This is a genomic window from Streptomyces sp. S07_1.15, assembly GCF_020739505.1.
In the GTDB taxonomy this organism is placed as follows: Bacteria; Actinomycetota; Actinomycetes; order Streptomycetales; family Streptomycetaceae; genus Streptomyces; species Streptomyces xinghaiensis.
The window spans coordinates 506,327-621,669 of sequence record NZ_JAJBZK010000001.1; the positions used below are offsets into that span (position 1 = coordinate 506,327).

Annotated in this window: 72 protein-coding genes and 1 pseudogene (2 of these 73 running past the window's edge); 23 read left to right on the plus strand and 50 right to left on the minus strand. The window is 74.6% G+C overall.

Going from position 1 to position 115,343, the window contains the following annotated elements; all coding sequences use genetic code 11:
• From LIX60_RS02275 to LIX60_RS02290, 4 genes are all read left to right on the plus strand, one after another.
• On the plus strand, positions 1–465 hold the end of the coding sequence (locus LIX60_RS02275; protein ID WP_227956957.1) for a sialidase family protein. 642 nt of this gene lie to the left of the window's left edge; 465 of the gene's 1,107 nt are visible here — the last part of the coding sequence; its start codon lies off the left edge, out of view; the stop codon is at positions 463–465.
• Positions 466–522: 57 nt separating this feature from the next.
• A complete protein-coding gene (locus LIX60_RS02280; RefSeq protein WP_227956958.1) occupies positions 523–1,200 on the plus strand; it encodes a uracil-DNA glycosylase in 678 nt (225 codons plus the stop codon).
• A gap of 333 nt (positions 1,201–1,533) precedes the next feature.
• Positions 1,534–2,916, plus strand: a complete 1,383-nt coding sequence (locus LIX60_RS02285) for a BadF/BadG/BcrA/BcrD ATPase family protein (protein WP_374117781.1) — start codon at positions 1,534–1,536, stop codon at positions 2,914–2,916.
• Positions 2,917–3,022: 106 nt separating this feature from the next.
• Entirely contained in the window at positions 3,023–3,967 is a 945-nt protein-coding gene (locus LIX60_RS02290; RefSeq protein WP_227956959.1) for a sirohydrochlorin chelatase, read from the plus strand.
• Positions 3,968–4,402: 435 nt separating this feature from the next.
• On the opposite strand, the gene LIX60_RS02295 is transcribed toward LIX60_RS02290, so the two are convergent.
• The 8 genes and pseudogenes from LIX60_RS02295 to LIX60_RS02335 form a co-directional block, all read right to left on the minus strand.
• The gene (locus LIX60_RS02295; protein WP_227956960.1) at positions 4,403–5,914 is read right to left on the minus strand and encodes an FUSC family protein; all 1,512 of its coding nucleotides are present in this window, start codon (positions 5,912–5,914) and stop codon (positions 4,403–4,405) included.
• 934 nt (positions 5,915–6,848) lie between these two features.
• A pseudogene (locus tag LIX60_RS02305) lies at positions 6,849–7,280 on the minus strand (PPOX class F420-dependent oxidoreductase); the annotation flags it as partial.
• A gap of 383 nt (positions 7,281–7,663) precedes the next feature.
• Positions 7,664–8,908, minus strand: coding sequence for an ABC transporter permease (locus LIX60_RS02310; RefSeq protein WP_227956961.1), 1,245 nt, complete (start codon positions 8,906–8,908; stop codon positions 7,664–7,666).
• A complete protein-coding gene (locus tag LIX60_RS02315) occupies positions 8,905–9,684 on the minus strand; it encodes an ABC transporter ATP-binding protein (RefSeq protein WP_308101074.1) in 780 nt (259 codons plus the stop codon). Before LIX60_RS02315 ends, LIX60_RS02310 begins: the two co-directional genes overlap by 4 nt.
• Positions 9,681–11,099, minus strand: coding sequence for a peptidoglycan-binding protein (locus tag LIX60_RS02320; protein WP_227956962.1), 1,419 nt, complete (start codon positions 11,097–11,099; stop codon positions 9,681–9,683). The genes LIX60_RS02315 and LIX60_RS02320 overlap by 4 nt, the downstream gene beginning before the upstream one ends.
• Complete coding sequence (locus LIX60_RS02325; RefSeq protein WP_227956963.1) at positions 11,096–11,677, minus strand: hypothetical protein; 582 nt, start codon at positions 11,675–11,677, stop codon at positions 11,096–11,098. Before LIX60_RS02325 ends, LIX60_RS02320 begins: the two co-directional genes overlap by 4 nt.
• A 189-nt stretch (positions 11,678–11,866) precedes the next feature.
• Positions 11,867–12,829 carry a prephenate dehydrogenase gene (locus LIX60_RS02330; protein ID WP_227956964.1) on the minus strand — a complete coding sequence of 321 codons (963 nt, stop codon included), beginning with the start codon at positions 12,827–12,829 and terminating at the stop codon, positions 11,867–11,869.
• On the minus strand, positions 12,826–14,184 hold the full coding sequence (locus LIX60_RS02335) for a PLP-dependent aminotransferase family protein (protein WP_227956965.1): 1,359 nt from the start codon (positions 14,182–14,184) through the stop codon (positions 12,826–12,828). The genes LIX60_RS02330 and LIX60_RS02335 overlap by 4 nt, the downstream gene beginning before the upstream one ends.
• Positions 14,185–14,563: 379 nt before the next feature.
• Here LIX60_RS02335 and hppD point away from each other — a divergent pair, with 379 nt between their 5' ends.
• Positions 14,564–15,664 (plus strand): 4-hydroxyphenylpyruvate dioxygenase, encoded by a 1,101-nt coding sequence (hppD, locus tag LIX60_RS02340; RefSeq protein WP_227956966.1) that lies wholly within the window; start codon positions 14,564–14,566, stop codon positions 15,662–15,664.
• A gap of 115 nt (positions 15,665–15,779) precedes the next feature.
• Positions 15,780–16,841 (plus strand): alpha-hydroxy acid oxidase, encoded by a 1,062-nt coding sequence (locus tag LIX60_RS02345; RefSeq protein WP_227962585.1) that lies wholly within the window; start codon positions 15,780–15,782, stop codon positions 16,839–16,841.
• 54 nt (positions 16,842–16,895) lie between these two features.
• Here the strand turns inward: LIX60_RS02345 and LIX60_RS02350 are convergent, their stop codons facing one another.
• The 16 genes from LIX60_RS02350 to LIX60_RS02430 form a co-directional block, all read right to left on the minus strand.
• Positions 16,896–17,300 (minus strand): VOC family protein, encoded by a 405-nt coding sequence (locus LIX60_RS02350; RefSeq protein ID WP_227956967.1) that lies wholly within the window; start codon positions 17,298–17,300, stop codon positions 16,896–16,898.
• On the minus strand, positions 17,297–18,070 hold the full coding sequence (locus LIX60_RS02355; protein ID WP_227956968.1) for a phosphosulfolactate synthase: 774 nt from the start codon (positions 18,068–18,070) through the stop codon (positions 17,297–17,299). Before LIX60_RS02355 ends, LIX60_RS02350 begins: the two co-directional genes overlap by 4 nt.
• Positions 18,071–18,128: 58 nt before the next feature.
• Positions 18,129–19,517, minus strand: a complete 1,389-nt coding sequence (locus LIX60_RS02360; RefSeq protein ID WP_227956969.1) for an AMP-binding protein — start codon at positions 19,515–19,517, stop codon at positions 18,129–18,131.
• A gap of 3 nt (positions 19,518–19,520) precedes the next feature.
• Positions 19,521–19,844, minus strand: coding sequence for an acyl carrier protein (locus LIX60_RS02365; protein ID WP_227956970.1), 324 nt, complete (start codon positions 19,842–19,844; stop codon positions 19,521–19,523).
• Positions 19,844–20,119 (minus strand): ferredoxin, encoded by a 276-nt coding sequence (locus LIX60_RS02370; RefSeq protein ID WP_227956971.1) that lies wholly within the window; start codon positions 20,117–20,119, stop codon positions 19,844–19,846. The genes LIX60_RS02365 and LIX60_RS02370 overlap by 1 nt, the downstream gene beginning before the upstream one ends.
• Before the next feature lie 50 nt (positions 20,120–20,169).
• Positions 20,170–21,399: a cytochrome P450 gene (locus tag LIX60_RS02375; protein ID WP_227956972.1), complete on the minus strand. Its 1,230-nt coding sequence runs from the start codon at positions 21,397–21,399 to the stop codon at positions 20,170–20,172.
• 7 nt (positions 21,400–21,406) lie between these two features.
• Positions 21,407–22,588: a cytochrome P450 gene (locus LIX60_RS02380; RefSeq protein ID WP_227956973.1), complete on the minus strand. Its 1,182-nt coding sequence runs from the start codon at positions 22,586–22,588 to the stop codon at positions 21,407–21,409.
• A gap of 10 nt (positions 22,589–22,598) precedes the next feature.
• A complete protein-coding gene (locus LIX60_RS02385) occupies positions 22,599–24,101 on the minus strand; it encodes a tryptophan 7-halogenase (RefSeq protein ID WP_374117782.1) in 1,503 nt (500 codons plus the stop codon).
• A gap of 272 nt (positions 24,102–24,373) precedes the next feature.
• The gene (locus LIX60_RS02390) at positions 24,374–25,708 is read right to left on the minus strand and encodes a cation:proton antiporter (RefSeq protein WP_227956975.1); all 1,335 of its coding nucleotides are present in this window, start codon (positions 25,706–25,708) and stop codon (positions 24,374–24,376) included.
• An 89-nt stretch (positions 25,709–25,797) separates the two neighbouring features.
• Positions 25,798–26,025, minus strand: a complete 228-nt coding sequence (locus LIX60_RS02395) for an MbtH family protein (RefSeq protein ID WP_227956976.1) — start codon at positions 26,023–26,025, stop codon at positions 25,798–25,800.
• A complete protein-coding gene (locus tag LIX60_RS02400; protein ID WP_227956977.1) occupies positions 26,022–32,732 on the minus strand; it encodes an amino acid adenylation domain-containing protein in 6,711 nt (2,236 codons plus the stop codon). The genes LIX60_RS02395 and LIX60_RS02400 overlap by 4 nt, the downstream gene beginning before the upstream one ends.
• An 11-nt stretch (positions 32,733–32,743) precedes the next feature.
• The gene (locus LIX60_RS02405) at positions 32,744–46,669 is read right to left on the minus strand and encodes a non-ribosomal peptide synthetase (protein WP_227956978.1); all 13,926 of its coding nucleotides are present in this window, start codon (positions 46,667–46,669) and stop codon (positions 32,744–32,746) included.
• A gap of 34 nt (positions 46,670–46,703) precedes the next feature.
• Entirely contained in the window at positions 46,704–51,344 is a 4,641-nt protein-coding gene (locus tag LIX60_RS31680) for a non-ribosomal peptide synthetase (protein WP_308101075.1), read from the minus strand.
• Positions 51,341–59,185 carry a non-ribosomal peptide synthetase gene (locus LIX60_RS02420; RefSeq protein WP_227956979.1) on the minus strand — a complete coding sequence of 2,615 codons (7,845 nt, stop codon included), beginning with the start codon at positions 59,183–59,185 and terminating at the stop codon, positions 51,341–51,343. The genes LIX60_RS31680 and LIX60_RS02420 overlap by 4 nt, the downstream gene beginning before the upstream one ends.
• Before the next feature lie 87 nt (positions 59,186–59,272).
• Complete coding sequence (locus LIX60_RS02425; RefSeq protein WP_227962587.1) at positions 59,273–61,234, minus strand: ABC transporter ATP-binding protein; 1,962 nt, start codon at positions 61,232–61,234, stop codon at positions 59,273–59,275.
• 684 nt (positions 61,235–61,918) lie between these two features.
• Positions 61,919–62,914 carry a ParB/RepB/Spo0J family partition protein gene (locus LIX60_RS02430; protein ID WP_227956980.1) on the minus strand — a complete coding sequence of 332 codons (996 nt, stop codon included), beginning with the start codon at positions 62,912–62,914 and terminating at the stop codon, positions 61,919–61,921.
• A 1,519-nt stretch (positions 62,915–64,433) separates the two neighbouring features.
• Here LIX60_RS02430 and LIX60_RS02435 point away from each other — a divergent pair.
• The 4 genes from LIX60_RS02435 (at position 64,434) to LIX60_RS02450 (ending at position 70,449) form a co-directional block, all read left to right on the plus strand.
• Positions 64,434–67,277, plus strand: coding sequence for an AAA family ATPase (locus LIX60_RS02435; RefSeq protein WP_227956981.1), 2,844 nt, complete (start codon positions 64,434–64,436; stop codon positions 67,275–67,277).
• A gap of 586 nt (positions 67,278–67,863) precedes the next feature.
• Positions 67,864–68,517 carry a response regulator transcription factor gene (locus LIX60_RS02440; RefSeq protein WP_125623171.1) on the plus strand — a complete coding sequence of 218 codons (654 nt, stop codon included), beginning with the start codon at positions 67,864–67,866 and terminating at the stop codon, positions 68,515–68,517.
• A gap of 7 nt (positions 68,518–68,524) precedes the next feature.
• Positions 68,525–69,865: a HAMP domain-containing sensor histidine kinase gene (locus LIX60_RS02445; RefSeq protein ID WP_227956982.1), complete on the plus strand. Its 1,341-nt coding sequence runs from the start codon at positions 68,525–68,527 to the stop codon at positions 69,863–69,865.
• A gap of 89 nt (positions 69,866–69,954) precedes the next feature.
• A complete protein-coding gene (locus LIX60_RS02450) occupies positions 69,955–70,449 on the plus strand; it encodes an Lrp/AsnC family transcriptional regulator (protein WP_227956983.1) in 495 nt (164 codons plus the stop codon).
• 17 nt (positions 70,450–70,466) lie between these two features.
• Here the strand turns inward: LIX60_RS02450 and LIX60_RS02455 are convergent, their stop codons facing one another.
• The 8 genes from LIX60_RS02455 to LIX60_RS02490 form a co-directional block, all read right to left on the minus strand.
• Positions 70,467–70,688, minus strand: coding sequence for a Trm112 family protein (locus LIX60_RS02455; protein ID WP_227956984.1), 222 nt, complete (start codon positions 70,686–70,688; stop codon positions 70,467–70,469).
• The gene (locus LIX60_RS02460; RefSeq protein ID WP_227956985.1) at positions 70,685–71,611 is read right to left on the minus strand and encodes a DMT family transporter; all 927 of its coding nucleotides are present in this window, start codon (positions 71,609–71,611) and stop codon (positions 70,685–70,687) included. Before LIX60_RS02460 ends, LIX60_RS02455 begins: the two co-directional genes overlap by 4 nt.
• Positions 71,595–72,386, minus strand: a complete 792-nt coding sequence (locus LIX60_RS02465; protein WP_227956986.1) for a bifunctional 2-polyprenyl-6-hydroxyphenol methylase/3-demethylubiquinol 3-O-methyltransferase UbiG — start codon at positions 72,384–72,386, stop codon at positions 71,595–71,597. The genes LIX60_RS02460 and LIX60_RS02465 overlap by 17 nt, the downstream gene beginning before the upstream one ends.
• Positions 72,383–73,741: a condensation protein gene (locus LIX60_RS02470; RefSeq protein WP_227956987.1), complete on the minus strand. Its 1,359-nt coding sequence runs from the start codon at positions 73,739–73,741 to the stop codon at positions 72,383–72,385. Before LIX60_RS02470 ends, LIX60_RS02465 begins: the two co-directional genes overlap by 4 nt.
• An 80-nt stretch (positions 73,742–73,821) precedes the next feature.
• Positions 73,822–78,093 carry an alpha-(1->3)-arabinofuranosyltransferase family protein gene (locus LIX60_RS02475; RefSeq protein WP_227956988.1) on the minus strand — a complete coding sequence of 1,424 codons (4,272 nt, stop codon included), beginning with the start codon at positions 78,091–78,093 and terminating at the stop codon, positions 73,822–73,824.
• A gap of 22 nt (positions 78,094–78,115) precedes the next feature.
• Entirely contained in the window at positions 78,116–78,868 is a 753-nt protein-coding gene (locus LIX60_RS02480) for a bifunctional 2-polyprenyl-6-hydroxyphenol methylase/3-demethylubiquinol 3-O-methyltransferase UbiG (protein WP_227956989.1), read from the minus strand.
• A 6-nt stretch (positions 78,869–78,874) separates the two neighbouring features.
• Positions 78,875–80,092 (minus strand): glycosyltransferase family 4 protein, encoded by a 1,218-nt coding sequence (locus LIX60_RS02485; protein ID WP_227956990.1) that lies wholly within the window; start codon positions 80,090–80,092, stop codon positions 78,875–78,877.
• A 220-nt stretch (positions 80,093–80,312) separates the two neighbouring features.
• Positions 80,313–81,344 (minus strand): DUF3068 domain-containing protein, encoded by a 1,032-nt coding sequence (locus tag LIX60_RS02490; RefSeq protein ID WP_227956991.1) that lies wholly within the window; start codon positions 81,342–81,344, stop codon positions 80,313–80,315.
• Between the two features lie 242 nt (positions 81,345–81,586).
• Here LIX60_RS02490 and LIX60_RS02495 point away from each other — a divergent pair, with 242 nt between their 5' ends.
• Both LIX60_RS02495 and LIX60_RS02500 read left to right on the plus strand, forming a co-directional pair.
• Positions 81,587–81,769, plus strand: a complete 183-nt coding sequence (locus LIX60_RS02495) for a hypothetical protein (RefSeq protein WP_227956992.1) — start codon at positions 81,587–81,589, stop codon at positions 81,767–81,769.
• A gap of 61 nt (positions 81,770–81,830) precedes the next feature.
• Positions 81,831–83,045: a CdaR family transcriptional regulator gene (locus tag LIX60_RS02500; protein ID WP_227956993.1), complete on the plus strand. Its 1,215-nt coding sequence runs from the start codon at positions 81,831–81,833 to the stop codon at positions 83,043–83,045.
• Between the two features lie 74 nt (positions 83,046–83,119).
• Here LIX60_RS02500 and LIX60_RS02505 read toward each other — a convergent pair whose 3' ends face one another.
• Positions 83,120–83,542, minus strand: a complete 423-nt coding sequence (locus LIX60_RS02505; protein ID WP_019706154.1) for a secondary thiamine-phosphate synthase enzyme YjbQ — start codon at positions 83,540–83,542, stop codon at positions 83,120–83,122.
• Between the two features lie 65 nt (positions 83,543–83,607).
• Between LIX60_RS02505 and LIX60_RS02510 the strand changes: the two genes are divergently transcribed.
• On the plus strand, positions 83,608–84,693 hold the full coding sequence (locus tag LIX60_RS02510) for an FAD-dependent oxidoreductase (RefSeq protein WP_227956994.1): 1,086 nt from the start codon (positions 83,608–83,610) through the stop codon (positions 84,691–84,693).
• Positions 84,694–84,706: 13 nt separating this feature from the next.
• Here LIX60_RS02510 and LIX60_RS02515 read toward each other — a convergent pair whose 3' ends face one another.
• Positions 84,707–86,644, minus strand: a complete 1,938-nt coding sequence (locus LIX60_RS02515) for an ABC transporter ATP-binding protein (RefSeq protein ID WP_227956995.1) — start codon at positions 86,642–86,644, stop codon at positions 84,707–84,709.
• 155 nt (positions 86,645–86,799) lie between these two features.
• Positions 86,800–87,522: a L,D-transpeptidase family protein gene (locus tag LIX60_RS02520; protein WP_227956996.1), complete on the minus strand. Its 723-nt coding sequence runs from the start codon at positions 87,520–87,522 to the stop codon at positions 86,800–86,802.
• A 101-nt stretch (positions 87,523–87,623) separates the two neighbouring features.
• Here LIX60_RS02520 and LIX60_RS02525 point away from each other — a divergent pair, with 101 nt between their 5' ends.
• Positions 87,624–89,492, plus strand: coding sequence for an ABC transporter ATP-binding protein (locus LIX60_RS02525; RefSeq protein ID WP_227956997.1), 1,869 nt, complete (start codon positions 87,624–87,626; stop codon positions 89,490–89,492).
• Entirely contained in the window at positions 89,489–91,270 is a 1,782-nt protein-coding gene (locus LIX60_RS02530) for an ABC transporter ATP-binding protein (protein WP_227956998.1), read from the plus strand. The genes LIX60_RS02525 and LIX60_RS02530 overlap by 4 nt, the downstream gene beginning before the upstream one ends.
• A gap of 104 nt (positions 91,271–91,374) precedes the next feature.
• On the opposite strand, the gene LIX60_RS02535 is transcribed toward LIX60_RS02530, so the two are convergent.
• Positions 91,375–92,166, minus strand: a complete 792-nt coding sequence (locus LIX60_RS02535; RefSeq protein ID WP_043461176.1) for a metal-dependent hydrolase — start codon at positions 92,164–92,166, stop codon at positions 91,375–91,377.
• A 133-nt stretch (positions 92,167–92,299) separates the two neighbouring features.
• Between LIX60_RS02535 and LIX60_RS02540 the strand changes: the two genes are divergently transcribed.
• Positions 92,300–94,825: an RNA helicase gene (locus tag LIX60_RS02540; protein ID WP_227956999.1), complete on the plus strand. Its 2,526-nt coding sequence runs from the start codon at positions 92,300–92,302 to the stop codon at positions 94,823–94,825.
• 187 nt (positions 94,826–95,012) lie between these two features.
• Positions 95,013–95,927 carry an acyl-CoA thioesterase II gene (gene tesB / locus LIX60_RS02545; RefSeq protein WP_227962588.1) on the plus strand — a complete coding sequence of 305 codons (915 nt, stop codon included), beginning with the start codon at positions 95,013–95,015 and terminating at the stop codon, positions 95,925–95,927.
• Between the two features lie 28 nt (positions 95,928–95,955).
• On the opposite strand, the gene LIX60_RS02550 is transcribed toward tesB, so the two are convergent.
• The 4 genes from LIX60_RS02550 to LIX60_RS02565 form a co-directional block, all read right to left on the minus strand.
• Positions 95,956–96,981: a DUF6397 family protein gene (locus tag LIX60_RS02550; RefSeq protein WP_227957000.1), complete on the minus strand. Its 1,026-nt coding sequence runs from the start codon at positions 96,979–96,981 to the stop codon at positions 95,956–95,958.
• Between the two features lie 151 nt (positions 96,982–97,132).
• Positions 97,133–97,558, minus strand: coding sequence for a roadblock/LC7 domain-containing protein (locus LIX60_RS02555; protein ID WP_227957001.1), 426 nt, complete (start codon positions 97,556–97,558; stop codon positions 97,133–97,135).
• Positions 97,559–97,781: 223 nt separating this feature from the next.
• Positions 97,782–98,228 carry a roadblock/LC7 domain-containing protein gene (locus tag LIX60_RS02560; RefSeq protein WP_227957002.1) on the minus strand — a complete coding sequence of 149 codons (447 nt, stop codon included), beginning with the start codon at positions 98,226–98,228 and terminating at the stop codon, positions 97,782–97,784.
• A gap of 297 nt (positions 98,229–98,525) precedes the next feature.
• A complete protein-coding gene (locus tag LIX60_RS02565) occupies positions 98,526–99,419 on the minus strand; it encodes an oxygenase MpaB family protein (RefSeq protein WP_227957003.1) in 894 nt (297 codons plus the stop codon).
• A 178-nt stretch (positions 99,420–99,597) separates the two neighbouring features.
• Here LIX60_RS02565 and LIX60_RS02570 point away from each other — a divergent pair, with 178 nt between their 5' ends.
• Both LIX60_RS02570 and LIX60_RS02575 read left to right on the plus strand, forming a co-directional pair.
• Complete coding sequence (locus LIX60_RS02570; protein ID WP_227962589.1) at positions 99,598–99,861, plus strand: hypothetical protein; 264 nt, start codon at positions 99,598–99,600, stop codon at positions 99,859–99,861.
• 98 nt (positions 99,862–99,959) lie between these two features.
• On the plus strand, positions 99,960–100,853 hold the full coding sequence (locus LIX60_RS02575) for a hypothetical protein (protein WP_227957004.1): 894 nt from the start codon (positions 99,960–99,962) through the stop codon (positions 100,851–100,853).
• A gap of 135 nt (positions 100,854–100,988) precedes the next feature.
• Here the strand turns inward: LIX60_RS02575 and LIX60_RS02580 are convergent, their stop codons facing one another.
• The 3 genes from LIX60_RS02580 to xylA form a co-directional block, all read right to left on the minus strand.
• Entirely contained in the window at positions 100,989–101,531 is a 543-nt protein-coding gene (locus LIX60_RS02580) for an MOSC domain-containing protein (protein WP_227957005.1), read from the minus strand.
• Positions 101,532–101,602: 71 nt separating this feature from the next.
• Entirely contained in the window at positions 101,603–101,785 is a 183-nt protein-coding gene (locus LIX60_RS02585) for a hypothetical protein (protein ID WP_227957006.1), read from the minus strand.
• 266 nt (positions 101,786–102,051) lie between these two features.
• Positions 102,052–103,224, minus strand: coding sequence for a xylose isomerase (gene xylA, locus LIX60_RS02590; RefSeq protein ID WP_125623156.1), 1,173 nt, complete (start codon positions 103,222–103,224; stop codon positions 102,052–102,054).
• Between the two features lie 214 nt (positions 103,225–103,438).
• On the opposite strand from xylA, the gene xylB reads away from it, so the two are divergent.
• Complete coding sequence (xylB, locus tag LIX60_RS02595; protein ID WP_227957007.1) at positions 103,439–104,902, plus strand: xylulokinase; 1,464 nt, start codon at positions 103,439–103,441, stop codon at positions 104,900–104,902.
• A 169-nt stretch (positions 104,903–105,071) separates the two neighbouring features.
• Complete coding sequence (locus LIX60_RS02600; RefSeq protein ID WP_227962590.1) at positions 105,072–106,241, plus strand: ROK family transcriptional regulator; 1,170 nt, start codon at positions 105,072–105,074, stop codon at positions 106,239–106,241.
• 27 nt (positions 106,242–106,268) lie between these two features.
• Here the strand turns inward: LIX60_RS02600 and LIX60_RS02605 are convergent, their stop codons facing one another.
• The 7 genes from LIX60_RS02605 to LIX60_RS02635 all read right to left on the minus strand — a co-directional run bounded on the left by LIX60_RS02605 (position 106,269) and on the right by LIX60_RS02635 (position 113,041).
• The gene (locus LIX60_RS02605) at positions 106,269–107,447 is read right to left on the minus strand and encodes a 4-hydroxybenzoate 3-monooxygenase (RefSeq protein ID WP_227957008.1); all 1,179 of its coding nucleotides are present in this window, start codon (positions 107,445–107,447) and stop codon (positions 106,269–106,271) included.
• The gene (locus tag LIX60_RS02610; RefSeq protein WP_227957009.1) at positions 107,447–108,328 is read right to left on the minus strand and encodes an alpha/beta fold hydrolase; all 882 of its coding nucleotides are present in this window, start codon (positions 108,326–108,328) and stop codon (positions 107,447–107,449) included. Before LIX60_RS02610 ends, LIX60_RS02605 begins: the two co-directional genes overlap by 1 nt.
• A complete protein-coding gene (gene pcaB / locus LIX60_RS02615) occupies positions 108,325–109,851 on the minus strand; it encodes a 3-carboxy-cis,cis-muconate cycloisomerase (RefSeq protein ID WP_374117783.1) in 1,527 nt (508 codons plus the stop codon). Before pcaB ends, LIX60_RS02610 begins: the two co-directional genes overlap by 4 nt.
• Positions 109,838–110,416, minus strand: a complete 579-nt coding sequence (pcaG, locus tag LIX60_RS02620; RefSeq protein ID WP_227957010.1) for a protocatechuate 3,4-dioxygenase subunit alpha — start codon at positions 110,414–110,416, stop codon at positions 109,838–109,840. The genes pcaB and pcaG overlap by 14 nt, the downstream gene beginning before the upstream one ends.
• Entirely contained in the window at positions 110,413–111,255 is an 843-nt protein-coding gene (gene pcaH / locus LIX60_RS02625) for a protocatechuate 3,4-dioxygenase subunit beta (protein WP_227957011.1), read from the minus strand. Before pcaH ends, pcaG begins: the two co-directional genes overlap by 4 nt.
• A 149-nt stretch (positions 111,256–111,404) precedes the next feature.
• The gene (locus tag LIX60_RS02630; RefSeq protein ID WP_227962592.1) at positions 111,405–112,142 is read right to left on the minus strand and encodes a CoA-transferase subunit beta; all 738 of its coding nucleotides are present in this window, start codon (positions 112,140–112,142) and stop codon (positions 111,405–111,407) included.
• A gap of 80 nt (positions 112,143–112,222) precedes the next feature.
• Positions 112,223–113,041 (minus strand): CoA transferase subunit A, encoded by an 819-nt coding sequence (locus LIX60_RS02635; RefSeq protein ID WP_227957012.1) that lies wholly within the window; start codon positions 113,039–113,041, stop codon positions 112,223–112,225.
• A 142-nt stretch (positions 113,042–113,183) separates the two neighbouring features.
• On the opposite strand from LIX60_RS02635, the gene LIX60_RS02640 reads away from it, so the two are divergent.
• Together LIX60_RS02640 and LIX60_RS02645 are read left to right on the plus strand one after the other, a co-directional pair.
• Positions 113,184–114,719, plus strand: coding sequence for an IclR family transcriptional regulator C-terminal domain-containing protein (locus LIX60_RS02640; RefSeq protein ID WP_227957013.1), 1,536 nt, complete (start codon positions 113,184–113,186; stop codon positions 114,717–114,719).
• Between the two features lie 89 nt (positions 114,720–114,808).
• A protein-coding gene (locus LIX60_RS02645; RefSeq protein WP_227957014.1) for a DUF3626 domain-containing protein crosses the window boundary here: on the plus strand, positions 114,809–115,343 show its 5' portion. The gene runs 371 nt beyond the window's last position; the window shows 535 of its 906 coding nt (coding positions 1–535); it begins with the start codon at positions 114,809–114,811; its stop codon lies beyond the right edge, outside the window.

Below are 115,343 nucleotides of genomic sequence, written 5' to 3' on the forward strand. Positions count from 1 at the left end.
AAGATCGCCCGCGATGCCGCCGACCCGGACCGGCTCTATCTGCAGAACCACTGGGGCGTCTTCCGCAGTGACGACGCCGGGGCCCGGTGGACCTCCATCGGCGACTCCCTGCCCTCGGACTTCGGTTTCCCCGTCGTCGCGCACCCCCGCCGCGGCGACGTCGCCTACGTCTTCCCGCTCAACGCCGACGCGGACCGGGTGCCGGCCGGGCGCAGCTGCCGGGTCTTCCGCACGGAGGACGCGGGCAAGAGCTGGCAGCCGCTCTCCACGGGCCTGCCCGAGGCCGCGCACTACGGCCCGGTCCTGCGGGACGCGATGTGGTCCGACGGCGCCGACCCGGCCGGGATCTACTTCGGCAACCGCAACGGCGAGCTGTACGCGAGCGCCGACGAGGGCGACAGCTGGCGCCAACTCGCCTCCCATCTCCCGGATGTGCTGTGTGTCCGGGCCGCGGTGATCGGCTGAGCCGGATTGCCGGGAGCGGCAACGAGCCTGTGTGGGGAGCCAGTAGAGTGACCGCCCGTGGCTGCACGACCATTGAACGAGATCGTCGAACCGGGCTGGGCGAAAGCCCTCGACCCGGTCGCCGGGCAGATCGCCGCGATGGGGGACTTCCTCCGCGCGGAGATCGCCGCCGGGCGCACCTACCTGCCCGCCGGGCCGAATGTGCTGCGCGCCTTCCAGCAGCCCTTCGACGAGGTACGGGTCCTGATCGTCGGCCAGGACCCCTATCCCACACCCGGGCACGCGGTGGGGCTGAGCTTCTCCGTGGCGCCCGAGGTCCGGCCGCTCCCCGGCAGCCTGGAGAACATCTTCCGGGAGCTGCGGAGCGACCTCGGAGTGGAGCGGCCCTCCAACGGCGATCTGACCCCCTGGACCCGGCAGGGCGTCCTCCTGCTCAACCGCGCGCTGACCACCGCCCCGCGCAGACCCGCGGCGCACCGCGGCAAGGGCTGGGAAGCCGTCACCGAACAGGCCATCCGGGCCCTCGCGGAGCGGGGCCGTCCGCTGGTGGCGATTCTGTGGGGGCGGGACGCGCGCACGGTGCGCCCGCTGCTCGGCCCGCTCCCGGCGGTGGAATCCGCGCATCCCTCCCCCATGTCCGCCGACCGCGGGTTCTTCGGTTCCCGCCCGTTCAGCCGCGCCAACGACCTCCTCGTACAACAGGGCGGCCAACCGGTCGACTGGCGTCTGCCCTGACGTGCGACGCGGGGGCGGGGGACCCGCTGCCGCGCACGGCGCCACGGCAGCCACCGCCGGCCCGCCCGGCGTGGCCGACGTGGCCGACGTGGCCGACGTGGCCGGTACGGGCCTCCGGTCCTCCGGCGGGCCGTGCGGTTCCGGGTGTGGTGCGCCGGAGGCGGGCGGCCTGCCATCCGCGGCCGTGGAGCCGCCTCCTGCCGCGCCGCGTACGGAGTCCTGCTCCGCTCCTCCCCCGTGCCCCCGCCGGGCCTCGGGCCGGCGGTTCACGGCGCTCGCCGGCGTGCCCTCCGGTGCCGCTGCGGTCGCCGGCCGCGGAGAAGGGAGCGGAACGTGAGTGAAGCCCGGGGGGCCGACGCGGCCCCTGGCGCCCCAGGCCGCGAGGGCCGGCCCCCGCCGCCCGGTGAGCCGGAAGGCACCGGCGGTGCGGCCCGCTGGGTGATCGGGGTCGACTCCGGCGGCTCCGGGCTGCGCGTGGCCCTCGCCCGCGCGGAGGACGGCGGGCAGGTCGGGGAAGCGATCCGGGCCGAACCCGTCCGGACCGGCCCCCGGGGCATCGACGCCGGGCACCTGCTCGCCTGCCTGCTGCCCGCCGCACGGGCGTTGCTGGCCCGTGCCGGCGACGGGGAGGCCGGGCGGCGGCCGGAGGCCCGAGGCGCCGTGGCAGCAGTGGCCGTGGGCGCGGCCGGCATGGCCACCCTCGGCGACGATCTGCGGGCCCGGCTGCCGCAGGCCCTCGCCGCCGAACTGGGCGTCCGCCGGCTGGCGCTGGCGGCCGACGCCGTCACGGCCTACGCGGGTGCCCTCGGTCAGCGGACGGGCGCGGTCGTCGCGGCGGGCACCGGCGTGATCGCCCTCGGCGCGGACCTGGACGCGCCCCCGGGCGACGGTGGCCTCCCCCCTCCCCCGGTGACGCACCACGGCTCCGGGCCCGCCCCGGACTCCCGTACGCCCCGGGAGCCGGGCCCTCGCCCCGGCTCCCGTGCGCCCCTCGGGTCCGGCGGCACGGCCGGCTCCGGTCCGGTCCGTGGTTCCCGGCTCTCCGACGGGCCCGGCGGGCGTCCCGCTTCCCGTCCGCCCGGCCACACGGACGCCTCTCCCGAGGCCGCTCCGTCCTCCGGCGGAGCCCTGTACTCCCCCGCACCGGGCGGCCGTTGGAGGCGGGCCGACGGCTGGGGTCATCTGCTGGGCGACTGCGGCGGGGGCGCCTGGATCGGCCGCGCCGGCCTGGAGGCGGCCCTGCGGGCGCACGACGGGCGCCGGGGCGGCTCGGCGGCGCTGCTGGACCGGCTGGAGGCGGTCTTCGGCCCGGCCGCCGGCCTCCCCGCCCTGCTCTATCCGCGGACGGACCGCGCGGCCGTCCTGGCCTCGTTCGCGCCGGAGGTCGCCGCCTGCGCCGGGACGGACCCGGTGGCGGCCGGAATCCTTCGGGACGCGGCCCGCGCGATCGCGGAGACCGCGGCCGCCGTCTGCCCGCCCGCCACCGGCTGCCCGGTGGCGTTCACCGGCGGCCTCTTCGGGATCGGGCCGCCGCTGCTCGTGCCGGTCCGGGAGGAGTTGTCCCGGCTCGCGCCGGAGGCGTGCCCGGTGGAGGCCGGGGGCGGCCCGCTCGACGGCGCTCTGCGGATCGCCGGCGCGCTCGCCGGCGGCACCCTGCGGCTCCCCGCCGACGGAGGCATGCTCGACCTCTGGCCGCGGCCGCCCGCACCCGACTGACTTACTCCGGGTAACAATACAAACCACCGGACGAAAACGGACGAAGAGTACGCGGCCGCACCCTCCCCGAACACCAAAGCCCTCCAAAGGGTTAACATGCGGCGCCATGAGCACCCCCACAGGGCCCGCACCCGGCCTGCCCGTACGAATGCCGCGTCCCCGCCAGCCCGGTCGGCACCGGAAACCGGAGCCGCTGGCGGCGCCCGAGGGTGCCCCCGCGCTGGTGCTGGCGGTGCCCGGCACACCCGACGCGGCCTCCCGCAGCCTGGCGGAAGAGGTCGTCAGCATCGCCCGGTCCGAACTGCCGGGCCTGCACGCCCACATCGGATACATCGACGGCGGCGACGACGAATTCCCCGCACTGTCGGCCGTGCTCTCCCAGGCCGCGGCCGACCGCACCGCCCGGCTGGCCCGCGCCACCGCGGCGGCCGAAGGCGCCGGGGAAGAGGGCGGGCGGACCCCGGTCATCGGTGAGGACGCCCCCGACGCCGTCGTGGTGCCGCTGCTCGCGGGCCCGGACAGCGCACTGGTCCGCCGCATCCGGCAGGCCGTCATGGACAGCCGCACGTCCGCCGAGCTGACCGAGGCCCTCGGCCCGCACCCGCTCCTGGCGGAGGCCCTGCACGTGCGCCTGTCGGAGGCGGGGCTCGCCCGCGCCGACCGGGCGCGCCTGTTCACCGTCGCCACGGCCGCCGACGGCATCATCCTCGCCACCGTCGGCGGCGAGGACGCCGTCCAGGCCGCCGGCATCACCGGCATGCTCCTCGCCGCCCGGCTCGCGGTGCCGGTGCTCGCCGCCGCGCTGGACGTCGAGGGTTCCATCGCGAAGGCCGCCGAGGAGCTGCGGGGCTCCGGTTCGGCACAGCTCGCGCTCGCGCCGTACCTGATCGGGCCCGAGCTCCCCGAAGGACTGCTGGAGGCGGCCGCCGCCGAGGCCGGCTGCCCCTCGGGCGAGTCCCTGGGCGCCTATCCGGCGATCGGCAGGCTGGTGCTCTCGCAGTACGCGGCCGTCCTGGGCATCACACCGCAGCAGGCGCAGCCCTTGCGCTGACCGGCCGGGACACGGGCGCCCCGCGCAGGCGGCGGCCCGGTCCCGCATTCCGGGGGGCGGCGGCCGTACGACGGCCCCGCCCTTCTCCGTGTCCGGGACGCGACATGCCCTTCCCGCTGCCGCACCGGCTCACCCGGCCCGCCCGGCGCACGGCCCGGCCCACCCGTCCGTCCCCCCGGGGGGCGCCGGCCGTCAGGCCGCCACCGGAGGGCCCCGTTGGCGCGACCGGAGAAGACCAGCACCCGGCGCGCCGGTGACGGCGGGGCAGGAAGCCGTCGGAACGGTCTCCCGCCGCCCTCGGAGCCCTCGGACAGCACTCGTGGCTGGTGCCGGTCGCCGGGGCGGAGGACCCGGACGAGGCCCGGCCCGGCGATGGTGCGGGACCGCCTGAGCGCCGTGTCCCCACCGCTCCCGGCCCCCCGTGCCTCAGCTGGCTCAGGAGGAGGCCAGCGGCGCGCGCGGAGAACTCCGCAGCGGCGCGGCGAGCGAAACGAGCGCCGCCTCCAGACCCTGCAGACAGGCGAGGGCGCGTTCGGCGCCCGGGTGCTGCGGTGTCTCCGCGACGGCGGGCCCGGCGGCCACCACCACGGCTCCGGGGGTCACGAGCGCGGCCACGGCCGCTTCCACCCGTCGGCAGGCGTCGGTCAGCCGGGAGTCGTGGGAGGCCTCCGGGTCGGCGGCGAGCTCGGTGAGGTCCCGCAGGCGCTCGGCGCACGCGTCGAGCAGGGCGACGATCCGGCGGGCCCGCTCCCTGCGGGCGGTGAACGGGTTGAGCGGGTGGAGGAGCGGGGCGACGGAGACGCGCACCCGGGCGAGCAGCGCTTCGAGTGCGGCCGCGTGCGGCGCCGGGTCGGCGCCGTCGTCACCGGCCAGCCGCCGGGAGGCCTCCGTCGTGCACTGCCGGACACACAGCAGGGAGCGCTGGATCCAGGCGTCCGTGGCGGCGTGCGTGGTGACGGGGAGGACGACGGCCACCGCCGCCACGACGGCCACCGCGCCGACCAGCGTCTCCGCGACCCGCAGGGCGAGCAGCGCCTCGTCCAGTACGCCGAGCAGGCCGTAGAGCAGCCCGGCCATGACGGTCACGAAGAACATCATCCAGCTGTAGGACAGCGGTGCCGTGTAGAAGACGCCGAAGACGCAGACGGCCACGAGGACGGCGGTCGGGGCGGGCTCGCCGTCCAGCGGTACGGCGGTGAACAGCCCGGCGGCGACCCCCGTGACGGTGCCCACCACGCGCCGCCAGCCGCGGACCAGGGTCTCGCCGCGCGAGGCGGTGTTGACGAAGATCCACCAGACGGTGCCCACCGCCCAGTACCACCGCTCCTGCGACAGCGCCTGGCCCAGACCGAGGGCGAGCCCGCCCGCGACCGCCACCTGGACGGCCTGCCGGGTGCTCGTCCGGGCGAGGCCGCGGCCGCCCGGCGGGGGCGGCTGGACGGGCGGCGCCATCCGCCGTTCGTAGCACCAGAGGCCGAAGCGGACCGCCGACGAGGCGAGCAGGGCGAGGGCCATGGCGGCGTACAGGCCGGGAAGCTGGCCCGGGACCGACCGCAGGAACTGCGCCACGAAGAAGGTCATGAACGCGAAGGTGCCGAGGGCATGGCCCCGCGGGCCCCAGCGCCGCGCGTACACGCCGGCGCCGGCGACCGCGAGGAACGCCGCGTCGCGCAGGAGCGGCTGGTCGTGCAGCACGGTCGCCAGGGCGAGGACCGGGAAGCCGGCCACCGGGAACAGCGCGGTGGTGACGGCCTGCCGGCGGACGGTCGTGTCGGTGACCGTGAAGAGGGCGAGGAGCGCCGTCAGACCGCCGGCGATGACGGCGGGGAGCTCGTGGCCGGTGAGCAGGGACAGGCTCACCGCGAGACCGATGCCCAGGACGGCCCGCAGCGCGCTGCGCAGGCGCACCCGCCCCGGATCCGGAGCCACGAACATCCTCTTCAGCACTCTTTCCGCCCTCCCGGCGCCCCGCACGAAAAAGGCGCCGCGGAAGTCCGCAGCGCCATCGACGCATCCATGAGAGCATCCCCGCACCCATGTGCTCAAGCAGGGCCCGGATCACTGGGCCAATGGCACAGCCGAGGGCCGAGATCGCCGGCGGTGGGCGTGCCAATGGCCGCGGAACCGCACGGACGCGGCGGAAACGGGCAGGGCCGGACGGAAACGGGTGGGGCCGGGCTGCCGGTGGCCACCCGGGCGGCGGCGCGGGGCGGACGGCGAACCGACCCGGGCGGTGCCCCGGCACCCGGTCACGGGAGTGACCGTCGCCGGCCTCCTCACTCCGGCCCGGCTCCTCGTCCCGGCGCGGGGAATCGGAAAGCGGAATGCGCACGCGCATGCAGTAACGCGTGGTCCGGGCGCGCGGAGAGAGAAAACACGGCTTCCGCGGAGAGAGCAGAAGGCGGAGGGGCCCAGAAATACCCGGGCCGCGCACCGGGCATTCGGCGCACCGGGCATTCGCCGCCCCGCGCCGGATGAATCCGGCAGTCCGGCCGCCCCCGTCGGTGGATACGCGGCGGGCGCGTTTCCGGGTGCGGCACGGTGCCTACAACAGATCACCCATCACCGTCACCGGTGGAATTCCGGCAGTGCCGGCCGGGGCGGCGGAAGGCGGTGCGATGGCCGGGCGGAGAGCGCCGGGGAAAGGGAGCGGGGCGGCGGGTCAGCCGACCATGATGCCGCCCGGGCCCTCGGGCCCTCCGCCGGTCTGCGGGCCCGGTCCCCCGCCGTGCTGCGGCATCGGCCCCCGGCCGAGCTGGAGGCCCGGCCCTCCGCCGTGCTGCGGCATCGGCCCGCGGCCGAGCTGCGGCCCCGGCCCGCCGGAGCCGGTGCCGTCCGCGGGTGCCGGGCGGCTGCCCGCCAGGACACGCCGGCCGGCCGCCCCGTACACCCGTTCCACGGCGAGCCGGATCACCAGGCGCCGCTCCGCCACCATCGCGGCCCGGAAGCCCTCCCAGTCCGGGTGCTCACCCTGGAAACCGCGGAAGACCCGGACCAGTTCATCGGCGACCGCGTCGTGCGGATCGGTGGTGATCGGCGTCAGTTCGGCCTCGCCCTCGGCCACCATGTAGGAGAAGCCGTTGCTGCTGGTGACATAGAAGCTCGCGCGCGGATCGCGGCGCAGATTACGGGTCTTGGCCCGGTTGTAGGTCACCATGAGGCGGATGACGCGGGACTGGGGATCGTAGGCGTAGCCGACGTTGGAGAGCTGGGGACGGCCGTCGCGCTTGAGGGTGACGAGCGTGCCGATGTGGTGCCCCTGCAGAAGCTCGTACAGGGCGCTGTCGCCGGTTTTTCCCATGGGCTCGGTCATGCGGTGAGAATACGGGGCCGATAAGGCGGCGGAACAGGTCCGAGAGCGCGTAACGGCTGGACATTTCGGGGGAGTTCGGCGCGCTGTACGCTGCTGTCCGGATGTTTCGCGCCCGGTGCCGTCGCGGTTTTCCCGTCGCCCCCGGGGTTTTCGCTGTGCGCGCGGACGACGGATTTCCGGATTCCGCTCCGTGGGCCGTTCCGTGACAGGAAAGGGGACGCGCAGTCTCTCGCTGTTCCGGCCGTATGTCCCGGCCGTGTGCCCGGCCGTATGTCCCCGGCGAACGGACGGCGGGCGGCGGGCGGCGGCCCCGTGCGCGCAAGACGGTGCCCTCGCCGCCCGCGGGGGATGTGAGGCGGACGAGGGCACCGTGGTCCGTGCGGTCACGTGGTCGACAGGGCCTCCGTGGGAGGCAGCCGTGCGGCGCGCAGCGCGGGATAGAAGCCGGCCAGCCCGCCGATCACCAGGGTCGCGCCGACCCCGCCCGCCATCGCCCAGACCGGCACCACCGAGGGCCAGCCCTGGTAGGTGGCGTAGCCGGAGGTGACGGCGATGCCGAGCAGGACCCCGCCGATGCCGCCGAGCGCCGACAGCAACAGGGCCTCGCAGAGGAACTGGTTGCGGACCTGGCCGCGGGTGGCGCCCAGGGCGCGGCGCAGACCGATCTCCGACCTGCGTTCCAGTACCGAGATGACCATGGTGTTGGCCACCCCCACGCCGCCGACGAGCAGGGCGACCGCGCCGAGACCCAGCAGCAGTCCGCTGAGGGTGTCGTCGGTGGCCTGCTTGGCGGCGAGCACGTCGGAGGGCCGGGAGACATTGGCCTCGCTGGGGTTCTCCGGGTTGGCGGTGGCGCCGAGGATCGCCTGTACGTCGGTGACGGCCGCCTCCTCCACGCGGGTGTACACCGTCGTGGGGTAGCCGTCGAAGCCCAGCTCCTCCTCGGCGAAGGTCCAGCCGGTCAGCGCGGCGGAGTCCAGCTCCGGGACGAGTTCGTTGGGGGCCAGCAGGCCGACGACGGTGACCCACTGCCCGGCCATCCAGACCTTCGTGCCGGTCCCGGCCCGGAACACCCCGAGCTGCTCCGCGGCCGTGGGGCCGAGCACCACGGCCGGGTACCGCTGGTTGGCCGCGTTCAGCCACCGGCCGTCGACGATCTCCGCCCCGGCGGTGTCCGGCAGATCGGTGCGGGCCGCGTAGACGTTGAGGCCGCCGGTCTCCTCCTCGGGGATGTGGTCGTTGCGGTAGACCTTGGCCCCGGTCTTGCCGAGGGCGGAGACCGACTCCACCTCCGGGATGTTCCCGATCATCTCCACGGACTCGTCCGGCAGATGGGCGGCGCCGCCGCCGAAGGACTGGCCGGGGGTGACGGTGAGCAGATTGGTGCCCAGCGCGGAGAGCCGGCGGTTGAGGTCCTCGGTGCTGGAGGTGGAGATGCCCACCACGCCGACCATGGCGGCGATGCCGATGGCGATGCCGAGCGCCGACAGGAACACCCGCAGGGGCCGGGAACGCAGTCCGGAGCCGCCGACCCGCAGGACGTCGGCCGGGTTCATCCGGGCCGGCCTGGGGCGGGGCGGTGCCGGGCGGGGTGGTGCCGGGCGTGCCGGCTCCTTCACGGTGGTCATCGCACGGCCTCCCCCGCGGTCAGGGCGGCGGCGGGCACCGGGGCCGGCCTGAGGGCACCGTCGCCGTCCGGGCCGGCGGCGAGCGCGGGTCCGGCGCCGTCCGAGTCGTGTTCGATCCGGCCGTCGCGGATCCGGACCTCGCGCGGCAGGGAGGCCGCGATGTCCCGGTCGTGGGTGATCACCACGACCGTGGTGCCGGCCCGGTGCAGCTCGTGCAGCAGCTCCATCACCACCAGGCCGGAACGGGAGTCCAGCGCGCCGGTGGGCTCGTCGGCGAGCAGCAGCGGCGGGTCGCCGAGCACCGCGCGGGCGATGGCCACCCGCTGTTTCTCACCGCCGGAGAGCTGGTGCGGCTCGTGGTGGAGCCGGTGGCCGAGGCCGACCCGGCGCAGGGCGCGCTCGGCGAGCCTGCGCCGCTCGGCGCGCGGGCGGCCGCTGTAGAGCAGCCCGTCCGCGACGCTGTCCAGGGCCGGGATACCGGGGGCGAGGTGGAACTGCTGGAAGACGAAACCGATCGTTCCGGCGCGCAGTGCGGACAACTCGCGGTCGCTGAGGTGGTCGATGTCGTGCCCGTCGATGCGCACGGTGCCGGCGGTGGGGCGGTCGAGGGTGCCCATGATGTTGAGCATCGTGGACTTCCCGGAGCCCGACGGGCCGACGACGGCCAGCAGTTCGCCGCGCCGGATGACGAGCCCGGCGTCCCGCAGCGCCGTCACGTCCCCGTACGTCTTGCGGACCCCGGACAGTTCGACCACCGGGCTGGGCGCTTCGGTCACTTGGGGACCCCCACGACCAGGCCGTCGGTGATGCCCTTGCCGGACACCTCCACCAGGCTGTCCGCGAACATGCCGAGCTTCACCGCACGCCGCTCGACGGTGCCGTCCGCGTCGACGACCTCCACGGCGTAGCCGCCGCCGCGCTCCGCCACCAGCGCGTTCACGGGGACGGCGAGGACGTTCTCGCGGGTCTCCGCCTTCAGCGTGACCTCGACGCCGGCGGCCTGGTAGCGGCCGAGCCCCTTCTGCTTCGCGATCTCCAGCTCCACGGGCAGGGTGGGGTCCTCGTTCCCGCCGCCGTTCCCGGGGCCGCCGGAGCCGGCGTCGCCGGCCTCGCCGGAGCCCGAGAGGGTGCCGACGTCCGTCACCTCCGCCCGGACGGTGCTGTCGTCCGGGAGGGTGACGGTGGCCTTGGTGCCCTTCTCGACGAGGTCCTCGTGCCGCACGTCGAGATCGACGGTGACGATGCGTTCGGTGCCGGTCCAGGTCAGGACGGTGCCGTTGAGCAGGGCGCCGGGGGAGGTCTTCACGTCGGCGACGCGCCGGGCACCGGGCGCCACCACGGCGTCCCCGGGCCCGACCCTGCCGGTCTCCTCGCGGCCGAGGTCGTCCTGCCAGTCCCGGACGGCGTCGGCGGTGGTCTCCGTGTACGCGTCGTCGGCGGTGAAGCCGGTGTAGCCGAGTTCGGAGAGGTTCTTCTCCAGGATCTTGACGTCGCCGCCCTCACTGCCCGGCCCCAGGGTGCGGTAGAAGGGCGTGGAGCCGTAGAGCAGCGGGACCTTCTCCTCGTCGGCGCGGTAGACGGTGCCGCCGCGCTTGATGACGTCGCCGTCCTCGGGCACCCAGGTGATGATCCCGGCGCTTCCGCCGTCGCCGCCGGTGCCGTTCCGCGCCGGCTGCCCGCTTCCGGCTCCGGCCGGGGCCTGGACGGCCGAGGCCTCGCCGTAGCCGAGGTTTCCGTCGACCGTCTCGGTGCGGGTCAGGGTGGTGCGCCGGATCTCGGCGGTCTTCGGCGGGGCGGAGGGAGCGGCGTTCGCCTCTCCCGCTCCGTCGCCGCCGAGGGCCCCGGTGGTGGCGGCGCCGGCCGCCGCGACCACGGTGATCGCGGCGGCCACGATCACCGAGGTGCGCAGCGGACGGCTTCTGCGGTGGCTCGCCGGCGGGGCCGCGGCCTCGCCGTCGTCGCCGCTGCCGGCGGCGGTCTCCGCCGGCCTCTCCCGGGTTTCGAGGTCCCGGGCCGTTTCCCGGAGCCCGGGGTCCCCGGAGGTCTCCCGGGTGTCGGCCCCGGCCGCCGGGCGGTCGGCCACCTCGCCGGGGGTGCGCAGTTCCAGGGCCGCGGAGGGGTCACCGGACGGGCCCGGACGGTCCGCCCCCTCGTCCCGCTCGCGCTCCTGTGTCCCGTCCGGTGCCGTCACTGTGCGCCGCCGCCCGAGATCGTCACGCCGCCGCCGGGCCACTTGTCCTGACAGGCCGCCCGGGCCTGCTGGAACTCGTCGTCGGCCGGGTTGATGCCGGAGCCGGCGAAGTCGATCCCGAGGTTGTTGCCGTTGATCTCGGGGTCGGGGAACTTGGGGAGGCCGTTCTCGCGCATGCACTTCGCCCAGGCGGCGACCTTCGCCGAGTCCAGCGGTTCGCCGTTGCCGCCGCCCCCGCCGAGCTGGCCCTGGGGCATCTTGTCGCGGCACGCCTCCTGCGCGGACCTGAAGGACTCGGAGTTCGGGTCGACGTTACCGTCGCCCGGGCTCAGCGCGATGCCGCCGCCCTCCTGCTGCTGCGGGTCGGGGAAGCCGGCCACCCCGTTGTCGCGCATGCACTGCGAGAAGGCCAGCGCCTGCTCGAAGGGGCTGCCGGGCGAGGCGCTCGCCTCGGACTTGGTGTCGTCGGCGGAGGCGGCCGACGAGTCGTCGGAACATCCGCTGAGGAGGGCGCCGGTCAGCAGGACCGACGCCGCCAGCAGGGTTTTGGCCACGGTGGGCTTGGTTGTGGTGAACATGGGGCCAAGTTGTACGCGGGCGCCGGTCACACGGCGGACACAAGCACTGTCACCGCGGTGTTACCCCGGCCGGTGCAGACTGCCGGTGGATCTCCTCCGGTCCGCGGAGGTCCGGACCGCCCGCCACCCCCTCGCCGTCCCGCGCCCCCGCCGTCCCTTGCTCCGCGGGCCTCCTCACCGTCCGCCGCCTCACCGTCCGCCCGCCACCGGGAACGCCGGGGCCTCCGGGCGGCCCGGGGCGCCGCGGCGGCCGCCGCCCGCGCCGTCGAGGCCGCCGACCCCGGCGATGCCCCGGTCGAGCAGGTCCACCAGGGCGTGCCTGCCCGGGGCGGGCGCCACGCCTCCCCCGCCGGGTGCGGTGCCGCCCGGGACGGCGGGGCCCGGGGACGCGAGGTCGTGCAGGGCCGCCAGGACTCCGGTGAGGTCCTCCTGGAGCCGGGTGAGGATCCCGGCGACGGCGGCGGCGTTGGACTCCAGGATGTCGCTCCACAGCCGGGAGTCGCCGCGGGCGATCCGGGTGACGTCGCGCAGCCCCTGGCCGGCGAGGTGGGCGGCGTCCGCGGAGCCGTCCCGCAGGCGTGCCGCCATCAGACTGGCGACCAGGTGCGGGGCGTGGGAGGTGAGGGCCACCGCCTCGTCGTGCGCCCGGGCCCGCATCACCCGGGGGACGGCGCCGCACAGCGCGATCAGGTCGAGGGTCCGGTCGAAGGCCCGCTTGGACGTCAGCCGGGTGGGGGTGAGCACCCAGGTGCGTTCCCGGAACAGTTCCGCGCGGGCCGCCCGCGGGCCCGACCACTCGCGGCCGGCCATCGGGTGGCCGCCGACGTAGCGGGTCGGGTCGGGGGCGGTGGCCAGGATCTCCCGTTCCGTACGGGACTTGACGCTCGCCACGTCGGTGTAGCTGAGCGCCAGCCGCCGTGCCTGCGACTCCGCCAGCACGGGCGCGACCAGGCTGGGCGGTACGGCGACCACGGCGAGGTCCACGGGTTCCGGCGGCGGCGCGGCCCGTCCGGCGCCCAGGTCCTCGGCGGTGCGGGCGGCGGACTCGTCCCGGTCCGACAGGTACACGGTGACCCCCTGCCGGCAGGCCGCGAGGGCGACCGAGGTGCCGATCAGGCCGGTGCCGACGACGGCGAGGGTACGGAGGCTCACGACCCGCCCCCCGGTACCGGCCCGCCGGCCGCCCCGTGCTCCGCGAGGCGTTCGGTGACGAGCCCGGCCAGCCGGTCCAGGCCCTCCTCGATCCGGTCGGGCGTCAGCATGCTGACGGACAGCCGGAGCTGGCGGAACCCGGCCGAGGCACCGTAGAAGTGGTGCATGGGGGTGAACAGCACGCCGTGGCGGCGGGCCGCGTACTCCAGGAGACCGTCGTCCACGGTGAACGGCACGGTGAGCACGACGAAGAACCCGCCCGCGGGCGCGTTCCATTCCACGCCGGGGACGTGTCCCAGCCGCCGGGCCAGCCCGTCGAGCACCTGGCGGAGATTGCGCCGGTAGACCTCCGTCTCCCGGCGGTTGGCCTCGGCGAGGCTGCAGCCGTGGGAGAGCAGTTTGCCGCCGATCAGGGCCTGAGCGATCGGGGAGGTGTTGACGGTGAGCATGCTCTTGATCTTCGACAGTTCGTCGGCGAGCAGCGTTCCGCCGCCGCTGCCGCCGGTGATCCGCTGGTCGGCGACCACGTAGCCGACGCGTGCGCCGGGCATGCAGGTCTTGGCGAACGAGCCGAGATAGACGACCCGTTGACGGCGGTCGAGAGACTTCAGGGTGGGCAGCCGGCTGGCCGTCCCGCCGAGCAGTCCGTAGGCGTTGTCCTCCAGCAGCAGCAGGTCCTCGGCCGCGGCGAGGTCCAGCAGCCGGTGCCGGGCGGCGAGGTCCATGCTGGCCCCGGAGGGGTTGGCGAAGTCGGGGGTGACGTAGCAGGCGCGGACCCGCAGGCCCCCGGCGCGTGCCCGGCGCAGCCGTTCCACCAGGTCGTCCAGGTCGATGCCGTTCTCGCGGGTGCGCACGGGGAGCACGGGCAGGTCGGCGAGGAGCGCGGCGCCGGTCAGGCCGACGTAGGTCGGGCTCGGTGCCAGCAGCGCCTCGCGGTCGTCCGCGCGCAGCGCGCGCAGCACCAGGAACATCGCCTCCTGGCAGCCGACGGTGACCACCACGGAGCCGGGGCCGGCCTCGATTCCCTCGTCGACGGCGAGGCTCCGGGCCACCAGGGAGGTGATGATGCCCTTGGTGGCTCCGTACTGGAACAGGGTGCGGGCGACCTCCGTCTCGTCCATCCCCCGTTCGGTGCGCAGGTGGTCGCAGAAGACCCGCAGGTACTCGGGTAACCGGTCCACGTCGTAGAAGCCCTCGTAGGGCCGGCCCGCGGCGAAGGAGACCGCGCGGGGATGGGTGTCGGCGATCTGGTTCAGCAGGTTCATGGACTCCATCGACACATCGCCGAGCGATGCGTGCAGCGCGTCCGCGGACAGCCCGGCCGGGGCGGTCTCCGATTGCAGGATTTCCGTCATCTGAGTCCTTGTCACATGCGGGAAGGCGTGGGGGCGTTACGGGGCGCGGCGCGTGCCGCGCCCTCAGCATCGTCCGTCGCGCGATCCCCGGCAATGGCCGCGCCGGGCGGATATCCGCGCGGCGGCGGGGAACACCGACCGCGTTTGCCGGGCTTTCCCTTGACAGGTGCGGAAATCGCCGCGGCGCCCGTACCATCGGGCCGCAGAAAAGAAATGCCCGGCCTCGCGGCCCGCGGTGAAGGGGACCCCGGAAGAGGAATACACGGGGCCGTTCTCGATGACGGTCCGGATCTTTCCCGGGGACGCGGATATTCCGCTGCCATTCCGCGGCACGACGTGCGGGGCTCTGAATCCGCACCTTCTCCGTACGAGGACTCCCATGACGGATTTACCCGCAACGGCTCCCCTCAACGACCTCGCGATCGACTATGTGGAGATGTACGTCGACGACCTGGAGGCGGCGGTGGCCGCCTGGACCGGCCAGTACGCCTTCACGGTCGCCGGCACCGGAGGAACCGCCGATCACCGCGCTGTCGCCCTGCGCCAGGGCCGCGTCCTCCTGGTGCTGACCGCGGCGGAGGCGGCGGATCATCCCGCCGCCGCCTACGTGGCCGCGCACGGCGACGGGGTCGCCGACATCGCGCTGCGCACCGCCGACGTGACCGCGGCCTTCGAGGCGGCGGTGGCGGCCGGCGCCCGCCCGGTCCGGGAGCCGGTCCGGCACGAGGGCGGCGGCCCCGCCGTCACGGCGGCCATCGGCGGCTTCGGGGACGTGGTGCACACCCTGGTGCAACGCGCACCCGGCGAGGGCCCCGGGCTCCCGGCCGGTTTCGTACCGGCGCAGCGCCGGGAGGAGACCGGCGCCCCCGCCGGGGTGGGCCTGCTCGACATCGACCACATCGCGGTCTGCCTCACCGCGGGCGACCTCGACGGAACGGCCCGCTTCTACCAGCGGGCCCTGGGATTCCGGGAGATCTACCAGGAGCGCATCGTCGTCGGCGCCCAGGCGATGGAGTCGCGGGTCGTGCAGAGCGCGGAGACCGGTGCGGTGACACTGACGCTCATCGAACCGGATCCGGAGGCGCAGCCCGGGCAGATCGACGACTTCCTCAAGAGCCACCACGGACCGGGCGTCCAGCATCTGGCCTTCTCCAGCGACGACGCCGTCGGCGCGGTGCGCGCGCTCTCGGGCCGCGGGGTCGGATTCCTCCGGACCCCGGGGACCTACTACGACCTGCTCGGCGAGCGGATCGGGCTGAAGACCCACACCCTGGACGATCTGCGGTCCACCCACCTCCTCGTGGACGAGGACCACGGAGGCCAGCTGTTCCAGATCTTCACCGCCTCCGTCCACCCGCGGCGCACGATCTTCTACGAGGTGATCGAGCGCCGGGGAGCCCGGACCTTCGGCAGCTCCAACATCAAGGCGCTGTACGAGGCGGTCGAGCTGGAGCGGACGGGCCAGCGTGCCGCACGGTGACGAGCGGGCCGCCGCGTCCTCCGCTCCGCCCGGATCCCCCGGCCCCGGCGGCCGGCGGGACCCGGGCGCGGGCGGGGCCCTCCCCGGCGCGGCGGCCCCGGAGCCGTGGTGCGGCCTGGACGACGCCGAGCGGGCCGCGGCGGCCGTACTCCCGCCCGAGGTGCGGGACTTCATCGCGGGCGGCAGCGGCCGGGAGCGCGCGCTGGCGGCCAACCGGGAGGCCTTCGGCCGGGTCTTCGTCACCCCGCGGGTGCTCCGGGACGTCTCGGGGTGGGGCACGGAGGCGGTGCTGCTGGGCCGGCCGGTCCGGATGCCGGTGGCGATCGCCCCGGTCGCCTACCACCGCATGGTCCATCCGGACGGCGAGCTCGCCACCGCGCGGGCGGCGAAGGCGGCGGGGGTGCCGTTCACGGTCGCCACGCTGAGCAGCGTCCCCGTCGAGGAGGTCACGGCGGCCGGCGGCTCCGTCTGGTTCCAGCTCTACTGGCTCCGGGAGCGCGGGCGTTCGCTGGAGCTGGCGCGCCGGGCCGAGGACGCGGGCTGTGAGGCGCTGATGCTCACCGTCGACGTGCCCTGGATGGGCCGCCGGCTGCGCGATGTGCGGAACCGGTTCGCGCTCCCGGCCGATGTGCGGGCCGCGCACCTGGACGCCGGTGCCGCCTCGGTGGCGCACCGGCCCGCCGGGGGTTCGGCGGTGGCGGCCCACACCGCGGGGGCGTTCTCGCCGGCGCTCACCTGGTCCTGTGTGGAGGAGCTGCGGGCCGCCACCCGGCTGCCGCTGGTGCTCAAGGGGGTGCTGGCGCCGGAGGACGCGGTGCGGGCGGTGGAGTCGGGTGTCGACGCGGTCGTGGTGTCCAACCACGGCGGCCGGCAGCTCGACGGCGCCCTGCCCGGCCTCGACGCCCTGCCGGCGGTGGTGGAGGCCGTCGGCGGGGCCTGCGAGGTGATGGTGGACGGCGGGGTCCGCGGCGGGACGGACGTGCTCACGGCGCTGGCCCTGGGGGCCTCGGGGGTCCTGGTGGGACGCCCGCCGATGTGGGGCCTGGCCGCCGGCGGCGAGGACGGTGTCCGGCGGGTGCTCGACCTGCTGGCCTGCGAACTGGGCGACGCGCTCGGGCTGGCGGGCTGCGCCGGGACCGCCGGGGCCCGCCGGCTGCGCACGGTGCGCCTCCCGTAGGCCGGCAAACCGGTGTGCGGGCCGGGCCGCCCGCCCCGGGCGGCCCGGCCGCGGTCAGTACATCATCCGGGGATCGGCGTAGTGCTTGAATTCCAGGAGGTTTCCGGTGGGGTCGACGAGCACCACGGTGCTGTGTTCCTCGGCCGTTCCCCCGAAACGGGACCGGACCTCCTGGAACACCGGCACCTTCCGCAGATTCACCAGCCGCAGCAGCGCGTCGAAATCCCCGCGTTCCCGGAAGGTCACCCCGAAATGCCGGGGATAGAGCGTGGGGCTCTCCACCACGGGGTCGTCCGGGGAATAGTGGCAGACGAGTTGGTCGCCGAAGAAGTCGAAGGTGATGCGGTCCGCGTAGCGGCGCGCGACCGGGCAGCCGAGCATTTTGTTGTAGAAGAGCGCGGCGGCGTCCAGATCGCGGGCCGGCACGGCGATGTGAAAGGCGTCCCGGGAATTCCTCACCGGACCGTCCCGGAATGGTCGAGGAGGGTGTCGGAGCGGAGTCCCAGCCGGAGCGTCTCCAGCGCGATGACGTCCGTCAGGGCGATGTTCCCCAGGTTGGCGTCTCCGCCCACCCTCTTGATGAAGTAGGTCTGCAGTTCCTTGTTGGGCGCCTCGAAGATCAGCCGGTCCGCCGGGGGCCCGGCGTCGAGGACGTCCTCGATGAGGCCGAACCGCACCTCGCCGTCGGGGCGGCAGATCCCGCTGGTGCCGCTCTCCCGCGCCTCCAGGATGACCGAGCGCGCCCCCGCGTCCAGGTCGCGCTGGATGCTGCTGATCCACTGGCTGGGCGCGAACATCTCCGACCGGCGCTGGTCCTTGAACCCCACCTCGGAGACGACCTCGAAGTCCGGGGCGAGCCGCTCGATGTAGCGGGCCTTCTCCTCGTGGCCGAGGTCGATGGTGCCGTTGGACACCTCCACGCAGGCGCAGCCCTGTTCCAGGCAGAGGGCGCGGTACTCCTCGAACCTGCCCTGCAGCACGTGCTTCTCGAAGAGGGTGCCGCCGAACATGTAGGGGATGCGGTGCTGCGCGAGAACCTCCGTCTTCTCCTTCATGCCCGAGGTGACCAGCGCGGTGCCCCAGCCGAACTTCACCAGGTCGATGAACTCCCCCGAGCTGGCGACGGTGTCCTCGAACCACCGGACCGGTGCCCCGTTGTCGATGACCATCGTCAGCCCCCGGGTGCGCGGTTTGGGCTCACGGACGGGTAACTCCAGCGAATGCGTCATGGTCGGACCGAATCCCTCCTCGTCGGCCGCCCGTCCGGCGGCCGTCCGGTCTGCTGCGTCAGGGCCGGCGTTCGGCGGCCAGCAGGCGTTTCTGGACCTTGCCCAGGGCGTTGCGCGGCAGGCCGTCCACCACGTGGACCTCCTGCGGCAGCTTGTACGGCAGCAGCCGGGCGGCCAGGAAGGCGGCGAGACGGGAGCGGTCCAGCGGCTCCGTCGCCACCACCCAGGCCGCGACGCGCTGGCCGAGCCGCTCGTCGGGCAGGCCGACGACGGCCGCCTCGGCGATGCCGGGGTGGTCGAGCAGCGCGTCCTCGACCTCACCCGCTCCCACGCGGTAACCGCCGCTCTTGATCAGGTCGGTGTGGGCGCGGCCGGTCAGCCGGAGGGTTCCGTCCTCCAGCCACTCCCCCAGGTCCCCGGTGCCGAACCAGCCCTCGCCGTCCACGGCCGGTCCCCGCCCGAGGTATCCGGAGAACAACCCGGTACCGCGCACCAGGACCTCCCGGCCCGGGCCGGACGCGCCGTCCTGCCCGCCGGGGCCGTCCTGCCCGTCCTGCCCGTCCTGCCCGGCCAGCCGCACCTGGGCCCCCGGCACCGGCCGGCCGACCGACCGGGCCGCCCCGGCCCCGGGCCCGCGGAGGTCCGCGATCCGGGGCGACGCGATCACGAGGGTCTCCGTCATCGCGTACCGGTTGAGGATGCGGTGGCCGGAGAGGTGGCGCACGCGTTCCGACACCCTGCGGGGCAGGACGTCCGCCCCGGACACCAGGAGCCGGGCACCGCGCAGTTCCGCGAGGTCGGCCGAGCCCAGCGACGCCCACAGGGCGGGGACGCCGAAGTAGAGGGAGGCACCGGGTACCGGGACGAGATAGCGGCCGGTGTGGACGAGCGGGGAGCCGGTGCGCAGCGGGCCGAGCCCGCCGAAGACCAGTCCGTGGACGTGCGACAGCGGCAGCGCGTGGGCGAGGACGTCGTCCGCGGTCCACTCCCACAGCTCCGCGATGGCGTCCAGGTTGGCGGCGATCGCCCGGCGCGGGATGACGGCGCCCTTGGGCGGCCCGGTGGAGCCGGAGGTGTACAGGATCAGCGCGGGGGTCCCGTCCGCCGGCGGGCCGGGCGGCGGGGTGTCACGGGCGGTGAGGTCGATCTCGTCCAGGACGAGGTCCACCCGGGCGTCGCGGAGGACGTGCTCGCGCTCCCGGGTGGCGGCGGCCGGATTCAGCGGGACGGCTGTGCCGCCCGCGAGGAGCACGCCGGCCACGGCGACGAGGGTGGCGACACTCGGGCGCGCGACCACGCCCACTCTGCGGGCCCCGGCCACGGAGCGGACGACCCCGCCGGCGGCGGCCGCCAGTTCGTCGCCCTCCAGCCGTTCGCCGGCCACCTCGACGCGGGCGCCGCCCCGGCAGAGCGCCGGCAACAGCCCCGGTGCACGGTCCGCGGGCACGGCCTACTCGCCGGTCCCGGTGGCGGCGGCGGCCGCGCGGCCGTCCGCCGGGGGCGCGGGCACACGGCCGGCGACCGCCGCGGCGACGGCGGAGACGAACGCCCCGAGCGTCGGGTTCTCCCAGATGTCGCGCGGGCCGGCCAGCTCCACTCCGTAGGTCTGCTCGACGGTGCTGATCACGTGCAGGGCCGCCAGCGAGTGGCCGCCCAGCGCGAAGAAGTCGTCGTCGTCGGACACCTCCGGCACGGCGAGCGCCTCGCACCACAGCGGGGCGACCACCTCCCGTACGGCCGCCCTGGTCTCCGTCTCCGGAGCACTGCTGTCCATCACGCCTCCTCGGTGTCCTGTGCCCGGCCGCCCGGGCGGCCGGTTCCGTTCCCGTCCCGGGGCCGCTCCCCGGCCGGGCCGCCGCCGTGCAGCGTGATCGCGCCGGACGGGCACCGGGCGGCGGCCGCCCGGACCGCCCCGGCCAGCCGGGGGCCGGGCTCGGGGGTGCTCAGCAGCACCTTGCCGTCCTCCTCCGACTGGTCGAACACGTCGGGGAGCCGGACCGCGCACAGCCCGGAGCCGGCGCACCGGCGGCGGTCGACCCGCAGGGTCATCCGGCTCTCCTCTCCGGGCTCCGCCGCCTCCGCGGCGTTCTCGCGGCTCCTCACCAGGTCACCGGCAGCCGGTCCACGCCGTGCGCGAGGGCGTGGACGCGGAACGGAACCTCCTCGCCGGGCACCGCCACGGCGAGCCGGGGGAAGCGGCGCAGCAGCGCCGGGTACGCGGTCCGCAGTTCCATCCGGGCCAGTGCCGCGCCCAGGCAGTGGTGGACGCCGTGGCCGAAGGCCACGTGGGCGGTGGGCTCCCGGGTGATGTCGAACCGGTCGGGCTCGGGGAGCAGGGCGGGGTCGCGGTTGGCCATCGGCAGCGAGCAGAGCACGTGTTCCCCGGCCCGGATGAGTTGGTCTCCGACGGTGACGTCCTCCAGTGCGGTGCGCGGGGTGGGGGCGTGCGGGACCGTCAGATAGCGGAGCAGTTCGTCGACCGCGCCGTCCACCGCTCCGGGGTCGTCGCGCACGGCGGCGAGCTGGGCGGGGTGGTCCAGGAGCAGCAGGGTGCCCAGGCCGAGCATCCCCGAGACGTTGTCGAGGCCGGCGAGGACCAGCAGGACGCAGACGCCGCGCAGTTCCTGATCGGTGATCTCGTCGCCGTGGTCGCGGACCAGTGCGCCGAGGAAGCCGTCGCCGGGGTCCCTGCGGGCGCGCCGCACCATGTCGGCGAGGTAGCGCGACAGCGCGTCGCCGGCCGCCGCCCGCCGCTGCCGGCCGCGTCCGGGGGTGAGGAAGGCATGGCAGCGGCGCAGGAAGCCGCCGCGGTCGTCCCGGGGCACCCCGATCAGTTCGCACAGCACCGCGCCGGGCACGGGCGAGCAGAAGGACCGCACCAGGTCGGCCGGCGGCCCGCCGCGTTCCATGGCGTCGAGGCGTTCCGTGACGATGCCCTCGGCCAGCGGCTCCAGCCGCCGCATCCGGCGCACGGTGAACTCGGGCGTGAGGATCTGCCGGAGCCGGGTGTGCTCGGGCGGGTCGTAGTCCATGAGCTGGCCGGCCATCTCGTCGGGCCGGGGGCCGTCGGCGCGGCCGGACGGGGAGCGCGGCCCGAAGTTGCGGCGGGTGGAGAACCGGCGGTGGTCGCCGAGGACTTGGCGCACCTCGGCGTGGCCGGTCACGAGCCAGACGGGCACCCCGTCCGTTCCCGGGCCGGCGTCGATCGCGGTGACGGTTCTCCCGGCGGTCAGCCGGCGGAGTTCCGCGGCGGGGTCGAAGCGGTCGCGGCGGGCGTAGGCGGGCGCGGTGGCTGTGGTGGTCGTGGGTGTGGTGGTCGTGGGTGGCATGGCTCCCCTACCAGGCGACGGGCAGTGTTTCCAGGCCGTAGGGCGCCTGCGGACGGAAGCGGATCTCCTCCGGGGGCACCGCGAGCCGCAGTCCGGGGAAGCGGCGCAGTACCGCCGGGTAGGCGGCTCTGAGCTCCATCCTGACCAACGACGCGCCGACGCAGTAGTGGACGCCGTGGCCGAGCGCCACATGGGCGGTGGGTTCGCGCGTGATGTCGAGGCGGTCCGGCGGCTGTCCCGGAGGCCGTGCGCGGTTGGCCGCGAGCAGGGAGCAGGCCACGCGGTCGCCCGCCTTGACCGCCCGGCCGCCCAGGGTCACGTCCTCGCGGGCGACGCGGGGCGAGGCGGTCGGGATGACGGAGAGATGGCGGACGAGTTCCTCCACCGCGCCGTCGATCAGTCCGGGCCGTTCACGGAGGAGGGCGAGCTGGGCCGGGTGCTCCAGCAGGGCGAGGATGCCGAGCCCCAGCATGCTGGCCATGTTCTCGACGCCGGAGCCCATCACGAACGCGCTGAGCCCGACGAGTTCCTCGTCATCGGTGTCCGCGCCGTGCTCGCGCACCACCCGGCCGAGCAGGTCGTCACCGGGCTCGCGGCGCTTGCGCTCCACGAGCCGGGCCATGTACGCGAGATAGTTGGCGCCCGCGGTGACCTGCAGCCGCCGTCCGCGGAACGCCGGCCGGCTGACCTTGAGGACCCGGGCCAGTTCGGCCCGGTCGTCGCGGGGGACGCCGAAGAGCTCGCACATCACCAGGCCGGGCACGGTCCAGGCGACGTGCCGCATGAAGTCGGCGGGCCGGCCGTCCTTCTCCAGGGAGTCCAGGGCGTCCTCGACGATGGCCTCGACGGCCGGTTCCAGGGCGCGCATCCGGCGGACCGTGAACTCGGGTGTGAGCATCTGCCGGAGCCGGGAGTGGTCGGGCGGGTCGTACTGGATGAGGTTGCCCGGCTGGGCCGGCCGCCGGGCGCCGGGCCCGCCGCCCGCGGCCAGGGCCGTGCTGAACCGGTCCGCGTCGCCGAGGACCGCCCGCACCTCCTCGGGTCCGGTGACCAGCCAGCCGGTGGTGGCGGGCTCCTCGGTGAGGACGGCCTCGGAGACCGGTGCGCGGGCGCTCAGCCGGCTGAGTCCGGGGAGCGGGTCCAACCGGTCGCGCCGGTTGTGCGGGGAGACGTCCGACGGCCGTGCCACGGGTCCCCCTCTACTCGCCGGTGCCCTGGGCGGGCAGCCAGAACATGCCGTCGGGGGACGGCACCAGGCCGTCCGCGGACAGCGGGGCCTCGGGTTCGGCGTCCTCGCCGAGCAGGGCGCGCATCTGGACCTGGCCGCCCTCCTGCATGACCTCGCGCACCACCGAGGACTTGAACAGCGGCACCATGCTGCCGTCCTCGCTGCCCGCGAGTTCGTCGACGGCCGCGGCGAACTCCGCGGAGCCCGAGCTGAAGCGCTTCGCCAGCACCTCGGCGTCCGTCAGGACCCGCTCGCCGGAGGAGACCCCGCCGATGAGCTCGACGAACGACTCCAGCTCCGGGCGGTTGGCCCGGGTGACCTTCTTGGCCTGCCAGAAGTAGGAGTTCTCGTCCTGGTGCATCTCGTAGAAGGAGAGCAGGAACTCGTAGAAGACGCCGTACTCGCGGCGGTAGCGGGACTCGAACTCCCGCAGCGCCCGGTCCTCACCGACCAGCCCGGCGAGCACGCTGTTGATGGAGCGGGCCGCCAGCAGGGCGCTGTAGGTGGCCAGGTGGACGCCGGAGGAGAACACCGGGTCCACGAAGCAGGCGGCGTCGCCGACCAGGACCATGCCGGGACGCGAGAAGGTCGTGTGGTGGTACGAGTAGTCCTTGCGGACCCGGAGCTTCCCGTACGGGCCCTCGGTGACCCGCCGCGCGTCCGCCAGGTACTCGGAGATCAGCGGGCATTCGGCGATGAGTGCCGCCAGCGCCTTGTCGGAGTCGCCCCGGATCTTGTCGGCCATCTCCCGGCGGACCACGGCACCGACGCTGGTGAGATCCGGACTCAGCGGGATGTACCAGAACCAGCCGCTCTCGAACGCCACCGACAGGATGTTGCCCGAGTTCGGTTCCGGCAGCCGCTTGCCGCCCTCGAAGTAGCCGTACAGGGCCAGGCTGCGGAAGAACTCCGAGTACTCCCGGGTTCCGCCCACCCGCCGGTACAGCCGGCTCCCGTTGCCGGAGGCGTCCACGACGAACGTGGCCGACGCCCGGTGCTCGCGGCCGTCGGCGTCGGTGTACCGGACACCCCGGACCCGCTCCGCGTCCTCGACGACGTCGACGGCGGCACAGCCCTCGCGCACCTCGGCGCCCACCCGGCGGGCGTTGTTGAGCAGGATCTCGTCGAACTTGGCCCGCTCGACCTGGTAGGCGTAGGACGTCGGCCCGGTCATGCGCGGGGAGACGGAGAAGGAGAAGGTCCACGGCTCGGGGTTGGCGCCCCACTTGAACGTGCCGCCGCGCTTGCGCGGGAAGCCCGCCGCGGCGAGCTCGTCCGCCACGCCGGTCAGCCGGCACACGCCGTGCACGGTGGCCGGCAGGAGCGACTCCCCGATCTGGTGACGGGGGAAGAACTCCTTCTCCAGGACCAGCACCCGGTGTCCCTGCATGGCCGTCAACGCGGCCAGCGTCGATCCGGCCGGCCCTCCACCGACGACCACCACATCGAATTCCTCGGAATCCGGCAAGGCCATCCCTCCTCCCCCTGTCGCCCGGCGGGTCATTCCCGCCCCCGTGTTTCTGGTTCCCGTGTTTCTGGTTGCCGGATCGAGTCTGATTTCGCCCCGCGCCGGAGTCAAGCGGTGTCCAACCGGCCGGCGCGAGGCGGGATCACGGAATCACCGGAGATCACCGAATCGCCGGATCGCCGGGCCACCCGGCGGATTCCGGTATTCCGTGTTCCACCGCGGCAGGCCGCCGTCTCCGGATTCCGAGAAATCTTGCGCGCGTACCGCGGAACGGGCCGTCAGGAGCTTTCCGCGGCACCCTCCCGGCGTTTCCCGGGAAAACCCTCCCGGCGCTTCACGGAATTCTTCCGCGGGTGTTTCCCTGGATGTTCCTCCGGTGGCGGCGGGAACCCCCACCGGCGTCCGGCCAGGGCCAGCAGCGGGCCCGTCATGAAGGTGGTGGTCAGGGCCATGAGCACGAGCACCGTGAAGAGCCCGGACCCGATAACCCCGGCGTCGAGCGCCACGTCGAGCACGATCAGCTCCGTGAGCCCGCGGGTGTTCACCAGCACCGCGACCACCGCCGACTGGGGCGCGTCCATGCCGCTGATCCGGGCGGCCGCGTACCCCGGGAGGAGCTTCCCCGAGACGGCCACCGCCAGGAGCAGCGCCAGCAGGATCCCGCCGTCGGCGTCCAGCGAGCCGACGTCGAACGACAGCCCGGTCGTCACGAAGAACAACGGCAGCAGCAGTCCGGCCGTCTGCTCCATCGGCCGCAGCACACCGGCGTCCGGCACCCCGCCCGGGCGGGGCATGGCGAGGCCCGCGAGCAGACCGCCGAACACCGGGTGCAGCCCCAGTCCGGCGGTGACCCAGGCGCTGCCCAGCGCGAGACCGAGCGCGATGGTCAGCTGATGCGCCGCCAGGGCGCCGGACCGTTCGAGCCACCGGGCGAGCAGCGGGCGGACCAGCAGGAACAGTGCGGCCGTGAACAGGGACAGCAGGAGCAGGGTCACCGGCCACGACCGGGCGGCGGCATGCCCGGTGCCGGCCAGCGCCGCCGCCAGGACGAGCCAGGCGGCGACGTCCATGAGCCCGGCGGCGCTCGTGGCCACGGTGCCCGCGGGGGTGCCCGCCAGGCCGCGCTCCCGGACGACGGCGGCGAGGACGGGAAGGGCGGTCACCGACATGACCACGGCCATGAGGAGCCAGAACACCCGGCCGTCCGCGTGCTGGGGCTGCACCGCGGAGAACGCTCCGGGGAACAGCCCGACCACGCCCGCCCCCAGTGCGGCCGGGACCAGCAGCGCGGCGAGCGCCACGGCCGCCGCTGCCCCGCCGCCCCGGCGGAGCTGCCGCCGGTCGGTCTCGTAGCCGACCACGAACATGAAGAGGACGATGGCGATCTGGGACAGCACGGTGAGGAACGGCAGCACCTCCGGGGGAAAGAGCCGCGCGGTCGGATCGCCGGGCAGCCGGCCGAGCAGGGTGGGCCCCAGGGCGATGCCGGCCACGATCTGGCCGACGACGGCCGGCTGGCCGCACCGGCGCGCCGCCGCCCCGAGCAGCCGGGAGGCGATGACGATCAGCGCGATGTCGCCGATGGCCACGGTCACCAGTGCTTCGGTGTCCACCTGTTCCCTTTCCGGAGGAGACGGCCACCGTCGCGGCCGTTCCGCGGTGTCCGCCGGGGCGTTGTCCGGGTGGTGTCAGAGGGCTGTTGTCAGGGTGTCGCCGTCTCCTGCCGGTCCATTTCCTCGACGAGGCTCTTGGGGCGCATGTCCGTCCAGGTCTCCTCGATGAAGGCGAGGCATTCCCGGCGGCTGCCCTCCTCGTGCGCGGTGGTCCATCCCTCGGGCTTCTCGGCGAACGCGGGCCACAGCGAGTACTGCCCCTCCTCGTTGACGAGAACCAGGAAGGTGCCGTTCTCGTTGTCGAACGGATTGGTCATGACTCGGTCCTTTCCGGTGTCTTTTCCTCAGCCGCCCGGAGCTTTTCCGTGACGACGTGTCCGATGCCTGGCAGATGCGCGGGCCGCAGCAGGTCGTAATGGCCGGCCCGCACCTCGTGCGGCTCGATTCCGCCCCCGGTGTGGGGACGCCAGCTCTCCACCGCCTGCCGTAGGACCGGCGGTTCACCGGGCCGGTCGGCGGTGGCGACGAAGAGCAGCAGATCCCCGCCGAAGTGGCGCGGTGTGTGGTCCGGCGCGAACCCGGACATGTTCCGCAGCACCTTCTCCAGATTCGCCCGGACCCGGTCACTCAGGCCCGTGGAGCGGTAGAGGTCCGCCATGGCGCCCTCCCCGCCGTCCCTGAGCACGGAGTAGCCGTCCTCCCGCCGCCCGTCCCCGTCCCGGAAGCGGGACGTGGCGGCGCTGCCGGGATAGGCGTCGAGCAGCGCCAGCAGCGCCACCTCCTCGCCCAGTTCCTCCAGCCGGACGGCGACGGCCTGGGCGATGACGCCGCCGATGGACCAGCCCAGGAGGTGGTAGGGGCCGGTCGGCTGCACGGAGCGGATCTCGTCCGCGTAGTCGCGGGCCATCTCCTCGACGCTGCCCGGCAGCGGCTCCGGCCGCGCGAGTCCGCGCGCCTGCACCCCGTACACCGGCAGGTCGGCCGGGAGATACGGCAGCAGGGCACCGTAGCCCCAGCTCAGGCCCATGCCGGGGTGGACGCAGAACAGCGGCGGGCGGCTGCCCCCGGGCCGCAGCGGCAGCAGCACGCCCAGGTCGCCGCGGCTGCCGCCGGCACGGCGGGCTCCGGCCGCACGCTCCCGGTCCGCGTCCCCGGAGCTCACCGCGAGCAGCCCGGTGCGGGTGCGCCGGGCCCGCTCGCCGGTGCGGAACATCCGTTCCCCCGGAGGGCCGAAGGGGCAGGCGGTGAACCGTTCGGCGGTGAGGCCCGGACGGTCCGCGTAGCCGCGTGCCACCGGGGCTCCCGCCAGGTAGAGGTCGCCCAGGGCGCCCGGCGGTACGGGCCGGAGGCGGTCGTCGAGCACGAAGGCGCGGGTGTTCGCCACCGGCCTGCCGGCCCGGAGGTCCGCCGGGCCGGCCTCGCCGGGGCCGGTGCGGCTCTCCAGCCAGGCACCGCCCGTCTCCGCCGCGCCGTGGCAGGACACCGTGACGGCCCCGTGGGGGCGCCCGGGCGTGTCCGGGGCACCGTCCGCCTCCGCCGGCCCGCCCGCGTCCATGACGAGGACCTCCGCGAACCCCGCTGCGGGGACGGGCTGTTCACCGGTTCCCGGGCCGCCCGCGCCGGGCACGGACGCGGACGGTCCGCCGTCCGGCGGCTCCGGCGGCGCGCTCGGCAGCAGCGCGCGGGTGGTGACCAGCAGCCGCCGTGCGTGCTCCGGGCCCGTGAGGGCCCCGGCCGCCGGCTGCCGGTCCGCGGCCGGCAGGCCCAGGCGGACGCTGCCCCCCGCGCACAGCGCCGCGAGCAGCGGGACGAGCAGCAGGGAGAACGGGGCACGGGTGTCCAGCACCGTCTCCGACCCGGCCACCGCCGATGCCCGCGCCCGGTGCGCGGCGTGGCCGGCCAGGGTGCGGTGTTCGACGACCAGGTCGGCGCCGGCCGGGCCGGGAAGGAGGAGCGCCGGGCGACCGGGCAGCGGCGGCGCGCAGTCCGGTACGGCGGCGAAGGGCCCGGCCGCGGCGGCGACGGGCGCTCCCCCGCCGGCCGCGGCCGCGCCGGGTGTGCCGCTGCCGGGTGCGGCGTCCGGTCCGGCCGGGGCCGGACCGCCGGTCGCCACGACGGGCACGCCGGGACCGTCCGGTATCCGCCCGCCCTGCGCCGCGTCGCACACCAGGGCCGCGATCGGCGTCCGTCCGGTGTGCGGGTCCACGCCGTCCAGGGGCCGCGCCGGATCGGCCAGGCGGCAGGCGGCCCCGGCCTCCCACGCCGCGAGGAGCGCGACCACCAGCGCGGTGGTGGGGGGCTGCGCCACCAGGACGGCGGTGTCCGGACCGGCGCCCAGGGCGGTCAGCCGCCGGGCGAGCAGGCCCGCCGCGGAGCGCAGCTCCCGGTACGTCAGTGAGCCGTCCGGACCGCTGACGGCGACGGCACCGGGGGTCCGTGCGGCCTGCGCGGCCACAGCCGCCACGACCGTGGGCCACGGAACGTCCGCCGCCGCACCGTGCCCCGTCTCCAGCAGCCGCCGGTGCTCGTCCGCGCCGAGCAGGACGTCCACCGCGCTCAGCCGCTGGTCCGGATCGGCCGCCACCTGCTCCAGGACCGTCGTCAGCCGCCGCGCCAGCGCCTCCGCGGTGGCCCGGTCGAAGAGTTCCGCGGCGTAGCGCAGCCGGCCCTCGATGCCGCCGAGGTCCCCGTCGGGCCGGTACAGCTCGGTGAGGACGACCGACAGGTCGAGTTCGGTGGACTCGGGGCCCACGTCCAGGCGGCTGGTGCGCAGCCCGGGCAGTTCCCAGGGGTCCCACGCCTCCTCGACGCTGTCGTCCAGCTCCAGCACGACCTGGAACACCGGGTGGCGCGCCAGCGAGGGAGGCAGCCGCAGCGCGTCCGCCACGCGCTCGAACGGCACGTCCCGGTGCTCGCGCGCCTCCTGGCCGCCCGCCTGCGCCCGGCCGAGCAGGTCGCGGAAGGCGGGATCGCCGGAGGCGTCCGTACGCAGCGCCAAGGGCCCGGCGAAGGGTCCCACCAGCCCTTCCAGACCGGCCTCGTCCCGGCGCGGGATCACCGTGCCGACGGTGACGTCGGTGCCGGCGCCGAGCCGGGCGAGCAGCGTCACGAGCGCGGCCTGCACCACCGTGAACGTCGTGGTGCCGGCGTCGTCGGCCAGGTCGGCCAGGCGGGTGTGCAGATCCGCGTCGATGTGCAGGGGCACGGAGCCGGCCCGGTGCGAGGCCGCGGAGGGCCGCGGCCGGTCGGCCGGCAGGGGGAGCTCGGCGTCCAGGCCCGCCAGGGTGTCCTTCCAGTACGCGAGCTGGTCGTTGACCAGGCTCTCCGGTTCCCGCTCGCCCCGGAGCAGCTCCCGCTCCCAGAGCGCGTAGTCGGAGAACTGCACGGGCAGCGGGGCCCGTTCGGGCATCCGGCCCTCGCGGCGCGCGCCGTAGGCGGTGGCCAGGTCGCGGACGAGGACGTCCACGGACGCGTCGTCGGCGGCGATCCGGTGCACCACCAGGAGCAGCACGTGCTCGGTGTCCGACAGGGCGAAGAGGTGCTGCGTCCACGGTGTCTCACGGCCGAGATCGAACGCGTGCGCGGCGTGGGCGGCCAGCAGGTCCGGCAGCTCCTCCTCGGTCGCCGCCGTGACGGCCGGTGCGGGGCGCGCGGCGTCGGCGTCCAGGACGCGCTGGCGCAGGTCACCGCCCCGGGTCCCGTCGAACGTCGTCCGCAGGATCTCGTGCCGCGCCGCGACGTCCCCCAGCGCGGCCCACAGCGCCCGGCGGTCCAGTTCGCCGCCGAGGCGCAGCGCGACGGGGATCCGGTGCACGCCCGCCTCGTCACCGAGCCGGGACATCAGCCAGGTGCGCAACTGGCCCGCGGTGACGGGGACGCCCTCCCGCCGGCCGGCCGCTTCGAGCACGGGGCGGGCCTTCGTGGCCAGCAGCCGGGCCACACCGACCGGGGTCGGGGAGCCGAAGAACTGGCGGACGGCCAGCTCGGCGCCGAACTCCTCGCGGACCCGACCGGCGAGCCGCATGGCCAGCCCCGAATCGCCGCCCAGGTCGAAGAAGCTGTCGTCGGGGCCCACCCGTTCGAGGTCGAGCACCTCGGCGAAGAGCCGGCACAGCGTCTCCTCGGCGGCGGTCCGGGGCGCACGGCCGGAGACCCGTTCGGCGAAGTCGGGAGCGGGGAGCGCCTTGCGGTCCACTTTGCCGTTGACGGTCACGGGGAGCGCGGCCATCGCCAGCACGGCGGCCGGGACCATGTACTCCGGCAGCACCGCGGCGGCCTGCTCGCGCACGGCCTGCGGGTCCACGCCCTCGGGCCCCTCGGGCACCACATAGCCGACCAGGCGGCGCTCGCCCGGGCCGTCGTCACGGGCCACCACCACCGCCTGGGCGACGCCCGGGTGGGCGGCCAGTACGGCCTCCACCTCGCCGGGCTCCACCCGGAATCCGCGGATCTTGACCTGCTCGTCCGCGCGGCCGGCGAAGAGGAGATCCCCGTCCTCGGTCCAGCGCACCAGGTCGCCGGTGCGGTACATCCGCTGCCCGGGCAGGAACGGGCAGGCCACGAACCGCTCGGCCGTCGGCCCCGGCCGGTCCCAGTAGCCGCGCGCCAGCCCCGCACCGGATACGTACAGTTCACCCGTCACACCCGGCGGCACCGGCTGCAGGAAGGCGTCCAGCACGAACACCCGCCGCCCCGGCAGCGGGCGGCCGATCGGCAGCACCTCCCCCAGCACATCACCGGGACCCAACTCGTGCCAGGTCGCGCACAGCGTCGTCTCCGTCGGCCCGTACAGATGACGCACCGAAACCTCCGGGCACGCCTCCCGCACCCGCGCCACCGCGGCGACCGGCACCACGTCACCACCCGTCAGCACCTGACGCAGACCCCGGAAACACTCCGGGGACTCCTCCGCCAGCACCCGGAACGAACCAGCCGTCACATGCAACGCGGTCACACCGCCGGTCACATGGCGGCGTACCTGCCCGGCGTCCACGACGCCCGGTTCGGCGACGACGACCCGCGCACCGGCGGCCAGGGGCACCCACACCTCGAACAGGGAGGCGTCGAACGCGTGCGGGGCGTGCATCAGCACCGCGTCATCCCGCCCGACCGACCAGCCGGCTTCGCCGACCAGCGCCGCCACACCACCGTGCGGCACCGCCACACCCTTCGGCACCCCCGTCGACCCCGACGTATACATCACATACGCCACATCCCCGGGGTTCGCCTCGGCCACCAACTCGCCTGCGTGTGCGGCGAGTTCCGACACCGTCCCGGGGTCGTCGAGGACCACCGTCCGCGCGGCGGCGTCCTTCGGCACCGCGGCCCGCGTCGCCTCCGTGCACAGCACCACCACCGGAGCGGCGTCCTCCAGCACGAACGCCACCCGCTCCACCGGAGAACCCGCGTCCACCGGCACATACGCCGCCCCGGCCTTCCACACCGCGAGCAGGGTCACGAGCAGATCCGCCGACCGCTCCATCACCACCGCTGCCCGCTCACCACGCCCCACGCCCAGCGAGGAGAGATATCCCGCCAGACGCCCCGCCCGTTCGTCCAACTCGCGGTACGTCAGCGACCGTTCACCGTCCACCACCGCCACCGCGTCCGGCGTCTCCCGCACCCGCCCCGCGACCAGCTCCGGCACCGACAGCCCCGGCACCGCCGGAGCCCCGCCGCGCTCCTCCCGGGCGGTGCCCCGCGCGGGCCCGTCGAGCACTCCGATCCGTCCGACGGGCACGGACGGTTCCGCGACCATCCGTTCCAGCACCCGCGTCAGTGCACGGAGGACGGATTCGGCCGTGGCGCGGTCGAAGAGGTCCGGCCGGTGTTCGAGCTTGAGGTGCATGCGGTCGCCGGGCGCGACGACCAGGGTGAACGGGTAGTGCGCCGCCTCGCGGGAGAACCCGTCGGGCCTGATGACCAGGGCGTCGCGGTCCGGTGCCGGTGCGGCGGGCGGCCGGGGGAAGCTCTCGTACACCAGGAGGGTGTCGAACGCGGCTCCGGGTCCCGCGGTCTTCTGGATCTCCAGGATGCCCAAATGCTGGTGGGCCATCAGCGCGGACTGCCGGTCCTGGAGCCGCTGGAGCATCTCCCGCACCGGCTGGGCGCCGTCGAGCGGTACCCGTACCGGCAGGGTGTTGATGAGCAGCCCCACCATCGATTCGACCCCGGGCAGTTCCGGGGGCCGCCCCGCCATGGTGGCACCGAAGACCACGTCCGTGCGGCCGGCGAGGCGCGCGAGCACCAGCGCCCAGGCGCCCTGGACCACGGTGTTGACGGTCACGCCGGCCGTGCGGGCCAGTTCCGCCAGGCCGCGGGTCAGCGCTTCCGGGAGGTCGCCGCCGACGTTCCCGGGGAAGACGGGCAGCCGGTCGGGGACGGCGGGGGCGACCAGTGTCGGCTCGCCGGCCCCGGCGAGTTCCGCCTTCCAGGCGGCGTGCGCGGCCTCCTTGTCCTGCCGGTTGAGCCAGGCCAGGTACTCGCGGTAGGAGGTGGTCCCGGGCAGGACGGAGGCGTCGCCGCCCGCCGCGTAGACCGCGGAGAGCTCTCCGATCAGGACGGGGGCCGACCAGCCGTCCATGAGGATGTGGTGGCTGGTCATCACCAGGCGGTGGCGGTTCTCGCCGAGGCGGACGAGCAGCAGCCGCAGCAGGGGCGCCACCGCCGGGTCGAGGCGCTCCGCCCGTTCGCTCTCCGCCAGCCGGTCCGCGGCGGCGAGCGCGTCGGCCGTGGGGAGTCCCGACACGTCCTCCTCGCGCCAGGGCAGCGCCACGTCCCGTGCGATGACCTGCACCATCTGTGCCCCGCTCACCTGGCGGAAGCAGGCGCGCAGCGCGGCGTGCCGGTCCAGCAGCGCCTCCCACGACCTCCGTAACCTCCCCGGGTCCAGCGGGCCCTCCAGCGCGAGGGCGGACTGGACGGTGTAGACGTCGGGGCCCCGGTCGTCGAAGGCGGCGTGGAACAGCAGCCCCTCCTGCAGCGGCGACAGCGGCCACACGTCCTCGACAGGGGATCGGGTCATCGTGTCTCTCCTCACCAGAGCTTGCGGTGCGTCGGCTGTGCCTTCTCGTCGGCGAGCCCGGCTTCGAGCTCCTCGATCTGGTTCTGGGCGAGGTCGAGGAGGGGGAAGTCGGAGGGTGTGTGGCCGCCGGCGGCGGGATCGGCGGTGTGGGCGGCCAAGCCGCCCAGCAGGTCCAGCCATGCCCGGCCCAGTCGCTCCGCCGCGGCTTCGTCCAGCACGGCGGCGGGCCAACTCAGCGTAAGCGTCAGCTCCGGGCCCGCGGGAGTGTCCATGATGGCCGCGGCCGCTTCGAGCGCGTGCTCGCAGGGCATGCCGGGATCGGCCGAGCCGCCGATGGCCGTGTCACCGGCCGGCTGCCAGGGGCCGACCGGGCCCCGGCGGCTGCCGGCGGTGAAACGTCCCAGGTAGTTGAAGCCGATCTGCGGGCCGGGGAGGGCCGCCAGCACCGGTCCGGTCCCGGCGTTGAGGTGGCGCAGCAGCCCGTGGCCGAGTCCGTCGCCGGGCACGGCCCGCACCTGTTCCTTGGCGGCCTTCAGCAGCGCGCCGGCCGCGGGGCCGCCCGCGGCCGCGCCGGCGAGGTCCACGCCGGCGGCGTCGAGCCGGACCGGGTGCGTACTGGTGAACCAGCCCACCGTGCGGGACAGGTCGGTGCCCTCGACCGGTTCCCGGCCGTGGCCCTCCACCTCCACCAGCACGGCGGTGCCGCCGTCCTGCCGGGTCCGTGCCACGGCGCCCGCCAGTCCGGCCAGCAGTACCTCGTGCACTCCGCAGTGGAAGGCGGCCGGGGTGCGGCCGGCCAGGATGGCGGCCTCCCGCGCGGGAACCGTCCAGGACCGGCGGCGCAAGGTCTCCGCGGTGTCCCGGGCCGGGTCGAGCGCGCGGGCGAACGGCAGCGGGTCCGGCTCGCCCAGCAGGGCTTTCCACGCCGGGAGTTCGGCGACCCGGCCGGGGTCGCCGGCCTGGGCGGCCAGCAGGTTCGCCCACCGCCGGAAGGACGTTCCGACGGGGTCGAGCACCGGTTCGCGTCCCGCCGCCGCGGCCTCGCAGGCCATGGCCAGGTCCGGTACCAGCACCCGCCAGGACACGCCGTCGACGGCCAGGTGGTGGACGACGAGGACCAGCCGCCCGGTCCGTCCGGGCCCGGCGTCGGCCCAGACGGCTTGCAGCAGTACGCCCGCGCGGGGGTCGAGCCGTTCCACGGCCTCCCGCGCGGCGCGGCCGGCGACGGCGTCCAGCGAGCCGTCGTCCGCGCCGCCGGCGTCCACCCGCGTGACGAGGTCCGCGGGGTCGACCGTGCCGGGCTCGCCGGCCACGAGGAGCGGCTCCCCGTCGTCGCCGGTCTCCACCCGGGCCCGCAGCATGGCGTGTCGGTCGAGGACGGCGGCCAGGCCGGCCGTCAGCACGTCGCGTCCCAGCCCGGCCGGGGCGCCGACCACCGCCCACTGCGCGAACCGCGGACGGAGGGCGCGTTCGCCGAGGGCCAGCATGACGGGGGTCCGCGGCACTTCGCCGGTGCCGATGTCCTCCACGTCCTCGGTGGCGGCGCCGGCCGGTCCGGCCACGGCGGCCAGCCGTTCGGGCGTCTTCTCCTCGAAGACCTGCCGGGGCGTCACCGCATAGCCGGCGCGCCGGGCGCGGGACGCGAGCTGCATCGAGGAGATGGAGTCGCCGCCCAGTTCGAAGAAGCTGTCGTCGGCCCCGGCCCGCTCCAGCCCCAGCACCTCGGCGAACAGGTCGCAGAACACCGTCTCGGCCGCCGTCCGCGGCTCCCGCCCGGAGACCTTCCCGTCGTAGTCGGGGGCGGGCAGGGCCCGGCGGTCCACCTTGCCGTTCGCGGTGAGCGGCAGCCGGTCCAGTGGTACGAACACCGACGGCACCATGGCGTCCGGGAGCCGTTCGCCGGTGAAGTCGCGCAGCGCGCCGAGCAGTTCCTCGACGGGCCGCGCCCCGGCGGGGCCGTCGCCCGGGCGGGGCGGGGCCGGGACGACATAGGCGACGAGGCGGTCGCCGCCGGGGCCGTCCCGGCGTGCCACGACCACGGCCCCGGCGACCCCGGGATGCGCGGACAGCACCGCCTCGACCTCTCCCGGTTCGATCCGGTGGCCGCGCACCTTGACCTGGGTGTCGGCGCGGCCGGTGAAGACGAGGTGGCCGTCCCCGGTCCAGCGCGCCAGGTCGCCGGTGCGGTACATCCGCTCCCCGGGGACGAACGGGCAGGCGACGAACCGCTCCGCCGTCAGGCCCGGGCGCCCCCGGTAACCGCGGGCCAGTCCGGGGCCGGTGACGTACAGCTCGCCCACCGCCCCCGGCGGTACGGGGTGCAGGAAGCCGTCGAGGACGTAGGCCCGCGTGTTCGCCATCGGGCGTCCGACCGGCACCTCGGCACCGCCGGGTGACAGCGGCGCGCTCATCGCCGCGCACACCGTCACCTCGGTGGGGCCGTACGCGTTCACCATCCGCCGCCCGGCGGACCAGCGGTCCGCCAGGGCCGCCGGGCAGGCCTCGCCGGCGACCACCAGGGTCTCCAGGCCATCGGGCAGTTCCTCCTCCGTGGCCAGCACGCTCGGCGGCACGGTCACATGGGTGGCTCCCGTCGCGCGCAGCGCCTCGCCCAGCGGCACCTGCGGCGGCAGGCCCTCCGGGCCGGTCAGGACCAGTGCGGCGCCGGACAGCAGCGCCATGCAGAGTTCGGAGACGGCCGCGTCGAAGCTCAGCGAGGCGAACTGGAGCACCCGGGAGCCGGGTGCCACCGCGAACCGCTCGATCTGTGCGCGGGCCAGGTTGCCCAGGCCCCGATGGGTCACCACCACGCCCTTCGGCACCCCGGTCGATCCGGAGGTGTGGATGACGTAGGCGGCGTTGCGGACGTCCAGCGGTGCGCGGCGCTCCCCGTCGGTCAGCGGGCCGGGCGGACGGGCGGCGACGGCCCCGGCGGTCTCCGGGTCGTCGAGGACGACCAGCCGGCCCGGGAAGCCCGGCGGTACCGCGTCGCGGGTCTCCCGGGTGCACACCACCACCGCCGGCTCCGTGTCGCGGAACACGAACGCGATGCGCTCGGCGGGGTGGGCCGGGTCCACCGGTACGAAGACCCCGCCGGCCGCGGACACCGCCAGCACGGATGTCACCAGCGCCGCGGACCTCGGCACCATGACGGCCACCGCGTCCTCCGGGCCGACGCCCGCACGGGTCAGATGGCGGGCCAGCCGGCCCGTCCCGGCCTCCAGCTCGCCGTAGGTCAGCGTCCGCTCGCCGTCCGCCACGGCCACCGCGTCCCGCGACCGCTCCGCCTGCCGGCGGAACAGCTCCGGCAGCGGCGCGGCGGCGGCCGGCACCGCGGTCCGGTTCCAGGTGTCCAGGGTGAGCGCGCGCTGCTCCGGCCCCAGTACGCCGACCCGCGCCACGGGCGCGGAGGGGTCCGCGGCCATCTGCTCCAGGACCCGGGCGAGCGAGGCCACCAGGTCCTCTGCCCAGGCGCGCGGGAACACGTCGGGCCGGTAGACGAGTTCGCCGCGCATCCGCTCGCCGGGCACCGCGATCAGCGTCAGCGGGTAGTGGCCGGTGTCCTCCGGCTTGCCGCCGGGCCGGATGGTCAGCGTGCCGGGCGAGGGCTCACGGAGAGCGGGGCGGGGGTAGTTCTCGTACACCACGAGCGTGTCGAAGACGGCACCCGGACCGGCGAGCCGGCGGATCTCGGGGAGACCGACGTGCTGATGGGACATCAGTGCGACCTGCCGGTCCCGCAGGCCGGTGAGCATCGCGGCGACGGACTCCTCCCCCGACGGGTTGACCCGCACCGGCAGGGTGTTGAGGAACAGGCCGACCATGGACTCCACGCGCGGCAGCTCCTCGGGCCGGCCCGCCACGGTCGCGCCGAACACCACGTCCGTCCGGCCCGCCAGCCGCGCCAGCAGCAGCGCCCACGCGCCCTGGACCACCGTGTTGACGGTCAGCCCGTGGGCGCGCGTCAGGGCCTCCACGGCGCGGGTGAGGTCCTCCGGGAACGCGAACGGGACGCGGTCCGGCACCGCCGGGGCAAGGGCCGCGTCCCCGGGCACGGCCAGCGTCGGCTCGTCCAGGCCGGCGAACTCCGCGCGCCACGCCTCCCGGGCCGCCTCCTTGTCCTGCCGCTCCAGCCAGGCGAGGTACTCCCGGTACGAGGTCGCCGGCGGCAGGGTCCGGTCGCCGTCGCCGCCCGCCTCGTACAGCGCGGACAGCTCACCGATGATCACCGGCAGGGACCAGCCGTCCGTGACGATGTGATGGCTGGTGACGACCTGGACGTGCCGGTCCCGGCCGAGCCGGACCAGCAGCAGACGCAGCAGCGGTGCCCGGGTGACGTCGAGCCGCCGGGCCCGCTCCTCCCGGACCAGCCGGTCCAGTCCTGCCCGCGCCTCGTCCTCCGGCAGCCCGGAGAGATCGGCCTCGTGCCAGGGCAGTTCCACCTCCCCCGCGATGACCTGCACGGCCTCGCCGGACTCCAGGCGGTGGAAGCTCGCCCGCAGCACCGGGTGCCGGCCGGTCAGCGTCCGCCACGCCGACCGCAGCCGGTCCGCGTCGAGCGGCCCGTCCAGGGCCAGGACGCGCTGCCCCTCGTAGAGGTCCGGGCCGCGGTCGTCGAAGGCGGCGTGGAAGAGCAGCCCTTCCTGCAGCGGGGAGAGCGGCCAGACGTCCGCCAGGCCCGGCACCGCGGCCTCCAGCCGCTCCACACTGTCCCGGGTGAGATCCACGAGAGGGAAGTCGGAGGGGGTGTGCCCGCCCGCGGCGGGGTCGGCGGTGTGCGCGGCCAGGCCGGCGAGCATGTCCAGCCAGAGCCGGCCCAGCCGGTCCGCCTCGGTCTCGTCGAGCACCTGTTCCGGCCAGCTCAGCGTCAGGGTCAGCTCCGGGCCCCCGGCGGTGTCCAGGACGGCCGCGCCCGCTTCCAGCGCGTGCCGGGCGGGCATGTCCGGGTCGACGGAGCCGCCGATCGCCGCGTCACCGGCCATCTGCCAGGCGGAGACCGCGGTGTCCCCGCCGGCCCGCGGTCCGGCGGCGAACCGCCCCAGGTAGTTGAACGCGATCTGCGGGCCGGGCAGTGCGGCCAGGGCGGGCCCGGTGCCGGGGTTGAGGTGGCGCAGCAGCCCGTGGCCGAGTCCGTCGCCGGGCACCGCCCGGAGCTGCTCCTTGACGGTCTTCAGCAGCCTGCCGGCCGCGGGACCGCCGGTGAGCACGGCGTCCAGGTCGACGCCCGCCGGGTCCAGACGGGCGGGGTGGGTACTGGTGAACCAGCCCACGGTGCGGGACAGGTCCGTTCCGCCGACCGGTTCGCGGCCGTGCCCCTCGATGTCGAACAGCGTCGCGGAGCCGGTGTCCGGGCGCCGGTGGGCGACGGCTCCGGCCAGGGCGGCCAGCAGCACCTCGTGCACCCCGCAGTGGAAGGCCGCCGGTGTCCTGTTCACCAGGGGCCGCGCCGGTCCCGCGGGCACCGTCCACGAGCGGCGGCGCACCGTCGCGGCGGTGTCCCGCGCCGGGTCCGGGGCGCGCCACCCCACGGGGGCCGCGGCCTCTCCGAGCAAGGCGGTCCAGGCGTCGAGTTCGGCGGTCCGCTCCTCCGAGACCGCCTGCTCGGCGAGGAGGCCGGCCCATCGGCGGAACGGTGTTTCCACCGGGTCGAGCGACGGCTCGCGCCCGGCCGCCACGGCCTCGTACGCGGCCCGCAGATCTGGCAGCAGGATGCGCCAGGACACGCCGTCGACGACAAGGTGATGTGCCGCCAGGACGAGCCGGCCGGGGCGGTCCGGTCCGGCGTCCACCCACACCACCCGGAGCACCGCTCCGAGCGTGGGGTCGAGCCCTGCCGCGGCCTCCCGCGCGGCGCGGCCCGCGATGCCGTCCAGGTCGCCGTCCGCCGCCCCGGTGGCGTCCACCCGGCCGATCCGCTCGGCCGCGTCCACCGAGCCGCGCTCGCCGACGGCCAGCACGCGCTCCGTCCCGTCCCCGCTGACCCGGGCCCGCAGCATGTCGTGCGTGTCCAGCACGGTGCCGACAGCGGCCACAAGGGCGTCGCGCCGCAGTCCGGCCGGTGCCCCGACGATCGCCCACTGGGCGAGGCCGGGCCGGGCGGCCCGGTCGCCGAGTTCCCGCATCACCGGTGTCCAGGGCACCTCGCCGGCGCCCGTGTCCGTGTCCGGCCCGGAGGTTTCCCGGGCCGCGCTGTGGGCGACGGCGGCCAGTCCGGCGGGGGTCTCGTGCTCGAAGACGTCCTGGGCCTTGAAGAGCAGGTCCGCGCGGCGAGCGCGGGCGGCCAGCTGCATCGACATGATCGAGTCACCGCCGAGCGCGAAGAAACTGTCCTCGACGCCGACCCGCTCCACACCCAGCACCTCGGCGAAGAGCCGGCACAGCGTCTCCTCCGCCACCGTCCGCGGCTCACGGCCGGAGGCGGCGCCCTCGAACTCCGGGGCGGGCAGCGACTTGCGGTCCACCTTGCCGTTCTCCGTGACCGGAAGCGCGTCCAGGACGAGGACGGCGGCGGGGACCATGTACTCCGGCAGCACCGCGGCGGCGTGCTCGCGCACAAGCTGCGGATCAGGCGCTCCGGTTCCGTCCGAGACGACGTAGCCGACCAAGCGGCGCTCACCCGGACGGTCCTCACGGGCCACCACCACCGCCTGCGCGACGCCCGGGTGGGTGGCCAAAGCCGCCTCCACCTCACCGAGTTCGACGCGGTAGCCCCGGATCTTCACCTGCTCGTCCGCGCGGCCGGCGAAGAGGAGATCCCCGCCCTCGGTCCAGCGCACCAAGTCGCCGGTGCGGTACATCCGCTCCCCGGGGACGAACGGGCAGGCCACGAACCGCTCGGCCGTCGGCCCCGGCCGGTCCCAGTAACCGCGCGCCAATCCCGCACCGGCTACGTACAGTTCACCGGTCACGCCCGGCGGCACCGGCTGGAGGAAGGCGTCCAGCACGAACACCCGCCGCCCCGGCAGCGGGCGGCCGATCGGCAGCACCTCCCCCAGCACGTCACCGGGACGCAACTCGTGCCACGTCGCGCACAGCGTCGTCTCCGTCGGCCCGTACAGATGACGCACCGAAACCTCCGGGCACGCCTCCCGCACCCGGGACACCGCCCCCGGCGGCACCACGTCACCGCCCGTCAGCACCTGACGCAGACCGCGGAAACACTCCGGGGACTCCTCCGCCAGCACCCGGAACGAACCAGCCGTCACATGCAGCGCGGTCACACCACCGGCTATGTGCTGCCGCACCTGCTGGGCCTCGACCGCGCCCGGTTCGGCGACCACTACCCGCGCACCGGCGGCGAGGGGCACCCACACCTCGAACAGGGAGGCGTCAAACGCGTGCGGGGCGTGCATCAGCACCGCGTCACCCGGCCCGACCGACCACTCCCGCTCGCCGACCAGCGCCGCCACACCACCATGCGGCACCGCCACACCCTTCGGCACCCCCGTCGACCCCGACGTATACATCACATACGCCACATCCCCGGCACCCACGGGAACGCCCGGCCGGGGCTCCCGGGCGGTGACCTCGGCCGCCACCGACGCACTGTCCAGCACCATCACCGGGGCGGCGGTGTTCTCCGGCAGCGCGCCCCGCGTCGCCTCCGTGCACAGCACCACCACCGGAGCGGCATCGGCCAGCACCAGCGCCACCCGCTCCACCGGAGAACCCGCATCCACCGGCACATACGCCGCCCCGGCCTTCCACACCCCGAGCAGCGCCACCAGCAGGTCGGCGGACCGCTCCATCACCACCGCGACACGGTCACCACGCCCCACACCGGAACCGGAAAGAAGCGCCGCCACACGCCCCGCCGCCTCGTCCAACTCTCCGTAGGACAGGGACCGTTCGCCATCGGCGACGGCCACCGCGTCCGGCGTCGTCCGCGCCCGCGCCGCGACCAGCTCCGGCACCGGCAGCCCCGGCGGCCCGCCCGCCGTCGCACTCCAGCCCTCGACGGTCCGGCCGCGCTCGACCGGGTCCACCACGTCCAGCCGTCCCAGCGGCACCGACGGGTCCGCCGCGATCTGCTCCAGTACCCGCACGACGCCCCGTGCGATCCGGGCGGCGCTCTCGTGGCCGAACAGATCCGGCCGGTGGGTGACATGGACCCGGAGGTGCTCCCCGGGAACGGCTCCCACCGCCAACGGGTAGTGGGTGCCGGCCAGGGTCTTGAGCTGCCTGATCGCCACTCCGCCGTCCGTCCCGCCGGGGCCGGAGAGCGCGGGCGCGTTCCGCGGGTAGTTCTCGAACATCAGCATCGTGTCGAAGACCGCGCCCGGCCCGGCGAGTTGCTGGATCTCCGGCAGCCCGAGGTGCTGGTGCGCGATCAGCGCCGACTGGTGCTCCTGCAGCTCCCGGAGCATGTCCCGCACCGGCTGGGCTCCGTCCAGCCGTACCCGCACGGGCAGCGTGTTGATGAACAGGCCGACCATCGACTCGACGTCGGGCAGTTCGGGCGGCCGTCCGGCGACGGTGCCGCCGAACACCACGTCCGTGCGGCCCGTCAGCCGCGCGAGCACCAGCGCCCAGGCGCCCTGCACCAGGGTGTTCACCGTCAGCCCGTGGGCGCGCGCCCGCCCGGTCAGCGCCCGGGTGCTCTCCGCGGACAGCTCCGCGGAGCTCACGACGGGTGTCACGGGGGCCCGGCCCGGGTCCGCCGGGGCCACCAGTACCGGTTCGGCGACCCCGGACAGTTCCGCGCGCCACGCGGCCCGGGCCGCCTCCTTGTCCTGCCCCGCCAGCCAGGCCAGGTAGTCCCGGTAGGAGGCGGCCGGCCGCGGGGCGGCGTCCGTGCCTCCGCCCGCCGCGTACAGCGCGGACACCTCGTTGAGGACGACCGGCATCGACCAGCCGTCGATCAGGATGTGGTGGCTGGTGATGGCCAGCCGGTACCGGTTCCCGGCGAGCCGGACGAGCAGCAGCCGCAGCAGGGGCGGCTTCGCGAGGTCGAAGCGCTCCGCCAGTTCGTTCGCGGCCAGCCGCTCCGCCTCGGCCAGGGCCTCGGCCTCCGGGAGGCCGGACAGATCGGCCTCGCGCCAGGGCAGTTCCACCCGCCGGGCGACGACCTGCACCGCCTCGCCGGAGGTCAGGCGGTGGAAGCCCGCCCGCAGGACCGCGTGCCGCGCCGGCAGCTCCTCCCAGGCCGCCCGGAGCCGGGCGGTGTCCAGCGGCCCGTCGAGCCCCAGGAGGCGCTGGCTCTGGTAGACGTCCGGCCCCTCCTGGTCGAAGGTGGCGTGGAAGAGCATGCCCTCCTGGAGCGGTGACAGCGGCCATACGTCCGCCGGTTCCGGGGCGCAGGCCTCCAGTTCCGCGAGGCCGTCCCGCGTCAGGCGTGCGAGCGGGAAGTCGGACGGGGTGTGCCCGCCGGCCCCGGGGCGGGCGGAGTGGGCGGCCAGGCCGCTCAGCATCCGCTGCCAGGAGCGCCCCAGTTCCTCCGCCTCGGACTCGTCCAGAATCCCGTCGGGCCAGCTCAGGGTGAGGGTCAGCTCGGGGCCGCCGGGGGTGTCGCGGACGGCCGCGTTCGCCTCGACGGCGTGCGGGGCGGGCAGGTCCGGGTCGGCCGAGCCGCCGATCGCCGTCTCACCGGCCGGCTGCCAGGCGGCGACCGGTTCCTCACGGGGGCCGGCGGCGAACCGGCCGAGATAGTTGAAGCCGATCTGCGGGCCCGGCAGGGCGGCGAGGGCGGGGCCGGCGGTGGGGTCGAGGTGGCGCAGCAGCCCGTGGCCGAGCCCGTCGCCCGGCACCGCGCGCGCCTGCTCCTTGACCGTCTTCAGCAGCTCACCGGCCGCCGCGCCCCCGGCCGGGACCTCGCCGGTTCCGATGCCGGACAGGTCCAGCCGGACCGGGTGGGACCGGGTGAACCAGCCCACCGTGCGGGACAGGTCGGCTCCCTCCAGCGGTTCGCGGCCGTGGCCCTCCACGTCCACCACGAGCCCGGCGCCGGTGCCGCTGCCGTCACCGCCGCCGTGGCCGGTGCCGCCGTCGTACCGGTGGGCGACCGCGCCCGCGAGTCCCGCCAGCAGGACGTCCTGCACCCCGCAGTGGAACGCCTCCGGTGTCCTGCCGGTGAGGACGGCCGCCTCGTGATGCGGCACCACCCATGACCGGTGGCGCAGGGTCGCGGCGGTGTCCCGCGCCGGGTCCAGCGCGCGCCGCCCGACGGGGAGCCGTTCGCCGCCGAGCAGGGCGGCCCAGTCGTCCAGTTCGGCGAGCCGGTCTCCGGAGGCCGCCTGTCCGGCCAGCAGGCCGGCCCACCGCCGGAACGAGGTGCCCACCGGGTCGAGTTCGGGTTTCCGGCCCGCCGCCGCGGCCTCGTACGCGGCCCGCAGGTCCGGCAGCAGGATGCGCCAGGAGACGCCGTCGACCACCAGATGGTGGATCACCAGCGCCAGCCGGCCGGTCCGCTCCGGTCCGGCGTCCACCCACACCGCCCGGACCATCGCGCCCGCCGAGGGGTCCAGCCGCTCGGCGGCCTCCCGCGCCGCCCGGGCGGCGATCCCGTCCAGCGCGCCGGGTTCCGCTCCGGTGGCGTCCACCCGGCCGACCAGGGCGGCGGCATCGGCGGATCCGGGCCGGCCGACCGAGAAGCGGGGTTCCCCGGCGTCGAGTACCGCCCGGGCCCGCAGCATGGCGTGATGGTCGAGGAGGGCGGCCAGCCCGGCCGCCAGCGTCCCGGGGTCGAGCCCGGCCGGGGCGCCGACCACCGCCCACTGCGCGAACCGCGGGCGGGCGGCCCGTTCTCCCAGTTCCCGCATCACCGGTGTCCAGGGCGCCTCGCCCGCGCCCGTGTCCCGCGCGTTCCCCGCTCCGCGGCCCGCGGTCCCCGGCTTCCGCGCCACGAGCGCCAGCCGCTCTGGGGTCTTCTCGTCGAACACCTGCCGCGGCGTGAGCACCAGTCCTGCGCGGCGGGCCCGGGCGACGAGCTGCATGGAGGAGATCGAGTCACCGCCCAGCGAGAAGAAGCCGTCCTCGGCACCGACCCGCTCCAGACCCAGGAGGTCCGCGAAGAGCCCGCACAGCACGGTCTCGTTCTCCGTCCGGGGCTCCCGTCCGGACACGCGTCCGGCGAAGTCGGGGGCGGGCAGGGCCGCTCGGTCGACCTTGCCGTTACGGGTCACGGGCAGCGCGTCCAGCACCAGCACCACCGCGGGCACCATGTACTCGGGCAGCAGTTCGACGGCGTGCTCGCGCACGGCCTCCCCGGCCGGCTTCTCCGCGCTTCCGTCCGGGACGACGTAGCCGACCAGGCGGCGCTCGCCCGGACGGTCCTCACGGGCCACCACCACGGCCTGGGCGACCGCGGGGTGCGTGGCCAGGGCCGCCTCCACCTCGCCCGGCTCCACCCGGAATCCGCGGATCTTGACCTGCGTGTCGACCCGTCCGGCGAAGAGGAGTTCCCCGTCGTCGGTCCAGCGCACCAGGTCGCCGGTGCGGTACATCCGCTCCCCGGGGACGAACGGGCAGGCGACGAAACGCTCGGCGCTCAGAGCCGGCCGGTCCCAGTAGCCCTGCCCCAACCCGGCGCCGGAGACGTAGAGTTCGCCGGTCACGCCCGGCGGGACCGGCTGGAGGAAGGCGTCCAGGACGAACACCTGGCGGCTGGGCAGCGGACGCCCGATGGGCAGCACCGGACCGACGCGCTCCCCGCCCGGCCTCCAGACCCGCCAGGTCGCGCACAGCGTGGTCTCCGTGGGCCCGTACAGATGGCGCACGGAGACCTCCGGGCACGCCTCCCGCACCCGGGCCACCGCGGCGACCGGCACCACGTCACCACCGGTCAGCACCTCCCGCAGACCGCGGAAGCACTCCGGCGTCTCGGCCGCGAGGACGCGGAACGAACCGGCGGTCAGGTGCACCGCCGTGACACCCCTGTCCGTGACCTCCGCACGCACCCGCTGGGCGTCCACCACGCCGGGCTCCGCCACGACCACACGGCCTCCGGCGGCGAGCGGCACCCACACCTCGAACAGTGATACGTCGAAGGCGTGCGGGGCGTGCATCAGCACCGCGTCGTCCGGCCCGACCGACCAGTCGGGTTCACCGACCAGCGCCGCGACACTGCCGTGCGGCACCGCCACACCCTTCGGCACCCCCGTCGAGCCGGACGTGTACATCACATACGCCACGTCCCGCGGACCCACCGGGACACACAACGGCACCTCCACGGCGGCCAGTTCGACCGCCACAGCCGGGGCATCCAGGACCAGCACCCGCGCGGCGGTGTCCTCCGGCACCGCGCCCCGGGTGGCCTCCGTGCACAGCACCACCACCGGAGCCGCGTCCTGCAGCACGAACGCCACCCGCTCCACCGGAGTACCGGCGTCCACCGGCACATACGCCGCCCCGGCCTTCCACACCGCGAGCAGCGCCACCAGCAGATCCGCCGACCGCTCCATCACCACCGCGACACGCTCGCCACGCCCCACACCCAGCCCGTGGAGACACCTCGCCAGACGCCCCGCCGCCTCGTCCAACTCGCGGTAGGACAGGGACCGTTCGCCGTCCACCACCGCCACCGCGCCCGGCGCCTCCCGCACCCGCCCCGCGACCAGCTCCGGCACCGGCAGCCCCGGCGGCTCACCCGCCGTCGCACTCCAGCCCTCCAGCACCAGCCCGCGCTCCAGGCCGTCCACCACGCCGATCCGGCCCACCGGTACCGACGGGTCCGCGACCATCTGCTCCAGCACCCGCTCCAGCCACCGGAAGACCGACCCTGCGGTGTCCCGGTCGAAGAGGTCGGGCCGGTAGTCGAGCTTGCAGCGCATGCGGTCGCCGGGCGCCACGACCAGCGTGAACGGGTAGTGCGCGGCCTCCCGCCCCTCGGCGAAGCCCAGGGTGAAGGTGTCCGGGGCCGGCGGACCCGCGGGGGGACGCGGATAGTTCTCGTACACGACGAGCGTGTCGAACACCGCTCCGGCACCGGCGAGCTGCTGGACCTCCGACAGCCCGAGGTGCTGGTGGGCCATCAGCGCGGACTGGCGCTCCTGCAGTGCGGCCAGCATCTCCGCCACCGGCTGCCCCGCGTCGAGCGGCACGCGTACGGGAAGGGTGTTGATGAACAGGCCGACCATCGACTCGACACCCGGTAACTCCGCGGGCCGTCCGGCCACGGTGCCGCCGAAGACGACGTCCGTGCGGCCCGCCAGCCGCGCGAGCACCAGCGCCCAGGCGCCCTGCATCACCGTGTTGACCGTCAGTCCCCGGGCGCGGGCGAACTCCACCAGCCGCCGGCTCAGGTCCTCGGGGAAGTCGGTGATCAGACTCTCCGGGATCACGGGCGTCCTGCCGGGATCGGCCGGTGCCACGAGTGTCGGTTCGTCGGCGCCGGCCAGCGCGGCCCGCCACGCCTCCCGCGCCGCCTGCTGGTCCTGGCGTCCCAGCCACGCCAGGTAGTCCCGGTAGGACGCGACCGGGGGGAGGCCGTCCGCGGTCCCGCCCGCCGCGTACACCGTGGACAGTTCCCCGAGCAGCACCGGCATGGACCAGCCGTCCATGAGGACGTGGTGGCTGGTGACGACCAGCCGGTGCCGCTCCTCGCCGGTCCGGATCAGCAGCAGCCGCAGCAGGGGTGCCACGGCGGGGTCGAACCGCTCGGCCCGCTCCTCCGCGGCCAGCCGTTCCATCTCGGCCCGCGCCTCGTCCCCGGCCAGTCCCGAGACATCGGCCTCGCGCCAGGGCAGGTGCACCTCCCGCGCGATGACCTGCACGGCCTCCCCGGACCTGCGCCGGCGGAAGCCCGCCCGCAGCGCCGCGTGCCGGGCCAGCAGCGCCTCCCACGACACCCGCAGCCTGCCCGCCTCCACCGGGCCGGTCAGATCGAGCATCCGCTGCCCCTGGTAGACGTCGGGCCCCCGGTCGTCGAAGGCGGCGTGGAACAGCAGCCCCTCCTGCAGCGGCGACAGCGGCCACACGTCCTCGACAAGGGATCGGGTCATCGCTTCTCTCCTCAGAGCGGCTTGCTGCGAGCGGTTACGAAAGGTCGTCGGCGAACCCGGCCTCGAGTTCGTCCACCTCGTCCTGGGCCAGGTCGAGAAGGGGGAAGTCGGAGGCGGTGTGCCCGCCCGCGGCCGGGTCGGCGGTGTGCGCGGCCAGCCCGGCGAGCATGTCCAGCCAGAGCCGGCCCAGCCGGTCGGCCGAGGCGTCGTCCAGCAGCGCGGCGGGCCGGCTCAGGGTGAGGGTCAGCTCCGGCCCGGCGGGGGTGTCCCGGACGACCGCGCCCGCCTCGACGGCGTGCAGAACGGGCATGTCCGGGTCCACGGAGCCGCCGAGGGCCGCGTCACCGGACGGCTGCCAGGCGGCTGTCCCGCCGGTCCCGGTGCCGGCGAACCGGCCAAGGTAGTTGAAGCCGACCTGCGGGCGGGGCAGGGCGGCCAGGGCGGGACCGGTGCCGGGGTTGAGGTGGCGCAGCAGCCCGTGGCCGAGTCCGTCGCCCGGTACGGCCCGCGCCTGCTCCTTGACCGTCTTCAGCAGCTCACCGGCCGCCGGTCCGCCCGCCGGCACCTCGGCCGTCCGGACCGCGGACAGCTCCAGCCGGACGGGGTGCACGCCGGTGAACCAGCCCACCGTGCGGGCGGGATCGGCGTCTCCGACCGGTTCGCGGCCGTGCCCCTCGATGTCGACGAGCAGCCCGGAGGCGTCGCCGCCCCGCCAGTGCGCGACGGCTCCGGCCAGGGCGGCCAGCAGCACCTCGTCCACCCCGCAGTGGAACACCGCCGGTGTCCTGTTCACCAGGGCCCGCGCCGGTCCCGCGGGCACCGTCCACGAGCGGCGGCGCACCGTCGCGGCGGTGTCCCGCACCGGGTCCAGCGGGGAGTGCCCCAGCGGGACCTCGGGCTCACCGAGAAGTGCGGCCCACTCCTCCAGTTCGGCGGTCCGCTCCTCCGAGACCGCCTGCTCGGCCAGCAGGCGGGCCCACCGCCGGAACGAGGTCGGCACCGGATCGAGTTGCGGCTTCCGCCCGGCCGCGACCGCCTCGTACGCGGCTTCCAGGTCGGGCAGCAGGATGCGCCAGGAGACGCCGTCGACCGCGAGGTGGTGCGCCGCCAGCGCGAGCCGGCCGGGGCGGTCGGGGCCGGCGTCCACCCACACCACCCGGAACAGCACGCCCGCCGAGGGGTCCAGTCCTTCGGCGGCCTCCCGAGCGGCGCGGCCCGCGATGCCGTCCAGGTCGCCGTCCGCCGCCCCGGTGGCGTCCACCCGGCCGATCCGTTCGGCCGAGTCCACCGAGCCGCGTTCCCCGACGACCAGGCGCGGCCCCGCCTCGCCCGGCACGACCGCGGCGCGGAGCATGCCGTGGGTGTCGGCGACCGCGTTCAGGGCGCTCACCAGAGCGTCATGTTCGAGGCCCGCCGGTGCTCCGACGGTCATCCACTGCGTCAGCTTCGGCCGGACGGCGTGCTCGCCCAGCTCGCGCATCACCGGTGTCCAGGGCACCTCGCCGGCGCCCGTGTCCGTGTCCGCGCCGGGTGCGGAGGCTTCCCGGGCCGCGCTGTGGGCGACGGCGGCCAGTCCGGCGGGGGTCTCGTGCTCGAAGACGTCCTGGGCCTTGAAAAGCAGGTCCACGCGGCGGGCACGGGCAGCCAGCTGCATCGACATGATCGAGTCACCGCCGAGCGCGAAGAAACTGTCCTCGACGCCGACCCGCTCCACACCCAGCACCTCCGCGAAGAGCCGGCACAGCGTCTCCTCCGCCACCGTCCACGGCTCACGGCCGGAGACCCGTTCGGTGAAGTCCGGGGCGGGCAGCGCTGCTCGGTCGACCTTGCCGTTACGGGTCACGGGCAGGGTGTCCAGGACGAGGACGGCGGCGGGGACCATGTACTCCGGCAGCACCGCGGCGGCCTGCTCGCGCACGGCCTGCGGGTCCACGCCCTCGGGCCCCTCGGGCACCACATAGCCGACCAGGCGGCGCTCGCCCGGGCCGTCGTCACGGGCCACCACCACGGCCTGGGCGACGCCCGGGTGGGCGGCCAGTACGGCCTCCACCTCGCCGAGTTCGATCCGGTAGCCCCGGATCTTCACCTGCGTATCGGCGCGGCCGGCGAAGAGGAGATCCCCGGTGCCGGTCCAGCGCACCAGGTCGCCGGTGCGGTACATCCGCTCCCCAGGGAGGAACGGGCAGGCCACGAACCGCTCGGCCGTCGGGCCCGGCCGGTCCCAGTAACCGCGCGCCAATCCCGCACCGGCTACGTACAGTTCACCCGTCACACCCGGCGGCACCGGGTGGAGGAAGGCGTCCAGCACGAACACCCGCCGCCCCGGCAGCGGGCGGCCGATCGGCAGCACCTCCCCCAGCACGTCCCCGGGACGCAACGCGTACCAGGTCGCGCACAGCGTCGTCTCCGTCGGCCCGTACAGATGACGCACCGAAACCTCCGGGCACGCCTCCCGCACCCGCGCCACCGCGGCGACCGGCACCACGTCACCACCCGTCAGCACCTGACGCAGACCGCGGAAACACTCCGGGGACTCCTCCGCCAGCACCCGGAACGAACCAGCCGTCACATGCAACGCGGTCACACCACCGGCTATGTGCTGCCGCACCTGCTGGGCGTCCACCACACCGGGCTCCGCCACGACCACACGGCCTCCGGCGGCAAGGGGCACCCACACTTCGAACAGCGATACGTCGAAGGCGTGCGGGGCGTGCATCAGCACCGCGTCATCCCGCCCGACCGACCAGCCGGCTTCGCCGACCAGCGCCGCCACGCCACCGTGCGGCACCGCCACACCCTTCGGCACCCCCGTCGAACCCGACGTATACATCACATACGCCACATCCCCGGCACCCACGGGGACGGACAACGGCACCTCCACGGCGGCCAGTTCGACCGCCACAGCCGGGGCATCCAGGACCAGCACCCGCACGGCGGCGTCCTCCGGCACCGCGCCCCGCGTCGCCTCCGTGCACAACACCACCACCGGAGCCGCGTCCTCCAGCACGAACGCCACCCGCTCCACCGGAGTACCGGCGTCCACCGGCACATACGCCGCCCCGGCCTTCCACACCCCCAGCAGCGCCACCAGCAGATCCGCCGACCGCTCCATCACCACCGCAACGCGATCGCCACGCCCCACACCCAGCGAGGAGAGAAACGCCGCCACACGCCCCGCCGCCTCGTCCAACTCGCGGTACGTCAGCGACCGTTCACCGTCCACCACCGCCACCGCGCCCGGCGCCTCCCGCACCCGCCCCGCGACCAGCTCCGGCACCGGCACCCCCGGCGGCTCACCCGCCGTCGCACTCCAGTCCTCCAGCACCGGCCCGCGTGCGTCCGCGGGCAGCAGGTCCAGCCGTGCCACCGGCACCGACGGGTCCGCGGCCATCTGTTCCAGGATCCGCACGAGCCATCCGCCCACCGCCTCGCCGATCTCCTCACCGACGAGGTCCGGCCGGTAGGTCACGTCCACGCGGAAGCGTTCACCGGGCAGGACGCCGACCGTCAGCGGGTAGTGGGTGGCCTGGCGGGCTTCGGCCACGGTGAGCGTGAGGGTCTCGGCCGTGGCGGATTCCGCGGCGGGCGGGCGCGGGTAGTTCTCGTAGACCATGAGCGTGTCGAAGACGGCGCCGGGACCGGCGAGGCCCTGGATCTCCGCGAGCCCGAGGTGCTGGTGGGGCATGAGCGCGGACTGGTGCTCCTGCACCCGGGTGAGGAGTTCCAGCAGGGACCGGGAGCCGTCGAGCCGGACCCGGACGGGCAGGGTGTTGATGAACAGCCCGATCATCGATGCGACGCGCGGGAGTTCCGGGGGCCGCCCGGCGACGGTGGCGCCGAACACCACGTCGGTCCGGCCGGTGAGCCGGGCGAGCACCAGGGCCCAGGCGCCCTGGAGCACGGTGTTCACCGTCAGCCCGTGTCGGCGGGCCAGGTCCCCGATGGCACCGGCCGTCTTCTCCGGGATCCAGAACGCGTTTCTTCTGGGGGGCGCCCCGACCCGGGCCGTGTTCCCCGGCCCGGCGACCAGCGTCGGCTCGTCGGCCCCGGCCAGTTCCGTCCGCCAGGCGTTCCGGGCCGTCTCCTTGTCCTGCCGGCCGAGCCACGCCAGGTATTCGCGGTACGAGGCCGGGTGCGCCGGCCGGTCCGCCCGGTCACCGGCCGCGTAGACGGCGGTGAGCTCATTGAGCAGCAGAGGCATGGACCAGCCGTCCATCAGCAGGTGGTGGCTGGTCATCACCAGGCGGTGCCGGTCCTCTCCGAGCCGGACGAGGAGCAGCCGCAGCAGCGGTGCCACCGCCGGGTCGATCCGGCGGGCGCGCTCGCTCCCGGCCAGCCGCCGGACCCGGGCCTCCGCGTCGGCGGCGGTCAGGTCCGACAGGTCGGCCTCCTGCCAGGGCAGGGTCACCTCCCGGGGGATGATCTGCACCGCTTCGCCGGTCCTGCGCCGGTGGAAGCTCGCGCGGAGCGCGGCGTGCCGGGCCACCACCGTCTCCCAGGCGGCGCGGAAGCGGCGGGCGTCCAGGGTTCCGCCGATGGCCAGGACCGTCTGCACGGTGTAGACGTCGGGCCCGTGGGCGTCGAAGTCGGCGTGGAACAGCAGCCCTTCCTGCAGGGGCGAGAGGGGCCAGACCTCCGCGAGTGCGGACCCTTGGGCCGCGGCCGGTGCGTTCACAGCGACAGACCTCCTTCGAGCTGGGCTGCTATCGCTTCGAATTGCTCGACCTCGTCCTGTGCGAGGTCGAGGAGCGGGAAGTCGGAGGGGGTGTGCCCGCCCGCTCCGGGGTCGACGGCGTGAGCGGCCAGCCCGGCGAGCATGTCCAGCCAGAGCCGTCCCAGCCGGTCCGCCGAGGCGTCGTCCAGCAGGGCCGCGGGCCGGCTCAGCGTGATGACGAGTTCGGGGCCGTCGGTGGTGTCCCGGACGGCCGCTCCGGCTTCGAGGGCGTGCACGGCCGGCATGCCGGGGTCGGCGGAGCCCCCGATCGCCGTCTCGCCGGCCATCTGCCACGGTTTCACCGCATCGGGCCGGGCGCCGGCCGGGAAGCGGCCCAGGTAGTTGAAGCCGATCCGGGGGCTCGGCAGTCCGGCCAGCACCGGTCCGGTGGCGGGGTTGAGGTGGCGCAGCAGCCCGTAGCCGAGTCCGTCCCCGGGCACGGCCCGCGTCTGTTCCTTGACCGCCTTCAGCAGCGCGCCGGCCGCCGGGCCGCCGGCCGCCACTTCGGAGGGGTCGGTGCCGGAGGTGTCCAGCCGCACGGGGTGGACGCCGGTGAACCAGCCCACGGTGCGCAGCACGTCGGTGCCGTCGAGCGGCTCGCGCCCGTGGCCCTCGACGTCGACGAGCAGCGCGGTGCCGGTGTCCTGCCGCCAGTGGGCGACGGCGGCGGCGAGGGCGGCGAGCAGGATGTCGTGCACACCGCAGTGGAAGACCGCCGGGGCGCGGCTCACCAGAGTCCGCGCCTGCCGCGGGGGCACCACCCGGGTCCGGCGGCGCACCGTCGCGGCGGTGTCCCGTACGGGGTCCGGCGCACCGATGCCGCGGGGCGGCCGGACGCCGTCGAGGAGGGCGGTCCAGGACGCCAGTTCGGCGGTCCGGGCCGGTTGGGCGGCCTGGGCGGCGAGCAGGCCGGCCCATCGCCGGAAGGAGGTGGCGACGGGTTCGGGTTCCGGTTTCCGGCCGGCCTCGGCCGCCTCGTACGCGGCCCGCAGGTCGGGGGCGAGGATGCGCCAGGACACGCCGTCCACGGAGAGGTGGTGCGCCACCAGCACGAGCCGGCCGGTCCGCTCCGGTCCGGCGTCCGCCCACACCACCCGGAACACCGTCCCGGCCCGGGGGTCCAGGCGCGCCGCCGCGTCGCGCGCCACCCGTCCGGCGAGCGCGTCCAGGCCGGAGGCCGCGATCCCGGCGGCGTCCACGCGCGTGACCAGGCCCGCGGCGTCGGCCGATCCGGGTTCGCCGGTCAGCAGGCGCGGCCCGCCCCCGCCCGGGAGCACGCGGAGGCGCAGCATGGCGTGGGTGTCGACGACCGCGGCCACGGCGGCCACCAGGGCATCCTGCCGCAGCCCGGCCGGGGACCCGAGCACCACCCACTGGGCGAACGCGCCGCCGGTCACCCGCTCACCGAGCTGCCGCATGACGGGGGTCCACTCCACCTCGCCGACGCCGTGGTCCGGGCCGGCCCCGGCACGGTCGCCGAACCGGGCGATCGCCGCGAGTGCCGCGGGGGTCTCGTGCTCGAACACGTCCTGGGAGGTGAAGAGCACGTCCTCGCGCCGGGCGCGGCTCACCAGCTGCATCGAGGTGATCGAGTCCCCGCCGAGCCGGAAGAAGTTGTCGTCGGGTCCGACCCGCCCGGCTCCCAGCACCTCGGCGAACAGCGCGCACAGGATCGTCTCGGCGTGGCTTTCCGGTGCCCGTCCGGAGGTGTTCCCGGTGAGGTCCGGGGCGGGCAGGGCCTTCGTGTCGATCTTTCCGTGGCCGGTGACCGGCAGCGCGTCCAGGGTCACCACGGCCGCGGGCACCATGTACTCCGGGAGTGTCCCGGCGAGGTGCTCGCGCAGGGACTGCCCGTCCACCGCGTCCCCGTACGGGACCGCGTAGCCGACGAGGCGGCGCTCGCCCGGACGGTCCTCGCGGGCCACGACCACGGCCCGTTCGACGGCCGGGTGAGCGGAGAGGGCCGCCTCGATCTCGCCGAGTTCCACGCGGAAGCCGCGGACCTTCACCTGGGCGTCGGCGCGGCCGGCGTAGACGAGCCGGCCGTCGGCGGTCCAGTGCGCGAGGTCGCCGGTGCGGTACATCCGCTCCCCGGGGGCGAACGGGCAGGCGACGAACCGCTCGGCCGTCAGCCGCGCCCGCCCCAGGTAGCCGCGGGCCAGGCCGGCGCCCGCGAGGTACAGCTCGCCCGCCGTGCCCGGCGGTACGGGCTGCAGGAAGCCGTCGAGCACATAGGCCCGGGTGTTGCCGACGGGGCGGCCGATCGGCGGCGTGCCGGGGCCGTCCGGGGTCCGGTCCAGGGTGGAGGTGACGGTCGCCTCGGTGACCCCGTACTCGTTGTACATCTCCCGGCCGGCCGCCCAGCGCCGGCGCACGTCCTCGGGCGCGGGTTCGCCGCCGAGGACCAGCGTGCGCAGGTCGGGCAGGTCCTCCGGGGGGAGCTGTGCCAGCAGGGTCGGGGTCATCGCGACGCGGGTGATCCGGCGGTCGCGCATCAGCCGGACCAGTTCCTCACCGGTCGCGTGGAGCCGTCCCGGCGGGGCCAGCACCAGCCGCCCGCCCGCGCACAGCACCGGCCAGATGTCGGCCATCGAGACGTCGAAGCCGGGCGAGAGCAGTTGCAGCACCCGGCTGCCGGTGCCGAGGGCGTACCGCTCGATGTGGACGGCCACGAGGTTGGCCAGGCCGCGGTGGGAGGTGACCACGCCCTTGGGGGTTCCGGTCGACCCGGAGGTGTGGATCACGTAGGCCGCGTTCGCCGGGCTCAGCCGTGGCGGACGCCAGGCGTCCGGGCCGTCACCGCCGGTACGCCCGGTCTCCGCGCTGCCGGCGCCGGCCTCGCCGAGGACCACGATGCGGCCGGGGAACGCCTCCGGCACCACGGCGCGGGTGTCCCGGGTGCACAGGAGCACCGGCGGGGCGACGTCGTCCAGCATCAGGCGCAGCCGGGCCGGGGGGTGGGCCGGGGCCATGGGCACGTAGACGCCGCCCGCCAGGGAGATCGCCAGCAGGGCCGTGACGAGTTCCGCCGAACGGTCCGCGATGACGCCGACCCGGGTCTCCGGGCCCACGCCCGCGCCGGCCAGGTGGCGCGCCAGGCGCCCGGCCTCCGCCGAGAGTTCGCGGTAGGTCAGGGAGCGGCGGCCGTCCTCGACCGCCACGGCGCCGGGCACGGCCGCGGCCGCACGGGCGAACAGCTCCGGTGCCGGCGCGTCCGGTTCCGCCGTGGCCGGGGGATTCCACGCGTCCAGGACGAGGGCGCGCTCCGCCGTGTCCAGGACGCCGACCCGGCCCACCGGGGACGCCGGGTCCGCCGTCATCCGTTCCAGCACCCGCGTCAGCCAGGAGACCAGTTCCCGGGCACGGCCCCGCCCGACCGCGTCCGGGCGGTGGACGAGGTGGCCGCGCAGCCGCTCGTCGGGCACCACGATCAGCGCCAGCGGGAAGTGGCCCATGTCCGTGGGCTCGCCGACGGGACGGATGGCCGGGGAGGCGGTGCCCCGTGCCGTCCGGGGCAGGTTCTCGTACACGACGAGCGTGTCGAAGACGGCGCCGGGGCCGGCGAGCCGGCGGATCTCCCGGAGCCCGGTGAACTGGCGGCCCATCTGCGCCACCTGCCGGTCCCGGAGGTCGGCCAGCAGCTCCGCGACGGGCTGTTCCGGCACCAGTCCGACCCTCACCGGCAGGGTGTTGATGAAAGGGCCGACCGCCGACTCGGCCCCGGGCAGGTCCGCGGGACGGCCGGCCACCGTGGTGCCGAACACCACGTCGGTGCGCCCCACCAGACGTGCCAGCACCAGGGCCCAGGCGGCCTGCATGACGGTGTTCACGGTCACCCCGTGGGTGCGGGCCAGCTCCGTCACGCCGCGGGTGAGCTCCTCGGTGAACTCGAAGGACACCGGCTCCGGCAGCACCGGTGTGCTCACCCGGTCCTCGGGGGCCACCAGGGTCGGCTCCGCCGTGTCCGCGAGCTCCGCCCGCCAGGCCTCCCGTGCCGCGTCCCGGTCCTGCCGTTCCAGCCAGGCCAGGTACTCCCGGTACGAGGCCGGTGCCGGCAGCGCCCGCCCGTCGCCGCCGGCCGCGTACACCTCGGCCAGCTCGGTGAAGAGGACGGACATGGACCAGCCGTCGATGAGCGTGTGGTGGGCGGTGATGATCTGGCGGTACCGGTCCGCGCCGAGTCGGACCAGCAGGAGCCGCAGCAGCGGCGCAGCCGCGAGGTCGAAACGTTCCGCCCGCTCGGCGCGGGCGAGCCGCGCGAGTTCCTCCCGGGCGGCGTCCTCCGGGAGGTGCGACAGGTCGGCCTCCCGCCAGGGCAGCGCCACGTCCCGGGCGATGACCTGCACGGTCTCTCCGGACTCGCGCCGGTGGAAACCGGCGCGCAGCACCTCGTGCCGGTCCAGCAGCGTCTGCCAGGACGCCCGGAGCCGTTCCGTGTCCAGCGGCCCGTCCAGCGCCAGCGTGCGCCGGCTCGTGTACACGTCCGGGCCCCGGTCGTGGGAGGTGGCGTGGAAGAGCATGCCCTCCTGCAGCGGTGACAGCGGCCAGACGTCCACCAGGCCCGGCACCCTGGCCCGCAGGTCGTCGAGTTCGCCGGGGCGCAGGGACGCCAGGAGCGAGCCGGCGCCCGCACGGTGGCCGCCGGCGGGCCCGGACTCCGCGGGGAGCGGCCCGGCGGCGGCCACCGCCGCCAGGCCGGCGGGGGTCTCGTGCTCGAACACGTCCTGCGGCTTGAAGAGCAGGTCCGCGCGGCGGGCGCGGGCGGCGAGCTGCATCGCCATGATCGAGTCGCCGCCCAGGTCGAAGAAGTTGTCGTCGGGGCCCACCCGTTCGAGGTCGAGCACCTCGGCGAAGAGCCGGCACAGCGTCTCCTCGGCGGCGGTCCGGGGCGCACGGCCGGAGACGCGTTCGGCGAAGTCCGGGGCGGGCAGCGCCCTGCGGTCCACCTTGCCGTTGGCGGTGACGGGGAGCGCGTCCAGGACGAGGACGGCGGCCGGGACCATGTACTCCGGCAGGATGCCGGCGGCATGCTCGCGCACGGCCCGCGGGTCGGGGGCTGCGGTTCCGGCCGAGGTGCCGGTTCCGTCCGGGACGACGTAGCCGACCAGGCGGCGCTCGCCCGGACGGTCCTCGCGGGCCACCACCACCGCCTGCGCGACGGCCGGGTGGGTGGCCAGGGCCGCCTCCACCTCGCCCGGCTCCACCCGGAACCCGCGCAGCTTGACCTGGCCGTCCGTGCGGCCCACGAAGAGAAGCTCGCCGGTGCCGGTCCAGCGGACCAGGTCGCCGGTGCGGTACATCCGCTCGCCGGGGAGGAACGGGCAGGCGAGGAACCGCTCGGCCGTGGGGCCCGGCCGGTTCCAGTAGCCCCGGGCGAGGCCGGGCCCGGCGATGTACAGCTCCCCCACCGCACCGGGCGGCACGGGCTGGAGGAAGGCGTCGAGGACGAAGGTGCGCCGGCCGGGCAGCGGGCGGCCGATCGGCAGCACCTCCCCCAGCACGTCACCCGGACGCAACTCGTGCCAGGTCGCACACAGCGTGGTCTCCGTCGGCCCGTACAGATGACGGACGGACACCTCCGGGCACGCCTCCCGCACCCGGGCCACCGCCTCCGGCGGCACGACGTCACCGCCGGTCAGCACCTGGCGCAGTCCCCGGAAACACTCCGGCGCCTCGGCCGCGAGGACGCGGAACGAACCGGCTGTCAGGTGCACCGCCGTCAGCCCGTCACCGGCGACGCCCTCCCGCAGCCGTGCGGCCTCGACCGCGCCCGGTTCGGCGACCACCACCCGCGCACCCGCGGCCAGCGGCACCCACACTTCGAACAGTGATACGTCGAAGGCGTGCGGGGCGTGCATCAGCACCGCGTCATCCCGCCCGACCGACCAGCCGGCTTCGCCGACCAGCGCCGCCACGCCACCGTGCGGCACCGCCACACCCTTCGGCACCCCCGTCGAACCCGACGTATACATCACATACGCCACATCCCCGGCACTCACGGGGACGGACAACGGCACCTCCACGGCGGCCAGTTCGGACACCACAGCCGCGTCGTCCAGCACCAGCACCCGCACGGCGGCGTCCTCCGGCACCGCATCCCGCGTCGCCTCCGTGCACAGCACCACCACCGGAGCCGCGTCATCCAACACGAACGCCACCCGCTCCACCGGAGAACCCGCATCCACCGGCACATACGCCGCACCGGCCTTCCACACCCCCAGCAACGCCACCAACAGATCCGCCGACCGCTCCATCACCACCGCGACACGCTCACCACGCCCCACACCCGAACCGGAGAGAAGCGCCGCCACACGCCCCGCCGCCTCGTCCAACTCGCGGTACGTCAGCGACCGTTCACCGTCCACCACAGCGACCGCGCCCGGCGCCTCCCGCACCCGCCCCGCGACCAGCTCCGGCACCGGCAGCCCCGGCGGCTCACCCGCCGTCGCACTCCAGCCCTCGACGATCCGCCCGTGTCCGGCCGCGTCCAGTACACCGATCCGGCCCACCGGCACCGACGGGTCCGCGACCACCCGCTCCATGAACGAGAGAAGGGACCGGTGGCCCGCACGCGCCCAGTCCTCGTCGTAGTGCGCCGCGTTGGCCTCCAGGGCCACCGCCATGCCCCGGTCGTCCGACCAGCCGCTGACCACCACGCCCACTTCCTCGACGCGCCGGCTCGACAGGTCGCGGACGATCCCCCGGCACTCCCCGAAACGCAGGTTGGCGCCGAGGGGCAGGATGTTCACGGAGGGACCGAAGTGCCACCGGCCCCCGCTCGGCCAGTCGAGCTCCTGGCGCAGCCGCTCACCCCGGAAGCGCTGGTGCCCGAGGAGCCCGGTGGCCTCCCGCTCCGCCTCCCGGGCCAGTTCGGCCGGGTTCGCCGAGGGGCCGGCGGGGAGCCGGAACGGCAGCATGTTCGCCATCGTGCAGGGGGTCCGCCGCGCCTGGGCGCTCGTGCGCCCGGCGACGGGGATGCTGAGCACGGCCTCGTCCGCACCGGTCATCCGGCTGGTGAAGGCCGCCACCGCGGCGACGAGGAACCGGGGCCAGCTCACCTTCGCGCCGGCCGCGGCCGCGTGCAGGGCCGCCACCACGGGGGGCGGCAGATGGCCCGTGGCACGGACGACGCCGCCGGGGGCGGCGGCCGGCCGGTGGCCGGGAACGGCTGCCGGATCCGGGCGGTCGGCGAAGCGGTCGTGCCAGTACTGCCGGTCGCGTGCGCACTGCTCGGACGCACGGTAGGCCGATTCCTGAGCCAGCAGTTCGCCGAGCGGGGCGTATCCGGGTGCCCGTAACGGCTCTCCGCGCAGCATCGCCGTGTAGAGGCCGGCGACGCGCCGCCCCATCAGGGAACAGGCGAAACCGTCCATCAGCAGATGGTTGTAGCGCTGATACCAGACATGGCGGTCGGCCGCGAGTGTGAGCAACGCATGAGTGAAGAGTCCGCCCTCGGTGGGATCGTTCACCCGGCCCAGCTCGCCGCGCATCCATGTCCCGGCGGCCTGCCACGGATCCTTTTCCCCGCTGAGGTCGACGACCGGCATGTGCCATTCCGGCGGAGGGCCGATCCACTGGGAAATCCGGCCCGCGGAATCCTCCACGAAACGCACCCGCAGGATGTCGGTTTCCTCGACGGCCCGGCGCACCGCGAGTTCGAAGACCCGGGTGTCCAGGGGGCCGAGGATTTCGATGTGCTGCCCGATGTGATAAAGCCCTCGTGAGCTCTCTATCCGCTGTGCCAGCCAGATTCCCTGCTGGCATTCGGACAGGGGCAGGGTGGAACCCTCCTGGCCGTTCATCATTTCCCCCTTCAGCGGGTGCCCGCTGCTTTTCGTCGGTCTTCGCCGGTCGTCGGCGCCTTCCGCCCGCCCTGCGGCCGGAAGGCGCTAGTGCTCTTCGGAATGGCGGCGGACGACGAGGTCGCCGCCGGCCCCCGGCGGCACGGTTCCGCCCAGGGCGAGGGACCCTCCGACGACCGGCTGACGTGCCGCGAGGTCGCCGTCCCCGGGAACCGGTGCGGGAACCAGCGCCTCGTGGGCGTGTCCCCCGCCGTCGGGGCCGGTGCCGTTGGGGCCCGGCCGGTTGAACTGCGTGTGGTAGAGCTCGGCGTAGAGGCCGCCCTCCGCCAGCAGTTCCTCGTGCGTCCCGCTCTCGCGCACCCGGCCCCCGTCGATGACGAGGATCTGGTCGGCCTCGCGGATGGTGGACAGCCGGTGGGCGATGACCAGCGAGGTCCGGTTGCGCAGCGCGGTGGTCAGCGCCCGCTGGATGGCCGCCTCGGACTCGGAGTCCAGGTGCGCGGTGGCCTCGTCGAGCACCACGACGGAGGGGGCCTTCAGCAGCAGTCTGGCCAGGGCGAGCCGCTGCTTCTCCCCGCCCGAGAGCCGGTATCCGCGGTCGCCGACCACGGTGTCGAGGCCGCTCGGGAGCGAGGCGACGAGGTCGCCGATCCGCGCGGACCGGCAGGCGTCGAGCAGTTCCCGCTCGGTGGCCTCGGGCCGGGCGTAGAGGAGGTTCGCCCGGATCGTGTCGTGGTAGAAGTGGGCGTCCTGGCTGACCACGCCCACAACGTCGCGCAGTGAGTCGAGGGTGACGTCGCGCAGGTCGTGGCCGTCGATGCGGACGGTGCCCGAGGTCGGGTCGTAGAGCCGGGACACCAGGTGGGTGGTGGTCGTCTTGCCGCCGCCCGACGGGCCGACGAGGGCGGTGAGCTTGCCGGCCGGCGCCCGGAAGCCGAGGTCGTGGAGGACTTCCGCCGTCTCCTTCTCCCGCTCGGCCGGGGAGAGCGCGCTGGACTCCAGGGAGACCAGGGAGACGTCGCCGGCGCGCGGATACCGGAACGACACCCCCTCGAACTCGATCTCCGGCGCGGGCCCGCCGTCCGGCGCGGGCAGGGCGACGGCGTCCGGGCTCTCCTCGATGAGCGGTTTGAGGTCGAGGATCTCGAAGAGCCGGTCGAAACTGACCATCGCGGTCAGCGCGTTGGACTGCATGGCGGAGAGCTGGGTGATCGGTCCGTAGAGCCGGCCGAGCAGAGCGGCCAGGGCCACCAGTGTGCCGATCTGGAAGACGTCGTTCAGGACCAGGCCGCCGCCGACGCCGTAGACGAGCGCGGTGGTGAGCGAGGCGAGCAGCGCCATGAAGATGAACGACAGCCGGCTGTAGACCGTCCAGACCACGCCGACCTCGCGCACGGTGCGCGCCCGGGTCTCGAAGGCGTCCGCCTCCTCGCGCGGGCGGCCGTAGAGCTTGGCGAGCATGGCGCCGCCCGCGTTGAAGCGTTCGCTGATGATGCCGCCCAGCTCGCCATTGGCCTGCATCTGCTCGCGGGAGTAGCGCTGGAGGCGCCGTCCGACGTAGATGCCGGGGATGACGAACAGCGGCAGCATGCCCACGGCGATCAGGCTGATGAGCCAGGACAGATAGAACATCTCGGCGAGTACGAGGACCACGGTCAGCACGCTGGTCGCCGAGGTCAGCAGGGTGCTGAGAGCCTGCTGGGCCAGCATGACGTCACCGTTCAGCCGGCTGGCGAGCAGACCGATCTGGGTCCGGGTGAAGAACGCCATCGGCTGCCGCTGGACGTGCTTGAACGTCTCGACCCGCAGATCGTGGCTGACGCCCTGTCCGATGCGCCCGGAGATGTAGCTCTGCCCGAGCTGCGCGAAGGCGTCGACGACGGCGAGTCCGGCGACGACGAGGGCGATGGTCGTGACCACGGCCATGTCGTCCCTGAGGATGCCGTCATCGATGATCTTCTTCAGCAGCAGCGGTGTGGACACGATGATGAGGGAATCCACCGCGGTGACGGCCAGCAGCAGGAACAGCGCACTCCGGTGCGGCCTCATATAGGCCAGCGCCCTGCGCACGGTCCCCGGCCGGAGCGTCTGTTTCTGCGCCGCGGCGGAATGCGGCCCCCCGACAGTGGGGCCACCAGGACCTTGGGTTATCAACACGCGACGGAAACCTCCTGCGTCGGCTCTTCTGCTCTCTTGGCTGCCATGTCACGGAATGGTCCGCGGGCCTGCGGTTTGCGGAGACGGCGGCCCGGAACGGGGCCGGTTACAACACAGCGATCAATTGCTTCCATCGGTTCCCACCGCACGAGGACCATACCGTTCTGCATTTACTGTCGGCCAGGTATGTCTGACGGGCCGGAAGAACAAGACGGGATGGACAGGGCCCTTACCGCGCCGGCGAAAAGAGGAACGGGTGTGACCGGCCGGACCGCAGATCAGGAACGGCCGCGCATTCCCTCCGGACCACTATCGGCCCGGAGTGCCGGATGCCGCACATTGCGCTTTTCCGTGGGGCGGAGGGAATTCCGCCGGCGAAGCAACCGGAAGACGGTGGTGCGCCGTGGACGGCGCCGCGCTGAGGGACTTTTTCAGAGCCCTGGAATTGGTGCAAGTCCCGCCCGCTGGACGGGCGGAGCCGCCGGTGGGCGGAGCCGCCGGGCGGACCGCCCGGCCGGATGCCCGCCCCCCCCCGCCGTCCAACCGGGCAGACTTTTCACTCGGACACCCGGACGGCTAGGCCGTCTCGGCGACCTTGCGCTCGACCCGCTGGGCGAACTCCGCCCACATCTCGGCGCATTCGCCCGCCAGCCGGGCCACGACGCCACCGCAGTGCGGCGGAACCTTGTCGATGATCGCGTCCCACTCCTCGGGACTCATCATGTGGACGGTGAGCAGCCGGAGCAAGGTGCGCCCGGTCTCGCTGAACCGCAGCGCCGGATCCGCCCGGAGCCGGTCCAGGACCGCCGCACGGTCCTGGACCGGGTTCCGGCAGGCCACCGCGGCGGGGCGGAGTCCGCCCCGGCCCGCGGCCGGGACCTCCGCGCCGTTCGCCCGCTTCCTGTTCCCGCGCCGCGGGCCCGGCAGCGGATCCTCGCCGCGCATCATCCGGTTCCGGACGTCGCGGACCGTCTCCGGGGAGATGGACGCGGCCCGCGCGACCTGACGGAGCGACAGGCTCGGGTCCTGGGCGATGAGCCGGCTGGCCAGCCTGCGGCCCTCGGTCCCGTTGACCGGGCGGACCCGGCCGTCCTGCCCGATACGGCTCACCTCGCCGGCCCGGCCCCCGGGCCGGCGCCTGCGGATCTCCGCGACCGTTCCGGGAGCGATGCCGGTGACCGAGGCGATCATCCGGTCCGACCACTGCGGATGCGAGGCGATGATGCGCCCGGCCGCGCGCTTCCGGTCCGCCGTCGTCAGCGGCAGACCGTGGGTGACGTTGGATTCCACGGCGAGGACGAAGGCATCGGCCTCGTCCCCCTCGAAGAACCTTGCCGCGATCTTGCGCTGCCCCCGGAGTTCGGCGGCTCGTACCCGGTGCAGCCCGTCGATGACCCGCATCGTCGAGCGGTGCACGGTGATGGGCGGCAGCGGGGTCTGCACCTCCGCCAGCGTTTCCACGTGCTCCGGATCCGCTCCGGAGGTCCGCGGCGAGCCGGCCGTCGACAGCGAGCTGATCTCGACTTCGACGACCATCAGTTGGTCGATCTGCGCGTGCCCGGTCAGTGCCAACCCAACTCCCCCTCGTGTTGCGATCTCACCCGTGCGCGGGTCCGCCGGCCCACCGGACGCACACCGCATCGCGGGGGCCTCCCTCCGGCCGCGGGGCGGCGGCGCAGCCGCCCCGCCGTTCCGCCGCCGGACGGCGTCCCCGGCTCCCGGCGGGGCGCGGCTTCCGCGGGCCCGCCCCGCCCGGCCATGGCCGGAACCGGCAGGTCCCGGTACGGAGTCCGCCGGTCACCGGTACGCCGCTCGCGGGACGGGCATCCCGTCCGCCCTCTCCCCCGGCCACCGGTCGGCACCGGCCGGCCCTGCTGCCGCCATGGATTCCGTTTCCGTATCGCCACCGCGGCGGGCGCCGCGTCCGTCCTCCGCCGCCGGCCGTCCGCCGGGACCGGGAACGCGGTGCGCGCTCCGGCGGCCGGACCGCTGGTTCTCCGGCGGTACCGGGGTGTGCGGAAATGCTTTCCCCACACCGCCGGTCACGGTGTTCGCGAAGTCGCCCACTGCTCCGCGGCGGAATTCCTCCCGCCGGTGTTCATCCCCCATTCCTTTCCCCTCAGCTCGTTTCCGTCCCCGTGAAGCGGAACGTTTTCCCCGAGCGGAGCACGCTCACCCTAACAACGCCCTATCCGGCCTGGTACCCCTCATCCACGGAGCCCCCGGAGGGCCGGGCACCCCCTACCGACCCCTATCGGTCCCCGCCCCGGCGCCCCTGCCGGCGCGCCGCTCCACCGGGAACGCGCCGCCCCCGCCCGGGAGGTGTCCCCGGGGCACGCGCCCCGGCGCGCTCCGCCCGGGCCCCGCGACGGCCGCCGGCCGGCACAGCGGTATCGAACCGGCGGAGCGGAACAGCCTGTCTCCCTTTCCGCACGGGTAAATTTCCGCCGGAGCTGACAAACCGCCGCGCCCGCGTATTCCGCGCCGCCCGCACTCCGCCCCGGGGAGGAGGAGCAGGGCGGAATTCGGAATTCCTCCCCGTGTTCTCACACTCCCGTACGCGCTCCCCCCGGAAGGGCGCAGGTGCCCGACGCCCGCGGCCGCCCGGAGGAACGGGAACCGCGCAGCGGCCGGACCGGGCTGCGGGCGGGGCGTGCGGCGGCGGGAGCGTCCGTGTGACGGCCACCGCGCAGCGGTGGCACCGGGGGTTCCGGAGATTCCGGTTACGGCCCTCCCGGGCGTGCCGGGCGCGGGTCCGGCGACCGCGGGTCCGGAGCCGGAAAGCGGGCACGGCAGCACCGGCCGGCCCGCCGCTCCGCCGTCCGTCCGGATACCGAGCAGTGCATCGCTTTCGGCGGTCAATTGTCCTCCGTCGCGCAATAAGAACAGGCCCCGGCCGATACGGTACGCGCAATTCCGATCACGCTTGACGTCTTTATAACGGCCATCCGGCACCATTGGGCAAATTTCCTGGTGAACGATTTTTTGATATGGCAGAATCATCACGCAGGTGGCCGGTCCGGACCGAAAGGGGAGCCGGCCCGCCATCTGGACACTCCAAGAATCAGCCGTGCGGGGGAGAAGTCGGCTCATGGACTTGGTGGATCGCGGTACGGAATTATCGATCATGGAGAACATGCTCGGCTCCTGTGTGGCCGGGCACGGCGGAGTGCTGCTGGTCAGCGGCGCGGTGGTCACCGGGAAGACCGCGCTGCTGCGCGCCTTCGGTGAGCGGGCGACCGCCGCCGGTGCACTCTTTCTGCAGGCCACGGCGTCGGAGGCGGAGGGCGACCTGCCCTTGGGGGTGATGGGACAGCTGCTGCTCGGCGCCGATCTGCCGGCCCCCGGCGCCCAGCGGGCGGCACGGCTGCTGGACCTGGTCACGGTGTCCGCGCCGGCGCGGCCGGCCGGAGGCGGACTGCCCGCCGTGGTGCGGAACGCGATTCCCCAGCTCTGCGGAATCCTGCTGGAAAAATCAAGGGAAAGGCCGGTGGTGATCGGAATCGACGATGTACACCACGCCGACGCCTATTCACTGGAATGTGTGCAATACCTGGCCCGCCGGCTGGACGCCGCGCGCATGCTGGTACTCCTGGGGGAGAACAGCGGTCACCCCACCGGAAATAGGCGTCTGCACGTCGAATTACTGCGCCTGCCGGGGTGCCGGAATATCCGGCTCGGCCCGCTCCGGCGGAGGGGCGTGGCCGAAATGGTCTCCGCCTACGGCCGGTCCGGGTGGCGGTCGTGCCCGCCCGTCCCGGACCTCCACCGGCTCGGCGGCGGCAACCCCCTGCTGACCCGGGCGCTGCTGGAGGACCACCGTGCCTCGGCCGCGGGGGCCGTGGGCAGGCCCCTCCCCCCGGTGCCCGGGGACTCCTTCGAACAGGCCGTCACCACCTGCCTGTACCGCAGCGACGTCTCGGCCCGGCGGACCGCCTGGGCTCTGGCGGTGCTCGGGCCGCAGGCTTCGCGGACCGAACTGGTGGCGGAAGTGCTCGGCATCAGCCGGGAGGCGGCCCGGCGCGGGCTGAGTGCGCTGACCGAGACCGGACTGCTGAGTACCGGCTGGTTCCGCCACGAGGCGGGGAGGTCGGCGACGCTGAAAAGCATGGACCCCGCCCACCGCGCCCGGCTGGAGGCCCGCGCCGCCCAGGTGCTCCACGAGCACGGCGAGGCGGCGACCGCGGTGGTCCGCCACCTGATCCTCGCGGAACCCGTGGACGCGCCCTGGGCACTGCCCACCCTGCTGGAGGCGGCCGAACGCGCCCTGGACGGCGACGAGGTGGACCTGGCCCTCGCGTGCCTCCGCGTCGCCCGCGACACCTGCGCCGACGGGCAGCGGTCCCCGGCCATCCGGGCCGCGATGACCCGGGCCGGATGGCGGGTCAACCCGGCCACCGCAGCCCAGCACCTGCCCGAGCTCACCACCGCCGCGCTCGAGGGCCGCCTCGGTCCCCGGCACACCGAGGAACTCGTCGGGCACCTGCTCTGGTTCGGTCAGGTGGACCGGGTCCTGGAGGTCCTCGGCGCCGTGGAGCGGAGCCGCGCCCCCGGCCGCACCGGGGGCGGAGGCCGGTACGGGCCCGACGACATCCGGCGCTGGATGGTGCACGGCTTCCCGGGATTCACCGGCCCGGTCCGGGCACGGCCCGGCCGTGCGGGGCCCCCGGACCCCGTCCCGGCGCGCACCACCCGCCAGCGGGCGGCGAACCTGATGAGAGCGGTGCTGGACGGGGCGGGTGAGGACGCGGTGGCCGGGGCCGAGCAGATCCTGCAGGGCACCCGGCTGGACGACCACACCGTCACGGCGCTCGTCGTCGCCCTGAACGCCCTCGTGCTCACCGACCGCCTGGACAGGGCGTCCTTCTGGTGCGAGGCCCTGGCCCGGGAAGCGGCCGCCCGCCGTGCCCCCATGTGGCAGGCGCTGCTGGCCTCCGTCCGGGCGCGGATCGACCTCAGGCTGGGACGGCTGGCCGCCGCGGCGGAGTCGGCCCGTTCGGCGCTCGCCCTGGTCCCCCCGGAGGGATGGGGAGTGGCCGTCGCCGGCCCGGTGGCCACCGTCGTCCACGCCGAGACCGCCATGGGCCGGCTCGACGAGGCGGCCGGCCGGCTCGGCGTCCCGGTGCCGGACCCGGCATTCCACACGCCCGACGGCCTGCTCCATCTCCGGGCGCGCGGCTTCCACCACCTCGCCGCCGGACGCCCGTACGCCGCGCTCGACGACTTCCTCCGGTGCGGCTACCTCATGGGCCGCTGGGGGTTCGACCTGCCCGCGCTGGTGCCGTGGCGCACGGATGCCGCCCAGGGCCATCTGGCGCTGGGTGACACCGCCGGGGCCCGGGCCCTGGCGGAGGAACAGCTGGCCATGGTGGGCCCCGGGCGCGCGTGGACCCGCGGGGTGTCCCTGCGGGTGCTCGCCGGGACGCTCGACCCGCTGCACCGGCTGCCGCTCCTGGAGGAGGCCGCGGAGATCCTGCGCGAGCGCGGTCACCGGCTGGAACTGGCCCGGGTGAAGGACGATCTGGCCCGCGCCCACCGCGAACTGGGGGAACGCGGCCGGGCCCGGTCGCTGGCACGCCGGGCACAGCAGCTCGCGCGGGAGTGCGGCGTCCCCGCCCCGCGGGTGGCCGCGGCGGCCGGCGCCCTTCCGGCCGGACGGCCGGAGCGGTCCGGTGACCCACGGCAGGGGCACGTCGAGCTCAGCGACGCGGAGCTGCGGGTGGCGACGCTCGCCGCCCGCGGGCACACCAACCGGCAGATCGCCGACAAGCTGTTCATCACGGTCAGCACCGTCGAGCAGCATCTGACCCGGGCGTACCGCAAGCTCGCCGTCCAGCGCCGGGCGGATCTGGCGGGGAAGCTCACCCCGGGCGGGGCGCCGGAAGCCGGGGGACCCTGCGGCGGCAGCACCTGCGACCAGCTGAACGCGGTCTAGCCGGCGCGGCTGATGCGGGGCGCCCGGGCCACCGCGCCCGCGCGCCCCGGCCGCGCCGCCGGAGACCAGGGCCACCAGCACCGCCAACGCCACAGTCACAGTCACGGTCACGGTCACGAGAACGGAGAGCAGGAAGCCGGCGGTCATGCCGGGGACCGTTCCGCGCGCCGCACGGGCACACCGCCCGGTGCGGCCGGCGTCGTGCGCCGGCCGCTCTCCCCGCCGTTCCCGTGCCGGCTCTGCTCCTGGGTGTCCACGGCCTCCAACTCCTCGTCGCGGAACCGGGTGTGGTGGTGCGTTGCGGATCCTGTCTACGAGGTGGACGGTCACACCGCGGTCCGAAAGTCTGTGACCGGGGAATGGCCTCGGACCCCGCACGGGGTCCCGCCGCCGGCGGTAGGCTGCCGCCCGGGGGCGTGCGGACGGGAGTCCGCGGACCGGCGCCGGCCGGAGCGACGGGTGCCCGGGGACCCGCCACCGGATGCTGTGACCGGTGTGTGACCTGCGATCGGGCAGTCTGCTCCATCATGATCGGTCTCCGGCGGCCCCGCCCTTCGGTCGTGACGCGTCGTACGGGGGGTGGGCGATGAGAGTGCTGGTGGTGGAGGACCACACCGAACTCGCGCAGTCGGTGGCGCGGGTCCTCCGCCGGGAGGGGATGGCGGTCGACGTCGTCCACGACGGCTCGGACGCGCTGGAGCGCACGATGGTGGTCGACTACGACGTCGTCGTGCTCGACCGGGACCTGCCGGGTGTGCACGGGGACGAGGTGTGCGGCAAGCTGGCCGCCCAGCCGGCGCAGGCCCGGGTACTGATGCTGACCGCGTCCGGCACGATCGCCGACCGGGTGGAGGGCCTCAGCATCGGGGCGGACGACTACCTCCCCAAGCCCTTCGCCTACGCCGAGCTGGTGGCCCGCATCCGTGCCCTCGCCCGGCGCTCGCAGCCCGCGCTGCCCCCGGTCCTGGTCCACGGCGATCTGCGGCTCGACCCCGCGCAGCGGATCGCCACCCGCGCCGGGGAGCGCCTCGCCCTGACCCCGAAGGAGTTCGCGGTGCTCGAGTACCTCCTCGCCGCGCAGGGCCGGGTGGTGTCGGCCGAGGAACTGCTGGAGCGGGTCTGGGACGAGGCGACCGACCCGTTCACCACCACGGTCAAGGCGACGATCAACCGCCTGCGTCCGAAGCTCGGCAATCCACCCGTGATCGAGACCGTTCCCCGGGGCGGCTACCGGATCTGAGGAGCCCATGCGACGTCCTCCGCGCTTCCCCCCGTCCCTCATCTCAGCCGTCCGCCGCCTGCTGCCCCGCCGGGTCCGCGTCCGCCTCACCCTGCTGTACGGGGTGCTGTTCGTCGCCTCCGGCGTGGTCCTGCTCACGATCACGTATCTGCTGGTCAGCCACTCCCCCGCCAAGTACGTCCTCGCCCGGACCGGTACCGGCACCCTGCCGGCGCCGGGCGGCGAGGGCGGTCTGACCCTGGGCCGCCCGGACGGCGGTTCCTCCGGCCTGCTCGACGCCGTCACCCGCGAACTGCGGGACCAGGCGCTGCGCCAGCACCAGGCGGAGATGCACCATCTGCTGGTGCAGTCGGGCATAGCGCTGGCGATCACGGCCGTGATCTCGATCCTGCTCGGCTGGCTGGTCGCGGGGCGGGTGCTGCGGCCGCTCCGGACGATGACCGGCACCATCCAGCGGATCTCCGCCCGCAATCTGCACGCACGGCTCGGCGTCACCGGGCCCGCCGACGAGCTGAAGGATCTCGCCGACACGGTCGACGGGCTGCTCGGCCGCCTGGAGACGGCACTGGACTCGCACAAGCGCTTCGTCGCCAACGCGGCGCACGAACTGCGCACTCCGCTCACCCTGGAGCACGCGCTGCTGGAGGAGGCCCTCATCGACCGGGAAGCCACCGTGGAGTCGTTCCGGTCGAACTTCGAACGGCTGCTGGCGATCAGCAAACAGCAGGCGCGCCTGCTGGAGTCACTGCTCACCCTGTCCGGCAGTGAACACGGCCTGGAGCACCGCGAGCCACTGGACCTCGCGGTCCTCGCCGGGCAGGTCGCGGACACCTCCCGGCCGGAGGCGGAGCGGCGGGGGCTGCGGATGCGGACTGCGCTCGAACCGGCACCCGCCACGGGTGACTCGGCCCTCGTCCTGCGGCTGGTGGCCAATCTCGTCGAGAACGCCATGGGCTACAACGTGCCCGGCGGGCTGGTCGAGATCACGACCGGCACCGCGACCGGGCGCTCCCTGGTCTCGGTCGCCAACACCGGGCCCGAGGTGCCGCCGGAGCAGGTGCAGCGGCTGTTCGAGCCGTTCCAGCGGCTCGGCCGGACGGCCGACGACGGCCACCACGGTCTCGGCCTGTCCATCGTCCGGGCCATCGCCATCGCCCACGATGCCGGATTCGCCGCCCGGGCCCGGCCCGGCGGCGGTCTCGTCGTGCAGGTCGCGTTCCCCCTGCGGGCGGACAGGCCGGGCCGGGACGGCACCCGGCGTCCGGCTCTCGCGGCGGCACAGGGCGGCGGACTCCCGGCCGGACCGCCGTGGCCCGGGGGGCGGGCCGATCCGGCGCGGTCCCGCTGAGTGCCCGCCGCGGACGGTCCGTGCCCCCGCCCTCGGCGGGCGGGTACAGTCGGCGGGCTCCGTCACCGACCGGAAGGGATCCGCGGCCCATGGCTTCGCCGAAGGCCCCCGACGCGCTCGACGCCCGCATCCTGGAACTGCTGCTGGAGCAGCCGCGGACGAGTGTGCGGGAGTACGCCCGGATCCTCGGGGTGGCCCGCGGAACGCTGCAGGCCCGGCTGGACCGGCTGGAGCGGGACGGAGTGATCCGCGACGAGGGACCCCGGCTGTCGTTCGCCGCCCTCGGCCATCCCGTGCTGGCCTTCGTCCACATCGAGGTCACCCAGGGGCATCTGGTGGACGTCGGCGACGCCCTGGCGGAGATCCCGGAGATCATCGAGGCGTTCTCGGTCACCGGCGGCGGAGACCTGCTGACCCGTGTCGTCGCCCGCGACAACGGCCACCTGGAGGACGTCATCCAGCGGCTGATCCGGCTCCCGGGCGTGGTGCGGACCCGCACGGACGTCGCGCTGCGCGAGCGGGTGCCGTACCGGGCGCGGCCGCTGGTGGAGTCGCTGCGCCGGGCCGCGGGCCCCGCCGGCTGAGCCTGCCGGAGGAACGGTCACGAACCGCCGGAGTCGGGCCCTGCGGCGGGCGGTGCGTCGTGTTCCCGCCCGACGGCGGGCTCGCCGGAGGAGGGGAGCAGCCGTGGGATGCCGTCGATGATCGGATAGCGGCGGCGCAGGCGGGGATTGTAGAGAGCGCCCCCGGCCTCGTCGAGGATCAGCGGGCCCTTGTCGAGCGGGCAGGCGAGGATCTTCAGCAGCGGGTGGTCGGGCTTCATGGCCGGGTTCCTTCGGGGGTGTGGGTGTCCGCGTCGTGCCGCGGCAGGGTGAGCAGGACCGTCAGGGCCATCACGGTGCCGCCGAGACGCAGCACCAGCCGCAACGGGTCGTCGGGCAGCGGCTCGTCGAACGCGATCGTGCCGCTCACGATGGTGAACACGCAGGTCACCGTCGAGCACACCGGGACGATCAGTGACGCCCGGCAGCGCTGCAGGGCGGTCTGCGACAGCACCAGTCCGCTGAACCCCGTGAACAGCAGAAGGTACGGGTAGGGGGAGGCGAACAGCGCGGGAACGGAGCCGAGGAGGTCCGAGGTGTCCAGCTGCCCGGAGACGCCCTTGATGGCGAGCGAGCTGACCCCGTAGAGCAGACCGACCGCCACCGCGTAGGCCACCCCGGTGGTCGGCTGCCGGTGGCGCCGGCGGGCGCGCCGCTCCGCGGCCGTGTACAGCAGCAGCCCGGCCGCGAGGGTCGGCACGCACAGTCCCAGCAGCATGCCCGCGGGCGCGCTGCGGCTGATCTCCTCGCCGGCCCCGTACAGCGAGGCCACCACCATCACCAGCGCCAGGCCGATGACCGCCACGGCACGCCGCTCACGACCGGAGGGGCGCTCGCCGAGCACCACCGACGAGAGCACCAGCAGGAGGACCAGCCCGGACAGGAACAGGCCCTGGGCAGCGGCGATCGGCAGGGTGCGGTAGACGGCCAGCTGGGCGGCGAATCCCAGGGCCAACGCCATCGCCCCGCAGATCCACAAGGGTCTGCCGGCCAGCAGGAGCAGGGCCCGGCCCGGATGTGCGGCGCTCAGCGGCGGCATGCCGGCCAGCGCCCGCTTCTCCAGGACGAAGCCGGTGCTGTACAGGACGTTCGCCACCAGCGCGGCGGCCACCCCCCACACCACGGGGCTACACCCTTCTCGCATGCACGAGGAGGATGGAGGCGAGGGACGGCAGCCCGCAGGCCAGGCGGTCCAGCGGGCGGAGCGGGCGCGGCACCCCGTGGAACGGCGCACCGGCGACCCTCACCACCTCGAACCCCGACGCCGTGACGAACTCGCGCAGGGCGCGCGCCGTGTACAGCCGCAGATGGCCCACCACCTCGCTGCCCGGCCTGCCGTGGATGCGGCGCAGACTCACCTCCGAGAACACCGGCTGGACTCCGGCGAGCAGCAGCCCGCGGTTGTACCAGGCGGCGAGGTTGGGCGTGGAGAGCATCAGGTGCCCCCCGGGGCGCAGCACCCGGTGCAGTTCGTCGAGCGCGCTGTCCGGGTCGACGAGGTGCTCGACGACCTCGCTGAACAGCACGGCGTCGGCGCTGCCGGAGGCGAAGGGCAGCCCACTGCCGGTCAGCTCGCCGCGGACGACGTGGCTCAGGCGCGGCGCCGCCCGGCGCAGCGCGTCCTGCGACCAGTCGATCCCCACCATGCGGTGCCCGTCCAGGACACGGGCGGCGGTCGCGCCCGCCGAGCCGTCCCCGCAGCCCACGTCGAGCACGGTCGCGGCCGGGCGGCCGGGCCCCACGGGCCCGAGCGCATCGGCCAGCATCCGGGCCTGGCGCAGTGTCCGGGCTTCCCCGGAGGCGACGGGAACGGCGGGGTTCTCGTAGAAGTCCCGCAGCCCGGGGGCGGGTGCCGTCGGCGAGGACACCGGCGCCTCGGACGGTGTCCCGGCGGCGGAGCCGGTGGGCGAGGGGGTCATGACGGCCTCTTGTGGTGGGACGGGGTGACCTCTGAGGCCGCCGACAGAGACTGGTCGAACAAGCCGGCCAGGTACGCGCCCGCCGCGTCACCGAGCAGCGCCCGCGACCAGCGGAGCGTCACGTGCAGGCGCCCGCCGGTGGAAGCCGCCGCGACGCTCAGCCCGCGCGGCATCCGCGCCGGTGCGGAGAACCACACGGCTGTCGCCCGGCCGGCGTCACCGAAGTCCAGGGCGTACGGCACGCGGCCGATGTTGGTGACCAGCGCCGTCGACGTCCAGGGCGCCGCCGCCCGCCGCGCGCTCCGGGTGAGTACGCCCCGGATCCCGACGGGCAGCAGCCGGGCGGTCAACAGGCTCGCCCCGGGCCCCAGTGGCGCGCCGTGGGAGGACTTGAGCGCGCGGGTGCGCCCGGCGGTGGTGCGCAGCAGCCGGACCACGGCTGCCGGGTCCGGCCGCTCACCGAGCAGCAGGTCCGTGTCGCGCGGGTCCTCGGAGGCCATGCCCACTTCGACGAGCCGGGTTCCGTTCCCCATCGGCATCTCCCTGCCGCGCGGGCGGTCGTCGACGGGCATGGTGATCCGCACCGGACCGGCCGGCCGCCCCTGCGAGACGTTCCAGCGGCCCACCATCAGTGACACGGCGACCAGCAGTTGGTCGTTGACGGTCCAGGGAGGGGTGCCTCCGGTCGGCGCCGCACGCTGCGGAACAGGCAGTTCCGCTTGCAGCATGCCGTTGCCCACGGCGCCGGCGCGCACCGGCTCGGGGCGGGAGTCCGGCGCGACCCGTACGGGCCGCGCGCAGACCGCGCGGCCGGCGCCGCCGGCCGCGCCCGGAGGATGACCCGGGCGGACCGACCGAACCGGCGCGGGAACCGGGGCCGCGGCCGCGCCGCCGTACTGTTCCGCGGTCGTGGCGAGCACCCTCAACCCCGAGGGGGCGTCGAGGGCCGTGTGATGCGCCGTCAGCAGCAGCACGGTCCGGGTCCGCGACGGCCCACCGCCCACCGACGGCTCACCGGCGGCCGTTTCCCCGTCCACGTCGACGACGTCCAGGCGCATCGGCGGCGAGAGGGTCAGCGGCGGGCATTCCGTCAGAGCCCGGGCCCGGGCCCGCGCCAACGCGCCGGGGCCCCGCCCCGCGAAGCTCACCGGGTCGCCGTCCGGTTCGCCGGTCAGCTCCCACACGAGGGACTGCCGGTGCCGGCGGCCGGGCACTTCCCGCATCAGCACCCTCGGGTGCGTCAGCAGTGCCCGGCGGAACGCGGTCCGCAGCCGTGCCGGGTCCAGCCGTCCGGGAAGGTGGACCTCGATGTGCACGGTCTCCGGTTCGTCGTCACTGAGGCAGTGCCGCGACACCTCGTCGGTGGTCGGAAAGGGAATCCGGACCCCGCCGGAAGGGGGTGCGCTCCCCCTCCCGGCGGTCTTCCACGGCGGGATCACGCGGGGCCACCGCCTCCCGGCTGCCGGCGGGGCGGCTCGGGGAACCCGTCGCCGCTGCTCGCCGGCCGGGCCGTGACCACCGGTCCGGCCGTCTCCGGCGCGTCGCGGCCGTCGTCGTCCTCCCGTTCCCGCCCGGCGGCCGCGGACGCCGGGCCTGCCGCCGTCACCAGGGCGGCGGACAGGGCCACCAGCGCCAGTACCTGCGCGAGGCCGCTGAACGCGCCGTGCCCGGCGGCGACCGGCTCCCCGGCGCCGAGGGCCGCGACGATGCCGGCTCCGGCCATCGCCGCCGCCGCGGTCGGCACCAGAACGGCCGGCCGGAACCGCGCCGCCACGGCGAGGACGGGCACCACCAGGGCCAGCGGACCCGCCGCCACCGCGACGACCGCGGTCAGCGCCAGCGTCCCGAGCACCATCCCCGGGGCCGCCGGCTCGGGCAGCCGCTCGCCGGTTCCACCGGCGTTGCGCCTGCGGCCCGCGAAGGCCAGGGCGACGAGCGCGAGGAGCGCGATCGCACCGCCGATCAGGGCTGCCCGGTACGGCCCGGAGGGTTCGAACTCCAGGTTCACCGTGCCGGACGCCCCGGCCGGGATCAGCCAGGCCTGCTGCCAGCCGTCGAGACGCACCGACTCCAGCTCCGTGCCGTCCAGGGTGGCCTTCCAGCCGTCGTTGGCGTTCTCGTAGGTCTGCAGGTACGCGGCCTCGCCGGCACCGGCGGACACCGAGACGGTCCGGCGGTCGTCGGTCCACTCGGTGACGGTGGCCTCGCGAGCCGATCCCGCCATCTCCTGCGGAGTGCCCCGGGTCAGCGTGACGTCGGTGATCGCCAGCGGGCCCGCGTCACCCGCCTCCACCGCGTGGTCGCCGGGCGGGAGTTCCAGGGTGCCGTCCTTCTCCTCCCCCGCGCAGAGGCTGACGGCGACGGGACGCCGCTCGGTGAGGTCCCGGACGGATCCGGAGGCCTTCGTCTTGTGCAGGACACCGCCGACAGCGAGGACCGGGCCCTCACCGCACGGCAGCGAGAAACGCGCGGACGGCTTCGGCCGCGGCACCCGCAGATCGGCCAGGGCGGGAACATGCACCTCGCTCAGCCCGACCGGCAGCTGCAACTGCGCGTCCGCGACCGGATTGTGGACGGTGAGCGGGGCGGTCCTGCTGACCACGATGTCGAGCCGGTCCGTCTCGATCTCCGGGAAGCGGACCCGCCCGTTCTCGTCCACGTCGGCCGTCGCGGCACCGTGCGGAGAGCTGATCATCACCTGCTCCGGCCGGGTGGACACCCCGCCCGCCGGCGCGAGGATGATCTCGTCGATCTTCTCCTTCTCGGGCCAGCTCAGGTGGATGCCCGGCCGGTCGCCCGCGATCCAGGCGGTCGTCAGATCGCCGTCGACCAGGTTGCGGGCGCTGAGGGACATGCCGTTGCGGCTGGTGGAGTCCACGGAGGCCGTCACCCGGTTCTTCGGTCCGGGAGCCGAACGGTCGAGCAGTTCGTCCAACGGGCCGCCGGGTACGGCGACGGCTCGCGCCGACACCTTGTACTCGCCCGTTTCCTCGGTGCTGAACTGCCGGTGCAGTCCCACCTCGGCCGACGCCGGCGACAAGCCGCCCGCGTCGGTGCCGCGGTGCAGGGAGTACACGCTCGCCGCCGCGTCGGTGTCCTCGGCGTCGGCGGGCAGCAGCAGCATGCGCGTCACCTGCACATCCGGGATCGACACCTCGGAGAAGCCGGCCCCCGACAGGCCCGGCCGGGCCTGTTGCGCGTCAACGATGCTGATCTTCATCCAGGAGGCCTCGCCGGCGGGCGCCTTGACGGTCTGCGGCGCGCCGTTCGTCTGCAGCGGGCTTTCGGCCGAACCGCGGTCGGTCTCGATCCGCACCCGCGTGGGCGCCGCGCGCATGCCGTCGCCCGGCAGGGGCGTCAGCTGGATGGAGGCGGGGATGTCGGTCGGCCGGGAGAAGTCCACCTTGAGCCACTGTCCGGCCGGCTCGCCCGGGCTGCCCTCGGCCCACGCGGTGTCCGGGTTGCCGTCGAAGGCGTTCACCGGGTCGTACTGCGGCAGGTGGAACAGCCAGTTGCCGCTGCTGGAAGCCGTCACGGACTCGGCACCGCGCAGCTCCGCGGTCGTCTGGTGTTCGGTGCCCTCCGACGGCAGGATCTGCTGGGGCTTCTCGCCCGGGTTCTGCAGGCTGCCGGAGTGATTGCGCTCGTCCGCGGTGTACGTGTACGAGGTGTTGTTGTTGACCAGGCCGAACCGGGTGTCGGCCCGGCGCAGCCCGTCCGCGACCGCCTTCACCGGTGCGGTGACGTCCTGGGGAAGACCGTCCCCGGCCAGTACGGCCGGCCGGCCGGTCATCGAGGGGTCGGCGGACAGCTGGAGCAGCGCCTCGGGTCCGCCGCTGACCACGGCCGTGTCGGCCGCGGCGGACACACCGACCCTGCCCGGCCGCCCGTCGCGGTCCTGCGGCTCATAGATCTCCACGGCCCGGAGCCGCGGATAGAGCCCCTGTACCTGGAGCGGGGTGCCGGCGGCGATGCGCCCGCCGGTCACCAGCGGGCCGAACGCGGCGACCTTGCGGTAGCCGGACGACTCCAGGGTCCGCTTCACCGTCTGCGGCGGGACATAACCGATCTGGTCGGGGTCGAGGTCGTTGCGGACGACCACCTCGTGCATCCCGGCCCGTGCCAGGTACGCCTGGAGGCCCGGAACCTCGGTGCCGGACAGCAGCGCTTGCTCGACGGCGTCCGTCATACGACGCGCGCCGGGCGTGCCGAAGGGGACGAAGTCACGCTGCGCCCAGGGGGTTTCGGCCAGTACGTCGAACGGCTGGTCGATGGGGGAACCCCAGGTGTAGATGCCGTGCGCCGTCGCCGGTACGACCAGTGCCCGGCTCTCCGGGGCGTTGTCCTCGAGCCAGCCGGCGGCCTTCTCCCAGTGGGTGGGCAGCTGGGTGAACGCCCCGGGCTGCAGGATCGAGCCGTTGACGTACGGCAGCACCAGACCGGGCAGTACCAGCGCCGCCGCGGCCGCGGGCACCCAGCGGCGACCGGGCAGTGCGCGAGGACTCCTGCTCACGGACAGCACGGCCGTCAGGTGGGCCAGTCCGAGGGCGAGCGCGAGGGCCAGCCCCGGCTGGAACTTGTAGATGTTGCGGAACGGCTTCAGCGCCCCGTTCAGCCAGTCCTGGACGACACCGTGGAACGGACCGCCGAAGGCGCCGCCGTACCCGGCGAGAGTGATCAGGACGACGGCCAGAACGGTCAGCAGCAGCCAGCGGCGCTCCGGCAGGTCCCGGCGGGCCAGGCCCGCCAGCCCCAGCGCCGCGGCGAACGCCGAACCGAGGATGGTGACGACGGAGGTCGCGACGGTCCAGCCGGCCGGCAGCCATGCCTCACCGAAGTTCAGATAGGCCACCCAGTTGCCGGCGCCGCGCAGCAGCTCGGTCGCGGACATGGTGGCGGTGGTGGTGTCGGCCTGCTCGACGTACGGCATGAAGTTCTCGCCGTAGAGGCCGAGCAGGAGCAGCGGCACCACCCACCACACGGTGGCCAGCACGACGCCCGGAATCCACCAGCCCAGCAGCGCGCGACGGCGCCGGCCGGGCGGGCGGCTGAGCAGATACAGGCCCACGGGCAGCAGCGCGGCCAGCGTCGAGGCGGCGTTCACCCCGCCCATGAAGGGGATCAGCAGGGCCGAACGTGCCGCGGCGATCCGGGGGCTCAGCGCCGCGGAGGTCAGGGGCAGCAGGACCCAGGGCAGCAGGGCACCGGGCAGCGCGGCGGCGGAGGTCGATCCGATGACGATCGTGAAGGTGGGCCACAGCGCGTACACCACCGCTCCGAGCAGCCGGGTCGCGGGTGTACCCACGCGCAGCCGTTCGGCGAGCCTGAGCGCGCCCCAGAAGGCGGCGGTCACGATGACCGACAGCCAGAGCCGCTCGGCCAGCCACACGGGCACCTGCAGCAGGTCCATGAACGCGTAGTAGGGGAGCGCCGGGAAGGCGTAGCCGATGTACTGGTTGGCTATGCCGCCGAGGCCCACATTGCCGTTCCACAGCGAACCGAGGTCGCCGATGAAGCGCTGGGGATCGAGGGCGACGCCGAGTTTGGTCTCGAACGTCATCTTCCCCGGGGACACCGCGAGGAAGCACACCAGCACGACGGCCCAGAAGCCGAACAGCAGGCGTCGTCCGCGCGGGGTCCCGGACGTCCCGGACGGCGTCGGGCCGGGCTGGGGCGCCCGGGCGGGCGCCTGGACCGCAGTGGTCATGACCGTTCCTCGCTTCGCTTGCTCATGGGCGTCGCCTGAGAATCAGCAACAGGTTCCAGGTGGCGATCTCGCGGAGTCCCGGCACCCGGGTGATCGTGCTCGCGAGGAACGGCCAATAGCGGGACCGTGCCGTGACGACCTGTACGTCGTCGCGGCCGCGGACGTGCCGCAGGGTGGGACCGATGTGGACGGGGAACAGGTTCTCGCCGACGGTGTGCTTGGCCTCGCGGCCGGTGCGCCGTCTGTAGCGTGCGCGGGCCCGGTCGGCGCCGAGGTAGTGCCAGGGCGCGCTCTCGTGACCTCCCCAGGGGGAGAGCCAGTTGGTGAAGGACAGGTAGATCAGTCCGCCGGGACGGGTGACCCGCGCCATCTCGCTGATGAACGTCTGCGGGTCCGACACGTGCTCCAGCACATTGGAGGAGAAGCACACGTCGGCCGCGCCGTCGGCGAGCGGCAGCAGATAGCCGTCGGCGAGCACCGCGTCCTCGGTGACCGGGCCGCCACGGGCGTTCAGCTCCCGCAGGTCGGGTTCGAAGAGGTAGCTCTGCGCGCCGCGGCGGCGGAACTCCTCGGTGAAGTGGCCGCTGCCGCCGCCGATGTCGACGACGATCTTGCCGGGCAGGTCGATGTGACGCGCCACTTGTGCGACCGAGTCACGGGCCAGCAGGGTGTAGCACCGCTCGGGATGGCTCTGTTCGCGCAGGAACGCCCGGAGGAGAGCGGCCGACCGCTTGAGCGACGGATCCTTGAAGGCGCGTTCGGTGATCTCGGGCATGGCCGCTCATCTGCCGCGTCTGGGGGCTGTGGCGACCGCGGCCGCCTCGGCGGCGACCGCCTGGAACTGACGGACCGTCGCGCTCCAGCGGAAGCGCCGGGCGCGGTGCTCGGCGGCACGTCCCATGGCTGCGCGCCGGTCGGCACTGAGCGCCAGGGTGCACCACGCGGCGGCGAACGAACTCTCGCCCCGCGCCAGCACCCCGGTTTCTCCGTCCTCGACGGAGTCGCACAGGCCGGGTATGTCGAAACCGATCGCGGGGGTGGCCCGTGCGGCCGCCTCGGTCACGACCAGTCCCCACCCCTCGACGAGGGAGGGGTGCAGCAGGAGCCACGCCTCGCACATCAGCCGGTGCTTCTCGGCCTCCGACACCCGGCCGGCGAACGTGACCGCGGGGCCGGCCATGGCTTCCAGCCGCTCCCGTTCGGGGCCGTCGCCCACGATGACGAGCCGGCCGCCGGTGACGGGGCGGACCCGCTCCCACAGCCGGAGGAGCAGGTCGATGCGCTTGTACTCCACCAGCCGGCCGACGGCCAGGAACAGCGGTTCCTCCGCCTCGGGCAGCAGCGGGCCGGGGTCCTCGACGCCGTTGTTGACGATCCGGATGCGGTCCGCGGCCACGCCGATGCCGCGCAGCTCGGAGGCAGTCGACTCGGAGACGGCCACCATCAGGTTGTCGCGGTGGGTGCCCGTCAGCGCCCAGTGCTCCAGCCTGCGGCCGAGCCGGGCCGCCGGGCCCGGGTAACGCATCTGCCACAGATCCGTGTGTACATGGTTGACCAGGCACAACGTTGGTCCGCGGTGCCACAGCGGCGCCAGGTACGGCATGCCGTTGCACACTTCGACCAGCAGGTCGCAGTCGCCGACCTCGCGGGCGAAGGCCGTCCTGGCCCGCAGGAAGTGACCTGCGTCACCTCCCGCGGAGACCACCCGGTAGGGGCGTTCGGCGGCCGGACCGCCGCACAGGAGCGTGACCTCGTGGCCGCCGGCGGTCAGACCGTCGGCTATCCGGTCGATGAGCAGTTCCGAGCCGCCCGCGGCCTGGTTGCCCAGGTCACGGCGGGCGAGGAAGGTGATCCGGCGCGGCAGGGGGGCCGGCACGGACGCGACGTGCGGGTCGGCGGCGAGCGAGTCGGTGACTCGGCTGCCGGTGCGGGCTTGAGCGGGGACGGAAACGGGATTTTTCCGACCAGAGGGGTCCAGAGCGGACGTGCGCTGGGGCATAGAGGTGCTCCAACTCGGCGGCTGCGGGGGCAGACGGGTGAGAGATGGCCGGGCTTCCGGGATGAAGCGCTGGGCTGGCTCGGTGTGCGGGTGCTGCGGGTGCTGTCGGGTGCTGAGGGTGCCGGACCGGGACGTGCGGTCGATGTGTCAGCACCGGGGTGGTGGCGGACTCCTGAGGGTGGAACTCACAGCGGAGACACTGGATTACTCGGGGGTAACGTCAGTGTTGGTTCAAGCGACTCGTTCCGGCTACGTCCGCCGGTGACAAATTCGAGCTGTTCGACAACCCGTTTTCATCACTTTCTGAGTATTCCGGCTGCCGACGGCCGCGGATCACCAGCACGGCACCGGCGGCGGCGAGCAGACCGCCCACGATCCCGCCCCCGAGCGGCGCGGTCTCGCCGAGCAGCTTCAGCCGGCCGGCGTCTTCGGAAGCGAGCTTCACCTGCTCACGCCGGGTCGCCTCGGTGAACTCCAGCCGCTTGCTGGAGAGCAGGGTGACGGCGTCCTTCTTCGAACCCGGGGCCCGCAGCGTCTTCGTCGGCGCGATCAGCGCGTTCATGATCCGGCCCGTGCGCGGTTCCACGGTCAGCTCGATTCCCGTGTTGGAGTACCACTCCTCGGCCAGCACCTGCCCCGACTCCGGACGGCCCACCAGCGTGCCGGGCACCTGACGGGTGCCGGTCCTGGTGGCCTTCACAGTGCCGGTGAAGCGGTAGCCCTCGTGCCCGTTGATCTTGGTAACCCCGTCGAACTTCAGCGGCACGGTGCCACCCCGGGTGCTGTCCCACCAGGCGTAGGTGCGCTTCTCGACGTCGAACGGGAACTTCAGGTAGGCCTCGCCCTCGAACTCGGGCTTCTCCTCGCAGCAGTGCACCGGCAGGTTCGTCCGGCGGTCGGTCACCCAGCGTTCGGTGGTCCACTGCAGGGATCTCCGCGGGTCGTCCAGCGGCAGCGTCTTCGGCGTGTCGATCTGTGTCGACACGTCCCAGACCGCGTTTCCGCTGCGCTCGCCGGCGGCTACGTCCCCCAGCACCCGGCGGGTGATCGTTATCGTCTTGTCGTCCACCGTGGTGACGGACTCGGTGTCGAAGTAGCTGCCCTTCCCCCGGAAGACCGTCGTGGAGTTCACATCGGTCGGTGTGCGCTTGGCACGCGGCTCCACGTACCAGGCGAGCAGTTGGGTGAGCACCAGCAGAAAAACTCCGGCACCCAGCAGAATCAGGGAAAGAAGTGATGTGGAACGGCGCATGCGGATACTCCGATACGGGCGCGAGATGCGGGGGTGGTTCATGGGCCGTGCGGGAAAGGCCGCACGCACGGAATTCAGCTCGCCCGATGGCGAGGAGTGACTTACCCGGGAGTAACAGTGCCTGTGAACGGCGAAATTAGGCGGAGCTTGACCGCCTGTCAATGCCCGCGCATACTGACCGCGCCGGACCGGGCCGGCGCGCTGGGTGACAGACCTCATCGACTGAGAGGCCGATCATCCTCATGCCCAGACTGCTCGCCGCCTTCCTGACCTGCATCGCCTCCGCCGTTCTGGCCACAGGCGCCGCCTTCGGAATCGTCGCCGCTCTCGACGCCACACCCGAGCAGCAGAATGTGCCGCTCGTCACGTTCCCCGACCCGCCCGCCGACGGGACGTCCAGCACGCCGGGCCCCGGCTCGGACTAGGTTGGAAGGACGCGGGCCGGCTGACCGAGCGGTATGCGGACCGGACATCCAGGAGCGGACTGTGGGAGCGTCGTCAGCCTGGCACGACGTGCCACGAGAGCGGATTCAGCGGTTCGCCGACCGCACCCTGGAGCAGGTCCCCGAGCTGGCACAGGACATCCTCGCCGCGATCCGACGGGAGTATCCGGGCCTGGCCTTCGTCCCCGACGAGTCCGGAGAGCCGAAGGCCCTGGTGGCGATCCGGCACGCGCTGGAGCTCTTCGTGGAACAGATGACCACGGGGTCGGACCGGCCGCGCGCCCTTCCCGGGATGTTCCAGGACTTCGGGCGCGGCGAGGTCACGCAGGGGCGCAGCCTGGACTCCCTGCAGGGGATCTACCGGCTGGCCGTGCGCCTCTCCTGGCGGCGTCTGGCGGAGATCGGCCAACAGGTCGACATCCCGCCCTCGGCCATGTACGAACTCGCCGAGTCCGCCTTCGAGTACCTCGACGTCATGGTGGCCCAGTCGGTACGCGGCTACGCCGAGGCCGTCGCCCGCCACGCCGGGGAGCGGCTGCGCCGGCAACGGCTTCTCGTCGGTCTCCTGCTCACCGAGCACCGCACGGATCCGTCCGTCGTCCTCGCCGACCGCGCGGCCGACGCGGGCTGGCACCTGCCGGACAAGGTGGCGGTGGCCGTGCTGCTCCGCCCTGCCGTGGAGGCTGTCGCCCCTGCCGTGGGGGACGGGGTGCTGCTCGACATGGAGGGCGAGCAGCCGCGCCTGGTCGTGCCGGACCCGGACGCCCCCGGACGCGCGGAGTTGCTGCACCGGGCGGTGGCCGGTTGGTCCGGCGCGATCGGCCCGTCGGTTCCCGTGGCGGAGGCCGTCACATCACTGCGCTGGGCGGAGACCGCCGTCGGGATGATCGAGCAGGGCCTGCTGCCGCGAGGGCGGCTCCTGGACTGCGGCGAGCACGTCGAAGCGCTGGTCCTGCTGCCCGCGGGGGTGTTGATCGACGAACTGGCGCGGCGGCGGCTGGCGCGGCTCGACCGGTCCGTCGGCCCGGCGCACGCCCACCGTCTCGCCGAGACCCTGCTGGCCTGGCTGGAAACGCGGGGAGGCGCCACAGAGGTGGCCGCCCGGCTCGGAGTCCACCCGCAGACCGTGCGCTACCGGCTGAAACAGCTCCGTGAGGTGTGGGGCGAGGACCTGGACGACCCGGACCGCCGCTTCGAACTGGAGATGGTGCTTCGTGCCCGGCGGCTGCGCGGAGATCTCGTCCCACCGCCCGACTGACCCCGGGGCGGCACCGGCGGACTGCCTGACGAGCCGGCCGCCCCAGGGCGCTCTTGGTCAGAGGGCGCTCTTGGTCAGCCCAGGAAACTCAGCCTGACCTGACGCTCCGGATTGTCCCTGTTGGTGTCGACCAGGCAGACCGACTGCCAGGTGCCCAGCTCCAGCCGTCCGCCGACCACCGGCAGCGTGGCGTGCGGCGGCACGAGGGCGGGGAGGACGTGGTCGCGGCCGTGTCCCGGGCTGCCGTGCCGGTGCCGCCACCGGTCGTCGGCGGGCAGCAGGTCGTGCAGCGTGGCGAGCAGGTCGTCGTCACTGCCCGCGCCGGTTTCGAGGATCGCGATCCCGGCGGTGGCGTGCGGCACGAAGATGTTGAGCAGACCGTCGCGCCCCGAGGCCGACGTGCGCAGGAATTCCACGCAGGCCCCCGTCAGGTCGTGGACCGTCTCCGCGGAGCCGGTGGCGATGTCGATCGTGCGGGTGTGGAAGGCATCGGACATGCCCCCATCCTGGCCGACCGGGCCGGGAAGGGAAGACTCCGGGGCCCCGTGGCGTTGTCCGAGCCATGACGGATGTGGGGACACGGGACGTGGAAGTGGCCGTCGTCGGCGCCGGGCAGGCCGGTCTGTCCGCCGCGTACCACCTGCGGCGCGCCGGCTTCGCGCCGGACCGTGACGTCGTCGTCCTGGACCACTCCCCCGCGCCCGGCGGCGCCTGGCAGTTCCGCTGGCCGTCCCTGACGTACGGCAAGGTGCACGGCATGTACGACCTGCCGGGGCTGCCGCTGGTGGACGCTCCGGAGGACCGGCCGTCCTCCGAGGTCATCGGCGCCTACTTCGCCCGCTACGAGCGGACGTTCGACCTGCGGGTGCGCCGGCCGGTGGACGTCGCCTCCGTGTCCGGGGGCGCCGGGGGACGGCTGCTGGTGCGCACCCGGAACGACGGCGACTGGTCGGCGCGCGCGCTGATCAACGCGACCGGCACCTGGGACCGCCCGTTCCTGCCGCACCACCCGGGCGCGGAGACCTTCCGCGGACGGCAGCTCCACACGGCCGGCTACCGGGGCCCGGAGGACTTCGCGGGTGAGCGGGTGGTCGTGGTGGGCGGCGGCACCTCCGCCGTCCAGCATCTGCTGGAGATCTCCGAGGTGGCGGACACCCTCTGGGTGACCCGGCGCCCGCCGGTCTTCCGGGACGGGCCGTTCGACGAACGGCGCGGCCGGGAGGCGGTCGCCCTGGTCGACGAGCGGGTGCGGGCCGGACTGCCGCCGCGGAGCGTGGTGTCGGTGACCGGGCTCGTCATGAACGAGGCGGTGCGGCGCGGCCGGGAGAGCGGCGTGCTGGAACCGCGTCCGATGTTCACCCGGATCACGCCGGAGGGCGTGGCCTGGGACGACGGCAGCACGGCCGCGGCCGACTCGATCCTCTGGGCCACCGGCTTCCGCGCGGCCCTGGACCATCTGGCGCCGCTGCGCCTGCGCGAACGCGGCGGCGGCATCCGTCTGGAAGGCACCCGCGCGGTCCGCGACCCGCGGGTCCATCTGGTCGGCTACGGGCCGTCGGCGAGCACCATCGGCGCCAACCGGTACGGGCGGGCGGCGGTGCGCGAGGTGCGGCGGCTGCTGGAGACGCCGGCACGGGCCGCCGGCTGAGCGGCCCGCGCCCTCAGGGGCCGGCTGCCACCGGAGCGGCCGCGGGGCCCGGGCCGCTCCGGGCGGTGGCATCGGGGGCACCGGCAGCGGCTTCGGCTCCCTCTCCGGTGGCGGCAGGAGCGTCCTCGGCGCCCGGTCCGGGGGCCGCCTCGGCGTCCCGCCGGACGAGGGCCGCGTAGCGCCCGCCGCGGGCCATGAGTTCCGCGTGGGTACCGCGTTCCGCGATCCGGCCGCCGTCGAGGACCACGATCTGGTCCGCCTCGCGGATGGTGGACAGCCGGTGGGCGATGGTGATGGTCGTGCGCCGTGCGGAGAGTTCGTCGATCGCCCGCTGCACGGCCTGCTCGGTGTGGGTGTCGAGAGCGCTGGTGGCCTCGTCGAGGATGAGGACCGGCGGGTCCCGCAGAATCGTCCGGGCAATGGCCAGGCGCTGCTTCTCGCCGCCGGAGAAGCGGTAGCCGCGTTCACCGACGAGGGTGTCGTAGCCGTCCGGGAGACTCTCGATGTGGTCGTGGATCTGGGCGGCCCGGGCGGCGTCGCGGATCTCCTCGTCGGTGGCCCCCGGCTTGGCGAAGCGGAGGTTGTCGGCGACCGAGGCGTGGAAGAGGTACGTCTCCTGGGAGACGACGCCCACGGCCCGGGCCAGGGTGTCGAAGGAGAGGTCGCGGACGTCGGTGCCGTCGAGCAGCACCCGGCCGCCCGTGACGTCGTACAGGCGCGGGACGAGATAGCCGAGCGTGCTCTTGCCGGAGCCGGTGGGGCCGACCACGGCGAGGCTCCCGCCGGCCGGGACGGCGAGGTCGAGGCCGGAGAGCGTGGGCGGCGCGCCGTCCCGGTCGTAGTGGAACCCGACGCCGTCGAAGCGCACTTCGCCGCGCACCCGCTCCAGTCGCACCGGCTGCTCCGGTTCGGTGATGTCCACCCGCAGATCGAGGTACTCGAAGATGCGCTGGAAGAGGGCGAGTGACGCCTGCAGCTGGACCCCGGTGGACAGCAGGCTGACCGTGGGCCGGAAGAGGCCCTGCTGCAGCGAGACGAAGGCCACGAGCGTGCCGATGGAGATCTGCGGTCCGCCCCCGCGCAGCGCCATCCCGGCGACCCAGTAGATGATCGCGGGCATGGCGGCCATGACGACGCCGATGACTGCCATGCGCCAGCGGCCCGCCATGCTGGAACGGATTTCCAGCCGTGCCAGCCGTTCGGACTCGCCGGCGAACTGGTCCGCGAGGGAGTCCGCCCGCCCCATGGTCCGGCCGAGCAGGATGCCGCTGACCGAGAGGGACTCGGTGACCATGGCGGACATCGCCGCCATCTGCTTCTGCCGCTGCGCCGTGATCTTCTTCCGCTCCCGTCCGACGCGGCGGCTGATCCAGACGAACAGCGGCAGCAGGAGCAGGGAGACCACGGTCAGCCGCCAGTCCAGGGCCAGCATGGCCACGACGGTGGCGACGACGCTGGTGAGGTTGGAGACCAGCGAGGTGGCCGTGGAGGTGACGGTGGCCTGCATCCCGCCGATGTCGTTGGCGATCCGGGACTGGACCTCCCCGGTGCGGGTGCGGGTGAAGAAGGCGAGCGGCATCCGCTGCAGCCGGTCGTAGACGGCGGTGCGCAGATCGTGCATCACCCGCTGGCCGACGGTCGTCGAGATCAGCGTCTGCAGCACGCCGAAGACGCCACCGGCCACGGCCGCGGCCAGCATGCCGAGGGCGAGCAGGCTCAGCAGCCCGGTGCGGCCCTCCGGAATCGCGGTGTCGAGGATCTCGCGCAGCATGAACGGCGTGGCCACGGAGACGAGCGAGGAGGCGCCGACGAGCAGCCCGACGACCGCCAGCCGGCCCCGGTACGGGCGGAACAGGCGCAGCACGCGGCGCAGTTCGACCGGGCGCTCCGAGTCGGGCACCGGCGGGGTCCACTGGCCGTCGGGTCCGGTGCTCAGGTCGTGGTGGCGCATGAATTCCTTCGCGATGCTGGTGTTCCGGCCGGCGGGACCTCCGGATGGTCGGGCGGCGGGCCCGGAGCGGGCCCGGCGACGGCTTTCGGAGCCTAACCCGACGGCCGCGGGCGCGTCGGCGGGCTTCCTCCGGCCGCCGGCCGGGGCCGCGCCCGTCAGCCCTTCAGGTACTTCTTCTCCCCCATCACCACCACCGGATCCGCCTCCGGGTCGAGCGTGCGGAGCAAGTACTCCATTCCGGTCTTCGGAAGGCTGACGCAGCCGGAGGTGCCGCTGCCGTGGTCCAGGTGCAGCCAGATGTAGCCGCCCTTGTCCTCGCCCCGGGGGCGGTTCGGGTCGTTCGGAGGGGTGCCCTTCACCCGGTTGTAGTCGATGGCTATGACGTAGTCGAAGTCGTGCCAGTGCGTCTTCGCCCAGGAGCGGGGAGCGGCGAAGGCCGCGGAGCGGGTGTACGGCAGTTTCGCGCCGGGATCGGCCAGCACGCCGCCGGCGTCGGAGAGTGTGAACACCCCGGCGGGGCTGCGTTTGTCGCCCGCGCGGTGGTCCGGCGTCCAGCCGCGCTTGCCGTTGTGGGCGGGCCAGGCGCGGATCCGCTCCCAGGTGTCCCCCTTCCGGGTGTACAGCACGGCCTCGGCGTCGGCGGAGTCCCGGCCCTCGCCGTAGACGACGACGGCCTGCCGGGAGCTGTCCGGGACCCGGGCGTGGAGCCGGTCGCCGACACCGGGGAGCCGGGTCGGGTCGGCCGCGGGCGAGGCGCCGCGGGCGGGGCGCTCCCCGTCCGCGTCCGGGGCTCCGCCGCCCGCCGCGCCGCAGCCGGTGAGGAGGGCGGCGGCCGTCAGGGCCGCGGCCGTGGTCCGCTGGGTACCGGTGATGCGCATGGCCCCATCGTCCCACCCGCCGGAAAACCGGTTGAAGCCGAGCGTGCGCGAACGCGACTCTTGCCACGCCCCCGCCCGCCGACACCGAACCCTGGGACGTCATGCAGATCCACGATCTTCCGTACAACGACCCGGGCTCCCCGGACGTACGGTCCGGCGGGCGCTTCCTGCTGTGGCTGGGCAGGCGGCAACTGGGCGGCCAGCTCAAGTCCCTGGGGTGGGGCACGCTCCACATGGCCGGGCTGGCCACGGTGCCGCTGGTGGTGGGTGTCGCCGTGCAGGCCGTGGTGGACCGCTCCGGTGGGCGGCTCGCGCTGGCCGGCGGGCTGATCGCCCTGCTCGGCACGGTGATCGCGGTGGCCGACACCATGCTCCACCGCGCCGCCGTCACCAACTGGATCACCGCCGCCGCGCGGGTGCAGCAGCTGCTCGCCCGCAAGACCGCCGAGATGGGCTCCACCCTGACCCGGCGGGTCGCGGCGGGCGAGATCACCGCGGTGTCCACCGGTGACGTGGAGAAGATCGGCTGGTTCGTGGAGGCCCTCTCCCGCTTCACCGCGGCCGCCGTCACGACGGTCGGCGTCTGCGCGGTTCTGCTCGTGGCCCAGCCGGCCCTTGGGGCGGTCGTGGCCGTGGGCGTACCGCTGCTCGTGCTGGCCGTGCTGCCGCTGCTGCCGCCCGCCACCCGCCGGGCCGACGCCCAGCGGGCGAAGGCGGGCCGTGCCACCGAGCTGGCCTCGGACACGGTGGCCGGGCTGCGGGTACTGCGCGGCATCGGCGGCGAGGAGCTGTTCCTGGACCGCTACCGGCGGGCCTCCCAGGAGGTGCGGAGCGCCGCCGTGCGCAGCGCCCGGATGTGGGCGCTGATCAGCGCGGTGCAGGTGCTGCTGCCGGGGCTGCTGCTGATCGCGGTGGTCTGGTACGGCGTCACGCTGGCCCGGGAGGGGCGGATCTCGCTCGGTGAACTGGTCGCCGTCTACGGCGCGGTGACCTTCCTGCTCTTTCCGCTCCGGCACTTCGAGGAGATCGCGATGGCGTACTCCTTCTCCAAGCCCTCGGCGAAGCGCGCCGCGCGCGTGCTGGCGCTGCGCCGGACCCGTCCGGCCGGCCCGGACACCGCGTCCGGTGGAGCGGACCCCGCCGGGGGTGCCGGGGGCGGGGGGCCGCTGACCGGCGATCTGTACGACCCGGTGAGCGGGCTGCACGCACCGGCCGGGCTGCTGACCGTCGCCGTCTGCGGTGACCCGGACGTGGCGGGGCGGCTCGCCGACCGGCTCGGCGGGCACGCCCCGCAGCGGGAGGAGGAACCCGACCGGCCGTCCGTGCTGCTGGGCGGGGCCGCGCTCGACGAACTCCCGCTGGAGGAGGCGCGGACGGCCGTCCTCGTCCAGGACAAGGACCCGGTGCTGCTGTCCGGCACCCTCCGGGAGCTCCTCGACGTTCCGTCGCGGGGAACGGTCACGGCGGCGGACGCTCTCGACGCCGCCCAGTGCGATGACGTCCTGGCCGCGCTCGCCCAGGGCACCGGCCCCGGTTCCGGTGACCCGCGGGAGGCGCGGATCACCGAGCGCGGGCGTTCGCTCTCCGGCGGTCAGCGGCAGCGGCTGGCGCTGGCCCGCTCGCTGGTGACGGACCCGGAGGTGCTGGTGCTGGACGAGCCGACGAGCGCCGTCGACTCGCACACCGAGGCGCGGATCGCCGACGGGCTGCGGAGGCTGCGCGCGGGCCGGACCACGGTGGTCCTCTCCTCCAGTCCGCTGCTGCTGGACCGGGCCGACCGGGTGGTGTTCCTGCCCGGCGGGGAGGCCGCCGCGGCCGGCACCCACCGCGAACTGCTGCGCACCCACCCCGGATACCGCGCCGTCGTCACCCGCGGCGCGGAGGAGAAACCGCCGCACGCGGCGGCGGCACACCACCGGAACGGCCCGGCGGCACGGACCGCCCGGACGGGCATCGAGGAGACGGCATGATCGGTGTGGCACCCCCGGCGTACGACCCGGCGGCACCGGAGTCGGCGACCACCCTGCCGGTCGGCTCCCCCGCGACCGTCCGCGGCTATGTGCGGGAGCTGCTGCGGCGGCACCGGCGGGCGTTCGCCCTGCTGGTGGCGGTCAACGCCGTCGCGGTGACCGCCTCCATGGTGGGCCCGTACCTGCTGGGCGGCCTGGTCGAGGATCTCGCCGCCGGCGCGGGGGAGGCCGGTCTGCCGCGCGTCATCGCGCTGTTCACGGTGGCGCTCGCCGTGCAGACCGTCTTCGTACGGCTGGTGCGGCTGCGCGGCGCGGTCCTCGGTGAGCGGATGCTGGCCGATCTCCGCGAGGACTTCCTGGTCCGCTCGGTGGCGCTGCCCCCGGGCGTGCTGGAACGGGCCGGGACGGGTGATCTGCTCTCCCGCATCAGCACCGACATCGACCGCCTGGCCGAGGCCATGCGCGAGGCCGTGCCGCAGCTGTGCATCGGTGTGGTGTGGGCGGGGCTGCTGCTGACCGGTATGGCGGTGACCGCTCCCCCACTGGCCCTGGCCGTTCTCGTGGCGCTGCCCGTTCTGCTCGCCGGCTGCCGCTGGTACTACCGCAGGGCGCCCGCCGCCTACCGTTCGGAGGCCGCCGGATACGCGGCGGTGGCCGCCGTGCTCGCCGAGACCGTGGACGCGGGGCGGACCATCGAGGCGCACCGCCTGGGCGCTCGCCGGATCGCGCTCTCGGACCGGCGCGTCCGGGAATGGACGGCGTGGGAGCGGTACACGCTCTGGCTGCGGTCCGTGCTCTTTCCCGTGATCAACGCCTCGCACATGACGATCCTCGGGGCCGCGCTGATGATCGGCGGTGTCTGCGTCCTGAACGGCTGGATGACGGTCGGGGCCCTGACGACCGGGGCGCTGCTCGCCCAGATGCTGACCGAACCCGTGGGCCTGATCCTGCGCTGGTACGACGAACTCCAAGTGGCACAGGTCTCCCTGGCCCGGCTGGTCGGCGTCCGGGAGATCGAGGAGGGCACCGGGGACGACCGGGTCGCCCCGGCCGGGAGGGAGGTCCGCGCCGACGGGGTCCGGTTCGGCTACCACGCGAACGGCGATGTGCTGCACGGGGTGTCCCTGGACATCCGGCCGGGGACCCGGCTGGCACTCGTGGGGCCGTCCGGGGCCGGCAAGTCCACGCTCGGCCGGCTCCTCGCCGGGATCTACGCGCCCCGGACCGGCGCCGTGACGCTCGGCGGCGCCGAGCTGGCGCGGATGCCCGCCGAGCGGGTGCGGGCCCACGTGGCGCTGGTCAACCAGGAGCACCATGTGTTCGTGGGCTCGCTGCGGGACAATCTGCTGCTGGCCCGGACCGGGGCCGGCGACGCGGAGCTGTGGGCCGCGCTCGGCGCCGTGGACGCCGCGGACTGGGCGCGGGCCCTCGATGACGGCCTGGACACCGAGGTCGGCTCGGGCGGGCTGACGCTGACCCCGGCGCAGGCACAGCAGATCGCCCTGGCGCGGCTGGTGCTGGCCGATCCGCACACCCTGGTGCTGGACGAGGCCACTTCGCTGCTGGACCCGCGGGCGGCGCGGCATCTGGAGCGCTCGCTGGCGCGGGTGCTGGACGGCCGTACGGTCGTGGCCATCGCGCATCGGCTGCACACGGCCCATGACGCCGATGTGATCGCGGTGGTGGAGGACGGCCGGATCACCGAGCTGGGCAGCCATGACGAGCTGGTGGCCGCCGGCGGGCCGTACGCCGCCCTCTGGCGTTCCTGGCACGGCTGAGGAGCTGAGGATCCGCCGGCCCACGGCTCCTCGGGCGCCGCGGGCCGGGTGTCCGCCCGCGCGGGCCGGGCCGCGCGGGGGTCGCGGACGGGGAGGGGCGGACGTCAGATGACGCCGAGGGCTCCCAGCCCTCCGATGCCGCCGAGCAGCATGAAGACGGGCATCAGCACCTTGAGTTCGACCCAGCTCCCGGCCCGGAAACGCATCGCCTTCGGGGGGCCGACCGGATACCAGCGCTTGTTCCCGACCGGTATCGGCCACAGCACGGGGCAGCCGGAGACGGTGATCGCGTCGCCCGCGCAGTGCACCAGCGAGCCCAGGACGATCGGCAGTCCCAGCCACAGGTACTCCTGACCGGGTGCGGTGAACAGCCAGTCCGCGCCGTTGCCCGGCTGGTTCAGCACATCCGCCAGGATCCAGGCGCTGGTCGCCCCCAGCAGCCAGACGAGCACGTCGCTGGAGACCCGGGCGGCCCGCCACAGCAGTCCCTCGACGGCGAGCACGAGGTGGACGAAGAGGATCGCCAGGACCGCCCAGCGGCCGCCGTTCATCGCCAGGACGGAGACCCCGGTTCCGACGAGCACGGCCCACAGCCAGGTGTGGGTCAGTGTGCGGTGTCCGCCGGTGCGCCGCGGGTCGCCCTGCTTCTTCGTCGCCTTGTAGACGGCGGAGGACAGCTTGTCGATGACCTCGCAGAGGGTCCGCGACACCGGCCCGAACGCCCGGGAGATGGTCGCCGACTTGTGGTCCAGGTCGGGGGCGAGGGCCGCGCCCGCGCAGATCAGCGCGCCGACGACCAGGACCGGCCACGGCATGGGCCGGTCCGCGGCCGCGGCGGCGGCGCCCACCCCCAGCCAGGCCGCGGCTCCGGACAGTGAGTGCGCCGGTCCCATCATCTGGTTGCCCGCCCCCCGTTTTCTCTTGTGCTCGTCTGTGGCCCCGCGCCGGTGCCGCGTTGACGCACCAGCCTAGCCGGAGTGATCTTCGAGTCTTCGGCCGGTTCCCCGATCCGGTGCCGGAGCAGGCAGTATGGAGGGTGTGACCACCCTTATCGATCATCTGCCGAGCGACGCCGATCCCGATGCCCTGTTCGAGTCCTTCTCGGCCTGGTCCGAAGAGCGGGGGATCTCCCTCTATCCCGCCCAGGAGGAGGCGCTGATCGAGGTGGTCTCCGGGGCGAACGTCATCCTGTCCACGCCGACCGGCTCGGGGAAGAGCCTGGTCGCCGCCGGCGCGCACTTCGCCGCGCTCGCCCGGGACGAGGTCACCTTCTACACCGCCCCGATCAAGGCGCTCGTGTCGGAGAAGTTCTTCGACCTGTGCAAGCTGTTCGGCACCGAGAACGTGGGCATGCTGACCGGCGACGCCTCGGTCAACGCCGACGCCCCCGTCATCTGCTGCACCGCCGAGGTGCTGGCCTCCATCGCGCTGCGCGACGGCAGGGACGCCGACATCGGCCAGGTCGTGATGGACGAGTTCCATTTCTACGCCGAGCCCGACCGCGGCTGGGCCTGGCAGATCCCGCTGCTCGAACTGCCCCAGGCGCAGTTCGTCCTGATGTCCGCGACCCTCGGCGACGTCTCGCGGTTCGAGGAGGACCTGACCCGGCGCACGGGCCGGCCCACCGCCGTCGTCCGGTCCGCGACCCGGCCCGTTCCGCTGTCGTACGAGTACCGCACGACCCCGCTGACGGAGACGCTCACCGAGCTGCTGGAGACCCATCAGGCTCCGGTGTACATCGTGCACTTCACCCAGGCGGCGGCGGTGGAGCGGGCCCAGGCGCTGATGAGCATCAACATGTGCTCGCGCGCCGAGAAGGACGAGATCGCCAAGCTGATCGGCAATTTCCGGTTCACCACCCGTTTCGGCCGCAATCTCTCCCGCTACGTCCGGCACGGGATCGGGGTGCACCACGCCGGGATGCTGCCCAAGTACCGGCGCCTGGTGGAGCGGCTGGCCCAGGCCGGGCTGCTCAAGGTCATCTGCGGCACGGACACCCTCGGCGTGGGCGTCAACGTGCCGATCCGCACGGTGCTGTTCACGGCCCTGACCAAGTACGACGGCCAGCGGGTGCGGACCCTGCGGGCGCGGGAGTTCCACCAGATCGCCGGCCGGGCCGGGCGGGCCGGTTTCGACACCGCCGGGTTCGTCGTCGCCCAGGCCCCCGAGCACGTCGTCGAGAACGAGAAAGCGCTCGCCAAGGCGGGTGACGATCCCAAGAAGCGCCGGAAGGTGGTCCGGAAGAAGGCTCCCGAGGGGTTCGTCTCCTGGGGGCAGAACACCTTCGAGAAGCTGATCGCCTCCGAACCGGAACCGCTGACCTCGCGGTTCCGGGTCACCCACACCATGCTGCTGTCGGTGATCGCCCGGCCGGGCAACGCCTTCGAGGCCATGCGCCGACTGCTGGAGGACAACCACGAACCGCGGAAGAACCAGCTGCGCCACATCCGCCGCGCCATCGCCATCTACCGCTCCCTGCTGGACGGCGGCGTCGTCGAGCGGCTCGACGAGCCCGACGAGCAGGGCCGGGTCGTCCGGCTGACCGTCGACCTCCAGCAGGACTTCGCGCTCAGCCAGCCGCTCTCCACCTTCGCGCTGGCCGCCTTCGACCTGCTCGACCCGGAATCCCCGTCCTACGCCCTGGACATGGTGTCGGTGGTGGAGTCGACGCTCGACGACCCGCGGCAGATCCTCGCCGCCCAGCAGAACAAGGCCCGCGGCGAGGCCGTCCAGCAGATGAAGGCCGACGGGGTGGAGTACGAGGAGCGGATGGACCGGCTCCAGGACATCGGCTACCCCAAGCCGCTGGAAGAGGTGCTCTTCCACGCCTACAACGTCTACCGCAGGAGCCACCCCTGGGTGGGCGACCACCCGCTGTCGCCGAAATCCGTCATCCGGGACATGTACGAACGGGCGATGACCTTCACGGAGTTCACCGCCTTCTACGAACTGGCCCGGACCGAGGGCATCGTGCTGCGCTACCTCGCGAGCGCGTACAAGGCGCTGGAGCACACCGTGCCGGACGACCTCAAGTCCGACGATTTCCAGGACCTCACCGCCTGGCTGGGCGAGATGGTCCGGCAGGTCGACTCCAGCCTCCTCGACGAATGGGAGCAGCTGGCCAACCCCGAGGTGGAGACGGCGGAGGAGGCCCAGGAGCGGGCCGACCAGGTCAAGCCGGTCACCACCAACGCGCGCGCCTTCCGGGTCCTGGTCCGCAACGCGATGTTCCGGCGGGTGGAGCTCGCCGCGATCGAGAAGTACGCGGAGCTGGGCGAGCTGGACGCCGACTCCGGCTGGGACGCGGACGCCTGGGCCGACGCCATGGAGGCGTACTGGGACGAGTACGACGACCTGGGCACCGGCCCGGACGCGCGGGGCCCGAAACTGCTGCGGATCGAGGAGGACCCCGAGCACGGTCTGTGGAAGGTCCGGCAGACCTTCGCCGACCCGAACGGCGACCACGACTGGGGCATCAGCGCGGAGGTGGACCTCGCGGCCTCCGACGAGGAGGGCCGCGCGGTGGTCCGGCTCACGGACGTCGGCCAGTTGTGACCCCTCCCCGGGCCGCTTCCGCCCGGTCGGGGGGTGGGTCCGGGTGGTCATGGTCGTCCGTCCTCTCGGTGGGCGCCGGCGGTTGCCGGGTGGGTGAGGGTGTGCGGGCAGGGCGTTCCGTCGTGTGCGGGTGGGGCCGCCGGGCTGATCTAGCCTGAGGCGTCCCGGAACGATGCGAGGAGACATGATGGGCAACCCCGCCGAGGGCCTGGTGGCCCTGCTCGACCTGGAACCGATCGAGCAGAACATCTTCCGCGGCAGGAGCCCCGAGGAGTCACTGCAGCGCGTCTTCGGCGGGCAGGTCGCCGGCCAGGCCCTGGTGGCGGCCGGCCGCACCACCGAGGGGGACCGGCCCGTCCACTCCCTGCACGCCTATTTCCTCCGGCCGGGCCGGCCGGGCGTCCCGATCGTCTATCAGGTGGAGCGGGTGCGTGACGGCCGGTCGTTCACCACACGCCGGGTCGTGGCGGTGCAGCAGGGCCGCACCATCTTCCATCTGACGGCCTCCTTTCACCGGCCGGAGCCGGGAATCGAGCAGCAGTTGCCGATGCCCGAGGTGCCCGCGCCGGAGGATCTGCCCCGGCTCACCGACGAGATCCGGCGGCATCTCGGCCATCTGCCGGAGGCACTGGAGCGGATGGCCCGGCGCCAGCCCTTCGACATCCGGTATGTGGAGCGGTTGCGGTGGAGCACCGGGGACCTGACGGGAGCCGAACCGCGCAGCGCCGTCTGGATGCGGGCGGACGGCCCGCTCGGCGACGACCCGCTGACCCACACCTGCGCCCTCGCCTACGCCAGTGACATGACGCTCCTCGACGCCGTGCGCGTGCCCATCGAGCCGCTCTGGGGCTCGCGCGGTTTCGACATGGCCTCTCTCGACCACGCGATGTGGTTCCACCGGCCCTTCCGTACCGATGAGTGGTTTCTGTACCAGCAGGAGTCGCCCATCGCGACCGGCGGCAGAGGGCTGGCCCGCGGCCAGATCTTCGACCGCGAGGGCCGGCTTCTCGTGTCCGTGATGCAGGAGGGGCTCTTCCGGCCCAAGGAGGACCGGGAAGACCCGGGCAGCGCCGCTCCGGACTCCGGCCGGCCCGGGCGGTGACGGAAGGCGGCCGTCCCCGGGCCGGTGCTCAGCGTGAAGGCGAACGGTGCAGCCGGCGCCACAGCCCGCGCGGGCCCGGCCTCCCGGGCGGCCCGCTCCGCTCCGTCCGCCCGGCGGGCCGCACCGGGGCGGAAGGCCGGGCGCGCCCCGGGCGTACAGCGGCCCCGGTGGCGGACTCCGCTCGCGGGCCGTGGCCGTCCCCGCCGGCCGGGGGTGCGGGCTCCGGCGAGGGCGGCACCCTCCCGGTCCGCCCGGCCTCCCCGGGACGGGGCGCGGGGCGCTCCGCCCGGGCCTCGTCCAGGCAGAGCGCCAGGCTGATCCGGTGCCAGAGGATCTCGTCCGGATCGTCCGCGGTGAGCAGCGGCTCCACCAGCGGCCGGGAGGACGGGGGCTCGCCCTTCGCGGGCAGCAGCGAGGCCCGCAACCGGCGCAGATGGGCCCGCTCGTAGGGGTCGTCGACGACCTCCGCCAACTGGTCGGGGCCCAGCACGGCCGCGGCCACCGCCGCCCGTTCCCAGGCGTTCTCCGCTTCCCTCGCCAGTTGGGCGACGCGCCGGCTGCGCCAGTTGCGGGCCCGCCAGTCCTCGCCGGCGTCCAGCAGTTTCCGGAGGCCCTGGGGGGTGCCGCCGGTGAGCAGAGCGGGCTCCCGCTCGGCGAACTTCCGCAGTTCCGCCACCGGGTAGAGCCAGACGAGGGCGCGGTAGCGGTTGACGTAGAACATGACGGGGCTGAAACAGCCCACCTTGGCCAGCCGCGTGAAGCGGGCCGGCCCGATGCCCAGGAGGGCGGCGCCCTCGGTCGCCGTTACGGACCGTACCCGCTCCCGCAGTGTGTCCGGGAAGCCTTCGGCCGACCGGAGTCGCTCCACCTCGGCCACCGGGACCCTGCGGCGCCCCTCCGGACCGGCGACCGTCCGAACCTCACCGAGACGCACACCGAGCTCCAACTCGCCCGGTTTCAGCCCGAGCCGGGCCGCCGCGCCACGGAGAGCGAGCGCTCCTCGCGCGCCGCTCCGCCCCACCGGCCGCCGTCCGTCCTTCACCTGCGCTGCCATGGCTCTCCCCGTTCCGGTCCGCCACCATTCACTTACTGACGGTGACGACCGTAGCGCGGGACACGGACATGCCGCTCGGCCTGTGGATAACTCCGCGCGGAACCGTCGCCCCGAGGCCGCGGCCGGCGAAACCCGGCCGGTGGAACCCCGTTCAGTGGAACCCGAATCCGTCCATCCCGTCCGGCCGCCCGCGCTCGCGCGCCTCGACTCCCAGGTGCTCGCCCACCCGGTTGACCAACAGGGTCATCTCGTAGGCGACTTGGCCGACATCGGCCTCGGCGGCGGTGAGCACGCACAGACAGCTTCCGTCGCCGGCCGCCGTCACGAACAGCACGCCGTCATCGAACTCGACCATGGTCTGGCGGACCCGGCCGGCCGCGAAGTGGTGGGCGGATCCCTTGGCGAGGCTGTGCAGTCCGGAGCAGACGGCGGCCAGATGCTCGGCGTCCTCACGGCCCAGTTCCTCGCTCGCGGCCGTCACCAGGCCGTCGTTGGACAGGATCAACCCGTGCCGGACATAGGCCAGTCGCTTCGTCAGGTCGTTCAGCAGCCAGTCGAGCCCCTTGCCGAGCGCCATTCCTGCCTCCCCGTCGGCGATTCGCCTCGATTGCCGCCAGCCTGTCCCACCGCAGCCCCGGGGGCAAGACAGCCCCCGGCCACCGGGCGCACGATGCGTGCCATTCACGGTGGAACCGGGAGACTTCGAACGCGAGTTCGCGGAGAGCGTCGCGGAACCCGCGCCACGGGCGGCCCCCGGCGGCCCGCCCCCGCGGTCGCCGGGGGCGCGGGAGCCGGCGAGGTCAGCCCGCGGCGCCCGGCGGCACCGGAGACGGGGAAGGCACCGCCCGGCGGACACCGCTCAGACGGCCCGCCAGCCCGTCCATCTCGGCGGTCACCACGCCCGGATCGGCCTCCCCCGCACCCAGCACGGCGAGACAGCTGTCCCGGCCCGCGGCGGCGACGAACAGCCGCCCCCCGGCGTCCAGTTCCACCAGGGTGCGGCGCCCGCTGCCCGCGCCGAGACGACGCCCCGCGTCGGTGGCCACGCGGTGGAAGCCGGAGGCCACGGAGGCGAGATGACGGGCGTCCGCCCGGCTGAGGCCCCGCGAGGATCCGGCCACCACTCCCGCGGTGGACAGCAGAACCGCGTGCCGCACTCCGGGCACCTTGTCGACCAGCTCGTCCAGCAGTCCGTCGAGGCCGCCACCGGGGCGGATACCGGCACCGTTCCAGTCGGCGTCGCCCATGCCCGTTTCTCCTCACTCCCCCGGCAGCACGGCCCGCGCGGCGGAAACGCCCGCACGGCCCGGCTGCTCGTGTTCCATGAGTCCGGAACGCTAGTGCGGGACGCCGGCGGCACTCCGGACGAACTCCGGAACTCGGCAGCATCTGACCGCTCCGCCTTCAGAAGCGATCGGAAGGTACCGATACCTGCCCGTCGATCCGCTTTCCCTCCAAGAAGGCACGAGACGGCGGTATATGACCGGACGGCAGTACGGAAACCGGGCCCCCCGGAACACCCGGAACCCCCGCGCCCACCGGCCTCAGGACGGCCCGCCGCTGGCGTGCGGGACAGGGCAGCCGGCGGACCCGGGCACCGGGAACGTGCCCAGCTCGGCCAGGCGGTAGCCGTCGCGATACCCCTTGATCTGCGGGTTCTGCCGCGCGTAGTGCGGCTTGCCGCGCGGTGGCAGCAGCCGTACGGCGCGGCCGCGGAGCCGCAGCGCGCCGCGTACGGCGGCCCGGACGGCCGGCTTCGGCGGGGCATAGCGGAAGGCACGCAGCAGGGAGTCGTCCAGCAGGGCCATGCTCGCTCCGCGCGCGAGCGGGGCGAGGGGAGCCGGATACCAGGAGGCCATCAGGCCGAGCGTCGCGTCGGAGACGCGCCGCGCCCCCTCGTCCCAGGCGAAGTGCGCCGCCTCGTAGGAGTCGAGGCAGCGCTCGAACTCGGCGTAGGTCTCCGGGATGTCCTGGATGCCCATGTGGCGGCCGAGCGTGCGGTAGTAGGCGACCATGGCGCGGAGTTCGTGTTCCGTGAGCCGCCGCCAGCCGTAGGCGTCGATCCACCGCTTCGGCACGACGACGAAGGTGCTCAGCACGTAGCGCATGTCGTCGTTGCCGATGTCGTGGCTGCGGTGCATCCGGTTGATGCGGCGGAGCGCCGTCCGGCCGTCCTCGCTGTCGAATCCGTGCTCCATCACCGCGTCCAGCAGCAGCGCGGTGTCGTCGTACCGCTTCTGCGGGCGGTCGGTGAACTCCCCGGTGCGCGCGAGCAGTCCGCCGATGCGGGGCACCGCGTAGGTGCGGTAGAGGGCCAGTTCCAGGGCGCGGGTGATGTCCCAGGGGAACTCGTACGCGGCCATGAGCCGGTAGATCCGCAGGAAGTCGCGCTCCGGATCCAGTCGCAGGATCTCCCTCAGCCGGTCATAGCGCTTCACGCCGTCCGTCCCCCTCCGCCGCACCGGGTTTCTCCGCCGGTGTCCCACTCTACGGATCGGGGGCACACGGGGTAGGAGGACAAGGAAGCGGGCGGCACCGTCCGCCCGCGCCCGGAACACCCACCGGGACCGGAAGGTGAAGGAGTGATGCGTCGTGCTGCGCGCATTCCGCGGGCTGATGGCGCGGAGGAGCCGTCCGAGGACCCCTCCGGCCCCCGCCGTACGGCCGCACAACCTGTTCGAGGCCGCCGCCGTCTACGTGGCGGCGGGCGCCGAGAACGACGACGACCGCGCCGCCGAGGCGGCCGACTGGGTCTCGCCCGAGGCGCTGTCCTTCGGCGTGACGGAGCTGGCGAGCAGGGCGGTCATCGCCCTCGCCCGGGAGCGTGGGGAGTCACCGCACACGGTCGCACGCGCCCTGCTGGGCCTTCCCGGGGGCTGAGACCCCGCGCGGCGGACCCCGGCGTGCTCCAGATCTCTCGACGCCGGGGTTACCCACTGGTTAAGGTTCGCGCACCGACGACCTGATGGGAGGCTGCCGTGGCCGCCACGGAGGAGACCGCGACGGACGAGGACGCGCTGTTCGTCCTCACCGCCGTGCTGCTCACGCCCGCCCGTTTCCCGAGCGTGCTCGGCGACGACTTCCCGGAGGTCTGCGCGGCGCTCGGTCTGGAGCCCTACGAGCAGGGGTACGGGCTGGTGCTCGGGCAGGACGGCGGCGGCGCCCGCTGGACCGTGGTCATCGACGACGTGTCACTCGTCGCCTGTGCCCTCGCCGCCTGGGACTGCGGTATGGAGTACGACCTGTCGCCCGACGAGCGCAGCGTCGTCAGCGTGCTGCCCGGCTGGCCGCTGGCGGTGGCCGTCTCCGCGCCCGGGGTCCCCGCGCCCCACGACCCGCCGCCGGACCCGGACAGCGGACGGCCGCCGCTGGCACCACCGGACGCGCAGACCTGGGGGCCGGCCCAGCGCAGGCTCGGGGCGGACGAGATCGCGCTGCGATGGGCTGTCTGGCGGGAGGAGTACGAGGGGGCGGACGAGGGGGCGGAGGAGCCCTCCGGGAGTGGCGGGGACGACACCGCGGGCGGCCCGGCGGGACCGGCTGAGGCGGCGGCGCCGGCCTCAGCGGCGGAATCCGCCCAGCCGTCGGACGGGGGCGAGCCCTCGAACGAGGGCGTACGGCGCGTACTCCGGGAAGCGCACGCCTACGTGGAGACGCCCCCGCCCCTCGGCCGGGTCCGCTCCGAGTTCGCCTCGGACGGGGCCAGGACGCTGCGGGCCGACGGACCGGGCTGGAGCCTGGTGGCGCGGACCGACGACATGGCGTTCATCCTGCTCGACGACATGCCGGGGGACGTCATCCCGGTCGGACGCGGGCCGAAGCTTCCCGCGCTGCTCCGGGCGCTGGACGAGATGGCGGCCAAGCCGGCCTGAGGCGCAGGGCGGCTCCCGGGCGGTACGGCCGGCGCCCGGCCGGTACGACTGACCCGTGCGCGCCCGGCGCCCCGCCCGGCCCCCGGGTCCGTCCCGTCGTCCCGCGCCCGGCGCCGTCCCCGTTCGCCGGGTCCGTCAGACCGGCTCCAGCGGGCGGTGCGGTCCGGCGGGCGCCTCGGCCACGATCCGGTCGCCGGGGCGCACCTCTCCGCCGACCAGGACGATGCCCATGATCCCGGCCCTGCGGACCACCCGCCCGCGCTCGTCGCGGCCGACGACCTCCTTCAGCAGCCCGTCCCGGAACCCGTCGATCTGCGCGCACGGATTGCGGAGACCGGTCACCTCGACCACCGCCTCGTCACCGAGACGCAGCAGGGTGCCGGTGGACAGCGCGAGCAGGTCGATCCCGGCGGTCGTGATGTTCTCCCCCAACTGCCCGGGCAGCACCTCGAATCCGGCCTCGGCCACCTCGGCGAACAGCTCCCGGTGCAGGAGGTGGACCTGCCGCAGATTGGGCTGTGCCGGGTCCCGGGCCATGCGCGACCGGTGCCGGACCGTCGCCCCCTGGTGCGCGTCGCCCTCCACCCCGAGCCCGGCCACCAGCCGGATGGCCTCCCGCCCCCGCTTGCTGAAGCGGTACTCCTCCTCGCGGCTCACCGCCGCGACCGTGCCGTTCATCCCGCACCCCCGTCCCCGCCGGCCCCGGCCCGCTGCCGGGCGCCCCACCGGGGACGGTACCGGCGGCCGGGTCAGCGGCCCAGCTCTTTACGGGTGACCCGCTTCAGCCGGCGCCGCTGCGAGGGGTCCAGCAGCAGGTACGCGCCCACCGGCACTCCGACGAGCACCAGCAGCGCCGCCCAGAACGGCAGCAGCCACAGCAGGAACACGCCCGCCACCGCACCGCCGACCATGATCTTCGTCCGCTTCGACATCTTTGCGCCTCCCTTGAGCGGCGGATGCCGCTGTACCCGGTGAAACGGCCGGAGCACGGCCGGTGGTTCCGCCGCGGACCCCGAGCCGACCCTGATTTCCGCCGCGGCGGACCCGGAGGGGATCCACCGCGTGACGGCCCGGCCCGGACGGGGAACCGTCCGGGCCGGGCCGCCCGCAGGAGCCGGGACCCGTACAGGGGAGGCCGGGACCCGGCCGCGGGGCGCGCGCGGGCAGTGCGCGCGCCCCCGGGCGCCGTGCGCGGGCGTCAGCCCCGGGCGCCCAGCAGGTGGTCCATGGCGAGCTGGTCCAGCCGCTCGAAGGCCATCCCCTTCTGCGCCACCGCCTCGACGTCGAAGGACTCGAAGGCACTGCGGTCGGCCAGCAGACCGGCCAGCGTCTCGCCCTCGCCGAGGGTCGGCCGCGCCAGCTCGTCCAGCCGGGAGGCGCGCAGTGCCTCCTGCACCTCCGGGTCGGCGCGGAAGGCCGCCGCCCGCTCCTTGAGGAGCAGATAGTTGCGCATGCAGCCGGCCGCGGACTCCCACACCCCGTCGTAGTCCTCGGTGCGCGGCGGCTTGAAGTCGAAGTGCCGCGGGCCCTCGTAGCCGGCCGTCTCCAGCAGGTCGACCAGCCAGAAGGCGGAGCGCAGGTCGCCGGCGCCGAAGCGGAGGTCCTGGTCGTACTTGATGCCGGACTGGCCGTTCAGGTCGATGTGGAAGAGCTTGCCCGCCCACAGGGCCTGCGCGATGCCGTGCGCGAAGTTGAGCCCGGCCATCTGCTCGTGGCCGACCTCCGGGTTGACACCGTAGAGCTCCGGGCGCTCCAGGCGCTCGATGAACGCCAGCGCGTGCCCGACGGTGGGCAGCAGGATGTCGCCGCGCGGCTCGTTGGGCTTGGGCTCCAGGGCGAACCGCAGGTCGTAGCCCTTCTCGGTGACGTACTCGCCGAGCACGTCGAAGGCCTCCTTGAGCCGGTCGAGGGCGACGCGCACGTCCTTGGCGGCACCGGACTCGGCGCCCTCGCGCCCGCCCCAGGCGACGTACGTGCGGGCGCCCAGCTCGGCGGCCAGATCGATGTTGCGGATCGTCTTGCGGAGCGCGTAGCGGCGGACGTCGCGGTCGTTGGAGGTGAACCCGCCGTCCTTGAAGACGGGGTGGGTGAACAGGTTGGTGGTGGCCATCGGGACGATCAGTCCGGTGGCGTCGAGCGCCTCGCGGAAGCGCTTGATGTGCGACTCGCGCTCGGCGTCCGAGGAGCCGAAGGGGATGAGGTCGTCGTCGTGGAACGTCACGCCGTACGCGCCGAGGTCGGCGAGCCGCCGTACGGACTCGGCCGGGTCGATGGCGGCCCGGGTGGCGTCACCGAACGGGTCGCGTCCCTGCCACCCCACGGTCCACAGGCCGAAGCTGAATTTGTCGTCCGGTGTCGGCTGGTAGCTCATTGCGGGCTCCTCGCTATTTCGTCATGGCGCTTTACAAATTAGTATGCACGAGCGCGGCTGGGAAGCCCGGAGGCCCTCCGGGCCGGAGAAATCACCGGAGAAGCCACCGGGGAGACCTCCGGGAGGGCCGCACGGGACACCACAGGCACACCACAGGCACACCAGAGGCACACCACGGACAGGGCACGGGACCGCCCGGGGAAGGGATCACGCGATGACAGCAACGGGAGGGCGGGTTTCCGGTGACGGGCCGCTCGTCGTGGGCGTGGACAGCTCCACCCAGTCCACCAAGGCACTGGTCGTCGACGCCGCCACCGGCGAGGTCGTCGCCCGCGGGCAGGCGCCGCACCGGGTCAGCGGCGGCGCGGGACGGGAGAGCGATCCCGGGCAGTGGTGGGAGGCGCTGACCGAGGCCCTCCGCCAGTGCGGCGCGGCGGCGGAGCGCGCGGAGGGCATCGCGGTCGGCGGGCAGCAGCACGGGCTGGTGACCCTGGACGCCGACGGGCGGCCGGTGCGCCCCGCGATGCTCTGGAACGACGTGCGCTCCGCCCCGCAGCGCGACCGGCTCGTCGAGGAGCTCGGCGGCGCGGAGGCGTGGGCCGGGCGGATCGGCTCGGTGCCCGCCCCGGCGTTCACGATCACCAAGTGGGCGTGGCTCCGGGAGAACGAGCCCGAGGCCGCCGCGCGCACGGCGGCCGTCCGCCTGCCGCACGACTACCTCACCGAACGGCTCACCGGACGCGGCACCACGGACCGGGGCGACGCCTCGGGCACCGGCTGGTGGCGCGGCGAGGACGGCTCACCGGCCGGCCTCTACGACGAGGACATCCTCGGCCGGGTCGCCCTCGACCCGGCGCTGCTGCCGGAGGTCGTGGCCCCCGGCTCGGCCGCGGGAACCGTACGGGGCGGCCTGGACGGTCTGCCGCTGAAGCCGGGCGCCGTGGTGGGCGCGGGCACCGGCGACAACATGGCCGCCGCGCTCGGCCTGGGGCTGCGGCCCGGGCAGCCCGTGCTGAGCCTCGGCACCTCCGGCACGGTCTACGCGGTCTCGCCGCGCCGTCCCGCCGATCCGACCGGCACGGTCGCCGGGTTCGCCGACGCCCGCGGCGACTGGCTGCCCCTGGCCTGCACCCTCAACTGCACCCTGGCCGTGGACCGGTTCGCGGAACTGCTGGGCCGCGACCGGGAGGCCGTGGAGCCGGGCGGATCGGCCGTCGTCCTGCCGTTCCTGGACGGCGAGCGGACCCCCAACCTGCCGTACGCCTCCGGGCTGCTCCACGGCCTGCGGCACGACACCACACCCGGGCAGGTCCTCCAGGCCGCCTACGACGGCGCGGTGTACGCGCTGCTGTCGGCGCTGGACCTGGTGCTGGACGCGGACGCCGACCCGCGCGCACCGATCCTGCTCATCGGCGGCGGCGCCCGCGGCACCGCCTGGCGGGAGACGGTCCGCCGGCTCTCCGGGCGCCCGGTCCTGGTGCCCGAGGCCTCCGAACTGGTCGCGCTGGGCGCGGCCGCGCAGGCGGCCGGGCTGCTGACCGGGGAGGACCCGGCCGAGGTGGCCCGGCGCTGGGGAACCGACCGCGGGGTGTCCCTGGACGCCGTGGAGCGGGACGAGGCCGCCCTGGAACGGCTGGCCCGGACCCTCAAGAGCGCGGGACCGCTCCTGGAGGGCTAGCCGGACGGCGGGCGGCGCGGGACGGAGCGCCGCCACCGCACCTGCCGGGCCGGCCGGGCCGGTGCGGGGCACCGCCCGCGCACCGGTCCCGGCGTCCCCGTAGGGTCGGAACGCTCACGACGAAAGGAGCCGGGCCGTGGCCGTACCGGCGCCGAACACCCAGCACGGTATGCGGCAGCGGAACCTCTCCCTGGTGCTGCACACCGTGGCCGCGCACGGCCCGATCTCACGGGCCGGCGTCGCCTCCCGGATCGGGCTGACCCGGGCCGCCGTGTCCACGCTCGTCGACGAACTGGCGCGTGCCGGGCTGCTGGTGGAGCTCGGCCGGAGCCGGCCGGGGACGGTCGGGCGCCCCGGCCGTGACCTCGCGCTGAACGAGCGCGGCCCGGCCGGGCTCGGCGCGGAGATCGGGGTGGACCGGCTGGCCGTCTGCGCCGTGGATCTGCGGGGACGGGTCCGGGTCCGGGCCGAGGAGGCGGGCGAGCACCGCGGCAGCGCGCCCGGGCCGGTGCTGCGGCGGCTCGCCGCGCTCTGTGCCCGGGTGACCGCGGACGCCGAGCGCGAGGGGCTGCGCCCCGTCGGCGTCGCGGTGGCCGTGCCGGGTCTCGTCGCGCGGGACGCGGCGACGGTGGTGCGCGCCCCGAACCTCGGCTGGCAGGGCCTGGACGCCGGCACCGTTCTCGCGGACGCCCTCGGGCTGCCCGTGACGATCGCCAACGAGGCCAACATCGGCGCGCTGGCCGAACTCTGGCGCGGGGGCCGCACCCCGGCGCCGCGCGACTTCGTCTACGTCTCGGCCGAGATCGGCATCGGCGCGGCGGTCGTCGTGGACGGGTCCCTGCTGCGCGGGGCGCACGGTTTCGCGGGCGAGCTGGGGCACGTCCCCGTACGCCCTGCCGGGCGCCCCTGCGCGTGCGGCGGGCGGGGGTGCCTGGAGCAGTACGCGGGCGAGGAGGCCCTGCTCCGCGCCGCCGGGATCGAGGAGCGGGGAGCCGCCGGGGTGGCCGTCCTGCGGGCGCGCGCCGACGCGGGGGACGGTGCCGCGCGCCGCGCGCTGCGGGGCGCGGGGACCGCGCTCGGCACCGCGCTCGCCGGGGTGGTGAACCTGCTGGACCCGGAGACCATCGTGCTCGGCGGCGCGCTGACCGAGCTGTCCCCGTGGCTGCTGCCCGCGGCCGAGCGCGAGCTGCGCCGGCATGTGGCCGACCCGACACGCGCGGCGCACGGCGAGATCGTCGTCTCCGGGCTGGGCCGGGACGCCGCGCTGCTGGGCGCCGCGCAGTCGGTCGTCCAGGACGTCCTGGACGACCCGATGGGCGCGCTGGCCGCCACCGGCTGACCACCCCCGCTCCCCCGCCCCGGATGGTCAGCCGATCGGCAGCCCCGTGTAGTTCTCGGCGAGTTCGGTCGCCGCGGCGGCGGAGTCGGCGATCCGGTGCAGCTGGGACAGTTGCAGCCTGCCGTCGAACGGGCTCTGGTCCGGGTCGGTGTGCAGGGATGTCGTCATGACGTACGAGAAGTGCTCCGCCCGCCAGACCCGCCGCAGACAGGTGTCCGAGTAGGCGTCGAGCAGTTCCTCGGATCCGGTGGCCCGCCAGTGCTCGAGCGCCCGGGCCAGCACCACGACGTCGGACACCGCCAGGTTGAGCCCCTTCGCGCCGGTCGGCGGGACGATGTGCGCGGCGTCGCCGGCCAGGAACAGCCGGCCGTGACGCATCGGCTCCGTGACCCAGCTGCGCATCGGGGTGACGGACTTCTGGGTGATCGGGCCCCGTTCGAGTTTCCAGTCGCCGTCGACGGCGAACCGGGCGTCCAGTTCGTCCCAGATCCGCTCGTCGGACCAGTCGGCCGGGTCGGTGCCGTTCGGGACCTGGAGGTAGAGCCTGCTGACCGTGGGCGTGCGCATGCTGTGCAGGGCGAAGCCGCGCGGCGAGTGCGCGTAGATCAACTCCTCGCAGGAGGGCGGCACATCGGCCAGGATGCCCAGCCACGAGTAGGGGTAGACCCGCTCGAAGACGCGCCGCACCGTCTCGGGGAGCGCCTCGCGCGCGATGCCGTGGAAGCCGTCGCAGCCGACCACGAAGTCGCAGGAGAGCGTCCGCTCGCGTCCTTCGTGGGTGAACCGGATGACCGGGCTTCCGGTCTCCGAGCCCTCGACGGCCACCGCCTCGGCACCGAACAGCAGGGGTCCGCCCCCCTCCGCCAGCCGCAGGGCGATGAGGTCCTTCACCACCTCGGTCTGCGCGTACACCATGACGCTGCGCCCGCCGGTCAGGGAGGGGAAGTCGATCCGGTGGCTGCGGCGGTCGAAGCGGAGTTCGATGCCGTGGTGGACCAGGCCCTCGCGGTCCATGCGCTCGCCGGCACCGCAGGCGCGCAGCGCGTCCACCGTCCCCTGTTCGAGGATGCCGGCGCGCTGCCGCTCCTCGACATAGGCGCGGTCACGGTGCTCCAGAACGACGGAGTCAATACCGGCCCGGTCCAGCAGCCGGGCGAGCAGCAGACCGGCGGGCCCGCCGCCGATGATGCCGACGGTGGTGTGCATCAGGGTTCCTCCGGGGTGTCGGGGTGGGCGGAACGGCCGGGACGGGGACGGCCGGAGGCCGGATCCGCGGGATCGCGGTGGTGCGCCGCCCCGGCGCCGAAGTGCGCCGAGAGGGCCGCGCCGACGGCGGAGGGCCGGTCGATGCCGGCGAGGTGGGCGGCGTGGGCGAGTTCGAGCAGGTCGGCGCCGGGAATGCCGTCGGCGAGTTCACGCGCGTGCGCGGGCGGGGTCGCGGGGTCGTCGCGCCCGGCGACGACGAGGGCCGGTACGCCGATGCGGCCGAGCCCGGACCGCAGGTCGTAGCCGGCGAGAGCGTCGCAGCAGGCGGCATAGCCGTTCCGGTCGGCGGCGGCGAGATCGGCCAGCACGGCGGCCGCGTGACGGGAGGCGACCGCCCGGTCCGGGGCGGCGAACCAGCGTCCGGGCGTGGCCTCCAGCAGCGCCGCGGTGCCCTTCTCCCTGACCAGCCGCGCCCGTTCGCGCCAGGCCCCGGGCTCGCCGAACCGGGCGGACGAGCAGACGAGGGCGAGCGCTTCGACACGTCCGGGGTGGCGCGCGGCGAGGTGTGCGCCGACGGCGCCGCCGAGGGATATGCCGGCGTAGCCGAAGCGCGTCCAGCCGTGGTGGTCGGCGAGATCGAGCACCAGACGGGCCAGGTCGGCGACCGTGGTGGCGCCCGGGGTGTCCCAGGACGGTAGGAGGTCCGCCGGGGAGCCGCCGTGGCCGGGCAGGTCCCAGCGGAGCACGCGGCGGGTGCGGGCCAGTTCCGCGGTCTGCGGCTCCCAGACGGCGGTGGAGGTGCCCAGGGACGGGCCGAGGATCAGCGGTGGCGCGGTCTCCGGGCCGTCGAGCCGGTGGTGGGCGAGCGGTCGGCCGGTCATGCCCGCCCCTCCGGGGTGGAGGCGGACGGCGGGGACGGCGGGCCCGCGGGGAAGCGGCGGTGCGTGCGGCGCAGGGCGCGGGCGGTGAGCACGGCGGCCTCACCGGTGTAGCCGGCGGGGTCGGTCAGCTCGCGCAGCCGTTCCTCGGACAGGGCCGCTCGCACGGCGGGCTCCTCGCGGAGCGCCTCCCGCAGGCCGGTCCCGCGCTCGGCGGCACGGCGGGCCGCGTCGCCGAGCAGACCGGCTGCTTCCTCACGGCCGAGGAGCGGGGCGAGTTCGGCGGTCAGGCGTTCGGAGACGACGAGTCCGCCGGTGAGGTCGAGATTGGCGCGCATCCGTTCGGGCCGGACCCGCAGGCCCCCGGCCAGTCCGGCGGCCGCCTCGGCCGCGCCGCCGGTGAGGCGCAGCGCCTCCCGCAGCGGCTGCCACTCGGCGTGCCAGGCGCCGCCGGGCCGCTCGTCCTCGGCGGCGAGCGAGCCCAGCAGGACGGCGGCGAGTGCGGGGACCTGGCGGGCCGCGGACGCGATGAGCACGGCCCGGGCCGGGTTGGCCTTGTGCGGCATGGCGGAGGAGCCGCCGCCGGTCCCCTCGGCGACCTCGCCGATCTCCGTGCGGGAGAGCACCAGGACGTCGGCGGCGAGCTTGCCCAGCGCCCCGGCGGTGAAGGCGAGCCCGGAGGCGAGATCGGCGACGGGGGTGCGCAGGGTGTGCCAGGGCAGTCCGGGCTCGGCGAGGCCGAGTTCGCGCGCGTACTGTACGGCGATCCGCGTGCCCGGGCCCGCTCCCCCGGTTTCGCCGGTGTCCGCGGCGCCGGTGCCGGCCGGGTCCTTCCCGTCGTCCGGCCGCGCGTACGCGCCGAAGGCCGCGAGGGTGCCCGCGGCGCCGCCCAGCTGGACCGGGAGGCCGCCGTCCAGAAGCGCGCCCAGCCGGTCGTGGGCGTCCAGGAGCAGGGAGCGCCAGCCCGCCGCCTTGAGGCCGAAGGTGATGGGCACGGCGTGCTGGGTGAGGGTGCGGCCGGGCATGGGGGTGGCGCGGTGCCGGTCCGCCAGCCGGCCCAGGGCGTCGACGGCGCGTTCGAGGTCGGCGAGGATCAGCGGGAGCGTCCGTGCGGCGACCAGCATGGTGGCGGTGTCGAGGATGTCCTGGCTGGTCGCGCCCCGGTGCACATGGGCGGCGGCGTCCGGCGCGGTCTTCCGTACGGCGGCGGTCAGTTCGCGGACGAGGGGGATGACGGGGTTGCCGCCGGAGCGGGCGCGCAGGGCGAGGTCCCGCACGTCGAACGCGCTCTCGCGCACGGCGCGGTCCACGGCGCCGGCCGCCTCCTCCGGGACCAGGCCGAGCGCCGCCTGGGCGCGGGTGAGCGCGGCCTCGGCGTCGAGCAGGGCGGCGAGCCAGGCCCGGTCGCCGGTGGCCGCCTCGGCGGCGGTACCGGCCCGGACCGGGGAGAGCAGGCCCGTGTCGTCGCCCGCGCCGGGCTCCGGCGGGCGGGCTCCGGCGGGGGCCGCGGGATCAGGCGAAGTCAAGGAAGACCGTCTCCCTCTCGCCCTGCAGGCGGATGTCGAACCGGTGGGTGCGGTGCCGGCCCTCCTCCGGCAGCGCGAGCAGGGTCGCCCTGCGCTCGGCCGGCAGCGTGGAGAGCAGTCCGTCGTCCGGATCGTCGCGCAGATAGGCGCGGGTGAAGAGGTGGTGCAGCAGGCCGCGCGCGAAGACGCACACGGACAGGTAGGGCGCGCCGCCGGGCGGCAGGGTACGCAGCGTGTAGTGGCCGTCGGCGTCGGTGGGGACGCGGGCGAATCCGGTGAACCCGACGCCGTCCCGGCCGAGGACCGCCCCGGTGACGGGGTCGCGCCGCAGCGAGCCGGGGGCCCCGGACGGTGAGCCGTCGGGTCCGGCCTGCCAGAACTCCAGCAGGGCGTCGGGGACGGCCGCGCCGGCCCCGTCGAGCACCCGGCCGTGGACGGTGACGGTGTCGGGGTGGCCGGGGGGTGCCACGTCGCCGCCGCCGGTGAAGGGCAGCGCGTAGCCGTAGAAGGGGCCGACGGTCTGGGAGGGCGTGGGCGGCAGGGCCCGGGGCGGTGTGCTGCTCATGAGCGGCCTTCCTCGATCCAGGTGGCGGAGGGTCCGTCGAGGACGATGTCCCAGCGGTAGCCCAGGGACCACTCGGGCCGGGACAGCTCGTGGTCGTAGGTGGCGACGAGCCGTTCGCGGGCCGCGGTGTCGGTGACGGATGCCAGGATCGGGTCGTACGGGAAGAGGGGGTCGCCCGGGAAGTACATCTGGGTGATCAGGCGCTGGGTGAAGGCGGTGCCGAAGAGCGAGAAGTGGATGTGCGCGGGGCGCCAGGCGTTGAGGTGGTTCCGCCAGGGATAGGGGCCGGGCTTGATGGTGGTGAAGGTGTACGTGCCGTGGTCGTCGGTCAGGCAGCGGCCGACGCCGGTGAAGTGGGGGTCGAGGGGTGCCGGGTGCTGGTCGCGCTGGTGTGCGTAGCGGCCGGAGGCGTTGGCCTGCCAGATCTCCACGAGCTGGTTGCGCACGGGGCGGCCGCCGCTGTCGAGCACCCGTCCGGTGACGGTGATGCGCTCGCCCAGCGGCTCGCCGCGGTGCTGCCGGGTGAGGTCGGCGTCGAGTTCGGTGACGTCGGTGGGGCCGAAGACGGGCCCGTGCAGCTCGACGGTCTCCGGGTCGCCGTTCACGGCGACGAGCGGCTCCCCGGGGTGCCGCAGGCTGCTGCTGCGGTAGGGGCGGAAGTCGCGCGGCGGGTGGTGCGCGGGGGGCGCGCCCCCGGCGCGGGCCTTCTCGTAGGCCGCGTGCAGCCCGGCGATCTCGCGGTCGATGTCGGCCTGGACCAGGGGCGGCTGAGCGGGAGGTGTCACCGTCTCGGGCGTGGACGCGGGCGACGGCACCGGCGCGGTGTGGGACAGCTTCATGCGGACGTCTCCTGGGGGTGCGGGACGGGACGGGCACCGGTGGGCGCGGTGCCCCGGAGCCCGGAACGGTTCCCGGGCCCGGGGCGCGCGGCGGCGCCGGCCGGGCGGAGTGCTCCGGCGGCCTGCGGGGTGCGGGGGGGCCGGGCGGTTCACGCGGCGCTCCGTCCGGCGGCTTTCAGCGCGCGCAGGGTGGTCAGTTCGGCCTCCGTCGGCGGCGCGGTGGTGACCGGCGTGGCGGCGACGCGCAGGTCCCAGCCGGTGGCGGCGCGGACGCGTTCGGCGGTGACTCCGGGGTGGAGGTCGGTGAGGACGAGTTCGGCCGTTTCCGGGTCGGGACGCAGGATGCCGAGGTCGGTGATGACGGCGGTCGGTCCGGCGCCGCGGAGCCCGAGCCGTTCGCGGTCACGGGGCCCGGTGCCGTGGCCGACGGTGGTGGTGAAGTCGAGTTTCCGCACGAAGTTGCGGGTGGAGTGGCGGAGCACCATCAGCACCCGCCCGCAGTTGGCGGCGATCTCGGGTGCGCCGCCGGCGCCGGGCAGCCGTCCTTCGGGACGGTCCGGTCCCCGGTCCACGGCGGTGGTGTTGATGTTCGCGAAGCGGTCGACCTGGGCGGCTCCGAGGAAGCCGACGTCGATGCGCCCGGCCTGGAGCCAGTAGTTGAAGATCTCCGGTACGGAGACCACCGCGTCGGCCGTGTCGGCGAGTTCCCCGTCCCCGATCGAGAGCGGCAGCCGGGTCGGCTTGGAGCCGAGGGTGCCGGACTCGTAGATCAGCACGAGGTCCGGGTTGGCGGTGTGCCGGGCGAGGTTGGCGGCGGTGCTGGGGAGCCCGATGCCGACGAAGCAGGTGCGGGCGCCGGAGAGGGCACGCGCGGCGTTGACCGTCATCAGCTCGTCGGAGGTCCAGCCGGCCGGGGCGCCCGGGGCGCCGGCCGGGGTGGTGTCGCCGGCCGGGGTGGCGTCGGTGGTCATCGCGGCTCGCTCCCGTCGTACACGTGGTCCTTCATCCAGGCCAGGAAGGCGTCGCGATCCCGGGAGACCGGGTCCCAGGCCGCGTAGGCGTCGTTGTCCCGGACGGAGTAGCCGGCCGCGTACGAGGGGTGGGCGCCGCCGGGGACGCGGGCGACGGCCGTGACGACCCAGCCGGGCAGGACGATGCCGCGGGGCCGGGGCTCCAGGGTCTCCACGATCTCCTCGACGGTCACCAGCACCCGCCGTGCGGCGAGCGCGGCCTCCTTCTGCACGCCGGTCAGACCCCACAGCTGGACATTGCCGTCGCGGTCGGCCTGCTGGGCGTGGATGACGGTGACATCGGGGTTGAGGGCCCGTACGGCGGCCAGTTCCTCGCCGGTGAACGGGCAGGTGACGGTGGAGACGGTGTCCGTGCGGGTGGCCAGGTCGCTGCCCCGGTAACCGCGCAGCACGGCGAAGGGCAGTCCGGAGGCGCCGGCGACATAGCGGTTGGCCATGCCGGCGTGGCTGTGCTCGTCCAGTTCGAGAGGGCGCGGCCAGCCGTTCTCGACGGCGTCGCGGAAGCGGTGCAGGGAGCCGACGCCGGGGTTGCCTCCCCAGGAGAAGACGAGCTTCCTCACCAGCCCGGCACCGATGAGCTGGTCGTAGACGACGTCCGGTGTCATCCGGACCAGCGTGAGGTCGGTGATGCCCTGCCGGATGACCTCGTGCGCGGCGGCGAACGGGATCAGATGCGTGAACCCCTCCATCGCCACGGTGTCACCGTCGTGGATGAGCTCTGCGACGGCGTCGTGCAGGGTGCGGATTTCTGCCATGCCCTCTCACTTGTTCGCCGGGTGAACTTTCGTTCATAATGATGCCGAGGTCGAGTCTCCGTCCCGCGCGCACCGCTGTCAACGGTCACGACCGGATCCCGGCCCGCACCTTCCGCACCACCCCAAGGGGAGGAGACCGGCCATGACCGGCGACGACACCACCACGGCGGTCACCGGCACGGTGCCGGTGACCGGCCCGCTGGAACGCGGCCTCGCCGTGATCCGCGCGATGACCGCGTCCGGCAGCCGGCGGCTGCGCCCCAGCGACCTCGTACACGCCACCGGACTGGCCCGCGCCACCGTCGACCGGGTCGTGGGCACCCTCCTCCGCCTCGGCCTGCTCCGCACGACGGGCCGGGACATCGAGCTCTCGCCCCGGCTCATGCGGTTCGGCAACGCCTATCTGGCGAGCTGCGGCGTGGCCGACGCGCTCCAGCCGTTCGCCGAGCTGATCGCCGACGAACTCGACGAGTCGGTGTCGGTGGCGGTGCCGGACGGCGACGGCGTCCGCTTCGTCGCGCAGGTGATCCGCCGCCGCGCCATGACCCCCGTCTTCCGCATCGGCGACCTGCTGCCCGCGGACCGCTGCGCGGCGGGCATGGTCACCGGCCCGGAGAGCCCCGAGTGGGCCGTGGACGACCAGCGGATGGAGCAGGGCCTGATCGCCGTGGCCGTGCCCGTACGGGACGCGGAGGGCCGGCCGGCCTGCGGCATCAGCGTGGTCAGCAACACCGGACGGCACACCGCCGCCTCCCTCACCGCCACCGCGCTCCCCCGGCTGCGCGCCCTGCTGCCCGCCATGGAGGCCGCCCTGTCCGAGGCCCGCACCCGCCCCCCGCGCCCGGGCGCCGGTACGGCCCCGTACACGCCCCTGCCCGACGCCAAGCGGGAGCTCGGTGCGGGCTTCCTGCAATCACTGGCCCGCGGCCTGGACGTCCTCGCCGCCCTGGGCGCCGGCCCACGCGGACTCACCCTCTCCGAGACGGCCGAGGCCGTCGGCCAGCCCCGGGCCACCGCCCGCCGCGCCCTGCTCTCCCTCGCACAACTCGGCTACGTCCACTCCGCCGACCGGCGCTTCCAGCTGCTCCCCCGGGTGCTGGAGCTCGGCTACGCACCGCTGTCCGGGCTGAGCTTCACCGAGGTCGTGCAGCCCCATCTGGAGGACCTGGCCGCCCGCGTGCGCGAATCCGCCTCCGTCGCCGTCCTCGACGGACAGGACATCCGCTACATCGCCCGGGTCCCCGCCTACCGGATCATGAGCGTCAACATCACCATCGGCACCCGCTTCCCCGCGACCCCCACCTCCATGGGCCGGGTCCTGCTGGCCGGGCTGCACCCCGAGGAGCGCGCCGCACGGCTCTCCGCCGGGAAGCCGCCGCGCTTCACCGGCCGGACGGTCACCGACCCCGCCGAACTCGGCCGCATCCTCGACCGGGTGGCCTCGGACGGCTACGCCCTGGTCGACGAGGAGCTGGAGGAGGGCCTCCGCTCCCTGGCCGTCCCGGTACGGGGCCGCGACGGCCGGCCCGTGGCGGCGCTCAACGTCTCCACCCACACCGGCCGCGGCACGGCCGAGGAATCCCGGGCCGCGCTGCTGCCCGCCCTGCGCGAAACGGCCGCCCGCATCAGCGAGGACCTGGCCACCGCCTTCGAACGCCGCCCCCTGCGCCTGCCCTGACCCCGCGCCCGCGTCGCGCCTCCGCACCCGGCCGCCGCCCTCGCGGAAATCCGGTGCGGCGGCGCACCGCGCCCGGGCAGACTGCGGTGATGCGCGACGACATCACCGGTCCGGCCACAACCCGGGCGCTCCGCCATGTGGCGTCGCTGTCCACGGGAGCACCGCTCGACCCGCGGCTGCACCTGACGCTCAACTTCCACCCCGACCGCGTAGCGGGGGGCCGCCGGCCGCTCCTGCACGCTCTGGCCGAGGACGGCGTCTACCGCTCACAGTTCGTCACCGGCACCAGCAACGGTGGCCTGACCGCCCATCCCGGCGGCGACCGCTGGCTCTGGGAGAGCCGGATGTTCGGCGGAGCCTACGACCGGGCGCCCGCGCACGAGCGCCCCGTCTACGGCGCGCTCAACTTCCGGCAGCGGCCCTTCGGCGGTGCCCACCGCTTCGGCTCCTCCCATTTCCGGCTGACCGCGGAGACTCTGGGACGCGCCACGTTCTGCTACCCGGACAGCGCCGCCGAGCCCTCGCACTTCGGCACCGCAACCGCCATGTCCCTGATTGAGCTGGCCGCAGCCGACGACCAGGACGTGCTCAACGACTACATCGAGGCCCAGGTGCACGGCCCGG

Coding starts and splice junctions, on each gene's coding strand:
- LIX60_RS02445 (WP_227956982.1), top strand. CDS start 68,525: ATGCGACGTCCTCCGCGCTTCCCCCCGTCCCTCATCTCAGCCGTCCGC.
- LIX60_RS02405 (WP_227956978.1), bottom strand. CDS start 46,669: ATGACCCGATCCCTTGTCGAGGACGTGTGGCCGCTGTCGCCGCTGCAG.
- LIX60_RS02310 (WP_227956961.1), bottom strand. CDS start 8,908: ATGACCACCGTGAAGGAGCCGGCACGCCCGGCACCACCCCGCCCGGCA.
- LIX60_RS02635 (WP_227957012.1), bottom strand. CDS start 113,041: ATGGCAGAAATCCGCACCCTGCACGACGCCGTCGCAGAGCTCATCCAC.
- LIX60_RS02325 (WP_227956963.1), bottom strand. CDS start 11,677: ATGTTCACCACAACCAAGCCCACCGTGGCCAAAACCCTGCTGGCGGCG.
- pcaG (WP_227957010.1), bottom strand. CDS start 110,416: ATGAGCAGCACACCGCCCCGGGCCCTGCCGCCCACGCCCTCCCAGACC.
- LIX60_RS02510 (WP_227956994.1), top strand. CDS start 83,608: ATGACGGATGTGGGGACACGGGACGTGGAAGTGGCCGTCGTCGGCGCC.
- LIX60_RS02370 (WP_227956971.1), bottom strand. CDS start 20,119: ATGACCCTGCGGGTCGACCGCCGCCGGTGCGCCGGCTCCGGGCTGTGC.
- LIX60_RS02395 (WP_227956976.1), bottom strand. CDS start 26,025: ATGACCAATCCGTTCGACAACGAGAACGGCACCTTCCTGGTTCTCGTC.
- LIX60_RS02385 (WP_374117782.1), bottom strand. CDS start 24,101: ATGGCCTTGCCGGATTCCGAGGAATTCGATGTGGTGGTCGTCGGTGGA.
- tesB (WP_227962588.1), top strand. CDS start 95,013: ATGGGCAACCCCGCCGAGGGCCTGGTGGCCCTGCTCGACCTGGAACCG.
- LIX60_RS02420 (WP_227956979.1), bottom strand. CDS start 59,185: ATGAACGGCCAGGAGGGTTCCACCCTGCCCCTGTCCGAATGCCAGCAG.
- xylA (WP_125623156.1), bottom strand. CDS start 103,224: ATGAGCTACCAGCCGACACCGGACGACAAATTCAGCTTCGGCCTGTGG.
- LIX60_RS02475 (WP_227956988.1), bottom strand. CDS start 78,093: ATGACCACTGCGGTCCAGGCGCCCGCCCGGGCGCCCCAGCCCGGCCCG.
- LIX60_RS02550 (WP_227957000.1), bottom strand. CDS start 96,981: ATGGCAGCGCAGGTGAAGGACGGACGGCGGCCGGTGGGGCGGAGCGGC.
- LIX60_RS02490 (WP_227956991.1), bottom strand. CDS start 81,344: ATGCGCCGTTCCACATCACTTCTTTCCCTGATTCTGCTGGGTGCCGGA.
- LIX60_RS02535 (WP_043461176.1), bottom strand. CDS start 92,166: ATGATGGGACCGGCGCACTCACTGTCCGGAGCCGCGGCCTGGCTGGGG.
- LIX60_RS02480 (WP_227956989.1), bottom strand. CDS start 78,868: ATGCCCGAGATCACCGAACGCGCCTTCAAGGATCCGTCGCTCAAGCGG.
- LIX60_RS02640 (WP_227957013.1), top strand. CDS start 113,184: ATGACCGGCGACGACACCACCACGGCGGTCACCGGCACGGTGCCGGTG.
- LIX60_RS02365 (WP_227956970.1), bottom strand. CDS start 19,844: ATGGACAGCAGTGCTCCGGAGACGGAGACCAGGGCGGCCGTACGGGAG.
- LIX60_RS02465 (WP_227956986.1), bottom strand. CDS start 72,386: ATGACCCCCTCGCCCACCGGCTCCGCCGCCGGGACACCGTCCGAGGCG.
- LIX60_RS02495 (WP_227956992.1), top strand. CDS start 81,587: ATGCCCAGACTGCTCGCCGCCTTCCTGACCTGCATCGCCTCCGCCGTT.
- LIX60_RS02450 (WP_227956983.1), top strand. CDS start 69,955: ATGGCTTCGCCGAAGGCCCCCGACGCGCTCGACGCCCGCATCCTGGAA.
- LIX60_RS02580 (WP_227957005.1), bottom strand. CDS start 101,531: ATGAACGGCACGGTCGCGGCGGTGAGCCGCGAGGAGGAGTACCGCTTC.
- LIX60_RS02525 (WP_227956997.1), top strand. CDS start 87,624: ATGCAGATCCACGATCTTCCGTACAACGACCCGGGCTCCCCGGACGTA.
- LIX60_RS02560 (WP_227957002.1), bottom strand. CDS start 98,228: ATGGGCGACGCCGACTGGAACGGTGCCGGTATCCGCCCCGGTGGCGGC.
- LIX60_RS02400 (WP_227956977.1), bottom strand. CDS start 32,732: ATGACCCGATCCCCTGTCGAGGACGTGTGGCCGCTGTCGCCGCTGCAG.
- LIX60_RS02610 (WP_227957009.1), bottom strand. CDS start 108,328: ATGACCGGCCGACCGCTCGCCCACCACCGGCTCGACGGCCCGGAGACC.
- LIX60_RS02375 (WP_227956972.1), bottom strand. CDS start 21,399: ATGCCACCCACGACCACCACACCCACGACCACCACAGCCACCGCGCCC.
- LIX60_RS02555 (WP_227957001.1), bottom strand. CDS start 97,558: ATGGCGCTCGGCAAGGGGCTCGACTGGCTGCTGAACGACCTGACGAAG.
- hppD (WP_227956966.1), top strand. CDS start 14,564: ATGACGGATTTACCCGCAACGGCTCCCCTCAACGACCTCGCGATCGAC.
- LIX60_RS02355 (WP_227956968.1), bottom strand. CDS start 18,070: ATGACGCATTCGCTGGAGTTACCCGTCCGTGAGCCCAAACCGCGCACC.
- LIX60_RS02435 (WP_227956981.1), top strand. CDS start 64,434: ATGGACTTGGTGGATCGCGGTACGGAATTATCGATCATGGAGAACATG.
- LIX60_RS02460 (WP_227956985.1), bottom strand. CDS start 71,611: ATGCGAGAAGGGTGTAGCCCCGTGGTGTGGGGGGTGGCCGCCGCGCTG.
- LIX60_RS02600 (WP_227962590.1), top strand. CDS start 105,072: ATGCGGCAGCGGAACCTCTCCCTGGTGCTGCACACCGTGGCCGCGCAC.
- LIX60_RS02570 (WP_227962589.1), top strand. CDS start 99,598: ATGGCGCGGAGGAGCCGTCCGAGGACCCCTCCGGCCCCCGCCGTACGG.
- LIX60_RS02520 (WP_227956996.1), bottom strand. CDS start 87,522: ATGCGCATCACCGGTACCCAGCGGACCACGGCCGCGGCCCTGACGGCC.
- LIX60_RS02605 (WP_227957008.1), bottom strand. CDS start 107,447: ATGCACACCACCGTCGGCATCATCGGCGGCGGGCCCGCCGGTCTGCTG.
- LIX60_RS02515 (WP_227956995.1), bottom strand. CDS start 86,644: ATGCGCCACCACGACCTGAGCACCGGACCCGACGGCCAGTGGACCCCG.
- LIX60_RS02530 (WP_227956998.1), top strand. CDS start 89,489: ATGATCGGTGTGGCACCCCCGGCGTACGACCCGGCGGCACCGGAGTCG.
- LIX60_RS02440 (WP_125623171.1), top strand. CDS start 67,864: ATGAGAGTGCTGGTGGTGGAGGACCACACCGAACTCGCGCAGTCGGTG.
- LIX60_RS02485 (WP_227956990.1), bottom strand. CDS start 80,092: ATGCCCCAGCGCACGTCCGCTCTGGACCCCTCTGGTCGGAAAAATCCC.
- LIX60_RS02540 (WP_227956999.1), top strand. CDS start 92,300: ATGGAGGGTGTGACCACCCTTATCGATCATCTGCCGAGCGACGCCGAT.
- LIX60_RS02630 (WP_227962592.1), bottom strand. CDS start 112,142: ATGACGGTCAACGCCGCGCGTGCCCTCTCCGGCGCCCGCACCTGCTTC.
- LIX60_RS02335 (WP_227956965.1), bottom strand. CDS start 14,184: ATGACGGAAATCCTGCAATCGGAGACCGCCCCGGCCGGGCTGTCCGCG.
- LIX60_RS02290 (WP_227956959.1), top strand. CDS start 3,023: ATGAGCACCCCCACAGGGCCCGCACCCGGCCTGCCCGTACGAATGCCG.
- LIX60_RS02425 (WP_227962587.1), bottom strand. CDS start 61,234: ATGAGGCCGCACCGGAGTGCGCTGTTCCTGCTGCTGGCCGTCACCGCG.
- LIX60_RS02505 (WP_019706154.1), bottom strand. CDS start 83,542: ATGTCCGATGCCTTCCACACCCGCACGATCGACATCGCCACCGGCTCC.
- LIX60_RS02585 (WP_227957006.1), bottom strand. CDS start 101,785: ATGTCGAAGCGGACGAAGATCATGGTCGGCGGTGCGGTGGCGGGCGTG.
- xylB (WP_227957007.1), top strand. CDS start 103,439: ATGACAGCAACGGGAGGGCGGGTTTCCGGTGACGGGCCGCTCGTCGTG.
- LIX60_RS02455 (WP_227956984.1), bottom strand. CDS start 70,688: ATGAAGCCCGACCACCCGCTGCTGAAGATCCTCGCCTGCCCGCTCGAC.
- pcaH (WP_227957011.1), bottom strand. CDS start 111,255: ATGAAGCTGTCCCACACCGCGCCGGTGCCGTCGCCCGCGTCCACGCCC.